Genomic DNA, 84,753 nt, shown 5'->3' with positions numbered 1-84,753 from the left:
AGAATCCATTGCAGCATCAGTGCATACGAGCAGATGCTCAGCGCTACGCTACCAACTCAACGTAACTCGACTCCCCGCCCGAATCTCACCCTCCATGGTGATGCACCGATTGTTCTTTAGTCAGTGCCTAGCCATCGCTGGCCGTCCAGCGCCACAGGGCCCGGACTTGAAGCCGTGCCCCCGTGGCGAGAGAACTTGCTCCCGCCGGGCTGCGAAGCGCCCTCTGTAATCCTCAGCCAAACCAGCAGAAACTCCAGCGCCCCCAAAACACATCGCAAAACCTCACCGTGTTTAACCTGAATCCCAACCCTGTTTAAAGACACCCATCGTTACGTCATCCCAGGCTACAACGCCTTGCGCCGTTACCTACGACTACGCCAGAATCCGCCGGCTTGTGCGCCTTGAGTGCGGGCTCTATCGTGGGCTGGTCACTGAAAAGCAGTGATCGGGTTTGGTAGCCCGGCATACCCAGGCGCATCGCGCACCTCCTGTAGAGATGGATTTTTCATCTCGGCTTGATGGTGGCCATGCGTAGGGCGTCTTCGGGCGCGCCGGGCTCCTGGGCCGGTCTACCAACCTGTGCATGGCCGCCACCCCTCGTTTGGTAGCGAATGGTGAAGGCTCCTTAATCGTTTTCCCAGGAGTGTCATCCATGTTCAAAATTACGCCCAACCCACCACAAACCGATCCAGCGTCCCCCTACGAATCAGCCGACTCGAAGAAATTCCACGAAGCCGCCGAACGCGCCCTCGACCACTACCTGAAACCCGCAGCCGCCATCAACGCCACGCCCTACAAAACCAGCACTATGTTCTCCGCAAACCCAAAAACCCCGACTGAGGAATTGCTGGTTAACGCCAGTGAATCGCTGGGCTCGGCTTCGGTCATGCTTGGGAATGTGATTGGACTGGTGGACGGGTCGGCTCGCAAGACACTGCAAGGAATTGCGCAGGTAGTGATGCTGGGGGAATTGGCAGTGAATCGGGCGTTGGATAACGTTGTGCCGGTGGAGTAAGTCGTGATCCTCTGGGGCAGCGACAGGTTGTTGCCCCAGAAGGATCAACTACGGACAAAGCTACATGATGCCTCCGCTTTCGGCCGAGGCTATGTAAAAACATTTTTGAGCGCGACGTGCACTCAAACCGGACTGGAAATCGGGTTGCTACGCGAAATCCACGTCTGCTCTGACGTGCCGATACACTTCAGATCTCACGCAGACGCGCACACTTCAAATTTGGAGAAGTGTTTTTAAACACTCTGGGCCAGCAGCGGTCGCTCACTGATAACCGTTTTCGGCCAAAAGCTGCCCGTGGACAGGCTAGTGGAAAAACAGTAATTTTTGAGATAAGGCTGACGAAAAATGGTCAGCAGAGAGTCATTCAATGGGGAGTCCACGTATGCCCACTTTGCTAACCTTTAGGTACCACAATGGGTTCGTATCGCAAGTTGATTTCATCAATAGAGGCGTTTGATCGCTGGGAGCAGCCATGGGAGTTTTATGAGTCGGTATCATCTGCACCATCACTCGACACAAATGACCTCGAACAACTGCGGCGTGCCTGGGGTACAGCAATAGAGAGAGAAGGCTGGCTTGCGAGCAAGGACTTTGCCGATGGATGCTCGCTTGCAGATGCTCGTCTTTCGTCAGGATTCCCATGGTTATCGAACAAAGCACGACAGCAACTTGTCAACGGCGCTTCCTACCAATGGCTGTAACGCTTAACAACTCGCGGAGGGCTGGATCAACGTTGGTACATCTTGTTCAACAGCCCATTATCTGAATGATAGTCAGGGTCGGCTCCAGCCCTTCGCTAAAAGGCAACAACTGGCAGAGATCGGCCATGAGCGGCCACTCGAATACATCACCTTGATCAGCTGTTTTGTAGGTCGAAGCGGTCACCGATGTTCCGCTGCCAACATTGACCTGAACTGAGAAATGATCTCTGAAGATAGCCCGGCACCTTCGAACACTGCGCAGGTGAAGCTAACGGGTGCGGGGCCTGGAGCAGTTATGATGCGGTCTGCAACCACAGCTACCGGACAGTTTCGATAAAGCGCGCGCCCTTTATAACCTACGGCATTCTTTTCTATGAAGTCAGCGCTGTTCGAGGTATGAGGAACCGTGTCGAGAAGCCCGGCCCTAGCAAGTGCCAGCGTTCCCCCACAGATACCGGCAATTGTCGCTCCATTTGAACGACTAGCATGAAGAAAGCCTCGAATATCCGGTGCTTCTGCACTTTCCCAGACCATTCCTCCAATGACGACAACAACGTCCGGTTTCCAGTCCAGACATTGTTGCAAACTGCTATCGACAGTTACAGCCAATCCACCCTGCGAGCGGAACTGACCCGTAGCAGAAGCGAAAAACCTGACGTCGATCCCGTAAAACGGGGACGCAGTTCCAGCAATGAAAGCATATTCCCAGTCCGCAAAACCGGGTGTCAGTATCAATCCCACACGTGCCATCAGTCAGAATCCTCCATGAATGCCAATAACATTTGGCGACAACAAACATACATCAAGGGTTGCTTTGGGTCGATTGAAGCCCCCTTGCAACAGGCTGCGATCGGCCAGAAGCGGACATCGTCTAAAGGAAGCCTTCGGACTAAAAGAAAGGACTTTGCCTTAAAAAGCCGATAGGCTCATGTACTTGTTATCGGTAAAAATCCAAGCGAAGGGACATGGCACTGTCTAAAGGCGATCTCATAAAACTAATAAGCGCTGACCAAGCAAAAATAGTTTTAACTGATTGGATTAAATCTCGCGAGGCAGCGCCAGGAGATATCGCTTTGGTGGAAGAAGTCTATATCGGAGAGGATGGGCAGATCGTTCGTCTTCTGTGCGAATACCGTCCGGGTTTTCTAGAGTGGCGAACGGTGTTTTATGAGACAGGGTTGACTTATGAGTTTCTTCCTGTCCCCCGCTGACGTCGCCACTTAAATTTTTGCCTCCGACAATTACTGCTTCCCCCCAAGAGCTGCTTATGGAACCTAGTTCACCCGAAAGCAAATCAAAAAGAATAGTTCTAACAGTGGTAGTATTTTTACTTTTTGGCGCATGGCTTTATTATGTAGGCTGGGCTTCTAAAATTTCAGCAAGAACAGTTGTGATGCCTGGAATCCCCGAGTGGAGTACATATCTGCTGATCAGCTCCATTACTGGGCTTACCGCTGCAATTCGAACACTCTACAAGCGGCCTGGGCGCAAGACAGCAATACAGGCTCTAAACTCTTTTACTGGATGGTTCTGCTTAGGATTTATTCTATCTCTTAATGGTTATGCCACCGCGGCCTATCTTTTGCCTGGCGAGATTATTAGTTATAAATCTTCATATGAGCTGAGATACCCCGGACCTTCCAGGGGGAAGTTTGGTCGTTGCGAGGCAGGTCTATGGATCGAAGATCAAAGTACAAACCGCTGGATTGAGCTTTGCACGAACAAAATGGATTTGGATAAAAATATACAACAGGGAATGCAGCTCGTATGGGTGAGTGCCCGCACGAATAAAATAGGTAGCTACATTATGAGCTATACTTTTATCTACAATTAAACCCACCAGAATAAAATCTTGCTTTCGTGAGCAATAGATTAAGCGGAAGTTATTCTTTAACACCAAGAACAGCAAGAGCTTGATACTCGATGGCGTACTCTGGGCACTCTGCTCGGGCACTGCGCGGCGGGATATGCCGGAACGTTTCGGCCGACTTGTGGCCGGAAGCGGACGGACATGAGCGGCAGCTAACGGCCAGAAGCGGACGTTAGTGACGTGTAATTACCGACCTATAGCCTCAGAAAACAGCCTCATTTGTGGATCAACAGCGTTGTGAGTCCTTTACAACTCACAAGCGACGCCATCATCGTCGAAGTAGTAAATGTTTTCGTGCTTGTAACCCCACTTACCGTTTCTGATCCGGATATGTGGCTCGAATGTGAAGCACGCCACCTCGCTCAACTTTCGTTCGTTACCCGATTCAATGTAAAGCCTTTGCTCGCGCTGCTCGCAAATACTGTGGCCAACGTTGCCAAGAAAATCGAGATTTTCGAAACCGATATCGATTATTGACTCATTCGCCAACTCGAACAGTTCATTGAACGTGGTTTCAGGACTGACCGTTCGTAGCATGAGGGCATGCAGACTGCGCTCTGCTTCATACCCTCGGGTGAATTCATCACCGAGTGGCACCGATCGACACACACCGTCCTCGACATAGAATGAGCGTGCGCAATCGCCCCAAACACTTCCTGAGCGGGGGCTGAGGTCGACGGTCACAAGATTATTCAGGCCCACTTTTTCGCTGCTTGGTTGATAGTCTCGACCTGACACAGAAATCGAACTGCGCGATCCGAGTAATACGAATGCCGGACAATTGTAATACCAAGTATCGGGAAACCCTGATTGTCTCAGTAAATCAGTTGCAATTCTCGCGATCGAATACTCGGTCAAGTCTGGCTTTATTTGGTCAACGAGCTGCGCCAGGACGGATTTCGCAGCTGTCTGTACAAGTGCATTGCGTGGTGCTGGCATAAGTGAAGCCTCTATCGTCGTCCTTGGATGATGGAGCAGGCGTTTGAGCAAAATTGAACGTCAGCTAAGCCGAGAGCGGTCACTCAAAAATATTCGCAACCGACGCGGCAGTTTGCTCATTTGCGTTCAAACGCCCTGAGTCTGACTGCACTGTTAAATGACGGACAAGTCTTTTGCAAAACGCTCGATCTGGCTGGGAAGGACCAACAAAGACCCATTTATCTGCCAATCGCAGTCGTCATCAGAGGTTGATCCCAAATAGACGCGCAAGAACACCAAGCCCGGAAAAAGAGGGTCCAAGCAGGCCGAGATTGAAAAATCCTCGCTTTCAGAAAGCCAGTCTTTCGCGTCCCCTTCCTCAAGTTGCAGTACCGACGCGAAGAATCCATCCAGTCGAGGCTGCTGATCCGCAGCGGGGATCGATTCCGTTGTAATTTCCGCGCGCAGATGAGTGCCCGAGAGTCGAACAACAATGCAGCCAGGCCGGCCGTTACGTGGCTCGATGGTGAGCGTCAGCCCATCCTGTTGAATTAGTTCTGCTGGCATTGCTGCACCGATGTCACGAATGAAGTGCCGAAATTAATACGTGAATATGCAGGGATTAGGCAAGTTAGACTTTTTAAGCTGGAGAGTCTGCTCCTGGCCAATTGCTGCCTGTCACGAAGGGCTGCAATCGACCCAAAGGAGACGGTCAATCCCGGTGTCAGGTTCAATCCAAAAAATGGAAACTAGGTCGTATGCTTTGTAAATGTTATATCCATAATCGGACGGTCATATTTCAGCAGGTATGCATGATGATGGCGGTACAACTGTAAGAGCAGATCTGTATTGGGGCCAACTACATCCATACCCCTATCGTCATATGGGAAAATCATGACGCGTTTTTTCAAACTGAACAGATAGACATCACAATTGAGCTTAGGCTGAATCACGGCGAAGTCTTTAGCCAATGCACACCAAAGAAATGCGTGGAGCAGGTTCATAGGCGCTTCAAATGCCACGTTGGTCCAATACTCTGGATCATTTTCGCAGTACCACTCAGCTGGATCTATTTCCTCGCTCCAGACTGACCGTTCAGTGGGTATGTCAATGCCGGCGGATCGAAGAGCGTGAATCGCGGCACGATGAGCAAATTGATTGCTTCTGGAGTGAGCGCGCAGGCAAACGACAAGCGCCGTTTCACCAACAAAAACATCGCTGCAAATCTTAATCGATTTTTGCAGTGCTGAAAGGAACTGCTCTATCACCCCGCCGTTTTCGGATAGTGCAAAGCGCAGTCCGCCTGGATATGAGTAGAACAGAGGTCTAACAAAAGCTTTGCCCCCAAAAACCCTCTCAATTTCAAGCTCTAAATTCATTCTATCCCTTCGTGGCTATCAGCCCGAGTCCGTAACCTTGGCGAGGTGCAGGATATTACCGTATATGCAAGATACGAGCTAAAGCTGGCCTGCGAGCGACCGCTTTTTGCCGGAAACGGGCCTGATGAGAACGTCGGCTCTGGGCCGAACGCAGCCCTGTAATACTAATCCCCTCTCCCGTCACAGACCTGTCACACCCAATTGCTAGCCTCATCGCGCCAAAACGCGTCCCTCTTCTCCGAATGCCTTCCAATCCAAGGAACCGCCTAAAGTGTTCCCAACCCCACCCCGCCAAAAAATCATCCTCCGCTCTGAAAACCTCCACTCCGAAGACTTCGGCGCGCTCTTCTCCAAGCTCTTCGGCAACCGCTATTCCGACACCCCGCCTCTACCCTCCAACATCATCATCGGCGGTGTCTATGGCCGTCACGAAGGCGTCAGTTTTCGTCGCATGCATTACCACGGCGATTTCACCGTGACCTTCCCAGACCCGCAGGACGAGATAACTTTCGTCATCCCCACTGCCGGCAGGATCATCTTCAACCACGCCACCGAATCCATCGGCATGGCGCACATCGGTTTAGCCATCGACAAGGCTGACATTCGCTCGATGCACTTCCTGGACAATCACGCGCAGCATGGGATGTCGATTAGTCGGGGTCAGCTCACCGAGCGGTTGTCGATGCTGTTGGGTAAGCCGGTTCTGCAGAAGATTGTGTTTGAGCCGGTGGTGGATCTGAACACGGCGGCGTTTCAGGGGATCAAGGCGTTGATCGATTTGGCAACGGGGACGGAGTTTGATGTGTTGATCAACACCGGCACGTTGATGCCGTCGCGGTTGCGGGAGATGTTGATTGATGCGGTGCTGGAAGCCTGGCCGCACAATTTCACTGAGGCCTTGCGCCGCCCTGCTCCGTTGATTGCGCCGCGGCATGTGAAGTTGGTGGTGGAGTTTATTCAGGCGCATCCGGAGCAGTTGGTGAGTGGTGTGGATCTGGCGCGGTTGAGTAATGTCAGTCAGCGCGCATTGCAGGAGGGGTTTCGGCGGTTTGTCGGGACGTCGATTGTGGCGTATCAGCGGCAGGTGCGGTTGGAGCGGGCTTATGAGACGTTGGCGCAGCGGCATTCGGGGTCGGTGACTGAGGTGGCGTTGCGGTTTGGGTTTAGTAACGTCGGGCGGTTTTGTCAGTATTTTCAGAAGGCTTATGGGGTCAGTCCTGCACAGTTGATCGGTCGGCGTTGAGCGTTGCTCGGGAATATTGATCTGCGACAAGTTTGCTGGCGGACGGCTGGGGTAAGCTGGTTTTGCTGAAGAAACAGCCGTGCAGCCGCACGTCACGGGCCGTGGGCCAAGGTGGCGTCAAATGAATAAAAAACGCATTGTCTGGGGGAGCATTCTCCTGGGCCTTCCGTGTGTCTTGCTTCCCGTACTTTTGATGGGCTATGTCGCCTGGGTGTTGAACCTGGCCGCGACGCAGCAACGTCTGGAATCGCTGGCCGTCGTGGCCTCGAATCGTGCCAACAATACGTTTCATGAAGCGGCCGGCGTGCTGAAGAGCATCGCTGCGTCCGAGCTCGCCCCTTGCACCCCGGACAGCATCGATGAAATGCGTCTGCTGACCATCAACACCTTCTCGGTGAAGTCGATCGGCTACGTCGAGGAAGAGGTTTATGTCTGCGGTTCGTGGGGGACGGTGGGCCATCGGGTGACGCCGTGGAAGGAAGATTTCACCACCGCTGATGGGGTGCGTGTGTCGCTTGGCGTTCAGGCGCGAATTGTTCCCGCCAAGCCGATGATGGCGCTGCAATATGCTGCGTTTAACGTGCTGGTCGACCCTGAGCAGTTTTTGCAGGTGATGGTCGAGGATGATGTGCATCTGATGGTCGGCACCGCCGCCGGGCAACTGGTCGGTGTATCACGGCCGGGGGCGGAGCGGTTCATTAGCCGGGTACATTTGGGCTCGGCCTCGGCGCTGGAGGATGGCTATCTCTATACGCTGGTGCACAGCGGCGACTGGGTGGCGATTGCCGCCGTGTCGCGCCATGAGTTACTGCAGGGGCTGATCCGCAGGGAGATGCTGTTATTGCCGATGGGTGGGCTGCTCGCCGGCATGCTGGTGTTGATGCTCGTCAGGCGTACCCGGCAGCGCTTGTCGCCACTGGCCGAACTTGAGGTGGCGGTGCGCAATCACGAGTTCATCGTGCACTATCAGCCGATCATCGATTTGCACGATGGCGCCTGCGTCGGGGCCGAAGCGCTGGTGCGCTGGCTGCGTCCGGACGGCAGCCTGGTGCCGCCAGACGCGTTTATTCCATTAGCGGAGCAGAGTGGCTTGATTCTGCCGATCACGGATCAGGTCATCGACCATGTGCTGGAGGACCTGGGGCCGCTACTGCTGCAGCAGCGTGATCTGCATGTGGCGATCAACCTGGCGGCGGCGGATGTCAGCAGCGGGCGTTTTCTGCCCCGGCTGCAGGCGGCGATAAGCAAGGCTGATGTGTGGCCGAGTCAGATATGGCTTGAGGCAACCGAGCGCGGCTTTCTGCAGATTGATGCGGCGCGGCAGACCATTAATCGGGCGCGAGAGTTGGGCTTTGTGGCGGCCATCGACGATTTCGGCACCGGGTTTTCCAGCCTGCAGCATCTGCAGCAGTTGCCATTGGATGTATTGAAGATCGACAAGTCGTTCGTCGACAGCATCGACGTCGATCCGGCGGCGTCTTCGGTGACGGTTCACATCATCGAAATGGCCAAGAGTCTGCGCTTGAAACTGGTGGCTGAGGGCATAGAGACCGAGGCGCAGCGCGAGTATTTGCGTGGTCATGGCGTGCACTTCGGGCAGGGTTGGCTGTTTGCCAGACCGATGCCCGTCGCGCAATTTTATGGGTTCCTGCACAAGCATTCGAATACTCAGGCGCCAGTTGGGCAAACACTTGAATGCCTGTGAATGGAGCGCTTTCAGAACTGGTAACTGGCCTTCAGGCTACCGGCGAAACCGTGGCTATCCCCGCCTCCGCTGGCACCCACTTCAGCGCCCACGCTCACCGGGCCAAGGCTGGCCATCAGGTTGACGCCGCCGCTGAACTGATCGCGGTTGTCGAAAGCGGCGCGTTGTTCGACATCCAGCCCCAGTAAGTGACCTTCACTGTCGACCTGATGATTGCCGAGTACATGCTCGTAACCCACGCGCGCACCGGGCACCAGTTGCCAGTTACCCATGGCAATCGGGGTGAAGGACATGTCGAGATTGGCCACGGCGCTGCGGCGGGTTTGTTTGCTGTCGTCGACGTCCAACGACAGTTCGCTGCCCTTCTCTTTGAAGCCTTTCAGATCGAGGTGACTGACACGCACGCCGAGACTCGGCTCCAGAATCACGCCACTTACAGGTACGCGGTAACCCAGCGCCAATGTCGCGCCGGTGAGGTTGCCGTGAGTGTCGCCCTTCGCTGTGCCGAGGCCGCTACCGAGGTCGCGTTTGCTGTCGTAATCGACGTAACCGGCGCTGGCGTTGGCATCGACAAACAGGCCGCGTTCCAGACTGGTGAAACCGTAGCGGGCGCCAATGTTGAAGAAGGTGAAGTCGGTATCGGCCTCGCCACCCGCACCACCGACAGTGCCTTTGCTGTAGCCGAAGCCGCCGCGTGCGCTGAGTTGTTCGGTGAAGCGTTGGGTGATGCCGACCATCAGGCCCTGGCTGTGTTCGTTGCTGCTGTCGGCATGGGCTGAGCCGTCGGTGCCGAGGTAGCCGGCAAGCACGGTTGTCCACAAACGGTATTGGCCGACTTTGAGGTCGGTGCCGCTGGCGAAGGGTGCGGCGGCTTGTTCAATCAGTGCGTTCTGGCGCAGCAGGTAGCTGGCGGCGTCAGCGTGGACTTGGCCGCCTACCGTGGATTCGACGCCGCCGAGGGTGCCTGCGTCGATGGCCGATTGCAGGTAATAGTTGTAAGCGCTGTAGGTGCCGGACAGGTTGGTGTTCTGCAACTGGCGCAAAAGCTCGGCGCCGGCAGCCGCGTTGCCGATCAGGCCAGCCTGACCGGGCAGGCTGTTGTACTCGACCAGTTTGCCGCGCAGGACGTAGATGGTTTCCTGCGACAGGCCCAGGCCTTGTTTGAGGTAGTTGTCCATGCTGCCGTATTCGGCGGTGACTTCATCGAGGCCGGCCTGCAAGTAGCTGGCCTGCACGCCGAGCAGTGGCGCGTAGATGCTCGCCATACTTGCCGGCATTGCTTTCAACGTGGCGGCGACGCGGGCGGCGGTGTAGTCGTTGGTCGCCAGGTAGTTGGCCATGATGGTAGCGTCGTCGACGCCGGCGATGCTTTGCAACACGGCGGCGGTCCAGCCGGTGCGATCCTTGCCAGCGGTGCAGTGGAACAACTGTGCGGCGTCGACGCTGGCGAGTTCGTTGAACAGTTTGCCGAACTGGCCGCGCATGCCCGCATCGCTGACGAACGCGCGGTTGGTCTGTTCCATCATGGCGATGGCGTCGGCGGCGCTTTTGAACGATACCGTGGTGATGTTTGCGCCGGAAGTGGTGCTGCCGATGATGTCGATGTTTTCGTAGGTTGCGCCCGTGAGCAGGGTGTCCGGCGTCGCGGCAATTTCGCTTGGCGTGCGCAGGTCGTAAATGGCGTTGATACCGAGACTGTTGAGCGTCGTCAGATCCGCCGCCGACGGGGTCAGCGCGTTGGAGCGGTAGAACACGCCACTACGCATCGTCCCATCGTGGGCGGTGGAATACGCGGTGGTGAGGCCGGCGATGTCACGGAAGTTATCGATGCTACTCAGACGCGGCGTATCGAGCGCGACGGACTCGGCAGCGTGGGCAGCGGCGATAGACAGGCTCAGAACGGACAGCGAACACAGAAGACGTTGGAACACAGTGCAGCCTCATGGAATAAGCGTTGGGCTGGTGACTATGTGCAATGAAGTGATACGGAATATGACAGATTAAGTTCGAGTGAAAATGGCTGCGCGATTGGGCCGTGGGGTGCGTAATCTGTCCATTAACGGCGACTTCAGCGATTCCCCCCGGCGCTGATGTTTGCCGATGAACTTGATCCGCTACGAGACGATACCCTGATAAAGCGCAGTGGCCGTCAGCAGCGCCGCAACCAAGTGGCAAAAAAAAGCCCGGCGGTTGAGGCCGGGCTTTCATCGAGTATTGCGGTCAAACCTTGCATTCAGACTGCACGGCGTTCGAGCAGACGGTCAGAACCACCTTCGGCTACCCGATTGCCTGTGAGGCGATCCGAACCATCGGCGGCAACGGCGTCACTGAACAGCGGATCGGTTTCAGTAGCAGCAACAGCATCGCTGAACAGCGGATCGGTTTCAGTTGCGGCAACGGCGTCGCTGAACAATGGGTCGGTTTCAGTCGCGGCAAAAGCGTTCAGTGCAAAGATCGAGAAAGCGATGCCGAGGATGGTTTGACGTTTCATGGCGGTGTGCTCCAGAAGTGCAGTGAGTGGGTATGGGGCCGATCTTACGCCGCAAATCTGATATGAAAAACTGATTGAGTTAATGGCTGTTATTGACACAGTCAATGATACCGCCGATCAAACACATTCAGGTCAGGACGCTGTTCGACTCATCCTTGTTCGCCGGTAGAAAAAGCCGGCCCCTCTATGTGATAGACCGTGGGCTCCTGCGAAAAATATTCCTCCAGGCCCAGCATGAATATCCGATGGTCTTCGCTCGCTTCAAAGCCCGGGGTGTGATCTTCCAGTGTTTGCCACTGCACGATCAGGTTGAATTGATGGGGGGTTTCGATCCCCTGAGCGAGCGTGTGACCGATATACCCCTTTGCGCGGCTGAGCAAAGGAGCCACCTCGGCAAATGCATGTCTGAATTTTTCAATGTGTTGCTGGTGAACCGGGAGCAAAGCGATTTCATAAATCATGGCGTTTCTCCAAATCGAGTTTCAATAGTCAACAATGCGCACTGATCAGGTGAGTCTACGGCGCGACGGCAATTGCGATTTTTCCCTGAAGACCGTTGTTGCGACTCTCCAGCCGCGCATGAGCAAGTGGAATGTCGGCAAGCGAATACACAGCCCCCACATGCGGCCGTAGCTGACCGCGCTCCACCAATGCGCTCAACTCATCCAGCTTGCCGCGATTTTGTCGGGTGAATACGAAGTGATAACTGGCGTTCTTGCCCCAGGCCTGAACGAGGTTTTGTGGCTGGGCAATGTCCACAATCGAGACCACCCGGCCAAGTTGCGCGAGTACATCGGGGCTGCGCGACAATGTGTTGCCACCAATGGTGTCGAACACCACATCGACGCCGTGGCCAGCCGTTTCCCGCAGGATGACCTCGACGTAGTCTTCCTTTTCGTAGTCGATCATCACGTCGGCACCCAAACCCCGTGCGAACTCGAAGTTTGCCTCGCGTACGGTAGTGAACACCTTGGCGCCCATGGCTTTTGCCAGCTGTATCGCGACATGACCGACGCCGCCCGCACCGCCGTGAACCAGGATGCTTTCCCCCACTCTGAGCACCGCTCGCCCGACCAGCGCTTCCCACGCCGTCCCGCCAACCAGCGTCAAACTTGCCGCTTCAAGATGGCTCAGCGAAGGCGGCTTCTTGCCAATGATGCTTTCGGCCGCCACGTGGTATTCGGCATAACTGCCTGAGCCTTCAAATATTTGCGGGGTGTACCAGACTTCGTCTCCCGGAGCGAACGCTGTCACCCCCGGCCCGACAGCTTCGACAACCCCAGACACGTCGTGCCCGGTGATGGCCGGCAGCGGCACCAGATCGGGATAATCGCCACGTCGAACCTGGAAATCCAACGGATTGATGGAGGTTGCGTGTACCCGAACCAAGACCTGTCCTGCCTGCGGCACTGGTTTGGGCACGTCGCAAAGTTCGAACGATTCCGGACCGCCAAATGATTTCAGTATCAGCGCTTTCACTGTAAATCCTCATTTCGACAAAAAGGGATATCGAGATTTCTCGATATAATGGGGCAAAAAAAATTACAGATCTTTCCCTATGATCTCGGCAAGCACACGGAGGGTGGCTTCATTGCGTTTGTAGTAAGTCCACTGACCGATGCGCGTGACTTCGACCAGGCCTACTCGTTGCAGCGTTGCAAGATAAGACGACACCGTCGACTGCGAAAGCCCGACGCCTTCTTGAATACTGCTGACGCAAACGCCCACCGTGTGAACGTCCCCTTCATCCTGTGGAGGGAAGTTCTTCTCGGGGTCCTTCAAACCGGTCAGGATTTCAAGACGTGTACGGTTTGAGAGTGCTTTGAATATTTCGAGTAAGTCCATGCCGCGAGAATATCGACATTTTTCGATATGTCAATACGAAAAACATCCTCACCCGTTATGGTTTCAAGGCGTGATCGTCTGCAGTGTCGGAGACGGCCATTGATTTCTTCTCCGGGACCACAAAACTCACTGTCGTGCTGGTGAGTATTTTGTGAGTCGGATCGGCTACTTCCAGAAGAACCTTGTGAGCGCCGGGCGTCAGTCCCACCAGAATAATCGGGCCTTCGCTGGTATGTGCCCATGTGCCCTTCCAGTCGTCGACGGTCACATGGAGGTGCCCGAGACGCGGTGATACATCGGCAGCCGTTTTGCCAAATACCGGCATGACCCTGGCGTGATCCGCTTGATATTGAATAATGACAACACCACGGGCGAGTGGCTCGGCAAGCGGCGCGTAGGCAATGAGTTTCGGCGCAGTTTCAGAGTCCAATGGCAGTATTGCCGGTGGAGAATCGGCGTTTGCTATCCCTACTCCGCACACGGCGGTGCAAAAGAAGGCGCTCAATGTCAGGGCCAATAGATTTCCGGAAGCGAGGGGCATGGGTTTTCTCCCGCATTATTTCATTCAAGCCTAGTTCAAACCAATGGTTGCTGTTGCCCCTCGTGGCCGAGAGCGATGCCGAGGCGCGCATGCGGCGGCGCTGGACTGGCCTTCTCGTGGGGGGCGCTGCGGGGACGGCGGTCGTTCAAGCGCTTGCGCGCAAAGTTCTAGCGCCTCTTTTAAAAAGCACTCACTCTTGATCGGTCGAATATTCAAGCGACTGAACTCAACCACTGGGCATCACCAAACATGAACCAACTGTTAGCCATTCGTGTGTTTGCCCGGGTCGTCGAAGCCGGATCATTTGTAAAGGCTGCGGACTCTTTGGAGATGCCTAAAGCGACCGTAAGCAAGTTGATTCAAGACCTCGAAAGTTTTTTGCGGGTGCGCCTGCTCCAACGCACCACGCGCAGTGTGACCGTCACCGTCGAAGGGGCCAAATATTACGAACAGACCGCTCGAATCATTCGCGATCTTGAAGAGATCGATTCCTGCCTTCAAAGCACGCGACTCAATCCTGGCGGCACCCTTCATGTCGATGTAGGTGGTTCCGTGGCCACTTCGTTGATCATTCCGGCCTTGCCGGCGTTTTTTGCGCGGTTTCCCGATATCAAGATCGACCTTGGCGTGAGCGACCGGCATGTCGACTTGATCAGTGAAAACGTCGACTGTGTGATTCGCGGTGGCGCCCTCCGGGAGCAGTCATTGGCGGCAAGGTTCCTGGGCGAGGCTTCTTGGACCACCTGTGCCTCACCGACCTACTTGCAGCGATTGGGTAAGCCTGCTCACCCGACGGAGCTGGAGAAGGAGCATCGCCTTGTCAGTTATCAATCGGCGCGCACCCGTCGAGCGGTCCCGGCAGTGTTTCAGCGCGGCGAAGAGAACATCGAGGTGATCGGCAACAGTGCGTTGAGTGTCAATGAAAGCAACGCGCACATTGCTGCTGGACTGGCGGGGCTGGGTGTAATCCATACGTTCAGTTATTCCGTGCAGTCTTACATCGAGACCGGCGCATTGGTGGCCATCCTGCAAGACTGGCGTCCAGCCCCCTACCCCTTTCATGTCGCCTATCCGCCGAACCGCAACCTCAGCCACCGGGTCCGTGTGTTCATCGACTGGCTGGTGGAGCACTTTTCCACGTTGCAGTGATCGCTCCACGCAGGCCATGCGCAATCAGATTTGTGCAGCACCACCGTCGACGAACAATTCGATACCGTTGATGAAGCTGCTGTCATCGGAAGCCAGGAACAACACGGCCTTGGCGACTTCTTTCGGATCACCCAGACGCCCCATCGGCACCAGGCTGGCCAGATGCGCGTGCAGACCGTCAACCTGTTCTGCCGGTACCAGGCCTGCCAGACCGGGCGTGGCGACCGGGCCAGGGCTGATGGCATTCACACGAATGTTGCGCGGTTTCAGATCCAGCAGCCAAGAGCGGGCGAAGTTGCGCACAGCGGCTTTACTCGCGCTGTAGACGCTGAAGTTTTCGGTGCCTTGGCTGGCAGTGGTCGACGCCGTCAGGATCACCGAGCCACCGTCTTTGAGCAGCGGCAACGCCTTCTGTACGGTAAAGAGCAGGCCTTTAACGTTAACGCTGAAGATGCGGTCGAAATGCTCTTCGGTGATCGACCCCAGGGGCAACATGTCGCCACCACCGGCATTGGCAAAGACGATATCAAGGTGGCCGGCCTGCGCCGCAATGACCGAGAAAACGTTATCCAGATCAGCCAGATTGGCCACATCGCCCTTGATACCGAATGCCTTGTCGCCAATCAGGGCGACCGCTGCATCCAGCTCGGCCTGACGGCGACCGGTGATGAAAACCGTTGCACCCTGTGCTGCAAACTCCTGCGCGGAGGCCAGTCCGATACCTGTGGTGCCGCCGGTAACCAGTGCAACTTTACCTGCCAGTTTATTGCTCATCTGTGATGCTCCGAGTGACTGCGTAAGTGGGGTTTTAGTTCGGTGCTTCGAACCGGTGAATCCACTCTATGCCTGCCGATTGCACAGAAAAACCGGGTAAATCCGATTTGTCTATCCATCTAATTGGATAATTAAAATCGGTGTATCCATCAGATAACGGCTCGAATCTTCATTCGGAAAAACAAAAAACGCACCCGAAGGTGCGCCTTGATGCGATCCAACAGGATCAAGCGGTGAAACCACCGTCGGCGACGATGTCGGCGCCCGTGACAAAAGACGCTTCAGGGCCGGCAAGGAACGCCACCACACTGGCAATTTCCGCAGACTGACCATAACGACCAAGCGCAATGCCAGGCTTGACGATGTCGCTCACCGGGCCGCCATCGGGGTTCATATCGGTATCGGTCGGGCCGGGATGAACGGTGTTGACCGTGATGCCTTTCGGCCCGAGGTCACGTACGAGGCTGCGATTGAATCCAGTGATCGCGCCTTTGGTCAGGGTGTAGAGGGAGGCTGTCGGGAACGCCGCATAACGGGTCATGGACGAGCCGATATGGATAATCCGGCCGCCTTCCTTCATGAAACGAACCGCTTCCTGGGTGGCGACGAATACGCCAGTGACGTTAACGGCGATCATGCGCTCGTAGGTGTCGAACTCGATGCCCTCGATCGGGCCGCCCAAGGCGAGGCCAGCGTTGTTGACCAGAATGTCTATACGGCCAAACGCCTCAACGGTTTGTGCCACCGCAGCCCGCACGGCGGCGGGTTCACCAGCATCTGCCAGGATCGCCATGGCACGCCCACCGTCATTGGTAATTGCCTCCACGACTTCCTGTGCCTTGGCCGGCGACGCACTGTAGGTCAGCGCAACGCACGCACCGTCAGCGGCCAGACGCTTGGCCACAGCGGCACCAATCGAACGGGAACCGCCGGTAACCAAGGCGACTTTTCCAGCGAGAGGGAGAGTTTGAATGGACATGAACATTTCACTCTTGAGTTAAGGTGAAATCATCATGGCCCCGTGATGATCAATTGATTAGAGTGCAATGACTCACATCATTTTCAAGCATTGCTATCAGGTGATCCATGGAAACACTGGCCAATCTGGAGTACTTCGTCCGTAGCGCCGAGACCGGCAGCTTCTCGGCCACCGCACGGCAGCTCGCGCTGACCCCGGCAGCGGTCAGTCGGAATGTGGCCATGCTTGAGCGCAACATGGGCGTGCGCTTGTTCCATCGTTCCACTCGCAAGCTGACGCTGACTGAAGCCGGAGAGCACTTTCTCGCGTCTATCGGCAGCAACCTCGATGCTTTGCAAAACGCCATCAGCGCTGTCGCAACGGATCAGGGTGAGCCGGCTGGATTGCTGAAAGTCAGCATGGCGCCCACCTTCGGCATCAGTCAGGTGCTGCCGCTGCTGCCGGAGTTTTTGGCCAGGTACCCAAGGATTCGTCCTGAATGGCATTTCGAGAACAGGCAAGTCGATCTGATCGCCGAGGGATTCGACGTGGCTATCGGCGGTGGGTTCGAATTGGCTCAAGGCGTGATCTCACGCCCGCTGTCCCCGGCGCATGTCATCGCTGTCGCGTCACCCGAGTTTATGCGCGGAAAAACGCCCCCTTCCGACCCTCAGGCACTTGAGTCTTTCGAAGGGATTGTCATGCGGTCTGGCCGGACAGGCAGAGTCAGGCACTGGAGCATGCGTAATAAGGAAGGTCTGGAAATGGCGGCTCGCGTCAGGGACTCCCTCATCGTCAACGATCCTGCGGCCGCGCGCGAAGCGGCGTTGCTGGGGTTGGGGGTCGGCTTTCTCGCAATCCCGGATGTGCTCAGTTGGATAGAACGCGGAGACCTGGTGCGATTAGTCCCTGACTGGTACGCCGATGCGGGAACCATTTCCATGTATTTTGCCACCCGTACCCTTATGCCAGCCAAGACCCGGGCGTTTATCGACTTCGTCAGCGAGGTTTTTGAACAGCGACAACTTGCCCGGCAGTTTTCAGGCAGTAACGGCTGACGTTTCTGCGCACCTTCTTCCATCGATCAACAATCGTCCAAAAGCAGACGTCAAACCTGTCACGCGGTTATGATCCCGAACACCCGGCCTCCATGGACTCACGCTGATGCCAAGTTCACAAACCCGCCCTACCCCCGCGCCACTGCTCAAGCCAGGCGAAACAGTGGTGCTGTTCGACGGCGTGTGCAAGCTGTGCAATGGCTGGGCACGGTTTCTGATTCGGCATGATCATCAGCGGCGTGTGCGCTTGGCGGCAGTTCAGTCACCCGAAGGCCAGGCACTGCTGGCGTGGGCGGGTTTGCCGGTGGATCAGTTCGACACCATGGCAGTCATTCGCGATCGGCAATATTGGGAACGTTCCGATGCCTTTTTCGAAGTCATCGGCCAGTTATCCGCCCGTTGGCAACCCTTGCGATTGCTGCGTGTCGTTCCGCGCAGGTTGCGCGATTGGGCCTATGACCGCATCGCGCTGAATCGTTATCGGCTGTTCGGCAAGTACGATACGTGCCTGCTGCCGAATCCTGACCACGAACAACGCTTTTTGAAAACAACGATGCCGTTCGTGGCTAAATCAGAAAACTGACCAATTGAACCGGCGTCATCTTCGTCACCATCATCAGCACTATCACAAACATCCCGGCAAAACCGGCGACGCCCATCCAGAACCACTTTCTGTACACGGCTCGATAATCTTCATTGAGCCCCGTCCCGGCCTCCCCCGCACTCGTTGCCATCACACACAGGCGTTTCTGCAAGACCAACACCGGCAGCCAAAGCGACCCGACACAAAGGAAAATGACCAGCGAGGTCAGCACCCACTCAGTAGTCATGGGCAGGCCCGAGAGCCTCATCAGCAGATAGCCCGTGATGATCTGTACAAAGCCTGCCGGTGTGGTGATCCAGGCATCGAAACGCACGACCATGCGCGCGACGTGGGCGATCACCTGCGGATTGGCCGTGCGGCTCGCGGCGACCAGATAGAGGTAGGAACCCATGCCGAAGCCGAACAGGAAAATCGCCGCGATGATGTGCAGATACTTGAGGCCCAGATAGAGCATGTTCAGTGCTGCCCGTCGAAGAAATGCACGGACAAACTCAGGTTGTCCGGATCATTGATCGCGGCCAGGTATTCGTCGACGCCGACTTCACCCACGCAAGGTCGGGCCCCGGGTTGCGGCACGTAGCCTTGGGCCATTTTTGCCGCCAGCGCCACAGCCGCGCAGCTTGGGATTTCCGGGCCTTTGTCATTGAGTGCAGTCAGTTGCGCAGTCATGGATAGCGGTTGTCCTTCAGCGCCAATCCCCTGAACGTCGATGTACATTGCACTTTTGCCATCGCCGAAACGTTCGAACCGGGTGCCCAGCCGATGCAGTCTTGCGGCCCAAACGGTATGGTCGCGAACCAGTCCGGTCTTCAGCGCCTGCGCCAACAGAGCGTTGGCGATACCGCCCAGCTTCAACCCGGCGCCAGCCTTGAACCTCAGGGTTTGCGCGCCATAGCGGCCGGCAAAAATATCCATGTCCGGCACATCGACGTTGGCCAACAAACGGGTGCCCAGTTGCGGCATCTTGCGCAGGGTCAGATCCTGCCAACCCGACACCTCATGCACCTTACCGTCCTTCAGTTGTTTGATCGGTTTGCCTGCGTAGGCCAGAACACCTTCAATCGTCGACAGCCCCGGCATCTTTGCCGAAGAAGAAATGCCGTGTTCGATCGAGTCGATCCGTGCGAAGCGATGGCGTTGCTGATCGATGATCGCCGATGAAAGTGTCGGCACCGAACTGCAACCACTGAGGATCGCCACGCCCGCCGCTTTCGCACTGGCATCGAGAACGCCCACGGCATTGACGAAGGTTCGGCAGTCCGCCAGATCGCAATAGTTCACCCCGGCAGCGATGCAGCTTTCGGCGACCGCATAGGATTGGCCCTGAAACGGCCCGCCGGTATGAACCACCAACTGGATGTTCAATGAACGCAAAACCGAGCTGAACTCCGCGCCCATGGCATCACCGCACCAGCCTTCGGCGACCGTGCCGTACTGGCGGTTCAACTCGTCGAGCTTGCGCTGCAACTTTTGCGCATCACGTCCCGAGAGCAAAAGTTCCACACCCGGCATGACCGCCAAATGCCTGCAAACGATGCTACCGAAATTGCCGTAGCCACCGACCACCATCACCCTGAACGGCATTTAACGCTTCCCTAAATGACAGGCTGTTCTCAGCCAATTTCGACACGGACCTACCGGCGTGAAGAATATAGAGCCGAGCGTCAGCTAGCCACTCAACAAATCCAAGGCGCCTGCGTGGTCACGTCAGATCGAGACTTGCTCAAGAAAGATCAACTGCAACGGCTCAGCGAGCAGATCATTCGCCGCTGCAGCAAAGCGCTGGAAGTATGGCGTGGCGAAATGCGCGTCCAGCGCCGCTTGATCCTTGAATGCCTCACGCATGTAGAACGTGTCGCGCTCGTCACGCAGTTCAAACAACACATAGTCGAGATTGCCAGGCTCAGCTCGTGTCGGCTCAACCAGTGCCAACAACCCTTCTTTCAAGGCCTGCTCCTGACCCGTTTTGGCCTTGAGCACGGCAATTGAAACCAACACTTCAGCGGATGTAGTCATCATCAATTCTCCAAAATCCAAAACAGGTATTAACGGGTAGGTGCTGGCGCCGCATCGATTTTCAGGCGTAGCAGGCTGTAGGGTTTTTGCCGCTGATCCTGACCACCGCGAAACGCCGCTTGGCGGTGTAACTGGTTGGCGATGAAATACAGATAACCGTCGGGACCGATCGATAAGGTGTCGGGCCAGAGCAGACGCGGGTCGTGCACCAATGTCTGCCATTGGCCATCCGGCAGGCGCTTGCGGATCGTGTTGTGCTCGTAGTCCCCGGCATAGACAGCGCCTTCGGCATCCGCCTCCATGCCATCGGACGCGCCCTTCTCACCCAGATCCTGCACTGCGGCGGCCAGTTGCTGTTCGCTTACGCGGGTGTCACGCAGCAGCGCTGTGGATACGGCATACAAATGCCGGCTCGACAGTGGCGTGAAATACAGCGTCTTGCCGTCCGCCGACAGCGCGATCCCGTCGGATGCCACGGCCAGCGGTTTGCGTTTGCCGTCAGGTCCTTCGACCGTCACTGCCAAGCCTTCAACCACCGGTACAAAAGCCGGATCAACCGAGGTTGCCGGTACGCCGCTCAAGCGGCGCATGGCACGGCCAGTGGCGATGTCCATGACGATGATCGCCCCGGGGCCGCGCAAGGATGAGTCAGTGAGGTAGACCGTGCCTTCGGCGCCGGTGCGAAAGTCGAAACGCATGTCGTTGACGTAGGTAGTGGGCAACATGACGTTCTCTGGAAACACCAGGCGCTTGACGACTTTGTTGCTGGCAAGGTCTACCGCCACCAGCTTCGCGCCACGCGGCTTCGGTTCAGCGAAGCCCGGCGCGGCCGTGTCGAGCAGCCAGACGCGGCCCTGCCCGTCAGCAACCACACTCTGTACGCTGATCAGACCATCGCTCGGATCGTTGGGGTTTTCCCGGTTGATCGCGGCGTTCGGATAAGCCACTACCTGGCCGTTGCGGATCTCGCCCACGGTGAACGGTACGTTGTCACCCCAACGCGGAAAGTTGACGAAGATCCGCCCGGTCTCACTGACCGTTACGCCGGTTGGCATCGCGTCGTAAAACCCATGGACCTGTTCCAGTTTGCCGAAGGATCGATCAGCGGGTGCATCCGCCGTTAAAGGAATGGCGCTGATCGCATGAGCGAGCGGCGTCGCCAACACAGCGGCCGAGACCATGGCCAACATTTTCATACGCATAACGTGCTCCTGGGGGCGGCTTCGAAGCCCCCCTGTGAATGTCTGGGACGGCGCTGATCAGAACCCTTCGAGGACAATTTTTCCCCGGGCTTTGCCGCTCTCGACCAAAGCATGGGCACGTCGCATGTTCGCTGCGTTGATCGCGCCGAAATGCTCGCCCACGGTGGTCTGCAGAACGCCCTGATCAATCAGGCCCGAGATCCGGTCAAGCAAGTGATGCTGCTCGATCATGTCCGAGGTTTCGTACAGCGAACGGGTGAACATCAGTTCCCAATGCAGCGACAGCGACTTGCGCTTGAGCGGCATCACATCAAGACGCTCGGGATCGTCGATCACGCCCAGACGCCCTTGCGGCTTGAGGACTTCAATCAGTTGTAAAAAGTGTTGCTCGGTGTGGGTCAGACTGGCGACATAGTCGACTTCGGCAAGGCCCAGCGCCTGCAACTGACTGAGCATCGGCTGGCGATGATCGATGACGTGGTGCGCGCCCAATTGCTTCACCCAATCCGCCGTTTCCGGACGTGAAGCCGTGCCGATCACCGTGAGGCGGGTCAACTGTCGGGCCAGTTGCACCAGCATCGAACCCACGCCGCCCGCCGCCCCGGTGATCAACAGGCACTCGCCCTCCCCTGAACCCTCAACGACACCGAGCCGCTCAAACAACAACTCCCAGGCAGTGATCGAGGTCAGTGGCAACGCGGCAGCAGCGCCTGCGCTCAAGGATCGTGGTTTGTGCCCGACGATCCGCTCATCCACCACATGCAATTCGCTGTAACTGCCAGCGCGGGCAATCGAGCCGGCGTAGAACACTTCATCACCGGGTTGAAACAGCGTCACGTCAGAACCGACCTCGCGGACGATACCTGCGGCATCCCAGCCGAGGATTTTCGGTTCTTTGGTGAAAGTACCGGCCCGCACTTTGGTATCGACCGGATTGACTGAAACCGCGCGCACTTCGACCAGCAGATCCCGTGGGCCGGGTACTGGCGCAGTCATCTCGATGTCCTGCAATGACTGTGGATCTTCAATGGGTAGGGCGTGCTGGGTGAAGGTGATGGCTTTCATGGAAACTCGCTGTCTGAAGGGCCGATACGTTGATATGCCGCCATTTTCGGCTTCCCACGGACAAAGAAAAACCTGCAGAATGCGCCAACACTTTCACTGCAGGAGTGAAAATGATCCGCATCGATGATCTTGGTTTGTTCATCCGCAGCGCAGCGCTGGGCAGCTTTACCGCCGCGGCGCTGGAGACTGATCTGTTGCCCGGTCAGGTCGCTGCCGCCATCAAACGCCTGGAGCGCGAGCTGGACGTTCGTCTGTTCGCGCGCACTACGCGCAGCCTGAGGTTGACCGCCGAGGGCGAGCAATACCTGCCCACTGCGCACGCCGTGCTGGAGGCGTTGAAGCAAGGCAAGGAAAACCTGCGGGGTGAAAACGCCACGCTACGCGGCGTGCTGCAAGTCACCGCGCCTTCTGACTTGGGGCGCAATATTTTGCTGCCGTGGTTAACCGCGTTCCGTCGTCAGCATCCGGAACTTACCCTGCGCTTTGTCCTGTCGGACCAAATGGCCGATCTGTTCCGCGATCCGGTGGATGTCGCCATTCGGTATGGCTCGAACGAAGACGCCAACTACGTGGCACTGCCTCTGGCGCCCTGGAACCACAGAGTGCTGGTGGCCTCCCCGGACTACGTGCAACGTCACGGGCAGCCAGCAACCCCCGATGAATTGTTGCAGCATGCGTGCCTGCTCTATCTGCAGGCGGGCCGGGTCTACGACAAATGGTGCCTGGGCACGCAAACGATTCAAGTCTGCGGCCCGCTGTTCAGCGACGACGCCGATGTGGTTCGGCGCTGGGCACTGGACGGTGAAGGTATCGCTTACAAATCCTGGCTGGATGTCAGCGCGGATGTGGCGGCGGGACGGTTGATCGTGCTCCTGCCGGACTATCCCGGTGAGACCTCGCCGCTAAGCCTGGTATCTCCACATCGCAAGCAGATTTCCCCCGCGGTGTCGCAACTCTATACGTGGTTGAGCAGTCAATTTGCCGCCCTGCAACCGGTTTGCCCCTGATGCTGAACAAAAAATAAATGAACCCGTCACACCTCGCGCCGCCTAAGAAAAACCATCAGGAGGTAGCCAATGCAAATCGAAACCGTGTGGATCGTACTGGCGGCAGTTCTTCTGCTGATCGAACTTTGGGCCATCAATCGGGTGCGTAAAAGTGAGGGAAAATCGAATAACAAGGGAGTTTGGATCGTGTTGATTGTGTTTGTGCCGCTGTTCGGGCTGATTGCCTGGGCGATCGCTGGTCCCAAACACATCAGCCAGAATACGGCATCGCATCCCGGTCGCTGAAAAAGCACCGCGCCGGCTTCACGCATAAGAATCTCGATGGTCTTCGGACCAATCCCGTCAAACTCCGCCAGGCGCGTCTCGAACGCTTGGCGGTCTGCGCTCGCCGCAACAATATTGCCGACCTTTCCCACGTACTCATGATTGAGCTTGTGGGCCAAGAAGGACATGGCGGCCGAAAATATGGCGGCGTAAATGTCTGAAGGCACCCGAGGCCCGGCAGAACATGCCGGGCTTTTTTTGCGTTAATTTCACTACCACTCACTGCCGAATATCGAGGGTGCCTACGTCTGCTCAATCCACCCGGGTATCACGCTGGAGGCGGTTGTGGGTCGTCTTGTCAGTGAAGAGATCATCGACGGCAAGGTTTGTGTAGCGCTCGATGCATGTCGGCCGGAGCGATTTCTGCAAATTTAAGCGGCGCTTGATGCAAATTTCTCGACTGCGGATTTGACGTCCGCTGTGACATTCAACTGAAAGACTCAGATAACGGACTCCCCCTCGTAACGGAAGACACCTCATGTTAGAACGCAACACACTGGTACCAGAATTAATGGTCACCCAATTGGAGGCCAAGTCATGCTGGAACAAGTTGATTCGCATGCTAATCAATGGCTGACCGCTGCGCTGTCTGGACGAGCGGCCAGTCAGTTCAATCTGATGGTTCGCCATTGCCTCCCACAATTCCACTAACCTCATCACACTCAAGGACACTAACCTTCATGGATGAAACCATCACTTACCGAGTCGCAACCGCCGCCGATGCACTGACCCTGTGCGAGCTGGGCCAATTGCTAAACGCGGTGCACCACGCTGCCCGCCCCGACATCTACGCCGCCGCCACCGAAGATTTTTCCCGCGACCTGCCGCACTGGTCAGGGGTTTTCGAAAAGCCGGATCAGATTGTCTTCATCGCCCACGTCGGCGATCAGGCTGCGGCTTTTATCACGGCCAATCTGTCGGCAAGCGCCGGGCCGCTGATGCAGCCGCAAAAGGTCGTTCGCATCGGATCGGTTTGCGTAGCGGAGCAGTTTTCCGGCAAAGGCATTGGTCGCGCGCTGCTCCAGCTCGTCAGAGACTGGGCAATTGAACATGACGCACAGGATTTGCGGTTGACGGTCTGGCCATTCAACGAACGCGCGGCGCGCATGTACGCCGAGTTTGGTTTTGAGAATCGTGCCGTCGAGATGGGTATGCGTCTGGCGTGAACTGACAGGTTCGGACGAAGAATTCGTCTACGCTCACTCCATCGCATCCCCTGCCATTGGCACGATTGGAGACTCCGACATGATTCGCACTCTGCTGGCCGCCCTGACTTTGCTAGCCCTCAGTCATCAGGCCTACGCTGACGTGACGCCCTTCCCTGCGGCCTTTCGGGTTCAGGAAATCCCGGTCGATGGCGCGACGATGCACGTGCGCATCGGTGGCAAAGGCCCTGCGGTGGTTCTATTGCATGGCTTCGGCGACACCGGCGACATGTGGGCGCCGATGGCGGCCGATCTGGCGCGCGACCACACAGTGGTGGTCCCGGACCTGCGGGGCATGGGTTTGTCGTCGATCCCGGAGGACGGCTACGACAAGAAAACTCAGGCCGCTGACATTCGCGCAGTTCTGAGTGCGCTGAAGATCGAACACTCTGTGGTCATCGGTCACGACATCGGCACCATGGTCGCCTTCGCCTACGCAGCACGCTACCCCGAGCGTACCGAGCGCTTGGTAGTGATGGATGCGCCCGTCCCCGGCATCACGCCATGGAACGACATCGTGCGCTCGCCGATGCTCTGGCACTTCGACTTCGGCGGTGCCGACATGGAGCGCCTGGTGGCGGGCCGCGAACGCATCTACCTCGACCGTTTCTGGAACGAATTCGCCGGCACGCCCGCGAAGATCGATGAGGGTACCCGCCAGCATTACGCCAAACTTTACGCTCGGCCCGGCGCCATGCGCGCCGCGTTCGCCCAGTTCCGCAGCATTCGCCAGGATGCCACCGACAACGCACCCGTGTTGCAGAAACGCCTGACCATGCCGGTGCTGGCCGTCGGCGGCGAGAAGTCCTTTGGCAACAATGAGGCAATCGTCATGCGTAACGCGGCGGACAAGGTGACGGAAGTGGTGATTCCGGGGGCGGGGCACTGGCTGATGGAGGAAGCGCCGGCACCAACGATCAAGGCTGTTCGGGACTTTATCTCGATGTGAGGAAATGAGGTTGCCTGCGTCCTGCCCATGCGTCAGGATTCCATCCCTTTTGGGCCATTGGGCAAGCGACCGACACGCCCTTCGATCGTCGATATTCAACTGACAAGCCGAGTAGTCACCATGAACCGTCAGAAAAAACTGCAGCAGTTGTTCAAGGAAAAAGCCAAAAAGGCCAGCGCGAAACTCGCGCCGAAAAAGCCCAAATACATCAGCAAGGCTGATCGGGCCAAGCTGGAGGCTGAGGCGGCAACTTCGACCGGGAGCCCCGCGACCACTGATTAATCCGGACACTGCATCAGCGGGAGGCATTCAATGGATCTGAAGTTCAGTCACGTCGATGTGCTGGTCAACCATCTCGAGGACGCGTGTGCCTACTACGCGCAGATCCTCAAAGCCAATATCTCCAAAACCCAGACATGGCAACGCGGTGGCCTGCATGTGCGCTACGCCGTCGCGATGATCGGACAAGAGCGTTTCATGCTGGTGCAACCGCTGGAAGGGAACTTGAAGACGCTGCTCGATACCGTCGGCGAAGGAATGATTTACCGTCACTGCTACACCACACCGGACATCGAGAAAGCTTATGACGACCTGCTGATCGCCGGTGTGCAGCCTGAAGATGAAAATGGCAATCCATTGACACGCCAACACCTGCAATCCCCTTCCGGGACACGGATTATCTGGCTGCCGAAACGCTTCGGTCACTTCTCTATTGAAATTCTGGAAGAACAATCACTGGAAGCGTTCATTGAAACTGCGTTTGCTTGAGTGATGAACAACTCCCGGGATTGGGCGAGCGCCTCCGTCCTTTCTCAAAGCGTCTTACCTGCCAGCCACGCCCCCCAAAACAGACTGCTGAAAAACCGTATCGCCTCACCAAATCCAGCCTCGCACAACAGCGCCTGAACCGCCGCCTCCGAATGTGGCGGATCGGCACCCTGAAGAATCTTGCCAAGCTTGGCCTGCACCTCATCCGCACTGGCACCCTGCTGCCGCCATCGCTGGCCCCATGCCTTGAGCAATAACGGTTGACTGGCATAGGCGTAGTGATTGCCCGCGACGATCAGCGGCGCACCTGGTTTCAGGCGAGCCTGAATCGATTGCAGGATTGCTCGTTTGGGTTCATCGCCATTCAGATGATGGAGCACGCCGATCAACGTCGCCGCGTCGAATGACTCATCAGCCGGCAAGTCATCGACATGCCCGAGATGCACATCCGTTCTGTGCAGCAAATCATTGGCCTGCAAATGCTGCGTCGCGGCCTCCAGCATTGGCTCGGAAGGATCAACCGCCGTGAAGCGCCAGCTCGGCTCCAGCGCGGCCATCGCAATGATTTCCTGCGCTGTACCGCCAGCGCCGACGACCAGTATTTTGGCCGAGGGCGAGGCGCCGAGGCTGGCCGCCAACATGCACGCCGCCAGATCGTGGCATGCGTCATAACCCGCCAGTGCGATGCGGCTTTGGCTGGCGTATTCGTTGGCGCGGGAGGTGTCGAATTTTTCAGCGGGGTTGGCAGCGGATGAGTTCACTGGGCGATTCTCCTTGTCTTTGCAGCAAGGTACGCCGTGGTGTGGGATAAGAAAAATTCAATGATTTCATGTGGTGCATTCCTGTCGGGAATGCGGAACTGGAGTCCTGGCTTACTTCCTCGAGTATCGATGGCGTCTTGATACCTGCCACTCAATCCCAGTGATCGGGTTCAGTAGCCCATGGTAAATGAAAGTGCATAAGCGTCTCTAAATCAGATATTTATAGACCTTTTCAACCGTCCGCTTTCGGCCAAAACCGGCCGCTCAGCCCACTCTTTTTTCGGCAATACGTCACCGCCTGGCAGGCATTCCTAAAAAGGATTTACACTCGTTTTGCCTCGATTCAGACCGCTGTCTACATACGGGAAAAAATTTGTGCAGATTCAAATTATTTACACCCAAACAGGCATGTTGCTCTCCAAGCATCCTTACCCATCGTGGAGAGAGCTTCAAAATCAGTACCCTGACTACGTGACTTCGCTCGGACCCTGGGATGCAGATGCGGTTATCGAATATCTAGCGGATGAATACCCCGAACTTTTACCGCACCCAAAAGAGCAAGTGGTCGCGTTAATTGAAGATACTCAAGAAACTAGAGTGCTTACTTTTGCCGCGTGAAAAACCTCCTGACGACCATTCACCGACGTTCACCAATGACGTCCGCTTTGGGTCCAGGCTGTGTGAAAACGTCAGCATCGATAGGGACGGGCCGTCTCTACGTGAAGTCCGTAGATATTCGGAATCATCTTCACTACTCTGGAAGTCAGTTCTTACGACATTGGTTAAAGGATTTCTAGAGTTCATCGGTATCATTACTCTCGCCCCTCTCAAATCAGATCATGCCATGAACCATAACCCTATGGAATCCTGCCCCCGCTGTGGATCAGTCCAACACGTCAGACCAAAGGGAATTCTGATAGGGGCAGCAAGCCCAAAAAAACGCTTCAATGGGGAAGAAAAAGCAGGCTATCAACGCTTGGATCAGCTAGCAGTTGATGAATGCAAGACTGCCCTTCTGAAAGCAGCGCCGCTGGAGCAGCTGGTTGATGGGTTTTATTGCGATCATTGCGGGGTGGGTTTTGTAACAAGCGAGATTGTACAAGGTGTCGACCGATCATCGCTCTAGAGACGATGACGGGGGTTGTTTAGATCGAAACGGCTTTTCATGACAGCCAGCAGTCGACCAGGCCCGGTGAAAACTCCCGCAATTGTCTAATCTTCTGATCGTCGAGATCGTAGCGGGGGCGATCATGAAGCGATTTATTGAAGGTGAAGCTCGGACGCAAGTCACCTTGCTGCCGGAGTGTCTGGACGATTACGTAACCGAAGAAAATCCAGTGCGCGTGGTCGACGTTTTCGTCGATGAACTCGACCTGGGTGCACTTGGGTTTGAAGGTGTTGATCCTGCTGCAACGGGTCGTCCGGCCTACCACCCAGCGGTGTTGCTGAAGATCTATATCTACGGCTACCTCAATCGGATTCAGTCCAGCCGCCGGCTTGAGCGTGAGGCCGAGCGCAACGTCGAGTTGATGTGGCTAACGGGGCGTTTGGCTCCGGACTTCAAAACCATTGCCGACTTTCGCAAAGACAACGGCAAAGCCATTCGCGGCGTATGCCGCCAGTTCGTAGTGCTTTGCCGCAACCTCAATCTCTTCTCTCAGTCGATCATTGCCATCGACGGCAGCAAATTCAAAGCCGTCAATAATCGCGACCGCAACTTCACTCAGGGCAAGGTGAAGGCACGCATGCAGCAGATCGAGCAGAGCATTGAACGATATCTGGCGGCGATGGATTCGGCGGATCGGGCAACGCCCGAAGTCGCCGAAGCCAAAGCCGAGCGGCTGAAAGAGAAGATAGAAACACTGAAAAAGCAGATGCAGAAACTCAAGGAAATCGAGTCGCAACTCCACGACAGTCCAGACCGGCAAATCTCCCTCACCGATCCAGATGCACGCTCAATGGCCACGAGCGGCCGAGGCACCGGGACGGTTGGCTACAACGTGCAAACCGCTGTCGACGACAAACACCATTTGATCATTGCTCATGAGGTGACCAACGTTGGCAATGATCGTGGGCAGCTGAGCAATATGGCGAACCAAGCGCGTGAAGAAATTGGAGCTGAATCACTAACGGTGGTGGCTGATCGAGGCTATTACAAAGGTCTGGAAATCCTTGCTTGCGAGCAAGCCGGCATCACTACCTTCGTACCGAAACCCCTCACATCTGGCAGCAAAGCGGAAGGCAGATTCGGCAAGCAGGATTTCATCTATCTTGTGGCGTCGGACGAGTATCGATGCCCTGCGGGGCAGTTACTAACCAGGCGACATTCGTCGACGGAAGACGGCATGTTATTGCATTGTTACTACTTCTCGGGCTGCCAGTCCTGCGCAATGCAAAAGCAATGTACGACGGGTAAGGAGCGCCGTGTGAAGCGCTGGGAACATGAGGCGGTAATCGACGCGATGCAAGTACGGCTGGAGCATGACCCGGGGAAGATGAAGGTTCGCCGCCAGACTGTTGAGCATCCTTTTGGAACACTCAAATATTGGATGGGAGCCACCCACTTCCTGACCAAAACACTGCCGCGGGTAAGTACTGAGATGAGCCTTCATGTGCTCGCCTACAACCTCAAACGAATGATGAGCATCTTCGGTATCGCAGGACTGCTTGAGGCGATCAGGGCGTGAATCCAGCCTCTTGGCTCGCCCGTTAGTAGCCGTTTGGGCCGCTGACGCGGCTCAAACGGCATTACGAGCGTCTATGTAGCTGACTAAGGTAATTCGCGCTTCCGCCTGCTTATTCCACAGGCAATCCTCGTGACTCTCAGTTTTCGACGTATTTAGCGCGTTTTCACACAGCCTGGGTCGAAAGTCGTCTTTTGCTAACTTCATCAGGACCTCGCCACGCCCCGTCTAGATCGAGTAGCAGCGTGCAGATGGGATTCGTTTGAGTCAGCTTGCTTGCCGGCATCAGCCGGATTTCACTCGGTCCTATGCCCGATCTCTTCCCGGGTTGGCATCGTCCAATCCGAAGTTCTTCTTTCGTAAATCGAATCGGCGTGGTTATCTACTTCATAGGTAAATGTCAGCAAGTAAAACGCAAATGCGGTTGCAGCCAGTGCCGCTCGCCCCAAGGGATTCGCATCTTTGGACAAACCACCTGGACCAATGGCAACCCAGCCTCCCCGAAGGTAGGCAAAGACCGCTTGCGTGAACCATGCGTGTGCTGCGAGAACTCCCCAGAAATGACTCCAGTCCCCGGCGAAGCGCACAAAAGCGTTTACCAATGAGGCGATGACCATCAATGCCAAAATCAAATACCGAAAGCGCTTCAAAAATGTAAGGACGTAATGTTCCGATTCCATCAACCCTTTTCCCAATCAAACAGGCTGCACGCGTTTCCCAATCTCCAGATATCGGCAGACTTGAGTCGATCCTGAGTCACAACCAATAGATCCTTCTCCCTTCAAAGTCAGCCGCTACAGCGGCAAGGTTTACGGCAGACCTTGATTGGTCGGGTGCACGCCCGTGTGAAGCCGGCCGGTGTAAAAACCGCCCATTGAAAACATTGCGGCCGTAGCCTGTCATTGGACTTGTCAGGCGCGAGGGCAAAAGGCTTCAATCAATGATTGTTATAGGGTGAAAAGGCGCATGGGAGATAGTCATTAATCTCCCGCATGATACGTAGGCTGTTGCTCTATCCCAATCGACCAAATGGGGTCGATTTCTACCTGACTCGACAGGCAGCTTTGAATATTTGCGGCCCATAGTGACGGGCAGCTATCGGCCAAGAGCGGACCGCCGGTTTCAGCCATTCTCGGGGCATGGCACCCAGGGTTCACGGAGAAGGTCAGATTGCATTAACGCAGGTTTCAGTCTGCCTTTTACAAAGCCTCAATCTAAGTTAGCGTGCACTTTTTGCACAATTGGGAACGCTTAATGAAGACAGTGATTGAACGGCTGGAAAAATGGTTAGAGACCCATCTTCCTGAAGTACATCGGGATCTGGCCCCGGGCTGTTCGGATGCTGCAATCGAAGAGTTCGAAAACCTTGTTGGCCGACCTTTTCCAGAAAGCTTGAAGCAGCTCTACAGGTTGCACGACGGGCAACACGGTGCGGCGAACTCAGGGCCCTTTTATGGACTTGTTTTTCTGTCGCTGGCAGCGGCCAAGACACATTGGGAGTCTTGGAAAGACATCATCGATGAGTGGTCGCCCGAAGAAATGACCGAGGCGAGTGCATTCTGCACTTCGGGAAACTCCGGCGCTATCCAGGCTCTATACGCCAATCGATACTGGATTCCCTTCGCCTTCGACTACGGTGGCAATCATCTCGGTGTTGATTTGGATCCGGGCGAGCGCGGAACCTTGGGACAAGTCATTAATTTTGGCAGTGACGAAGAAGATAAATACGTTGTGGGCAAGTCCGTTGATGAATTTATGGAGTGGCTGGTGGATCAACTCGAAAGTGGTAACTTCGCAATCAGGGAGGAGGATGACGGTTGGCGAAGCTTGAACACCAAGGAACCTGAAATGCTTCATTTTCTGGACGCCGTTCCCATTCTGTTTGGGGCACAATCTGTCAGGTGAACCGGCAAGATCGCCAATTGGGTCTACGCAAGTAGAGAGCTAAAGGGGGCGAATGCATTTTCCAGAAGTCCCCCTTTTTTTTACCTGTTGTCCCGTCCTGAATAAGGTTTACACCTTCTGACCCATTCTCAGGAGGGAGTAATGAATACGGGAGAAAGGCGCAGTCAGCGTGATTACACGCTGACCTTTAAATTGTCGGTCGTCGATCAGGTCGAAAAAGGCGAGTTGAGTTATAAAGAGGCTCAAGAGCGCTATGGCATTCAGGGTAAAACGACCGTACTGAACTGGTTACGCAGGCATGGTCGGCAGGACTGGAGTCAAGGCGCGTCCATTCGCTCCAAGAGACCCCGTTCCATGGATGAGCCCGATAAACCCCTGACACCCGAACAGCGAATCAAAGAGCTTGAAGAAAAGCTTGCCCAAGCCAACCAGAAAGCTCAGTTTTTCGAGGCCGTCGTTGACGTTTTGAAGAACGACTTCGGTGTTTCTGTCGTAAAAAAGCGATCCGGCAAGTCCTCTCCCAAGGGCAGATCCAAGGCCTGAGCATCAGTAGGGCTTGCCAGTTCATGGGGATTTCCCGTCAGGCTTATTACAAGCGCAACCGGGCGTGTGATGCCCGGGCCCGTCATGCCCAGGAAGTGATGGGATTCGTGAGGGAAAAGCGACTTAGGCAACCGCGCCTTGGCACCCGAAAACTTCACAATCTAATTCGCACTGAGCCAGAAGTGTCCGTAAAGGTTGGTCGAGACCGTTTATTCGATATCTTGCGAGATCGGCGCGAACTGGTTCCCCGCAGACGGGCCTATCACAAAACGACAGACAGCCATCATCGCTTTCGCCGGCATCCAAACCTGCTCAAAGATGGACCGATTCAGGTAGTCGCCAAGGCGCCAGAGCAAGTATGGGTTGCTGACATCACCTACTTACCGACGCAAACGGGTGTGGCTTATCTGAGTTTGGTCACCGATGCGTACTCCCGAAAAATCGTGGGGCACCATGTCCATGAAAGCTTGCACACCGAATCGGTGATCCAGGCGTTCAACAAAGCCCTCAGGCAGCGGAAAACGGAGCAACGCCTGGTGCATCACTCGGATAGAGGCGTCCAATACTGCTCCGAGCTTTATCAGCGGCTGCATGCCAAATACGGCATCACCTGCTCAATGACCGATGGCTACGACTGCTACCAAAATGCGTTGGCTGAGCGTGTGAACGGGATTTTGAAAAACGAGTTATTGCTGCATCGCCCCAAAGATTTTGCAGAGGCCATCCGGATGGTGGACGAGTCGGTGCAGATCTATAACAACGAGCGGCCTCATCTGTCGCTGAAATACAAAACGCCCGATGCGGTGCATCGGGCGTTTTGAGGCTGAAACAGGTGTAAACCTATTTCAGGACTAGACAGGGCAATAGCCGTTCTGGATGAATGTCTGCTCTTGGCCGATTGCTGCCTGTCGTGAATGGGAGCAAACGGCCACAATCGGACAGTCGGATTAAGGGCGGCGATTGGTAGCAGCCTCAATTCCTCGGCGCGATAAACGAGCAGTACCTCACAGACATCACTGACAAACGCTATCTGGTTTTCCCGGTCGACGACGAACACCGTGTCCAGCATCAGGTGGATCAATTTTGGATAGAGCGCTCGTAAATCAGCGGGCATGGGCTTCAGTGTCCGGTTCAGATAGCGCGATAAAAGCCTTAACGTGATGGGCGACGGCAAGCAACCCCATTCGATTTGACCGATATCGGATGGCCTGCACACTTCCCAGCTCATCAATGATGGTCATTTTTCCCGATTGGTTGATCAACGTGCCAAACGCAACGGCTCGGCAAAGGTGCCGGGCCGTGAAGAGCCGTGCTTAGAGGAACGTCAGGACAGCGTTGAACACCAGTGCCGCGACAAAGCCAACAGGCGCTGCGCGAAACAGGAGCTGCTGGAACAGTGAGCTGCGACTCTGCTCCGTGGCACATGAGCCTAATATCAAGCTGCCACCCGAGGAGAACGGCGAGATGGAGGTGGCTTGAGCGCCCACGACGATGGCCACGAACAGGATCATCGGATCGAGCCCCAGTGCAGTGGCAAGCGGTGGCACCAACGGGAACAGCGCCGGCGTCACCACCCCCAGCGTGCTGGAGAACAGCGACATGAACGCCGCCACCACACCGAAGACAATCGGCACCATGATGGGCGCAATGCTATTGCCCATCCACGATGCAAGCAAACCGATTGTCCCGGCTTTGATCGCGACCGAAATCAGCATGCCTACACCGCAGATCATGATCAACGTGCCCCAGGGCACGGACGCCATTGCCTTGCGTTCGTCGCCCAGTTTCAGCAAGAGCGCGATCACCGAGAACAGGCTGGCGATCAAACCGATGTCCATCTTCGAATTGATGAAGCTCACCGTGGAGTTGTCCGGGAAGACAATTTGCGCGACGGGCGCCGCCAGTACGATCACCATCATCGCCAACGTCAGCCACAGGGTGATTGTCTGCTCGCGGTTCAGCGGCGTCGGCACGGCGACCGCATAAGCGGACGCCTTCATCGCCTTGCCATGGCCGGTGAGAAACACCAATACCGAAATCACCGCCAACGGTATCACCAGGGTACTGGCGAAAATCGCTGCGGCGTTGATGAAGGCCTCGTTTTCTGGGATGCCGGCATTGGCCATCAAGCCACGAAAAATGATACCACTCTGGCTGGAAACGAAGTTGGCTCCGCTCAAGGCGCCATAGTTGACCGCCATGCCGCCCGTGATCAGGCTCATCCCGGTGCGCTCACACAGCAGCAGCGTGATGGGCGCCATGAACGCCAGCACTGTGTAGTAGCCCGCCCCCATCGCCGAGATGGTGGTTGCCGTGAAGAAGACCGCGAACGGCAACAATTGAGGCATCGACCGGCATCGATAAATCAGATGCTCCGCCAGTTTTTCAAGCGTGCCATTGACGGTGGCAAAACTATAGAACAGACAAACCGAGAAGATGATGAAGAAAATCTTCAACGGCCACAGGCTGATGACTTCGGACGGGCTCAACCCCATGCCGTAACAGCCGATCAGGTAAGCAAAAGCGATGGCGAACAGACCTATGTTGATCTTGGTCTTGTAACCCAGGGCAACGGCGATAACGATTGCCGCGACGACGAGCAGACTCATCATGATGGAAGTCCTATTGTTGTTATTAATCGTTTAGCTGCATATGTCGAAGCCAAACAGCTTCGCCGGGTTGTCCTTGAGCACATGCGCCCGCTCGGCCGCGTCCGGTAGCAAGCCTTCGAGGAAAGCCACTTGCCGGGTATAGTCCGTCTGCTGTTCATACTGAGTGTTGGGCCAATCGCTGCCCCAGACGAGTCGCTGGAGACCGCCACTCGTGTCGCGCAACAGCGCCAGCCCATGCGATGCCTGGGCAAGATCGGATTGACTGCGGTACGCGGCGGACAGCTTGAGCCAAACCCCGTCATCGTTCAGCAACTCAAGAAACGCCTGATGGTTGGGGTTCCCGGCATCGATGCCCCCCGTCGGCAGGCCGAAATGATCGATGACGACGGTCACACCGCAGGCCCTGATGGCCGATACGATCGGCGCCAGGTCATCGATGCCACGCTGAATTTCAACTTGCCATCCCCGCAGCGCCAACCGCTGGTACAGAGCGGTCCAGGCTGGGCCGCTGTAATCCTCCAGCGCCTTACCAATGAGATTCAAACGGATGCCGACCACACCCGCTTCGGCCAACTCGTCCAACTGGGTTTCGCTGACGTCGACATCCACCACCGCCACCCCACGCAAGCGCTGAGGATAACGGCGCAACGCGTCGAGCATGAAGTGATTGTCGGTGCCCAGAAAGCTCGGCTGAATCAACACGCCGTGTGAAAAACCGTGGCGATCCAGGTGATCCACGTATTGCTCCACTAAAGCGTTGTAACTCGGGCTGTAGCGACGGTTGGCAACCATCGGCAGATCTTGGCGGAAGACGTGGGCGTGCGTGTCCACACCGGTGAAGGCTGGCGGGTGAAGGCTGGTCATAAACAGATAACCCCGGTCGTTTGTTGTTATGGAAAATCACCTGCCGCCATGAGAAATCAGGTCCTTTTGCCCAATTTCCCATCGTCAGCATGTGTATAAAATTCGACAATTCATATATATGACTAGATCACCATATATTCACGGATGGATATCTGTCAAACCTCACACAGGTGATAAAGTGGCTCGGCATGCCGAAAAGGAATCAAAGAAAAATGAACGCCCCTACCCTCGGATACGACGAGCGCTTGCCGCTCTATCAGCGCCTGCGAGAAGAAATGCTCGCCAAGATCGCCACCGGCGAATGGATGCCAGGTTCGCCCATCCCCACGGAGGCCGAGCTCACCAAACACTATGGTGTGGCCATCGGCACGGTACGAAAGGCCGTGGATACACTGGTCAATGAAGGTCTGCTCCTGCGCAGCCAAGGCCGGGGCACCTACGTGCGCCGCCCCAACTTCGATGCCTCACTGGCGCGATTCTTCAGGCAAGTGAATGCCGCGGGTGGGCGCGAAATCCCGACCAGCCGCATCTTGGCAAAGAACCGGCAAAAACCCTCACAGCTGGTGGCAACAGCACTGAAGTTGCAGGATGACGAAGACGTCGTGCATCTGGAACGGCTGCGGATGGTTGAAAGCCGCACACTGTTTCACGAGGATATCTGGCTCCCCGCCACACGGTTCGGCGTATTGCTGGAAGTTAATTCCGAAAGCTTCGGCGACCTGCTCTACCCGTTTTATGAAACCCAGTGCGGCCAATGTATCGGCTCGGCGACAGAGACCCTCACCGTAGAGCAAGCCGACCGGGCCACCGCCAAAATCCTTTCGATCAAAGAAGGCGCCCCGGTCGTCACCATCGAGCGCACCGCCCTCGGCTATGACCGCTCCCCGCTCGAATACCGAATTTCCCGCGCGGCGGCCGAGGGGTTCAGGTACCAGATCGATATCTCATGAGCAGTGACAAGGGCACCCACGCCCTCGCCGCCCGGTGTCGGGATTACGCCGGCGGTCCAGCCGATCCAGCTCTCGATTGACCGCCAACTCACCGAGCATGATGATCTGCACAATCCCCAACAACGCATTACGACTCGGCCACTGAAACGTCTGCGCCAAGTCGCAGGCCATTACAATGGCCGACGCCAAGGATTCACAGGCGTGAACCAGCAAGTCTTCCTTGTCGAAATCCGGGTTAATCGCATACATTGTGCTCGGGACCCGGCTGCGGGTTTTGATGTCTTCGGTGTTGAGGTAATAGGCGAGGGAGTTAGCCTTATGGGCGCCACATTTGGAGCAAAACCGAAAGGGAACTTCAGGTGAGCATCCGCGTAGGGTCCAGGCTGCCAAAAACAGTCATTGAGCATTCTTCGGACCTACCTCTTTTTCCGCTCAGTGTATGAACCGCTAGTGACCGGCATTAGCAAGATGCCGGTCACTTCCACTATTTTATTTACTGATGGACACAATGGTGGCTCTGCCACCATCTAGCCGAAACGAAAACGAAACACGGTCTCCAGCCGTCAACCCTTTCAGTTGATCGTCCGATACGGAAAAGGCCATGGTCATCGGGGGCCATTGCACAGCTAGAACAGCGCCGTGAGAGATGGTCACCGTATGCTTCGTAGAATCTATAGCCTTGATCGTTCCGTCGGCGGTGGCGACTGGAGCCTGTTTTGTTTCCTGCTCCATCTTCATGCCATCCATACCGTCCATTTTCATACCCGGCATGTCCTCTGCCAAGGCCGAAAAAGACAGCGTAACTAGGGTGCTAGCAACTGCAATCATGGTCAATTTCATACAACTTTTCCTTGAAGTTTTTTGAGTTCAACTGCGAGGTGGCGGCGACGCATCAGGCGATAAGCTGCCGGAATGACAAACAGGGAAAGCAAGGGTGCCGTGATCATGCCGCCCACCATGGGCGCGGCGATGCGACTCATCACTTCGCTCCCAGTACCGCTGCCCAACAGAATGGGCAGCAGGCCGGCAATAATGACGGCCACGGTCATGGCCTTTGGGCGAACGCGCTGCACAGCACCTTCACGAATCGCCGCGACCAATCCCCGCTCAGTGTTGTCGCCGAGGTTTTCACGTTCGGCCCAGGCGTTCTTCAGATAGAGCAGCATGATCACGCCAAACTCGGCAGAAACCCCGGCCAAGGCGATAAAGCCAACGCCGGTGGCGACCGAAAGATTGAATCCCAACAGATAGAGGAACCATGCCCCGCCCGTCAGTGCGAATGGCAGCGTGGCCATGATCAGCAAGACCTCATCGAAGCGGGAGAACGTCAGGTAGAGCAATACGAAGATGATCAACAGCGTGGCAGGCACCACCAGCTTGAGTCGTGCGTTGGCCCGTTCGAGAAACTCGAACTGCCCTGAGTAACTCAGACTCATGCCGGGCTGCAACTTGACCTGCTCATTGACGACCCGGCGTAGATCAGCAACTACCGAGGCAATGTCCCGGCCACGCACGTCGATGTATACCCAACCAGAGGGCCGCGCGTTCTCGCTCTTGAGCATCGGCGGACCGTCAGTAACTTTGACCTTCGCCACTGTGCCGAGGGTGATCTGGCTACCTAGCGGGGTATAGATCGGCAATTGCTCCAAGGCACCGAGCGAGTCACGCCACTCCCGTGGGTAACGCAGGTTGATCGGGAAGCGTGCGAGCCCTTCAATGGTCTCACCAACATTTTCACCGCCGATAGCGCCGGCCACGATGGACTGAACATCGGCGATATTCAGTCCGTAGCGAGCGGCGGCTTTGCGGTCGATATCCACGTCGATATAGCGGCCACCGGTCAGACGCTCGGCCAGAGCCGAACTGACGCCGGACACACCCTTGGCCACTCGCTCAACTGCCTGAGTCGCAGCATCAATTTCCGTCAGGTTGGTACCGGCAACTTTCACGCCGATAGGACTCTTGATCCCGGTCGCCAGCATGTCGATACGGTTGCGAATCGGTGGTATCCAGATATTGGTTAGCCCAGGAACCCGTACCACTCGATCCAGTTCTTCCACCAACTTTTCCTGGGTCATGCCTGCACGCCATTGCTCGTGCGGCTTGAACTGGATGGTGGTTTCGAACATCTCCAGCGGTGCCGGGTCGGTGGCGGTTTCAGCGCGTCCGGCTTTACCGAAGACATGTTCGACCTCTGGGACGGTCTTGATCAAACGGTCGGTCTGTTGCAGCAGTTGCGCGGCCTTCTGCGCCGACAGCCCCGGCAAAGCCGAAGGCATATAGAGCAGATCGCCTTCGTCCAGCGGTGGAAGAAACTCACCACCCAATCGAGACATTGGCCACAGCGCACTGACAAAAACCAACAGCGCCACCAGTAGCGTGACTTTGGGGCGGCGTAGCACCGCATCCAAGGCTGGCTGATAGATCCTGATCAACCAACGGTTCAACGGGTTCTGTTGCTCATTGGGGATTCGTCCTCTGATCCAGTAGCCCATCAGCACTGGCACCAAGGTCACTGACAATCCCGCCGCTGCGGCCATGGCGTAGGTCTTGGTGAAAGCCAAAGGGCCAAACAGCCGACCCTCCTGGGCTTCCAGCGTGAACACCGGGATGAACGACAGAGTGATGATCAACAAACAGAAGAATAGCGCCGGGCCTACCTCCGCCGCCGCCTCAGTCATTACATGCCAATGACGCTCACCCTTCAGTTCTTCCCCCGGATTGGCCGCGTGCCAAGCCTCAATCTTCTTGTGGGCGTTCTCGATCATCACCACGGCGGCATCGACCATGGCGCCGATGGCGATGGCTATTCCGCCCAAGGACATGATGTTGGCGTTGATGCCCTGGTAGCGCATGACGATGAAGGCAATCAGCACCCCCACCGGCAGCGAAATGATCGCCACCAGGGATGAACGCAGGTGCCAGAGGAAGATCCCACACACCAGCGCGACGACCATGAACTCTTCGATGAGCTTGTGGCTGAGATTTTCCACCGCGCGGTCGATCAGCTTGCTGCGGTCGTAGGTCGTGACGATTTCCACCCCGGCCGGCAGGCTGCTTTTCAGTTCGTCGAGTTTGGTTTTGACCGCCGCAATGGTTTCGCGAGCATTCTTGCCGCTGCGCAAAATCACCACGCCGCCGACGGTCTCGCCTTCGCCGTCGAGTTCAGTAATGCCACGCCGCATTTCCGGTCCCAACTGAATCGTGGCCACATCGCCAAGGGTTACCGGCACACCACCGGAACCCAGCTTGAGCGGGATAGCCCGAAAGTCATTGAGCGTCTTCAAGTATCCGGAAGCGCGCACGATGAACTCGGTCTCTGCCATCTCCAGCACGGCTCCACCGGTTTCCTGATTGGCCTTGCCGATAGCGTCGGTCACCTCAGCCTGAGTGATACCGAGGCTGGCCATTTTGAGCGGATCAATCTGCACCTGGTACTGCTTGACCATGCCACCCACGGTGGCCACTTCCGCAACGTTGGGCAGGGTCTTGAGTTCGAACTTGAGGAACCAGTCCTGAAGTGCGCGTAGCTGCGCCAGGTCGTGTCCTCCACTGCGATCTACCAATGCGTACTGATAGATCCAGCCCACGCCCGTCGCATCCGGCCCCAATGCCGGCTTGGCGCTGGCCGGCAACCGACTTTGTATTTGGCTCAGATACTCCAACACCCGCGAGCGAGCCCAGTACAAGTCCGTGCCGTCTTCGAACAGTACGTAAACGAAGCTGTCACCGAAGAAGGAATAACCACGCACAGTCTTGGCTCCCGGTACTGAGAGCATGGTGGTGGCCAACGGATAGGTCACCTGGTTCTCGACAATCTGCGGCGCTTGTCCCGGATAAGGGGTGCGGATGATCACCTGAACATCCGAGAGATCTGGCAGCGCATCGATGGGCGTGCTCTGCACTGACCAGATGCCCCAAGCGGTAACGAACAGCGTTGCCAGTAGCACCAGGAATCGGTTGGCCACTGACCAGCGAATCAGGGCCGCGATCATGGCTGGCTCCCCGATTTATCCAGACGCTCAACACGCAAGCCATCATCGGTCTGGCTCACCGCAATCCGAACCTTGTCACCCGCTTTCAGTCCCTGCATCAGAGTCGGAGTGGCGAGAGGAAACGTCATCGTCATGCCTGGCATGCCCAGTGTCTTGAAGGGACCGTGGGCAAGCGTGACTTCTTTATCGTTGATCTCAACGATCTGCCCATCCGCTTCATGAAAGCTGGAGGCTGCTGCGCTGGGTGATGACTCTTTCTCCGTGCTTGCAACAACGCCCTTGAGACTGGCCTCCGAGTCGAGCAAGAACTGGCCAGAGGTAACCACCTTCTGGCCTTCTTCCAGACCTTTCAATATCGCCGTCTTGCCATCGCTTTCCTGCCCGGGTTGCACTTCAACTGGGCGGTAGCGGCCCGCGTCTTCGGCGAGCATCACCAAGGCACGTCGGCCAGTGCGAATGACCGCCTCGCTCGGCACCCACAACACACTTTGCTCGGTCGAGCGGTTCAGGCGTACCTGCGCCGTCAAACCCGGCCTGAGGCGCCCGTCCGGATTGGGTAGTTCCACCCGCACGCGAAGGGTGCGGGTGTCGGGATTGGTCTCGGGCAAAATCGCGCTGACCTTGCCATTGAGTATTGTCCCTGGGAAAGCTGGCAGACGCGCTTCGACTGCCTGTCCCGTGGTGATCGATCCGGCATCCGATTCTGGTACGGCCACAGCGAGCCAGACACTGCTCAAGCCATTAACGCGTGCCAGGGTGTCGCCGGTCGCCACGGTCATACCCGCGCGCACGTTCAACTCTTGCAGCACACCGGCAATGGGAGTGGTCAAAGTCAGGTACGGCTGAACCTTACCGACACGCTCTACCTGAGTAATCAGCGCTGCCGGCATCCCTGTGAGCCGTAGACGTTGGCGGGCCGCATCCAACAGGGCAGCATCCCCGTTGCGTTTCAGGGCAAGGAACTCTGTCTGAGCAGCGGCCCATTCCGGCACCAGGATATCTGCCAACGCCGCGTTGGCTTTGAGCACATCACCGGGAGCATGGGCATAGACCCGCTCCACAAAGCCAGCGGTGCGTGCCTGAATCACAGCGACATCACGTTCGTTGAACACCAAGACACCTGTCACGTCGAGACTGGAATCAAAGATCCCACGGGTGACGGTCGCAAAACGCAGTCCGAGATTTTGGGTCAGACTTGGATCGATACTGACGGTCGCTCGATCCCCTGCGCCGCTGGCGTACTGCGGGACTAGTTGCATGTCCATGAAGGGGGACTTACCCGGCTTATCGAACTTTTGCTGCGGGTACATGGGGTCGTACCAATACAGTGCTTTACGTTCACCCGGTGAATTGAGGCTCTGCTCTGGGGTGGAAACTGGTACTGCGCTCATGCGCTGATGCGCGAACCAGTAACCACCGGCAACACCCAATGCCAACGAGATGCCCACCAGCAATGCCCCATTCCATTTTTTGAGGTTCATTGACTGGACTCCCCATAAGCAAAATAAAGACGCGCACTGGTCAGCGCTCGCTGTTCTTCCACGTCGATCTGTTTGAGGCGGGCTTCGATGAGTTCACGTCGGGCGGCAACAACGGCGTTTAAATCACCTTTGCCGGCACGGTAACTGGCCATGCTGAGGTCGACCTTTTCCTTGGCCAGCGGCAACAGGCTTTCCTGGTTTCGGCGCACGGCACGATTCAGACGCTCATAGTCGGCCAGTTCGCTCTCCAGTTGCTGAGTGTGCTCGCGTGACAGGGCTTCGCGCTCGGCCTCAAGCTGACTGAGTTCAGCCTGTTTGGCGGCGATTTTGGGGTTTTGGCGCGAGTCAGGAAACAGCTGTAGGTCCCAAGAAAATTGCACGCTGACCATATCGCCAAACTCACGGCCACGGCGCTGATAATCCAGTTCCCAGCTCCAGTCCGACTGCTTCTCCGACACGGCTTCACGAACCTTGGCTTGCGCTTCACGGGTCATCGGCGCAAACGCTGCCAGCTCGGGATGATGTTGCAGTTTATGGGCGTAGCCGGAGGTATCGACGGGCCATTCAGGCAAGCTGCCCACAGGCTTGTCGTTGGCGGCGGAGCCAATCCAGCGTTTGAGGGCTGCTCGGGCCTGCGCTCTCTGGAGAATCAGATTGTCCTGTTGCTCCGCCAGTTGAGCTGCTTCCTGCTTGGGTGTCACCGCATCGGCGGGTTGAGCGCGGCCACCGGCAATCTGGGCCCGGACGGTATCGGTCAACAGGCGGTTTTCTTTGTAGAAGTCCTGGAACAGCGCATCTTTACGCTCAACCGAGTAACTACTGATCCAGGCCAACGCCGTGGACTGGCGTACCTTCAGACGTTCGACTCGACGCTCCGCAGCGGCGCGATCAATGGCCGCATCAGCGACCTCGACGCGCGCTTTGCGCTTATCGCTGTTGGGCATCTCTTGCCTGACCCCGACCATTTGCATGGTCATGAAGTCCTGGTCGATGCTCCAGCGATCCGGGCCGCCAATGGGGTAATTCTGCACACCCAGCAGTAGCTTGGGGTCAGGTAGTTCACCGGCTGGAATAGCTGCACTGCTGGCAGCCTGAATTTTGGCGTCTTGTGCGGTCAGCGACGGCGCATTGTTTTCGGCCAGCCGCAACGCTTCATCGAGTGTCAATGCGGCAGCGAAGCTCGGCAATGCCAGTACGCTTGCCGCCAGACCGGCCACGAAGGACCAGCCTGTGCAATAGCACTTGGAGTTCATGTTTACGATTCCTGTGATCATCCACTGCACGCGTCAAAAAGACATGCGCGCAGCTAGTCCATCCCGCTAATGCGGAAAGAGGCTCAATGTGGGACAGGAATCAAACGCGAGGCGGTCGCCATACCCCGGACGGGGTCTGTACGGGTAGGGAATTGCTGAAGAAGGAAAGCACGACGGGGCTGAATACGGTTACTTGAGGCTTGAAGATCGAGACTTGCAGCATGCCACCTGTCTTGCATTCCTGGCCCGGCTTACAAGGTTTGCCGTGCTCGGAAGGGCTTTTCATATCGTTGCAGCAGTCCATGCCCATGTCGTCCATCATCGCCATACCCATCGTCTTCATTGGGCACGGTTCTGTCGGTGCCTGGACACCCGCCATCCCGCTGAGGGGAAGCGCCAAGCTAATCATGAAGATGATGCAAAACCGCAGATAGCGTTTCATGGGCTGGAGTGTAGTCGCTGCAAATGGCTCTTACAATTGGAAGCGGTCGACCCAATAGGCCTGCCAAAGGCGATAAAACACATCCTGAGTTAAGCCAGCATTACCGACTCGGAATAAAGCGTCTGAGACGCAGTTTCTAGATCTGCAAGTGATTCAAAAACGATCTCCATATTGCTTCACGGAGCATTCCCCAAAAGCGGGGTGATTTTCCTTACACATGGTGCTGAGTTCCCGAGGATGGTGCAGGCATTGGGGCCATGACTGACTCCATCCATTAGCTGTCCTTCACGAAGGGCCGCTTTGGGTCGAAAGCCGTCCTTCGGGATTGACTTCTTATGGCCGATTGGTGCCTGTCGCGATGGGCAGTTATCGACCCATGACAGACATGAATTCACAGGCCACTGGTATAGATGAGCAAGGTTATGAACGCTGCGAATGGAGATAGCAGAATCAGCCCGCCGACTACGACTGCCCAGCCCCAGGCAAAACCACTCTCACCCTTGAAACGGCCGCCACTCAGCAAGCCCAGAACAAACACGCCAATGCGATGCGCTATCAAATCGATAACTAAGTCCATTAACCCTTTCTCGTTGTCGGTTTTCCCAGAAACGTCAGAGCGTCCCCCAAGTGATCGTTTGCAACACCGTCCTCTACTGCGGCGTACTGTCGTTTGGAGCATGGAGATGACGAAAATAGCGTCCGTTTTTTTGCCGAAAGTGTCTCCATCCCAACCCTGCTAATCTCCCCCCATGAAAACCGCTATCATCTCCGACACCCACGGCCTACTGCGCCCCGAAGCCCTCGCCGCCCTCCAAGGCTGCGACCTCATCATCCATGCCGGTGACATCGGCAGTCCGGACATCCTTGCACAACTCGCCGACATCGCCCCTGTCCATGCCGTGCGCGGTAACAACGATTTGAGCCTGCCCTTCGCCGCCGACCTCCCTGACAAACTCAACTTCGAGCTGAGCGGCTGGAAAGCTCTGCTGGTTCACGATATCGCCGATGTCCCGGCCCATCTTGATAGCGACATCAGACTGGTGATCACCGGTCATTCGCACAAACCTGATATCCAGTGGCGCGGCGAGCGGCTTTATCTGAATCCGGGCAGTGCCGGCCGGCGGCGGTTCAAGTTACCGGTCACGTTGGCGTTGCTGGATGTCTGCGCTGATTCCCTCGCACCAAGACTGGTGCATCTGCTCGACCCTGGTGCCTGAGCGCTGTTTCGGGATACCTCTGCTATGTTTAAAGATCACCCAATCAATTCTTCCCCTAGTGCGAGTCTGCAGTCCACGCCATGATCAAGACACATCGCTCATGAACACCCAGCCTGTCTCGAAAACCCGCCCCAGCAACCCGGCCATTCAGCTGCTGTATGTGCTTTACAGCTTGACGTGTTACTCCATTTTTCTCTTCACAATCCTGTACTTGATCGGTTTTCTTGGAAGATGGTTGGTTCCAAAGCACATCGACTCCGGGGAACCTCAAGATGTCGTTTTCGCGATACTCGTCGATATTGCCCTCATCACTCTGTTCGGCCTACAGCACAGTGTGATGGCGAGAAAAGGCTTTAAAGACAGACTTGCCCACGTGATGCCCGCTGCCATTGAACGAGCCACTTACGTTCTCTTCAGTAGCCTCACCCTCTTGTTGCTTTTCTATTTGTGGCAACCGATTGCCGTGCCGGTGTGGAGTGCTGAATCGCCTCTGCTCAGGGTCGTGCTTTCAGGTCTGTTCTGGACAGGCTGGGGGCTCGCTCTGCTGGCAACTTTTCTGATCAGCCATTTCGAGTTGTTCGGTTTGAAACAGGCAATCAAAGCCTTTCGACAGACTCCGCCGGAAACGCCCCATTTCGTGACGCCATCGCTTTACAGAATTGTCAGACACCCGATGTATCTGGGGTTTCTGCTGGCATTCTGGGCGACGCCGGACATGACGGTTGGTCATCTTGTCTTTGCCTTGACGAGTACGGCGTACATTGTTGTTGGGGCACATCTTGAAGAAAAGGACCTGGTCAGAGCTTTCGGCGAGAGATATCTGGATTACCAACAGCGCGTTGGCATGTTGCTGCCTTTTCGTAAGAAATAACGTTCTGTAGAAGTCGAAAACGTTAACGTTCGCCAAGTGATTCGGAGTGCGGCAAGTACACCTGCGCGCGCCGCGCCTGAAACTTTTCCTCAACCCTCGCCTCGATCACCTAACCTCATAGACTGTGTGATCAATTCGGGTCTACCCCTCCATGCGCAACACATTGAAGTCATTGTTTTTTGTCGCGCTCACGTTGCTTGCTCCGGGCGGTTCGTCGCTATGGGCGGCTGATCTACCGGCGCCGTCCGCGATGGCTGCCGCGCCAGCTGCGGTCATTTCCCAAAACGACTTGCAAGCCCTGCAACAACGCCTCGACGGGCTCAAGCAACAAATCTCGTCTGCCAACAATTACAACCAGCTCGAAGGGCCGCAGGATCGGGTGCAGGCGTTCATTCTGGATGTTGATCGGTTGTCGGCGTCGTTGTTGCCGCAGCAGGCGCAACTGGCGGTGCAATTGGGTGTGTTGGGGGCGGCGCCGGATACCGGGGTGGCGTCTGAGCAGGCGGATATCATCGCGCAGCGGGCGTCGCTGGCAGAACAAAAGAACAAGGTTGATGCGACGCTGAAGAATCTGGCGGCGTTGAAGCAGAGCGCGGCGGATCTGATCACGCAGATTGCCGGGATCAGGCGCACGTTGCTGGAGAGTGAGCTGACGCTGCGCACCAACAGTGTGTTGAGTCCGGATTTCTGGGCGCCACTGGTCAAACCCCGGCCCGATGATCGGCAGCGTTTGAGTTTTTTTGTAGATCGGGTGGGCGATACGTGGGCCAGCGTCTGGGCGCCGGGGCAGCGTTTTTATACCAGTGTGCTGGCGTTGTTGGCGCTGGTGATCTGGACGTTCGGACGCAGGCTGGCCGAGCGTGGGCTGACGTGGGTGTGCATCCATCGCATGCCGGAGGGGCGTGTGCGCCGCAGTGCATTGGCGTTCGCTTCGGCGTTGGCGACCATTGTCACCACGGGCATTGCCCTGCAACTGCTGTTCTACGCCCTCACCCGCCACGCACCTTTGCCGCCGGTGCTGGATACGTTTTCCGAGGAGTTCGAAAAGGTTGTGTACGCCTGCGTGTTGATCACCGGGCTGAGCCGCGCGCTGCTCTCGACCAGACATCCGTCGTGGCGGCTGCCGGCGATTGCCGATCCGGTAGCGCTGGCACTGAAGCCTTACCCGCGCATTCTTTCCGGCACGTTGCTGGTGCTGGTGACACTGGTGCAGGTCAGCAACGCCACCGGCATGAGCAGCCAGATCGTGCTCGCCGGGCGGGGCGTGATCGCGATTGCTGTAATGGTGATCATCGTGGCAATGCTGTTGCGGGTCAGCAAAGTGCGCAAGGCAATGATTGCTGCCAACGACACTTCGGCGGCGGGCAACGTGTTCGCCGGGGTGATTTACACCGTCGCCAGTGTTTCGATGTTTGTCTCGATAGCTGCGCTGCTCATCGGTTATGTGTCGCTGGCCCGGTTCATTACTTATGAAGTGGTCTGGGCGTACATCGTACTGTCGGGGTTTTACTTGCTGATCCAATTCATCAAGGACGGCTGCGAATATGTGTTTTCGCCCAAACATTCGAGCGGAAAGGCGCTTAAGCAGTTGCTCGGGATTGGTGATCGGCGGCTGGATCAGATCTCGATTCTATTGTCCGGGTTCAGCCGCGCCGGGCTTTTGCTGCTGGCGGTGATTGCGCTGTTTGTCGGCGGCATCGGCACCACGCTTGGGCAACTGCTGAGCAACATCATGGCCATTCTCGGCGGCGCCGGGTTACGCAAACTGAACATCGTCCCCGGGCATCTGCTCAATGCGGTACTGGCGTTGTTGATCGGCATCTACCTGATTCGCGCCCTGCGCCGCTGGCTGGACAACGAGTTCCTGCCCAAGACCGATATGGACCCGGGCATGTGCGCGTCGTTGAGCACGCTGTTTTCCAATATCGGTTATGCGCTGGTGATCCTGTTGACGCTGTCGTCGCTGGGGGTGCAGTGGACCAACCTGGCGTGGATCGTCAGTGCGCTGTCGGTGGGGATCGGTTTTGGTTTGCAGGAGATTGTGAAGAACTTCGTTTCGGGTCTGATTCTGCTGACCGAGCGTCCGGTGAAGGTCGGCGATTTGATCAGTATCAGTGGCGTCGAGGGTGATATCCGCCGGATCAACGTGCGAGCTACGGAGATACAGCTCAGCGACCGCTCGATTGTGATCGTGCCCAACTCGCAATTGATCTCGCAGAACTTGCGCAACGTTACGCTAGGGGGGAGCGCCCAGGGCGTGGCATCGCTTGAGTTGGTATTCCCGCTGGATATCGATCCTGAGGAGGTGAAGGAGCTGTTGCTCAACACTTATCGAGAGAACGAAAGCATCCTCGATAAACCGGCGTCGTTTGTGCGTTTCAGCAAGCTGTCGCAGGACGGGATTACGTTGACGATTACCGGTTATGTAGGCAGCCCGAGGATTGTCGGGGTGACCAAGAGTGATTTGTTGTTCGAGATTCTCAAGCGGCTGGGGGCGGCGGGAATTGAGTTGGCGAAGCCGCCGGCGAGTGCCTGAAGCGGCTTTTATGTCTCGATACATCTGCGGCGTCAACGAACGACCCGGCTCGGCGCATCGATGAGGTCTACCTTGCCTCCGGCAAGCCATCCTTCGTGTATCGAACACTATTGATACTCTAGACCAATGCCGCCGTCACGCTGTCGAGGATAAGTTTGAGATCGGCAGGCTCATAGCCCTGTGCCTCGTGCTGCGCTTTAGGTTTTCCCGCAGCCGCCATCCGTGTGGTCTGGGAGACCTGAATGCGTTGATACAATTTGTTTGTGTTGCTGCCTCCGGTCCATTTCGTAGTTCGTTCGATCTGTTCGTTGCCGGTGTTTTCGATGAACCTGACACGCATACCCAACAATGCTGCGGCATCCATCGCACCACTGCGCATCCCCAAATGCACCAGTTTACAGCCCCAGCCACGGGCCATTCTCAGGAAAATCGCATACTCGGCAGCACGGTTAGGGCCAATGATTTTGCCGTTGAAGGTTTCCTCGTTTTCGTTTTTCCAATACTCGCCCCAGATCTGCATGCCATTGCGCGATACGGCTGGCGGACCCGCGATGTCCAGTTGATCCATACTGGCGTTCAATTTTTCTGGCAGGCTGTCGTGCCCTTTGGGCTTGCCCACCACAATGATATTTTTTCCGGCTTTGAGCAGACCGCGACAGACTTGGGCAAGACCCATCCAGGTATCGTCCAGTTCTGGGTGAGCGCCACCGTCCTGCCCACTGAATCGCGTCCAGACGATGACGTACTTCGCGCTTCGCACGATCCCTTTGCGCCCCAGGAATTTATCGACACGGTAGGCCCAGTAGGAATTGCTGGCCGGGTCAACGTCTGTCCAACCGGACACATTGCCTTTGCCGTCACCTGCCATGACTGAGGCGGCGACATGGGTCGTCGCGCCGCCTACCGGGTTCAGCGTCGCTCCGCTGATCCTGGGTATGAGGCCCAAAAAATCAAGTCCGGCCATGGCAGGGTTGGCTGTCTTGTTCAAACGCGCATCCACGACATCTGTAGCGACTTTACAGGCCGCCTTGGAATCGGCCACTTTCACGGGCAGCAAGCGGTCGCGGGTCAAGCCGCAAGATACCCCGTAGAACGAGATCAGACTTTTGGCACTGCCTGTCTCCTGAGGATTGTCGCTGTAGAACAGGATCAACCGCGACGTCGGTTTGCTCTTCAGAGCAGCCCCCACCGCGAACTGGTCGCCCCCCATGTAGGCCGCCTGATAGTAAAAAGTAACGTAGTGACCGGCAAATGCCACGGGGTCGTTGTCCGCTGCAGCTGTCATCAGCTCTCCGCCCAAAGCCTTTGCCGTATCGCGTAGCGCGTTGTACTTGACCTTGTCCGGCTCTCGCGCCTGCTTGGCTGCCGCCCTTTCCCTCTCACGCTGTTGTGCCACGTGCGTATCCACATCTGACAGGCACTGGGTGATGGTGCGCTGGACGGTTGGCGTACTCTGCAAGGGGTTGGCATTGGCCGCATCCCACACCATCGCCACCGCAGTATCGGGCGCATCCAGCGCGGCCTTCGCCGCGTCGACCGTGGCAAAGCGGATGCAGCCCGTAAACGTGATGAACTTCTGTACCGTGTCTTTGTGATTCCCCAACTGCACACGGTATTGGGCCATCAGGTGATAGGGCGTGATGACTGTATTGCCAATCTGGAATGCCATGACGCGTCCTTGCCTTGAGAGCGCACACGAACATCAACGCTATTGCGCACGTTTCAGATAGCCTTCCCTGCCTCCATCGGCATAGAAAGCCAAACAAATCGAATGAATTCTAGTACCGGTATGCATAGCGTCAAGAAAGGGTCAGGGTGATCGCATCGAGCGTGGTACCACCAGCAGATTTCAGGTGAACGTTGACAGAAAGCTCGTCCGCACGCGCAAACGCATGCTGCTTGCCCATCAAAACGACAAACTGCCAGGGTGGACAGTCATTTGCACTTGGCCAACACCACCTGACAGGTATTCGGCGTGCCCCCCGACCGCCCGGCGTAGCGCATGCAATTGGTCATGGATTTTTGCCGAGCCATGTTCAGGCTGGAACCCCAGGCGAGACCGCCCTCCCCAACCGTCGGCAGCGCCTTGGCATAGCAGCTGTCGCCGACGCCTGATGGCGGATAGTGTTTTCGGTTTGAGCAGCCGCCGCTCAGCGCCAGGCTGAGGGCGATCAGGATGGACAAGGGCCACAGCGAGCATCGACGTCTGAGTATTCCCCTCATCGCGTTTCTCCTGCCGCAATCAGGTCGTGACGTATTGAGTCTAGTCGGTATGCGCAGCGGCTTCTCACTGCTCCGTCGCCTGACGATACTCCCGGGGCGTAAACCCGGTCGAAGCCTTGAACTGCCGGGTAAACGCACTGTGATCGGTGTAACCGCATTGCAGCGCAACGTCGGTGATCGGTAAATCGGTATGCAGCAGACGATGCGCATGTTCCAGCCGCACCTTCTGGATCATCTGCCGTGGCGTCAGGTGGAACACCCGTTTGCAGTAGCGTTCCAGTTGCGCCACGGAAATACCGGCAATGCGCGTCAGTTCGCCCAATGTGACGCGGCGGTTGAAGTGCGTGCGGATGTGTTCGTCGACAGCGGCCAGCCGCTCAAACGCCGGGTGAGTTTCGCTGGCTGATTGCAGATCGACGGAGATGCCCGCCAACCCGATGACCTGCCCCTCGCGGTTGTACAGCGGTTGTTTATGAGTCAGGCACCAACCCGGTTCTCGACTGCCGTACAGATGCAGCTCCAGCTGATCCTCCAGCACAAAGCCCTCTTCCAGCACTTTGCGATCCTGTTCGGTGTAGCCCGGCCCCAATTGCGCGGGGAACACCTGTACGCTGGTTTTGCCGAGCAACGGACGCAAGTCCTTCAAACCACAGCGCTGCACCAGTGTGCGGTTAGCGAGGACGTAACGGGCCTGAACATCCTTGATGAATATCGCTGCGTTGGGGATCACATCGAGCATCGGCAACAGCAGCGCGGCGCCGGCCAATAGCTCGTCCAGGGTTTGCGGGCGGCTCTGAGACAGCATCGAAAACGCGCTCTTCATTGAAGATCCCTCCCTGTTCGTGGATATGCCAAGTGCCCGTGCTGCGGCAGTCGCGAGCAGATTGCAGCATCGTTCAAGTCGTGTCGAGGGCCGCGTTTCATCGGCGCAACTGTGCCGATTTCGTCATCGATCCCGCTGAAAAACATCAATCACCGCCCTGTCGATGAGTTCAAAGTTTGCCCGTCCCAGTGACACAACTGCCAGCACCGTGAACACACGCGCTGCCGGCGCCTACTGAAATCACTCAACGGCGCACGTCCATGAAACGAGTACACGTCATCGATTCCCACACCGGCGGTGAACCCACGCGCCTGGTGATGAACGGCTTCCCCGAACTGCCCGGCGGCACCATGGCCGAAAAACGCGATGCCTTGCGCACTCAGCATGATCCATGGCGCCGCGCCTGCCTGCTGGAACCGCGCGGCAACGATGTGTTGGTCGGTGCGCTGTACTGCGAGCCGGTATCGGCGGACGCCACGTGTGGGGTGATTTTCTTTAACAATGCCGGGTATCTCGGCATGTGCGGCCACGGCACCATCGGCCTGATCAATTCGTTGCACTACCTGGGACTGATCGCGCCGGGCGAGCACAAGATCGACACGCCCGTCGGCGCGGTCACCGCGACATTGCATGAAGACAGCAGCGTGACCCTGGGGAACGTGCTGTCCTGGCGTTATCGCAAACAGGTGCCGGTAGACGTTCCGGGTCACGGCCGCGTATTCGGCGATATCGCTTATGGCGGCAACTGGTTTTTCCTCGTCTCCGAGCACGGCCAGACGCTGAGCATGGATAACGTCGAACACCTCACCGCGTACACCTGGGCGATGCTCAAGGCTCTCGAAGATCAAGGCATCTATGGCGAGGACGGTGCCGTGATCGACCACATCGAGCTGTTCGCTGACGACGCCAATGCCGACAGCCGCAACTTCGTCATGTGCCCCGGCAAAGCCTATGACCGCTCACCCTGCGGTACCGGCACCAGCGCCAAACTCGCCTGCCTGGCCGCCGACGACAAGCTGCGACCCGGCGAGCGCTGGGTGCAGGCGAGCATCACGGGCAGCCAGTTCGAGGGCCGCTTCGAATGGGCAGGCGAACGCGTTCGCCCGTACATCACTGGCCGCGCCTACATGACCGCCGACAGCACGTTGCTGATCGACGAAGAAGACCCGTTCGCGTGGGGTATCTGAGCTGCTGCGCTGACTTTTCAAGCCAATCCGAATGATGTGCCAAGGAGTTAAAACAATGAGCGACAACGTCTTCACTGGTTGCATGCCGGCCCTGATGACCCCGTGCACCGCCCAGCGCAAACCGGACTTCGACGCATTGGTGGCCAAGGGTCGCGAGCTGATCGATATCGGCATGAGCGCGGTGGTGTATTGCGGTTCCATGGGCGACTGGCCGCTGCTCACCGAGGCCGAGCGTCAGGAAGGCGTGGCGCGGCTAGTCGCGGCGGGCATTCCAACCATCGTCGGCACCGGGGCTGTGAATAGCCGCGAAGCGGTGTCCCATGCCGCCCACGCCGCAAAAGTCGGCGCGCAGGGTTTGATGGTAATTCCACGAGTACTGTCCCGGGGTGCTTCGGCCGCCGCGCAGAAGGCTCACTTCGCTGCAATTCTCAAAGCAGCTCCCGGGCTGCCGGCGGTTATCTACAACAGCCCTTACTACGGCTTCGCCACCCGCGCCGATCTGTTCTTCGACCTGCGTCGAGAGCACCCGAACCTGATCGGCTTCAAGGAGTTCGGCGGCGGTGCCGACTTGCGCTACGCGGCGGAAAACATCACCTCCAAGGATGACGACGTGACCCTCATGGTCGGCGTTGACACCCAAGTGGTGCACGGCTTCGTCAACTGCAACGCCACCGGAGCCATTACCGGTATCGGCAACGCCCTGCCTCGCGAAGTGCTGCAACTGGTGGCGCTGAGCAAGCAAGCGGCCAAGGGTGACGCCAAAGCCCGACGTCAGGCGCAGGAGCTGGAATCGGCGCTGGCGGTGTTGTCGTCCTTCGACGAGGGTTGCGATCTGGTGCTGTATTACAAACACCTGATGGTGCTCAACGGTGACAAGGAATGCTCCCTGCACTTCAACGAAACCGATGTCTTGAGCGACTCGCAGCGTCGTTACGCGGATAACCAATACGCGCTGTTCCGTCACTGGTACGAGAACTGGTCGGCAGAGCAGAACTTCGCCTGATCTGGAAAGACTTTGAGCTAGCCCGCGCGTCGCTGCCAATGCTGGCGCGCAAGGCCGGTCGCCTGTTCGATGGGCAAAGGGAAAACTGAAAAATGTCGAATAATCCCGTGCACGACATCGCTGTGGTCGGCGCCGGCATCATCGGCGTCGCTTGCGCCCTGCGTCTGGCTCGCCAAGGCCTGCGAGTAATCGTCATCGATCAACAGGAACCCGGCCACGGCGCCTCGTTCGGCAATGCCGGGCATCTGGCGACCGAGCAGGTATTTCCGATTGCCGACGTGTCGATTCTCAAGCGCTTGCCGGCCATGCTGATGGACCCGATGGGCCCGCTGCGACTGGACTGGAAATACCTGCCTCGTGCGCTGCCCTGGTTCACGCGGCTGCTGCTGAATCTGCGCTCGGAACCTTTCCGCCAAACCGTCGCGGGATTGCGCGCGCTGAATGAAAGCAGTCTGGATGCCTGGCATCGTTTACTCGCGGATATCCAGCGCCCCGAACTGCTGAAAGTCGACGGTTCATTGCTGGTATTCGAACGCGCCGAATCGTGTCAGACCATCGAAACGCTGCAGGCTCGCTTGCGTCAGCAGCGAGTGCCTGTCGATTTCTGGCAGGCCGGCGCTGTACAGGAAACCGCGCCGCAACTTAGCGAACAGATTCAGGGCGGCCTGTTCTTTCCGAGCACCGGGCATTTCATCGATCCGTATCGCGTGGTGTGCGAGCTGGTCGAGGCAGCAAAGGCCAGCGGCGTGAGCTTTGTGAAGGAACAGGTTCAGGGCGGGTATGTGCAGGCCAGCGGTGTTTCCCTTATCACCAAAACCGGCGATCTGACCGCGAGCCGCGTATTGATCGCCTGCGGTGCGCACTCGGCAAAACTCACCGCCGCGCTCACGGGCAAGAAAGTGCCGCTGGACACAGAACGCGGTTATCACCTGATGCTGCCCGCCGAACACAACCGCCTGCCCTTCCCTGTCACCTCGCTGGAACGCAAGTTCATCATGACGCCAATGTCCGATGGCTTGAGATTGGCGGGCACCGTCGAGTTCGCCGGGCTGGAGCGGCCACCGAGCATGGAGCGCGCGTGGCAATTGCATCGGTTGAGCAAGGGTTTGTTTCGCAAGGATCTGAGTGCTGAGGCGGCGACCCCGTGGATGGGCTTTCGGCCGTCGTTGCCGGATTCGCTGCCAGTGATTGATCAGGTGTGCGGGGGCAAAGTGCTGCTTGCTTTTGGGCATCAGCATCTGGGGCTGACGCAGGCGGCAGTGACGGCGGAGATGGTTGTGGGGATGGCCTCTGCGACAGCGCTGAACCCATCGATCGGTTTGCCGAGTATCGAGCCTTACGCGCTTTCTCGCTTCTGATAAAAAAGCCTGCTCTCAGCGCAGGCTTTCGATGGGGTACGTCGGGATCAGGCGTCGTAAAACGCCTCAACCGCCACCCGACTCCCCACAAAGAAACTATCCGCCACCAACCGCAACGGCTGCAGATCCAGGTCACTGGCCTTGTCGTCAATCAACTGCTGGAAATGTCGATACACCGCCGCGTACTCGCCCTCCTCCGACACGGCTTGGCGCACGCCGTCGATACTCAACACCGCGCCCCCGTTATCCAGGCGCAGCACACCCTCGGCGCAGCGAATCTCGATGCTCCAGAGTTCGTCATGACCATGGTCGAAATCGAACTCGGCGCGCACATCGAGGTGGCGCGCGTCAGACATTTTGATCGACGCGGCAATCGGCGACTGGCAGTTGCTCGGTACGCGCAGTTCGGCCGATTCGACGAACAACGGCAGCGCCAGCAAGTGGGTCGCGATCGACAAGGCATTGATGCCCGGATCGAAAACGCCCAGGCCGCCCGGTTGCCAGATCCAGGTTTGGCCGGGATGCCACTTGCGCACGTCTTCCTTCCAGTCGATCTGCACGCTTTGCAGGGTGCGAGTGGCAAGCCAGTCGCGGGCGGCTGCAATGCCCGGCGCATAGCGTGAATGCCAGGCAAACAACGCGCTGACGCCTTGCTGTTCAGCCAGAGTCACCAACGCCATCGCTTCACCCAACGTGGCGCAGGGCGGTTTTTCCACCAACACATGCTTACCAGCTGCCAGTGCCTGTTGCACCAGAGCGAAGCGACCTTGCGGTGGCGTGCAGAACGCAATCGCATCAACCGGCGGACCGTTTTCGAGCAACTCGCTCAACGACTGAAAATTCTCTACACCGGCGCAGGGCTTGCCTTGCGTAGCGACAGACACCAACTGGAATCCGGGATTGGCGAGGATCGCCGGGACGTGTTGATCCTGCGCAATTTTGCCGTAGCCCACCAGGCCGAGACGGATCGGTTGCATCAATGACTCCTGCTTTTGTTTGTTTTAGTCAGCGAAGCGGCAGATTACCTGCAAACTTCGGCGGAAGTCGCGTAGCGATTAGTCGTGTGCTCTTGTCGCCGGAATTTGACACGCAACGCGTTGCTCGACAAAGTCGCACCCCTTTTGCGGCCGCAGACGCCGCAGGTTTGTGCTGAACAGGGGTTGCCGTTGAACGAACAGACATTGTCCGCGCGCCTGGAGCGTGTGGCGGCGCATGTGCCAGCCGGCGCACGGCTGGCCGATATCGGCTCGGATCACGGCTATCTGCCGGTGGCGTTGATGCGCCGTGGTCTCATAGAAGCAGCGGTGGCTGGTGAGGTGGCGTTGACGCCGTTTCATGCAGCCGAACGTACCGTGCGCGAAAACGACCTGCACCACCGAATCACGGTGCGCCTGGCCAATGGTCTGGCAGCTATCAAACCGGAAGACAGGGTCACCGCCATCACTGTTTGCGGTATGGGCGGCGAGACCATTCGGGACATCCTCGACAGCGGCAAAGCGCACTTGAGCGGCGAAGAACGCCTGATCCTGCAACCCAACGGCGGCGAGCAGCCACTGCGCCAATGGCTGATGAATAACCGCTACCGCATCCTCAGCGAAGAAGTGCTGCGAGAGAACCGTTTCGACTACGAAATCATCGTTGCCGAGCGTGCAGCGTCAGTGACCTATACCGACCAGGAGCTGTACTTCGGCCCGTTACAGATGCAGGCACGCAGTCCGGCGTTTCTGACCAAGTGGCAACGCAAGCTGCGCCATAAGCAGAAGACCCTGAGCCACTTTTCCCGGGCCCGGCAGGCGTTGCCCGAGGCGAAAGTGCAAGAGGTCGCGCGACAGGCAAAGTGGATTGAGCAGATGTTGGCGCCGGTCTCGCTGTAGCTCCGGGTGGTGCCGCAATCGGGGCCATCACGCCGCCTACATTTGATACACCGCATCACAAATGATGTACCTCAAGCCCCATTTATCAATCTCCAGCAACTTCTTAAAGTTCTCTCCAACAGCAGCCCATCATCCCGACAGGCCTGCGACTGGAGATATTCAAATGCCTTTCATCAGCGTGCGTATCACCCGTGACGGCGTCACCCGGGAGCAGAAAGCCCAGGTGATCAAGGAAATCACGGAAACGATGGAACGGGTTCTGAACAAGGACCCGAAACTCACCCACATCGTGATCGAGGAAGTTGACACCGATAACTGGGGTTATGCCGGTATGACGACCACGGAGTACCGCAAACAGTTGTCGGACTCGCAGTCATGAGCCGCACCGTAAAAATCGACTTTGTCTCGGATGTTGTCTGCCCTTGGTGTGCACTGGGTGCTACGGCACTTGAGCAAGCGATCGTGAACCTGGCCGGTGAGGTCGAGGTTGAGCTGACTTACAAACCGTTCGAGCTGAATCCGGACATGCCGGCGGAAGGTGAGAACGCCATCGCCCACATGATCCGCAAGTACGGCCGCACGGCTCAGCAAGTGGCCGAGCGCAACGCAATGATCATTGAACGCGGCGCGCAGATCGGTTTTCGCTTTGACCTGGAAAAACGCAGTCATTTTTACAACACGTTCGATGCCCATCGCTTGTTGCTTTGGGCATCGACACAGGGGCTCCAACGCGAACTGAAGAAAGTCCTGTTACGGGCTTACTTCACGGACGGAAAGAACCCGAATGACCGTGACACGCTGGTGGCGCTGGCTGGCGAAGTTGGCCTTGATACCGAACGTGCGCAGGCAGTGCTGACATCCGATGAGTTGAGTCGCGAAGTCCGTGAACTTGAAGCGTTTTACCAGCAGCGCGGCATCAACTCGGTTCCGGCGATGGTTCTGAATGATCGGCAACTCATGTCCGGATCGCAATCGGTCGCCGAATACGAGCAAGCGCTACGTCAGGCAGCGCAGGCCGCGGCTCACGTCTGACAGTTAAAAATTTGTTTACTCAATTAACTTCGATTCAATGAGGATTCATCATGAGCACGTCCAATAAAGTAGTAGTGATTACTGGCGCATCCCAAGGCATTGGCGCAGGTCTGGTAAAGGGTTTTCGTGATCGCGGCTATCAGGTGGTCGCCACTTCCCGCTCCATCAAACCGTCTGCAGACCCGGATATTCTGACCGTCGCTGGCGACATTGCTGACCCTGAAACCGCCGAGCGCGTTATCCGCGAAGCCGTTGCACGCTTCGGCCGTATCGATACGCTGGTCAACAATGCCGGTATCTTCGTGGCGAAACCGTTCACCGAGTACAGCAAAGCAGATTACGCTCAGGTCGTGGCCACCAACATGAGCGGCTTCTTCCACATCTCCCAACTGGCCATTGCCGAGATGGAAAAGCGCAGCAGCGGACACATCGTCAGCGTCACCACCAGCCTGGTGGATCATGCAATTGACGGCGTACCGTCGGTGCTGGCCTCGCTGACCAAGGGTGGCATCAACGCTGCGACCAAATCGCTGGCCATCGAGTACGCCAAGCGCGGCATTCGGGTCAACGCCGTGTCACCGGGCATCATCAAGACACCAATGCATGGCGTCGAGACTCACGAAGCGCTCGGCAACCTGCACCCGGTTGGCCACATGGGCGAGATTGATGACATCGTTCAAGCGATCCTTTATCTGGACACCGCGAACTTCGTGACCGGCGAAATCCTTCACGTCGACGGGGGCCAGAGTGCAGGTCATTGATCCAGACGTTTTGATTACGACATGAAAAAGCACCGCCGGCCTATACCGGCGGTGCCTTTTCATGTGGTACACACCCGAATGAAATGTCCGTTGATTCTCGGTGTAATCGATTATGAAGCGCCACTTTGATGACTTGCAGTTGGGCAGTATCGAGCTCTTTTGCCTCGCCGCCGAGGCCGGTAGCTTCACGGCTGCCGCACAACTGGCCGGAGTAACACCGGCAGCGGTGAGCCGGTCGATTCTGCGCATGGAGCAGAGGCTGGGTTCGCGCCTGTTTACCCGAACGACGCGCAGCATTCGATTGACCGAAGCGGGAAGAAAGTTTTTCGAGCAATGCAGTCAGGCACTGACGCAACTGGTTGAAGCCCAGCAAGAAGTCATGGGCGCGCAGACGACACCTTCGGGGCAGTTACGCATCAGTGTGCCGACCACTTACGGGCATCACCGCATTCTGCCGCTGTTGCCAAAGTTTCGCGCGCTCTATCCCGAAGTCTCCGTGGATATTCACTTGGGCAATCGCAACATCGACTTCGTCGCGGAAGGCTACGATCTGGCGATCCGGGTTCGGGCGCAACCGGACTCGACCATGATCGCGCGCTTGCTGGAAGACGCGAAGCTGGTGGTGGTCGCCTCGCCCGACTATCTGCACAAGGCCGGCATGCCGAAAACCCTGGAAGACCTGAATCAGCACGAGTGCATCCAGTTTGAGTTGCCCAGCAGCGGGCGGAAAATTTCGTGGCTGTTTCTGGAGGATGGCACGGATCGTGAGGTGTACTCCGACGGAGGCTACTCCTGTTCTGACGATGTGCTCGGCGGTGTGACGCTGGCCAGAAACGGCGCGGGACTGTTCCAGACCTACAAGTTCATTGTCGAACAGGAACTGGCAGACGGCCGTCTCGTCGAGGTTCTTCAGCCCTATAAGGGTCGTTCCCGGCCATACACCTTGCTGTACCCGCACGGTCGCTACGTTCCCCAACGCGTGCGGGCGTTCGTGGATTTCCTCCTGCAATATCGCGATGAATGGGCGGTGATTTAACCGTGAACACCGCGTCAAACACCCAGCAGCTGCTTGGTCGTCGCCATCGAGGTGTTCAGCGACTGCCCCGTGCGCTGCAGTTTGTTTAACAGGCTGGCGCCCAACCACAGTTGATACAGGGTTTCCGCCAAGTGCCGGGCGTCTCCCGCAGGCAGGCTTTTTTCAGCCTGGCCCTGTTCGATGCACTGGGTAATGCGGGCCACCACCCGTTCGGCGCCATCTCGCAATGTGAGGCGCATGGACTCGGACAAGTCAGCCACTTCGGCACTGAGCTTGACCACCAGACATTCGTCGCCATGCCCTTCGAGAGTGCAACGGTTCTGCCAGCCCTGCCAGTAATCCATCAGCCGCTCATAGGCGTTCAGCCCTGGCAGAGTCAGGCGCTGCTCCATGTCGGCGAGATAACAGACAAAGTAATCCTCAAGCAAGGCCTGTCCGTAGAGTTCCTTGGATTTGAAGTAGTGATAGAACGAGCCTTTGGGCACACCTGCGGTTTGCAGGATCTCGTTCAGGCCAACACTGGTGAAGCCCTTCTCGGCCATCATCCGGTGACCCGTGTCGAGCAAGTGTTGGCGAGTATCGTCGTAGGTCGCTTTCATGGGGCGCTAAATACCAAACAATAGACCAGTCGTATATTTCGAAGAAATGCGAGTTTGCCACACCCGAGGTCTAAAAACCCACAGGCAAAAAAATTACTAGACGACTGGTCTAATTGGAATCTATGCTGTGTCCCGACAAACATCACCGGGTGTCCCCAACGTGCGAATCCGTCGCGCTTCGATAACACCTGATCAATGCAAGGGTGCTTTATGAAAATCCTGATGGTTCTGACTTCCCACGATCAACTCGGCAACACCGGCAAGAAAACCGGTTTCTGGCTCGAAGAATTCGCCGCGCCCTACTACGCCTTCAAGGATGCCGGTGCACAGATCACCGTGGTTTCGCCGGCCGGCGGCCAGCCACCGCTCGATCCGAAAAGCGACGAGCCAGATGCACAAACCGCAGAAACCGAGCGCTTTCGCAATGACCCGGCGACGCAACAGGTACTGGCCAACACCGGGCGTCTGGCCGATGTCAGCGCTGATGATTTCGATGCCGTGTTCTACCCAGGTGGCCACGGCCCGCTGTGGGACCTGGCCGAAGACAAGCAGTCGATCGCGTTGATCGAAGCTTTCGACCGTGCCAACAAGCCTCACGGTTTTGTCTGCCATGCGCCGGGTGTGCTGCGTCACGTCCTGAATGCCGACGGCAAACCGTTGATTCAAAACCGCGAAGTGACGGGCTTCACCAATGCAGAAGAAGCGGCGGTCGGTTTGACGGAGGTGGTGCCTTTCCTCATCGAAGACGAGTTCCAGCGTCTCGGCGGGCGTTATTCCAAAGTCGCCGACTGGCAGGTGTATGTGGTGGCTGACGGGCAACTGGTCACCGGACAGAATCCGGCAAGCTCCGCCGCGGTGGCCGAAAAACTGCTGAAAATGCTCGGCTAAGTCTTTTACAGCTTCAGACACCGTGTGCGGCTTGCACGGTGTTTTTTTTCGCTCATCAACTAGTCGACTGGTCTAATAAGAGACCGGATTGCAGACATTTATCAAGGTCAACTCCATGAACAACAGCAGCTTCTTCAAGCCCGCCAAACTGGGCGTTCACACCCTGAAAAACCGCATCGTCCTACCACCTCTCACCCGCCAGCGCAGTACGCAACCGGGCAACATCGCCAACGAGCTGATGGCCGAGTATTACCAGCAGCGTGCCGGCGCCGGTTTGCTCGTCACCGAAGGCACACAGATCGAACCGCGTGGCCAGGGTTACGCCTGGACCCCGGGCATTCACACGCCCGAGCAAATCGCCGGATGGCGCAAAGTCACCGAGGCCGTGCATGCCGTCGACGGCGTGATCTTCGCCCAGTTGTGGCATGTGGGCCGGGTGTCCCACACCGCGTTGCAGCCCGACGGTGCAGCACCTGTGTCGGCGTCCGCAGTGTCCACCGACCGAGTCAGCGTGTTCATCGAAACCGCGCCTGGCGCGGGTGAGCTGGTATCGCCGTCCGCTCCTCGCGCGTTGACCACCGATGAAGTGCAGGAACTGGTTCAGCTCTACATTCAGGCTGCACGCAACGCGATGGACGCCGGGTTCGACGGCATCGAACTGCACTGCGCCAACGGCTATCTGGTCAACCAGTTCATCTCCGCCCACAGCAACCTGCGCACCGATCAGTACGGTGGCTCGTTGCACAACCGCCTGCGTTTTCTGCGCGAAGTGGTAGCCGGTGTTGCCGAGTGCATCGGCAAGGAGAAAGTCGGCGTACGTTTCGCGCCGCTGTTCAGCACCACCGATGAAGCGCGGACTTACCTGGGCCTGGTCGAGGAAGATCCGCACACCACTTACATCGAAGCGATCAAAGTGCTGGAAGAGGTAGGCATTGCCTATCTGTCGATCGCCGAAGCGGACTGGGACAATGCACCCGCCATGCCGCAAACCTTTCGCCAGGCGGTGCGCGACACCTTCAGCGGCGCGATCATTTACGCCGGACGCTACAACGCGCAATCCGGTGCGCAGTTGCTCGATTCTGGCCTGGCAGACTTTGTCGCCTTCGGCCGCCCGTTCATGGCCAACCCGGACCTGCCCGCGCGGATCGCCAATGACTGGCCGCTGAACGCGCTGAACCCGGCCACGGTGTATGGCGGCAATGCCGAAGGGTACGTGGATTACCCGGCCTACCTCGCCTGACGCAAAGAGCCCGAAACAGTGCTCCCGCTCTTGCGGGAGCGCTGCTTTGCGCCGCCCAATCCGCTCCCGGTTCCGTGGGGCGCCTGGATGTAACGACTTCCTATCTTCACAAAAAGAATGGCGCTCCATTGTCAGCTCGATTTTTTCGGCCTATCTTTATAAAAAACCTATACAAGGCATGCCGCAATGTACAACTTAGAGCCGTGGCCGCTGACGCTTTACTTTGACGGTGAATGCCCGCTCTGTGCGCGAGAAATCAAGCTGTTACGCCAACACGCCGTCGAAACACGCCTGTGCTTCGTTGACCTTAGCCATGAGGACTTCGATCCAGCCGCACTGGGGTTCACGCTTAAGCAAATGCAATCCTCACTGCATGCACGATTCGACGATGGACGCTGGGTAAAAGGCCTCGACGCTACGCTATGGAGCTGGCGAGCCGCAGGGCTTGGCGTCTGGGTCGCCCCCCTGAGCTGGCGTTTGACCCGGCCTTTGTTTGCCATTGCTTATCGCTTGTTCTGCCACCTGCGTCCTCACTTGGCCTGGCTGCCTCACCCGGACGGCAGCCGTCGTTGTCACGACAGCCACAGCAGTTGCCGCACTCCTATCCTGTCGCAACGCCGCGAGAAATCCGAATGACTGAATCATTAGCCAACCATTACCGTGAAATCCTTCTCGGCGTCGGTGAAAACCCCGAACGCGAAGGTCTGCGGGACACGCCCAAGCGTGCAGCCAAAGCCATGCAGTACCTGTGCGACGGCTACTCGATGAACCTGGAAGGCATCATCAACGGCGCGCTGTTCGAGTCACAGAACGATGAAATGGTCATCGTTCGCGACATCGAGCTTTATTCACTGTGCGAACACCACATGCTGCCCTTCATCGGCAAGGCCCACGTGGCCTACATCCCGACGGGCCGGGTGCTGGGGCTGTCGAAAGTGGCCCGGGTGGTCGATATGTTCGCGCGCCGCTTGCAGATCCAGGAAAACCTGACCAGACAGATCGCCGATGCGATCCAGCAAATTACCGATGCTGCGGGTGTAGCCGTGGTCATTGAGGCACGGCACATGTGCATGATGATGCGCGGTGTGGCAAAGCAGAATTCGGTCATGACGTCATCGGTCATGCTCGGTGCCTTTCGAGAGTCCTCTAGCACGCGTCAGGAGTTCCTCCAACTGATCAGCCGATGAAAGTGATTTCGTTGGCGGTTTGTCGAGTCAAATACGCCATTAAACCTGTACAAGCATAGATAGCTGTACAAGCACTTTTGTGGAATGTTCTCCACCTTGACCTGTGTATTCAGGGAGTAAAAACAATGACCCGTTTTTTGGTTTTACTGGCTCTGGTGCTCAGCCTGTCGAGCTGTGGCAGCGTTGAGGTCGGGCACTATGCCGACCAGCAACCGGCCTTCAACCTGGAGAAGTTTTTTAGCAAACCCGTGAAAGCCTGGGGGATGTTTCAAAAACGCTCTGGCGAAGTCGTCAAGCGCTTCGAGGTGAACATCGAGAGTCGCCGCGAGGGAAACAACCTGATTCTCGACGAGCGTTTTCTCTATAGCGACGGCACTCGCGAGCGTCGCGTCTGGACCCTGACCCCGGAAGGTGCGGGCAAATGGCGCGGCCGCGCCGGCGATGTGATCGGTGAGGCGAAGGGTGAAGTCGCCGGCAACGCGCTGCGTTGGCGCTACATCCTGAGCCTGCCGGTCGATGGCTCCGTTTATGAAGTGAGCATGGACGACTGGATGTACTTGATGGATGAAGACACCTTGATCAATCGCACCACCATGTCCAAGTTCGGTGTCGAGATCGGCCAGGTGACATTGTTCTTCCGTCGCCAGAGTGCGGGAGACAATCAATGACCGACTCGCTCACGATGACTTCACTGGGTGATGGCTACCGCGCCCTGGTAATCGGCGCCAGTGGCGCACTCGGCGCTGCGTTCTGTGAGTGGCTGAAGCAGGACTCTCGATGTGCAGGTGTTCGTGAACTGGGGCGTAAAACGGATCCCCCGCTGGATCTGGAACGGCCAGAGACAATTGCCAGCGCTGCCGCGGAACTGGCGACAGAAGCGCCTTATCAACTGATCGTACATGCCGCCGGCCTGCTGCATCGCGATGCGATCAAACCGGAAAAAAGCTACAGCGCGATGGAACACGACGCGCTCCAGGCAGTGTTTCAAGTAAATACGCTGGGGCCGGCGATGGTCTTGCGCCACTTCCTGCCACTGCTCGATCACCATGGTGCGATGGCGATGCTCTCGGCCAAGGTCGGCAGCATCGACGATAACCGTTTGGGTGGCTGGTACGCCTATCGCGCCTCCAAGGCCGCGCTGAACATGCTGATCAAAACCGCGGCCATCGAACTGGCCCGCACTCGCCCTCACAGTCGCTTGCTGAGCCTGCATCCAGGCACAGTCGTTTCGGCGCTGTCGCAACCTTTTCGCGGTGCATCGGCGGCCCGCCCGGCCAGCGTTGCCAGCCACGAATTATTGACCCTGATCGACCGGCTGACGCCGTCAGACAGCGGCCATTTCTTTGCCTACGACGGAGAACGCCTACCCTGGTAGGCAAGGAGTGATTGATGAATCTGCAAACCCTCACCGAACGCGCAGCCAACAGCGAAATACGTGAACTGGAACTGCTGTCGCTCGAAGGTGGCTTTTATCTGGCGCGCATCCGCATGGATCACGGCCATTTCACCTTGCTCGACGATGCGGCAAAACCCATGCGACTGCGCTCAATCAGTCATCTGCGGGACTTGCTGCAAACCGTTCCGGCGTTTCCCTGCGTGTTGGTGCAGCAATGTGTCCACGACGAAATGTGCGGCCGGGATTCAGGCCCGGTCGAAGAGTTGCGGCTGCCTTTTTCGCTGACAGCAACTTGATGAAGCGGACGCTGCTGGACTGTTCCGAATGAGCAAGGTCAATCGCCTGTGCCTGATCCTCGGTGATCAGCTTTCGTTTGACCTGGCCTCATTGCAAGGGCTCGATCCCGAACGGGATGCGGTGCTCATGGTCGAGGTGATGGAAGAAGCCAGCCATGTGCCTCATCACCCACAAAAGATTGCCCTGATCTTTAGCGCCATGCGTCATTTCGCCAAGGCGTTGCAAGCCAGAGGCGTACGTGTCGAGTACGTCACCCTTGATGATCCGCACAACAGCGGATCAGTGCCAGGTGAACTAGGTCGCTGGCAGGCACTTCTGCAACCGGAAGAGCTGCACGTCACTGAATGTGGCGACTGGCGTCTGGAGCAGTCTCTCAGGGACTGTGATCCAGCCATTCATTGGCATGCCGATACGCGTTTTCTGTGCAGTCGAACGGAATTCAGTGCGTGGGCGGCCGGCAAAAAGCAGCTGCGTATGGAGTTTTTCTACCGCGAGATGCGCCGCAAGAGCGGGCTGTTGATCAATGGCGACGGTACGCCGGTCGGCGGCGCCTGGAACTTTGACGCCGAAAACCGCAAAGCCCTGCCCAAGGGAGTGAAAGCGCCCTACCCGGCGGGTTTTTCCAACGACGCCATCACCCTCGAAGTCCTTGCGCTGGTCAAAGCACGTTTCAGCCACCACTACGGTTCTCTGGACGATTTCAACTATCCAGTGACCCACGCCGACGCTCAATCACTGTGGCGTTACTTCCTCGATTATGGCCTGGCCGGGTTCGGCGATTATCAGGATGCCATGGCCAGCGATGAACCCTTTCTGTTCCATGCGCGCATCAGCGCTGCGCTCAATATCGGACTGCTGGATTTGCGTCAGATGTGCAGTGACGTCGAGTCGGCTTACTGGTCAGGCAGCGTTGCGCTGAATGCCGCCGAGGGATTCATTCGTCAACTGATCGGCTGGCGCGAATACGTGCGCGGTGTTTACTGGCTGAAGATGCCTGACTATGCCCAAGGCAATTCATTTGGTAACAAGCGCCCCTTGCCGGAATTCTACTGGACTGGCGAAACGAAAATGAACTGCATGCGTCAGGCAATCGGCCAAAGCCTGAAACACGCCTATGCTCACCATATCCAGCGGCTGATGGTCACGGGGAATTTTGCGTTGCTCGCCGGCATCGCGCCGAGCCAGATCTGCGAGTGGTATCTCGCCATTTATATGGATGCGTTTGATTGGGTGGAATTGCCCAACACCTTGGGCATGGTCATGCACGCTGACGGAGGTTATCTCGGTTCCAAGCCTTACTGCGCCAGCGGCCAATACATCAATCGAATGTCTGACTACTGTCGCGGCTGTGCTTACAAGGTCAGCGAAAGCACTGCTGACAACGCATGCCCTTTCAATGCGTTGTACTGGCATTTTCTGATGCGCCATGGCGATCTTTTACGCAGCAATCAGCGTATGGGCATGATGTACAAAAACCTCGACCGCATGCCTGAGGCCAAGCAGCAGGCGCTTTGGCAGCGAGGCGAGAAGCTGCTCGCCACACTGGATGCCGGCGAGGCGTTATAAAACGGGCTTCCCCCTCCTGTGCGGGTGCAACTTAACCATCAGACGGCGTGTCAATGTGAGGATCCCCAGTATTCGATTGAACCGCGTTGAATGAATTCAAACAAAAATCAAGAAGGCCCCTGTGGTGGAAATTCTGAAGCATCTTACTCGCGAGGAGCTTGAGGCAGAGGTGATGCGCCTGCGCCTGGCTCTGGAGAGCAGCGCAGTAGCAACACCGGATATGGCCCAGCAGCTTGCAGCCAGCCGAGTGGCGCTCGCCAATAGTGAGGCGCGCTTCAGTACCATTCTGGAAACCATCGAGGCCGCATTCGCCATCGTCAAAGTCAAATTCGACGCCGACGACCACCCCGTGGATTATTGTTTCGTCGAGGCCAACCCGGCGTTCGAACGTCAGTGCGGCGTCAACCTGCGGGGTAAATGGGTCACAGAGTTCGCCCCTAACCTTGAGAAGTTCTGGTTCGAGACTTACGGACACGTGGCCAAGACCGGTGAGCCGGCAAACTTCGAGAATTACGCCAATACGTTTGAACGCTGGTTCGATGTGCGTGCAGTGCGGGTCGGTGACCCTGCCGATCGCCAGATCGCGATTTTCTTCAGCGACGTCACCGCACGCCGAGACGCCGAAGAGCGCTTGCGGATCAGCGAAGCGGTCGCGCGGGAAAACGTCGAGCGCGTACAGCTTGCCCTCGCGGCCGGCGCCATTATCGGTACCTGGCACTGGGATCTGCCGACCGATCGCTTCACTGTGGATGAGTCCTTCGCCAGGGTTTTTGACCTTGATCCCGCATTGGGCCGCGACGGCCTGAGCCTGGAACAAGTGGTGATGACCGTACACCCCGATGACAGAGAGGGGCTCACCGGTGCGATCAATGAAGCGATTGCCCGTGGCGGCGCCTACTCCCATCAATACCGGGTGCGCCGCGCCGATGGAAAATACAACTGGATCGAGGCCAACGGTCGCGTCGAATGCGCCGACAACGGCACCCCGCTGCGCTTTCCCGGTGTGCTCATTGATGTTGAGGATCGGCGCAATGTCGAGGCGGAGCGCGACCGCGCCAACGCCGAATTGCGCGCGCTCAACGAAACTCTGGAACAGCGTGTATTGGCACGCACAGCCGATCTCATGCAAGCCGAAGAGAAACTGCGCCAATCACAAAAAATGGAAGCGGTCGGCCAACTGACCGGCGGCCTGGCCCATGACTTCAACAATCTTCTCGCCGGCATCTCGGCCGCCCTGGAATTGATAGAAAAACGCATCGCTCAAGGCCGCCTGAAGGAGGTCGACAAGTATTTGGTCACCGCCCAAGGCGCGACTAAACGCGCCGCGGCCCTGACCCATCGCCTGCTGGCCTTCTCCCGACGCCAGACCCTCGATCCACGGCCAACGGATGTGAACACCCTGATCGCCGGGGTGACCGAACTGATCCAGCGCACCGTCGGCCCGAGCATACGTTTGAATACCGTCGCCGCACCCGATCTCTGGCCGGCCCTCGTCGACGCCAGCCAACTGGAAAACGCCCTGCTGAATCTGTGCATCAACGCCCGCGATGCCATGCCCGATGGCGGAAGAATCACAGTCGAGACGGCCAATCGAACAATGGCGTTCGAGACCGCCCGTGCTCTGGACATGCCCGAGGGGGAATACCTTTGTCTATGTGTCACTGACACCGGCACCGGCATGAGCGCTGACGTCATCGCGAAAGCCTTCGACCCGTTTTTCACCACCAAGCCGCTCGGCCAAGGCACCGGACTGGGGCTGTCGATGATCTACGGGTTCACCAAGCAATCCGGCGGTCAGGTGCGGGTGCATTCGAAAGTAGGCCAAGGCACCACGATGTGCATCTACTTGCCTCGGTACCGCGGGGAGGCGCTGCAAAATCACGATGCCACTCACAGCACGACAACGCCTCTGGCAAAAGCAGGGGAAACCATCCTGATTGTCGACGACGAGCCGACAGTGCGGATGTTGCTCATAGACGTACTCAGCGAACTCGGCTACACCCTCCTGGAAGCGGCCGACAGCGTCGAGGGACTGGAAGCATTACGCTCCAGCGCACACATCGATTTGCTCATCACTGATGTCGGATTGCCCGGCGGTATGAACGGGCGACAGATGGCCGATGCGGGCCGGGAAATCCGCCCAAAACTGAAGACCTTGTTCATTACCGGCTACGCCGAAAACGCCGTTATCGGCAGCGGCCAACTCGGGCCGGGCATGCAAGTGCTGACAAAGCCCTTTGCCGTCGACACACTGGTTTCGCGCGTCGGCAACTTGATGTCCGCCAAACTGGATTGAGGCTGCCTCAGGCAACGACTCGCAGGCATGGCTGCGCCCGATATTGCGCTTCCGGGTCGCCGCCAGGATTGCACTTTCCAACTGCAGAAAAAACCAAAGCCTGCTTTTAAGGGCAGGCTTTTCGATTGGCAGCGTCGGCTTACTTCTGCTGAGCGGTCAGCGCCGCATAGCCATTCATCAAATTGCGATAGTTCGGGATCCGCTGCGACAGCAGATTACCCAGCCCTTCAATGTCGTTGCGCCAGTCGCGGTGCAGCTCACAGGCCACCGAGAACCAGTTCATCATCTGTGCGCCGGCCTGGGTCATGCGGTTCCACGCGGCTTGTTGCACGGTGGTGTTGAAGGTGCCGGAGGCATCGGTCACCACGAACACATCAAACCCTTCCGCCAGCGCCGACAGGGTCGGGAACGCTACGCACACATCCGTCACTACACCGGCAATGATGATCTGCTTGCGGCCGGTGGCCTTGATTGCCTTGACGAAGTCTTCGTTGTCCCATGCGTTGATCTGGCCGGGGCGAGCGATGTACGGCGCATCGGGGAACATCTCTTTCAGCTCCGGCACCAGCGGGCCGTTCGGGCCTTGTTCGAAACTGGTGGTGAGGATGGTCGGCAGTTCGAAGAACTTGGCCAGATCGGCCAGCGCCAGCACATTGTTCTTGAACTCGTTCGGCGAGAAGTCCTGCACCAGAGAAATCAGACCAGTCTGGTGATCAACCAGCAGAACTACGGCGTCGTCTTTGTTAAGGCGGTTGTAGGTTGGAGTGTTCATCTGTGCGTCCCTTTGTAATTGTGGAAGTTCGTTTGCGTTCAAGATGGGCACAGATTACTGAGACCCTGAAACGGGATAAATCGGCTGAAAAGCGTTTCTCCGTCAACTCAGAAGAGACAATGTTGAAGAGTGGTTTGCAACGAGAGTTTGTCCAGGTTCTGCCACCGAGCGCTCACCGGAGCGCTTACGGAAACGACGCCATGCTATGCTCTGAAAGAGTATATGAGGGGTTCCAAATGACTAGATCAGCCACTGACAGCGTTGCGTCTGAAGTTCGCCAGCTCGCCAAAGAACATGAGATTACCGCCGACCGCGACAGCCTGAGCCGCATGGCCGTTACGATTACGCGCTTGGCCGGTGATGTCGTGGAACTGGACAGTGTTGAGCAAATGCTCGTCAACCTCAAAAGAAAAGGCGTACTGAGCAAGACAGAGCTCATGGCCTTTCAAGGGCGCTACCTGCAGGAAAAAAGGCGTTGTAAAAAGCAGATCAGCGCATGACTTTCGACCCCTTCGGCGATTTCGAGACTGAAGGTTATCTTCAAAACTCGCTCAAACTCAAAGACCCCATTGAAGTAAAAGAGTCTGAGCACCTCTCCTTCGAAGCCAGCATCGACGACGCTCTTGCCTATCTCGCCAGGAAGAAGCCTATCGACTACAACACAGTCCTCAAAACACACGAAATCCTTTTCTCCGGTTTTTATCCTTGGGCGGGGAAAGACAGGAATGAACTGGTCCCCCATTTGGCGGTTTTCAAGGGAACGAAGGATGATCCTCATCACACGATATTTGAGCGTCCCGACCTTATCAAAAGGTCGGTCGAATACGCGCTTGAACTTGCGGCAAACAAGAAACGCTTCCGGACTCGGCCTGGCGAGGTAATGGGCCAGCTGGCTTCTGCGCACCCTTTTCTCGATGGCAATGGCCGCACCATCCTGCTCATTTACATGGAGCTGTGCTTTCGGACCAGATTCGCCATCGATTGGTCAAAGACGAGCAAGGATGACTATTTGCGGGCACTCAGCGACGAGATTCGAGATCCGTTTCACGGCCATCTGGATAGCTACCTGGCGCCTTTCATCATCGATATCACCACCCGTGAGGAATGGCCGGAAATGATTGGCGGCATAAAAGGACTGGATGGTTTGGATAAGGACGGCATTTCGTACCAGAGTCTGGATGATCCCGAGGTTCAGCAGCTCTACAAAACGTATCGGGTGATGCCTCTCGAATAGCATGACTTCCCGATGAATCGCCACTGGAATGTGGATTCAGACTTCAACGGGCAAAAGCCTGCTTTTAAGGGCAGGCTTCTGGCATTGCAGCGTTGGCTTACTTCTGCTGAGCGGTCAGCGCCGCATAGCCATTCATCAAATTGCGGTAGTTCGGAATTCGCTGCGAAAGCAAGTTACCCAGTCCTTCAATGTCGTTGCGCCAGTCGCGGTGCAGCTCACAGGCCACCGAGAACCAGTTCATCATCTGTGCGCCGGCCTGGGTCATGCGGTTCCACGCGGCTTGTTGCACGGTGGTGTTGAAGGTGCCGGAGGCGTCGGTCACAACGAACACATCAAACCCTTCCGCCAGTGCCGACAGGGTCGGGAACGCTACGCAAACATCTGTTACCACACCGGCAATGATGATCTGCTTGCGGCCGGTGGCCTTGATCGCCTTGACGAAGTCTTCGTTATCCAAGGCGTTGATCTGGCCTGGGCGAGCGATGTACGGCGCATCGGGGAACATCTCTTTCAGCTCCGGTACCAGCGGGCCGTTCGGGCCTTGTTCGAAACTGGTGGTGAGGATGGTCGGCAGTTCGAAGAACTTGGCCAGATCGGCCAGCGCCAGCACATTGTTCTTGAACTCGTTCGGCGAGAAGTCCTGCACCAGAGAAATCAAACCGGTCTGGTGATCAACCAGCAGAACTACGGCGTCGTCTTTGTTGAGGCGGTTGTAGGTTGGAGTGTTCATCTGTGCGTCCCTTTGTAATTGTGGAAGTTCGTTTGCGTTCAAGATGGGCACAGATTACTGAGACACTGAAACGGGATAAATCGGCTGAAAAGCGTTTCTCCGTCAACTTAGAAGAGACAATCAATTCATACTGAATCTTGCTCCGACAACAACCCGACCTTCCTGGCGATCCTTGTCATACTGTTGCCATGCATTACGTTGAATCGAAACCAAGGAGATGTTCATGCTCGGACGCTACCCGCCAGAGCGGAACGCTGACAAGCTCACCTCCCCCGCAGCCCTGAAAGCCGTGAGGGCGGGATCGACTTTTCGCCTCACGGTCAGTTTCATGCTGGTGGTGGTCGTTGCCTTTCTGGCAGTCGAGAGCTGGCGGACTTGGCGCGACTATCGCGCCGCCTTCGCCTCCGCGCGCGACTCAGTCACCAACCTGACCCGCGCGACGGCTCAACATGCCGAAGACACCATTCGGCAAATGGATGTGCTGACGGCGGCCCTCAGCGAGCGGATCGAAGGCGATGGTCTGCAAAACCTCGATGTGCCGCGCATTCACAAACTGCTGGTGCAGCAATCGACAATCATGCCGCAGTTGCACGGCTTGTTTATCTACGGGCCTGACGGACAGTGGATCGTGACCGACAAGGAAGTCACGCCCGAAACTGCTAATAACGCCGACCGCGATTATTTCCAGTACCACCGCACCCATGACGATCGGCAAGTGCGCATTGGCGAGGTGGTCGAAAGCCGCTCCACCCGCGACCTGATCATTCCCATCTCGCGCCGCCTGAATAATCCCGATGGCTCGTTCGCCGGTGTGCTGCTGGGCACAATCAAAGTGAGCTACTTCGTCGACTACTACGGCGACTTCAGGATCGACGACAAAGGCGCGCTGGTGTTGGCCAAACGTGACGGCACAATCCTCGTGCGCCGCCCGTTCATTGCGTCAGTGATCGGCAAGAGCCTGGCCAATAGCGAGATATTCAAGACCTACCTTCCCAACTCCAATGTGGGCATCGCGCAAGTGCGCGCCGTCATCGACGACACCGAACGTCTGTACGGCTATCGCGCCCTCAGCACTTATCCGCTGGTGGTGGAGGCCGGGCTTTCCCAGGAATCGATCATCGAACCATGGCGCCAGGACTTGCTGAAAAACGGCTTCGTGCTGGTGTTTCTGATCCTGGTGCTGACTTGTTTCGGCCTCATCGTACTGAGCCAGCTGCGCCAGCGCATGGCGATGGAGCGGGAAATCCGCCACGCCCACCAGACCATGCGCGACATGGCGCTGACCGACAGCCTCACCGGACTTGGCAACCGGCGCCGACTGGACAATGCGCTGGCCGATGAAGTCCGTCTGGCCCGGCGCCAAGGCTCGGCACTCTCGCTGATCATGCTCGATGTCGACTACTTCAAACGCTACAACGACCAATACGGACATGCCGCCGGAGATGACTGCCTGAGCGCGGTCGGACGCGCGATCCAACAAGCGGTCAAGCGTCCGGGTGACTTGGCCGTGCGCTACGGCGGCGAGGAGTTCACCGTGCTGTTACCCAATACCGATAGCGATGGAGCGATTCAGGTGACCGAAGATATTCTGCAAACCATACGCTCGCTCAGAATGGAACACGCCGGGCACCCTTTGGGCTATGTCACGGCCAGTGCCGGGATTACCACGCGTCATCCGGTCGATGAAACGGTCACGCCTGCCACCTTGCTGAAATCGGCGGATACCTGCCTGTACCAGGCCAAGCAACAGGGCAGAAACCGTTGGTGCTCAACGGCTCCGGTTATGAGCTAATAACGCCTTCATTAAACCGTCGCTCAAACGTTGTACTAGGATAAGAACCAATTTCTGCAATTTTCGTCGCTCAAGGACATCGTCGACAAAGTCGCAGGAGTGTTAGCCCCCGCAAACTCATGGATGATGTAAATGAATTCATACCTGTTCCCTCACATCGGCAAAGTCATCGCCAGCACTGGCAGCCGTCATTTCCCGCGCATGCTGCATGACCTGATCCTCACTCAACTGGCAGTCGATGCCACGCACATCCGCCAGATGCGTGTTGAACCGGTGGGCCGCACCGCGACCCGTAGTGAACCGGAACCCATGAAAGAGCCGGCGTTGTTAGCCGAAACGGTATTTTCCGACCGCAGTGTCGCGGCGGTCGACGATTTGCCTAATCCGGAATCATCGACCGCCGCCGAGGCTTCGCAACTGCACCTGACCCGGCGCAAGGACGGTTACCGCTACGTGATTTCGGTATACCGCAACGGCCAGTCGCAACGCTTTTCCGCGCAGGAACGCAGCCTGTTGCAGGACATCTCCCCGGTTCTGTTGCCGATGGTGGAAAAGCACATCGATGCACTCCAGCCAGCCAACCCTGGTGCAGAAAACCCGGGCGAAGCTGCCGAGGGCACGGGACTGGAAACCCTGCGGGCGCGCTTCAATGAACGCTTGCAGCAATTGGGGTTGAGTCTGTCCAATCGTGAAACCGAAGTGTGCATCGGCCTGCTTGCAGGACGTACTGCGCCGGAGCTGGCCGAGCAATTGCAGTTGAAGGTCAACACGGTAGAGAGCTATCTCAAGCGCGCGGCGATCAAGTTGGGGATCAGCGGGCGGCATTCGTTGATGCGCTGGATGTATTCGCCGCAGGAAACTTCGGCTTCCACGGCGGCCTGACAAAAATCCCACCTGTAGGAGCTGCCGAAGGCTGCGCCTACAGGAATTCGGTGAGTACCATCAGTCGCGGGCCAACGCCTCGATCGGATCAAGCCGCGAAGCATTCCGTGCCGGCACGAATCCAAACACGATGCCGATCAGCGTCGAGCAAACCACCGCTGTCAGCACCGAAGCCAGCGAGAACACCATCTCCCACTCTTTGATAAACACTGAAAACAGATGGCCGATGGCGTAGGACAGCGAAATCCCGATCGCCCCGCCCAACAGACAGACCATCACCGCCTCCACCAGAAACTGCTGACGAATATCCGATTGCCGGGCGCCGACCGCCATGCGAATCCCGATCTCGCGAGTACGCTCGGTCACGGACACCAGCATGATGTTCATTACCCCGATACCGCCGACCACCAGCGAAATCACCGCAATCAACGACAACAACAACGCCAGCGAGCGACTGGTTTTCTGCACGGTCTGCATGATGCTGTCGAGGTTATTGGTGAAAAAATCCTTGGTGCCGTGGCGTTGCAGCATCAGTTTGTTGACGTGTTCATCCACCACGTTGCTGGGTTGGCCGTCCTTGAGCCGCACGCTGATGCTGTCCAGGTAGCGCTGGCCCAACAGGCGCCCGGCAGCAGTTTCGTACGGCACCCAGACGTTGAGCGACTTGCTCGCAGCGAACAGGTTTTTGTTCTCGGCGGCCACACCGATCACCGTACAAGGCAAGTTGCCGATCAGGATCACTTGCCCCAACGGGTCGACATGTTCGCCGAACAGCCGAAGCCGGGTTTTGTGATCGATCACCGCCACCTGTGCCTGGCGCCGGGCGTCGCTTTCACTGAACGGGATACCGGCCTCCATCTTGATACCGCGTACCTGAAAGTACAGGTCGCCGACACCATTGACCTGCGCATCCAGATCGATATTGCGATAACGCAGCAGCAGGTTTCGGCCGACCACCGGCGTGGCACTGTCGACGTAATACAGCTGATTGAGGGCGGCAACGTCAGCGGGCACCAGGGTTTCGATGGCCGTGGAGCGGCTGTCGCCAAAACTGGTGCCGGAATAGATATCGATGGTGTTACTGCCGATCGCCTGAATGTCCTTCAACACGTAACGTTTGGCACCCTCGCCGATTGCCGAGATCGACACCACCGACGTAATGCCGATTACGATGCCAAGCATGGTCAGCAAGGTGCGCATGCGGTGCGAAACCAGCGCGACCCAGGCCATGCTGAACGCTTCCTTGAACAAACCGAGGCTGGCGACCAGGCGTCGTCCAGCGGTGGATTTGGCAGGGACCGCTTCGTCGCCTGACAGCTGCGCCGTGTCGCGCTCGTTGCGTCGGTCGCTGAGGATCTCACCGTCACTGACCTCGATGATGCGCTCGGCGTTGGCCGCGACTTTCGGGTCGTGGGTCACCAGGATCACCGTATGCCCGGCAGCGTGCAATTCCAGCAGAATGCGCATGACCTCTTTGCCGCTGGTGGTATCGAGAGCCCCCGTTGGCTCATCGGCAAGGATCACATCACCGCCGTTCATCAAGGCCCGAGCGATACTCACCCGCTGCTGCTGCCCGCCGGACAGCTGACTCGGTCGGTGGCTCAGGTGCCCTTGCAGACCCAATCGCGCTAACAATTCCCGAGCGCGGGCATGACGTTGCAGCTCCGGGATGCCCGCGTAGATCGCGGGCATCTCGACGTTATGCATGGCACTCAGGTGCGGCAGCAGGTGATAGCGCTGGAAGATGAAGCCGAAGTAGTCGCGACGCAATGCCGCCAGGGCCTCGTTATCGAGGTCACGGGTTTCCTGACCGTTGATCCTGTAACTGCCGGCGGTGGCGTAATCGAGGCAGCCAAGAATGTTCATCAACGTCGACTTACCGGAGCCGGAGGCGCCAATGATCGCGACCATCTCTCCGGCATGGATCGTCAGGCTGATGTCCTTCAACGCGAGAAACTCACGGTCGCCGGCGGTAAAGCTGCGGGTAATCCCGCTGAGTTGCAGCAAGGGCTCGTTCATCGTCAGGACCCCGCCACGGTCGACACCGGATCTCCGATCACCACGCGGTCGCCCTCGGCCAGACCATCATTGACCTGCACCTTGACGTTGTTGTTGATCCCGGTCTGCACATTGCGCGCCTGTGCCTGGCCCTTGGCGTCCAGCACGCGCACTGGAAAACTGCCGTCGCTGTTGCGCGGCCCCAGCGCTGCTACCGGAATGGTCAACACGGATTTGGCGGTATCCAGCACCACCCGCACCTGCGCGGTCATCGAGATGCGCAAGCGATGATCCGGGTTGGGCACCTCGAACAGTGCGTTATAGAACACCGCCGTGTTCTGTTTTGGCGTGCCGGCGGGCGGCGTTTCGAGAAAGTTCTGCGGTGCCGGTTCAGTGCCGCGCAGCTTGCCGTAATAACGTTTGTCCTCGCCGAGAATGGTGAAATACACCTCTTGCCCCGGCATGATATGAATCACGTCGGCCTCGGAAACCTGCGCCTTGACCGTCATGGTGTCCAGATCCGCCAATTTCAGCAGGATCGGCGCCAACTGGTTAGCGATAACGGTCTGGCCTTCTTGAGTAACGATGCCGACCACGTCGCCATCGATCGGCGCGACGATTCGTGTGTAGGCCAGGTTGACCTTGGCGGTGTCGATCTGGATGTGCGCACTCTTGATCTGCGAGTCCAGTGACATCAGATTGGCCTGCTGCACTTCGTAGTCAGACTGCGCGGTTTCGAAGTCCTGGCGCGAGATCGATGCGTCGTCCTGCAAGTTCTTGTAGCGTTCGTAAATCGCCTTGGTCTGCCTGAGTTGGGCCTGCGTGGCGCGTTTTTGCGCTTGCAGGTTTTCCTCATCGACCTGGGCTTGACGCAGGGTGTTCTGCAACACCAGCGGATCGATTTCTGCCAGCCACTGGCCCTTTTTCACCTTGTCGCCCACCTTGACCTTGAGCGACTTCAACTGGCCGGACACTTGCGCACCGACGTCCACCTGCTTGATACCTTCGAGCAACCCGGTGGCCAGCACCGCATTTTCGATATCACTGCGTTCAACCGTGGCAGTCAGGTACTGCGGCGCCTCGGCCGGCGCCTTTACCGCATAGAACACCAACCCGGCCAGCGCCACCAACGCCAATCCCATACCGACTTTGCGCAACTTCGACTTTTCCATAAATGACCACAAGTCCGTTCAGGATTGAACCCGGCCAGCGGCCGGGCTCTGGTAGATAAACAACACTCAGGACAGCACTTCGTTAACCGGCACCGACAAGCCGTCATGCCACCACGCCGCAAGACTGAAGACGTTGGGCGCCTTGAGAATCGTGAAGTGGTTGCCCGGCCCGTACCACACCGCCAGATCCGTCACCTGGCGCTGCCAGCCTTCGACCATCGCCGCTTGCTCGCGCTGATTGCCCGCCGCGTCCAGCGTCGGGTCGTCGACCAGCGCCAGCCGCACCAGGCCGGTGTAAGCCTGGCGTGGCTGGTAAACAGTGCGCAGCGCAGTGGCAAAGGTGCGCACCGGGCCATGCATCGCCTGTTCGGATGAGCGTGCGGACAGCACGCCGGCACGCACCATGCCTTGGTGCAACAGGCGCATCTGCAAAGCGTCATCGGCCTCGGCAAACGCCTGCGCATCGATACCCAGCGATTTACCGGAAGACAGCTGCAACGCCTCGATCAAGCGCTGTAGCGCAGCAGTGGTCGTGTACGGTTTGCCCACCACACCGTTACCGCCGGGCGCTTCGCTGTCGATCAGGGTCAACGAGGCGACCTTGCGCCCGGCATCCTGCAATTGCGCGGCCATGGCGTGGGCGACCCAACCACCGAATGAATGGCCGATCAGGTGCACCGGACCTTGCGGGTAGAGTTGCTCGATGGCTTGCAAATAAAACCTGGCGGCGGCCTCGACCTGACTGTGCGGCACCGTGGCGCCATCGAGACCGCGCGGTTGCAGACCGTGAATCGGCCACTCCGGCCCAAGCGCCTCGGTCAGGTGAATAAACCCGGTGACGCTGTCACCCGCGCCGGGTACGCAAAAGATCGGTGCATGCCCGGGGTGGCCGGTCTGCACCGTCAACAACGGCTGATAAGTGACGGGCGCAGGAACCTTCGCCCCGTCCAGTGCCTGACCCAGCGCTTGTCCCAGGGCACCGATATGCGGCGCCTTCATCATGCTCTGGTGATCCCCGGGTACGTCGATGCAATGCAGCAAACCCGCAGGCAGCTCTTCGGCCCAACCCCGCGTCGGGCTGAGCAGTGACATTTGCGCCGAGCGCTCCTGAGCGCGCAGTAAATGCAGGGGTAGCGGAATCGGAGCAATCCGGTAGTGCGCCAGCGCATGCCCGTGGGCCACTTCCCGGTCGAGGTAGTGCCAGGCATCCGTCGAAGCGATCGCCGCCAGTTCCGGACGCAACAATTGTTGCTCCCGGCAGCGCTCGAACAGCTCCGCGAACCCCATCGGCTCCAGCTCGGTCTGCAGCAGGGCCAGGCGAGCCAGGGCTTGCTGCCCCTCGGCACCCTGCCCGGCCCAATGCGCCGTGCAGTGCAGCAACAATTGGCGCTTGTGCACATGGGCATCGTTCCAGCGTGCCTTGTCCGGGTCGGCCAGACGCGGCACATAGGTATCGATCAAGCCGAGGAATTCCACCCACTCATCCATGCCGAGCAACTGCAGGGCAATTTCATACGCCAGTACGCCACCGAACGACCAGCCGGCCAGTCGATACGGCCCACTAGGCTGCTGTGCACGGATAATCCCGACCAGCCGCGCCGCGAGGCATTCCATCGTGCGCAGCTGGGGTTGCCCGAGGTCGATGCCCGGCAAGCCATAGATGGGGAACTCACCGGCGATGTGCGTGCCCAGCGCCGGGAAATACACGTCCCGGCCGCTGAATTCATGCACCAGGAACAACGGTGTGCCATGACGGCCGGCACGCACCACGACCAGACCGTTTTGCGGCTCGGCAACACCGTTGCGCGAGCTGAGCAGCGTTGCCGCAGACTCCACAGTCGGATGCTGGAACAGTTCGGCCAAAGTGATCGTCTGGTTGTTCTGTTGCAGCAGGCTGACCAGACGCACCGCCAACAATGAATGCCCGCCCAGTTCAAAGAAGTTGTCGTGGCGGCCGACGCGTTCGACCTGCAACACCTCAGCCCAAAGCCGGGCAAGATTCGCCTCCACGGGATTGGTCGGCGCTTGGTAAACGCGACTGAGCAAGGCTTGCGGTGTCGGCTCCGGCAACGCCTTGCGATCGACCTTGCCATTGTTGTTCAGCGGCAGCGTGTCGAGGCGCACCCAGGCCGCAGGCACCATGTACTCCGGCAGGCGTGCTTGCAGCAGCGCACGCAGGGTGGCGCTTTGCAGACTGGCATCATGCGCCGTGTAATAGGCCACCAGGCGAATCGGTTCCTGTCCGTCGCGCCGGGCCAGTACCACCGCTTCCTTGACGCCCGGACAGCTCAACAGGCGGTTTTCGATTTCACCCAACTCGATGCGGAAGCCGCGAATCTTCACCTGATCGTCGTTGCGCCCGATGCACTCCAGTTGCCCCGGCGCCAACCAGCGCACCAGATCTCCGGTGCGGTACATCATTGCCTCAGGCTTGGCGCTGAACGGATCGCGGAGGAATTTCTCGGCAGTCAGTTCAGGTCGATTCAAGTAACCCAACGCAACGCCCTGCCCGCCGATATACAGCTCACCGATTACACCAAACGGCACCGGTTGCTGATGGGCATCGAGCACATACGCACGGGTGTTGGAAATCGGGCCACCGATCGACACGCTGTCGGCATCGTTCGCAACAGAGCGCACTTCAAAAGTAGTGGCGTAGGTCGTGGTTTCCGTCGGGCCGTAGCAGTGCACCAGACGCAGATCCGGCGCCTGCGCCAGCAGAGCGCGAAACGCCGCCGGATCACCCCGTTCACCACCGCAGAGCAGGATTCGCAGACCTTTGAGTGCCTCGGGAATCAGTTGCACGTACTGGTTGAACAGCGCGGTGGTGACAAACAGGATGGTCGCCCCGCAGCGGCGCAACTCGTGCCCGAACGCCTGCGGGTCGAGCAAGGTGGCTGGGTCGATCACTGCAACCTGAGCACCATTGAGCAGCGCCCCCCAGACATCCATCGTGCTGGCATCGAATGCCGGGTTGGAAGCGAAGGCCACCCGATCAAGCGGATTGAAATCGGCGTAGCCGTTATTGATCACCAGCCGGGTGATCGCCCGGTGCGGCACCATCACGCCCTTCGGTGTACCGGTTGAGCCGGAGGTGTACATGATGTACGCCAAAGACTCTGCCGACTGCGGCAGTTGCGGGTTGTGCGACGGTTGCCCGTCGAGTGCCAGGGCATCCAGATCAATCCGGCGCACCGGGTCATCGAATACGGCACCGGTCGCCGTCAGCAAGGCCGCCGCCTGACAGTCCTGAACCATGAACGCCTGACGTTCGGCAGGCGCGTTGATGTCCAGCGGCAGGTACGCCGCCGCGCATTTAATGATCGCCAGTTGCGCGATCAACAGATCCAGCGAGCGCGGCAACAGAATCGCCACAGGGTCGCCGGGGCTTACGCCCTGAGCCATCAAGTAATGGGCCAGTTGGTTGGCCTTGCGGTTCAACTCGGCGTAACTCAACGCTTGCGCGCCATGCATCGCCGCAACGGCTTCGCCTCGCGCCGCCGCGTGCTGTTCAAACACGCGGTGAACAGTCAGGGTTTGCGGATACTCCCGTTCAGTGGCGTTGAAGTCGACCAGCAATCGCAGGCGTTCCTCGTCATCGACAAGTGGCACGTGTTCCAGCACCGCTTGATCATTGCTGACCATCGCCTGCAGCAACTGCTGGAAGTAACCGATAAACCGCTGCGCCGTTGCTTCATCGAACAGTGCCGTGGCGTACTCCAGCCAGCCGCCGATACCGCCCTGCGCTTCGCCCAGGGTCAGCGTCAGGTCGAACTTGGCGAAGTGGCTCGGTTCTGCGACGGCCTCCAGCGTGAGTTCACCCAAGGCCAGCGCCGGACCATCGCTGTTACGCCAGTTGAGCATGGTCTGGAACAGCGGGCTGTGCGCCAGGCTGCGCACCGGCCGGGTGATTTCCACCACTTGTTCGAACGGCAGATCCTGATGCGCCTGGGCTTGCAGCGTCAGCGCCTTGACCCGCGCCAGCAACGCTTCGACGCTCAGCGCTCCCGAGGTATCGATGCGCAATGCGAGGGTGTTGACGAACAGGCCGATCAAACCTTCGATTTCGGCTCGCGAGCGGTTGGCCACCGGTGAGCCAATCACCACATCAGCCTGCCCGGACAAGCGACTGAGCACCATCGCCCAGGCACTCATCATCGTCATGTACAAGGTCACGCCATGACGCTGACTCAAGGCTTTGAGCCCGGCGCTCAAGCGCTCGTCCAGGCGCACCTCGACGCTGCTGCCGGCATAGTCCTGTTGCGCCGGACGCGGACGGTCGGTGGGCAGCGTGAGCAAGGCCGGGGCGTCGGCCAGCGTGCGTTGCCAGTATTCACTCTGACGCTGCAATACGTCGCCGCTCAACCAGCGGCGTTGCCACAGCGCGTAGTCGGTGTACTGCAACGCCAGCGGCGGCAACGGATCGTCCTCGCCATGCCTGAACGCCTGATACAGCGCCATCAGTTCACGGGTCAGCACGCCCATCGACCAGCCGTCCGAGATGATGTGGTGCAGAGTAATCAACAGCACATGGTGATCGTCCGCCAACCGCACCAACCGTCCGCGAATCAATGGATCGCTCTCCAGATCGAACGGCCCCGATGCCTCGCCCTGAATCAGCGCGAGCAAAGCTTCGTCAGCCTGTGGGTGCAGGCGCAAATCCTCGACGCGCAACAGCAAACCGCTGTCCACCGGCGTAATCAGCACCTGTGCGTCGCCGTTGAACGGGGCAAAACGACTGCGCAGGGTCTCGTGACGCGCGACGATGCGGGCCAGCGCCCGTTGCAGTGCATCGTCGTCAAGCACGCCTCGCAAGCGCAGGCCGATCGGGATGTTGTACGCCGTGTTGGCACCTTCCATCTGCGCCAGAAACCAGAATCGCTGCTGGGAAAATGACAGCGGCAGCGCCCCTTCGCGCGGCACGGCCAGAATCGGCGGCTGCGTACAGCGCCCGGCCTGGGTCAACGCTTGCGCCACCGCCGCCAGTTCGGCATTGGCGAACAACTCGCCCAGCGCAAGCTCGACGCCCAGGCGCTGTCGTACTTGCGCGACCATGCGCATGGCCAGCAACGAATGGCCGCCCGACTCGAAAAAGTGATCCCGACGCCCGACCCGTTCAACCTGCAGCACCTCGGCCCAGATCTGCGCCAACGTGGTTTCCACTTCACCCAGCGGCGCCTCGTATGCCCGGGTGAACAGCGCCGAGCGCTCAGGTTTGGGCAAGGCCTTGCGGTCGAGTTTGCCGTTGGCGGTCAGCGGCAGCGCATCAAGTTTCACGAAGGCTGACGGCACCATGTACTCGGGCAACTGCGTCAGAAGCTGCGCGCGCAGTTCAGCCACGGCCAATGGCTGAACCTGCGCCTGCTCGGTGAAATACGCCACCAGTCGTGTCTGCCCCGGTTCATCCTCGCGAGCCAGCAACACCGCCTCCTGAATGCCGGGGAGTTGGTTGAGGCGGTTCTCGATTTCCCCCAACTCGATGCGCACGCCACGGATCTTCACTTGATCATCGTTGCGCCCCAGGTATTCGAGGGTGCCGTCGACCCGCCAGCGTGCCAGGTCGCCAGTTCGGTACATCCGCGCTTGAGGTACGCGGCTGAATGGATCGCGCAGGAAGCGTTCGGCGCTCAGGTCCGGCCGATTCAGATAGCCGCGGGCAACACCGCTGCCGCCGACATACAACTCTCCCGTCACGCCAATCGGCACCGGACGCTGTTGATCATCGAGCAGATACACCGTCGCATTGCTCACCGGTTTACCGATGTGCAACCTATCGCCCGCCTCGATGCGCCCGGACGTTGCCACCACGGTGGTCTCGGTCGGGCCGTAGTTGTTGATCACGTCGAAGTGCTGATTGCGCGAAAACTGCCGCAACCGGTCGCCACCGATCAGCAGCGTGCGCAGGGTCGGATGTTCCAGGTTCTGGCTGAAGGCGTACTCGGCAACCGGCGTCGGCAGAAAACTCACGTCCAACGGCAGCGCACGCCACCAGGCGAGCAAGGCATCAATGTCATCACTGCCTTCGTGGGCAGGGGCGATATGCAAGGTCGCGCCTGCACACAGCGCCGGCCAGATTTCCCATGCCATGGCATCGAAACCGAACCCGGCCAGACTTGAGGTGTGGCGACCGGCGCATAAATCGAAGGCCGCACAGTGCCAGTCAACCAGATTGCACAGCGTGTGGTGCTCGACCATCACCCCTTTGGGCAGGCCGGTGGAGCCAGAGGTGTAGATCACGTAGGCCAGATGCGAGGTATTCAGGCCCGGCACCTGGGGATTATGGGTGGTGCCCAGCGGCCAGGTGCACGGGTCAAGATCGATCACCGGCACGTCCAGAACGGGCAGGCGCTGCGCAAGATCACTGGATGTCAGCACAGCCACCGGCGCACTGTCGCTGAGCAGGTAGCTCAAGCGCTCGGCGGGGTGCGCCGGGTCCACCGGTACGTAAGCGGCCCCGGCCTTGAGAATCGCCAGCAGTCCGACCAGGGTTTGCAGGCCGCGTCGGG

The 84,753-nt window shown here is 57.7% G+C and carries 82 protein-coding genes and 3 pseudogenes (1 of these 85 cut by a window edge); 45 read left to right on the top strand and 40 right to left on the bottom strand.

The window, feature by feature from the left end:
• Positions 1-652 precede the first annotated feature (652 nt).
• On the top strand, positions 653-1,015 hold the full coding sequence (locus tag ACA069_RS13275; RefSeq protein WP_401265084.1) for a DUF6124 family protein: 363 nt from the start codon (positions 653-655) through the stop codon (positions 1,013-1,015).
• A 413-nt stretch (positions 1,016-1,428) separates the two neighbouring features.
• Positions 1,429-1,716, top strand: coding sequence for a hypothetical protein (locus ACA069_RS13270; RefSeq protein WP_497617937.1), 288 nt, complete (start codon positions 1,429-1,431; stop codon positions 1,714-1,716).
• 180 nt (positions 1,717-1,896) lie between these two features.
• Here the strand turns inward: ACA069_RS13270 and ACA069_RS13265 are convergent, their stop codons facing one another.
• Positions 1,897-2,466, bottom strand: a complete 570-nt coding sequence (locus tag ACA069_RS13265) for a DJ-1/PfpI family protein (RefSeq protein ID WP_497617936.1) — start codon at positions 2,464-2,466, stop codon at positions 1,897-1,899.
• Positions 2,467-2,681: 215 nt separating this feature from the next.
• Between ACA069_RS13265 and ACA069_RS13260 the strand changes: the two genes are divergently transcribed.
• Together ACA069_RS13260 and ACA069_RS13255 are read left to right on the top strand one after the other, a co-directional pair.
• Positions 2,682-2,927, top strand: coding sequence for a hypothetical protein (locus ACA069_RS13260; RefSeq protein WP_497617934.1), 246 nt, complete (start codon positions 2,682-2,684; stop codon positions 2,925-2,927).
• Between the two features lie 56 nt (positions 2,928-2,983).
• Complete coding sequence (locus tag ACA069_RS13255; RefSeq protein ID WP_497617932.1) at positions 2,984-3,550, top strand: hypothetical protein; 567 nt, start codon at positions 2,984-2,986, stop codon at positions 3,548-3,550.
• A gap of 282 nt (positions 3,551-3,832) precedes the next feature.
• Here the strand turns inward: ACA069_RS13255 and ACA069_RS13250 are convergent, their stop codons facing one another.
• The 3 genes from ACA069_RS13250 to ACA069_RS13240 all read right to left on the bottom strand — a co-directional run bounded on the left by ACA069_RS13250 (position 3,833) and on the right by ACA069_RS13240 (position 5,883).
• Positions 3,833-4,525, bottom strand: coding sequence for a M24 family metallopeptidase (locus ACA069_RS13250; protein WP_497617930.1), 693 nt, complete (start codon positions 4,523-4,525; stop codon positions 3,833-3,835).
• A 153-nt stretch (positions 4,526-4,678) separates the two neighbouring features.
• Entirely contained in the window at positions 4,679-5,071 is a 393-nt protein-coding gene (locus tag ACA069_RS13245; RefSeq protein ID WP_497617928.1) for a hypothetical protein, read from the bottom strand.
• 182 nt (positions 5,072-5,253) lie between these two features.
• Positions 5,254-5,883, bottom strand: a complete 630-nt coding sequence (locus tag ACA069_RS13240) for a DUF3885 domain-containing protein (RefSeq protein WP_497617927.1) — start codon at positions 5,881-5,883, stop codon at positions 5,254-5,256.
• A gap of 271 nt (positions 5,884-6,154) precedes the next feature.
• On the opposite strand from ACA069_RS13240, the gene ACA069_RS13235 reads away from it, so the two are divergent.
• Positions 6,155-7,126: a helix-turn-helix transcriptional regulator gene (locus tag ACA069_RS13235; RefSeq protein ID WP_497617925.1), complete on the top strand. Its 972-nt coding sequence runs from the start codon at positions 6,155-6,157 to the stop codon at positions 7,124-7,126.
• Positions 7,127-7,247: 121 nt separating this feature from the next.
• Positions 7,248-8,831, top strand: coding sequence for an EAL domain-containing protein (locus ACA069_RS13230; RefSeq protein ID WP_497617923.1), 1,584 nt, complete (start codon positions 7,248-7,250; stop codon positions 8,829-8,831).
• An 11-nt stretch (positions 8,832-8,842) separates the two neighbouring features.
• Here the strand turns inward: ACA069_RS13230 and ACA069_RS13225 are convergent, their stop codons facing one another.
• From ACA069_RS13225 to ACA069_RS13200, 6 genes are all read right to left on the bottom strand, one after another.
• Positions 8,843-10,762 carry a tyrosine-protein phosphatase gene (locus tag ACA069_RS13225; protein ID WP_497617921.1) on the bottom strand — a complete coding sequence of 640 codons (1,920 nt, stop codon included), beginning with the start codon at positions 10,760-10,762 and terminating at the stop codon, positions 8,843-8,845.
• Positions 10,763-11,064: 302 nt separating this feature from the next.
• Entirely contained in the window at positions 11,065-11,322 is a 258-nt protein-coding gene (locus tag ACA069_RS13220) for a hypothetical protein (RefSeq protein ID WP_401265097.1), read from the bottom strand.
• 149 nt (positions 11,323-11,471) lie between these two features.
• Entirely contained in the window at positions 11,472-11,783 is a 312-nt protein-coding gene (locus ACA069_RS13215) for an antibiotic biosynthesis monooxygenase family protein (protein WP_497617919.1), read from the bottom strand.
• Between the two features lie 55 nt (positions 11,784-11,838).
• Positions 11,839-12,801 (bottom strand): zinc-dependent alcohol dehydrogenase family protein, encoded by a 963-nt coding sequence (locus tag ACA069_RS13210; RefSeq protein WP_497617917.1) that lies wholly within the window; start codon positions 12,799-12,801, stop codon positions 11,839-11,841.
• Between the two features lie 63 nt (positions 12,802-12,864).
• Positions 12,865-13,167, bottom strand: a complete 303-nt coding sequence (locus ACA069_RS13205; RefSeq protein WP_187678678.1) for an ArsR/SmtB family transcription factor — start codon at positions 13,165-13,167, stop codon at positions 12,865-12,867.
• Between the two features lie 55 nt (positions 13,168-13,222).
• Entirely contained in the window at positions 13,223-13,708 is a 486-nt protein-coding gene (locus ACA069_RS13200) for a DUF6130 family protein (RefSeq protein WP_497617914.1), read from the bottom strand.
• A 249-nt stretch (positions 13,709-13,957) separates the two neighbouring features.
• Between ACA069_RS13200 and ACA069_RS13195 the strand changes: the two genes are divergently transcribed.
• The gene (locus ACA069_RS13195; protein WP_497617912.1) at positions 13,958-14,857 is read left to right on the top strand and encodes a LysR family transcriptional regulator; all 900 of its coding nucleotides are present in this window, start codon (positions 13,958-13,960) and stop codon (positions 14,855-14,857) included.
• Positions 14,858-14,881: 24 nt separating this feature from the next.
• Here the strand turns inward: ACA069_RS13195 and ACA069_RS13190 are convergent, their stop codons facing one another.
• Together ACA069_RS13190 and ACA069_RS13185 are read right to left on the bottom strand one after the other, a co-directional pair.
• Positions 14,882-15,631, bottom strand: a complete 750-nt coding sequence (locus tag ACA069_RS13190) for an SDR family NAD(P)-dependent oxidoreductase (RefSeq protein ID WP_401265109.1) — start codon at positions 15,629-15,631, stop codon at positions 14,882-14,884.
• A 226-nt stretch (positions 15,632-15,857) separates the two neighbouring features.
• Positions 15,858-16,610: a 3-oxoacyl-ACP reductase family protein gene (locus ACA069_RS13185; RefSeq protein ID WP_489881197.1), complete on the bottom strand. Its 753-nt coding sequence runs from the start codon at positions 16,608-16,610 to the stop codon at positions 15,858-15,860.
• 107 nt (positions 16,611-16,717) lie between these two features.
• Between ACA069_RS13185 and ACA069_RS13180 the strand changes: the two genes are divergently transcribed.
• Positions 16,718-17,647 (top strand): LysR family transcriptional regulator, encoded by a 930-nt coding sequence (locus ACA069_RS13180; RefSeq protein WP_497617909.1) that lies wholly within the window; start codon positions 16,718-16,720, stop codon positions 17,645-17,647.
• A 106-nt stretch (positions 17,648-17,753) separates the two neighbouring features.
• Complete coding sequence (locus ACA069_RS13175) at positions 17,754-18,230, top strand: thiol-disulfide oxidoreductase DCC family protein (RefSeq protein WP_489881199.1); 477 nt, start codon at positions 17,754-17,756, stop codon at positions 18,228-18,230.
• On the opposite strand, the gene ACA069_RS13170 is transcribed toward ACA069_RS13175, so the two are convergent.
• From ACA069_RS13170 to ACA069_RS13150, 5 genes are all read right to left on the bottom strand, one after another.
• On the bottom strand, positions 18,214-18,705 hold the full coding sequence (locus ACA069_RS13170; protein WP_187678684.1) for a DUF2269 family protein: 492 nt from the start codon (positions 18,703-18,705) through the stop codon (positions 18,214-18,216). The genes ACA069_RS13175 and ACA069_RS13170 overlap by 17 nt on opposite strands.
• A gap of 2 nt (positions 18,706-18,707) precedes the next feature.
• Complete coding sequence (locus ACA069_RS13165; protein WP_497617907.1) at positions 18,708-19,835, bottom strand: saccharopine dehydrogenase family protein; 1,128 nt, start codon at positions 19,833-19,835, stop codon at positions 18,708-18,710.
• Positions 19,836-19,958: 123 nt separating this feature from the next.
• Positions 19,959-20,267, bottom strand: coding sequence for a putative quinol monooxygenase (locus ACA069_RS13160; protein WP_497618235.1), 309 nt, complete (start codon positions 20,265-20,267; stop codon positions 19,959-19,961).
• Between the two features lie 29 nt (positions 20,268-20,296).
• Complete coding sequence (locus ACA069_RS13155; RefSeq protein ID WP_497617905.1) at positions 20,297-21,469, bottom strand: L-dopachrome tautomerase-related protein; 1,173 nt, start codon at positions 21,467-21,469, stop codon at positions 20,297-20,299.
• A 57-nt stretch (positions 21,470-21,526) separates the two neighbouring features.
• Complete coding sequence (locus ACA069_RS13150) at positions 21,527-22,534, bottom strand: zinc-binding alcohol dehydrogenase family protein (protein ID WP_497617903.1); 1,008 nt, start codon at positions 22,532-22,534, stop codon at positions 21,527-21,529.
• Between the two features lie 110 nt (positions 22,535-22,644).
• On the opposite strand from ACA069_RS13150, the gene ACA069_RS13145 reads away from it, so the two are divergent.
• Both ACA069_RS13145 and ACA069_RS13140 read left to right on the top strand, forming a co-directional pair.
• Positions 22,645-23,541, top strand: coding sequence for a LysR family transcriptional regulator (locus ACA069_RS13145; RefSeq protein WP_497617901.1), 897 nt, complete (start codon positions 22,645-22,647; stop codon positions 23,539-23,541).
• A 69-nt stretch (positions 23,542-23,610) separates the two neighbouring features.
• Entirely contained in the window at positions 23,611-23,826 is a 216-nt protein-coding gene (locus tag ACA069_RS13140) for a PLD nuclease N-terminal domain-containing protein (RefSeq protein WP_187678691.1), read from the top strand.
• On the opposite strand, the pseudogene ACA069_RS13135 reads toward ACA069_RS13140, so the two are convergent.
• Positions 23,826-23,984 (bottom strand): annotated as a pseudogene (locus tag ACA069_RS13135) (DNA methylase); the annotation flags it as partial. The gene ACA069_RS13140 and the pseudogene ACA069_RS13135 sit on opposite strands and share 1 nt — an antisense overlap.
• Positions 23,985-24,087: 103 nt before the next feature.
• Here ACA069_RS13135 and ACA069_RS13130 point away from each other — a divergent pair.
• The 5 genes and pseudogenes from ACA069_RS13130 to ACA069_RS13110 form a co-directional block, all read left to right on the top strand.
• Positions 24,088-24,240: pseudogene (locus ACA069_RS13130) on the top strand (FAD-binding oxidoreductase); the annotation flags it as partial.
• A gap of 305 nt (positions 24,241-24,545) precedes the next feature.
• Positions 24,546-25,031 carry a GNAT family N-acetyltransferase gene (locus ACA069_RS13125; RefSeq protein ID WP_497617898.1) on the top strand — a complete coding sequence of 162 codons (486 nt, stop codon included), beginning with the start codon at positions 24,546-24,548 and terminating at the stop codon, positions 25,029-25,031.
• Between the two features lie 79 nt (positions 25,032-25,110).
• Positions 25,111-26,019 carry an alpha/beta fold hydrolase gene (locus ACA069_RS13120; RefSeq protein WP_497617896.1) on the top strand — a complete coding sequence of 303 codons (909 nt, stop codon included), beginning with the start codon at positions 25,111-25,113 and terminating at the stop codon, positions 26,017-26,019.
• Between the two features lie 120 nt (positions 26,020-26,139).
• The gene (locus ACA069_RS13115) at positions 26,140-26,301 is read left to right on the top strand and encodes a DUF2986 domain-containing protein (protein WP_401265141.1); all 162 of its coding nucleotides are present in this window, start codon (positions 26,140-26,142) and stop codon (positions 26,299-26,301) included.
• 30 nt (positions 26,302-26,331) lie between these two features.
• Positions 26,332-26,787, top strand: a complete 456-nt coding sequence (locus ACA069_RS13110; RefSeq protein ID WP_497617894.1) for a VOC family protein — start codon at positions 26,332-26,334, stop codon at positions 26,785-26,787.
• Positions 26,788-26,831: 44 nt separating this feature from the next.
• Here ACA069_RS13110 and ACA069_RS13105 read toward each other — a convergent pair whose 3' ends face one another.
• Positions 26,832-27,548 carry a class I SAM-dependent methyltransferase gene (locus ACA069_RS13105; protein ID WP_497617892.1) on the bottom strand — a complete coding sequence of 239 codons (717 nt, stop codon included), beginning with the start codon at positions 27,546-27,548 and terminating at the stop codon, positions 26,832-26,834.
• Between the two features lie 375 nt (positions 27,549-27,923).
• Between ACA069_RS13105 and ACA069_RS13100 the strand changes: the two genes are divergently transcribed.
• Complete coding sequence (locus ACA069_RS13100) at positions 27,924-28,166, top strand: hypothetical protein (RefSeq protein ID WP_497617890.1); 243 nt, start codon at positions 27,924-27,926, stop codon at positions 28,164-28,166.
• A gap of 632 nt (positions 28,167-28,798) precedes the next feature.
• Positions 28,799-30,235: an IS1182 family transposase gene (locus ACA069_RS13095; RefSeq protein WP_497617888.1), complete on the top strand. Its 1,437-nt coding sequence runs from the start codon at positions 28,799-28,801 to the stop codon at positions 30,233-30,235.
• A 293-nt stretch (positions 30,236-30,528) separates the two neighbouring features.
• On the opposite strand, the gene ACA069_RS13090 is transcribed toward ACA069_RS13095, so the two are convergent.
• Entirely contained in the window at positions 30,529-30,912 is a 384-nt protein-coding gene (locus ACA069_RS13090) for a hypothetical protein (RefSeq protein ID WP_497617887.1), read from the bottom strand.
• A 574-nt stretch (positions 30,913-31,486) separates the two neighbouring features.
• On the opposite strand from ACA069_RS13090, the gene ACA069_RS13085 reads away from it, so the two are divergent.
• Together ACA069_RS13085 and ACA069_RS13080 are read left to right on the top strand one after the other, a co-directional pair.
• Positions 31,487-32,137 carry an SMI1/KNR4 family protein gene (locus ACA069_RS13085; protein ID WP_497617885.1) on the top strand — a complete coding sequence of 217 codons (651 nt, stop codon included), beginning with the start codon at positions 31,487-31,489 and terminating at the stop codon, positions 32,135-32,137.
• 141 nt (positions 32,138-32,278) lie between these two features.
• Positions 32,279-33,501, top strand: a protein-coding gene (locus tag ACA069_RS13080) for an IS3 family transposase (RefSeq protein ID WP_497617883.1) whose coding sequence is annotated in 2 segments (ribosomal slippage) — positions 32,279-32,630 and positions 32,630-33,501 — 1,224 coding nt in all. Because the reading frame shifts where the segments join, the coding sequence is not laid out codon by codon here.
• Between the two features lie 152 nt (positions 33,502-33,653).
• On the opposite strand, the pseudogene ACA069_RS13075 reads toward ACA069_RS13080, so the two are convergent.
• The 3 genes and pseudogenes from ACA069_RS13075 to ACA069_RS13065 all read right to left on the bottom strand — a co-directional run.
• Positions 33,654-33,794 (bottom strand): annotated as a pseudogene (locus tag ACA069_RS13075) (diguanylate cyclase); the annotation flags it as partial.
• A gap of 199 nt (positions 33,795-33,993) precedes the next feature.
• Positions 33,994-35,292, bottom strand: coding sequence for an SLC13 family permease (locus tag ACA069_RS13070; RefSeq protein WP_497617881.1), 1,299 nt, complete (start codon positions 35,290-35,292; stop codon positions 33,994-33,996).
• Between the two features lie 30 nt (positions 35,293-35,322).
• The gene (locus ACA069_RS13065; RefSeq protein ID WP_497617879.1) at positions 35,323-36,156 is read right to left on the bottom strand and encodes an amidohydrolase family protein; all 834 of its coding nucleotides are present in this window, start codon (positions 36,154-36,156) and stop codon (positions 35,323-35,325) included.
• A 212-nt stretch (positions 36,157-36,368) separates the two neighbouring features.
• On the opposite strand from ACA069_RS13065, the gene ACA069_RS13060 reads away from it, so the two are divergent.
• Positions 36,369-37,106, top strand: coding sequence for a GntR family transcriptional regulator (locus ACA069_RS13060; RefSeq protein ID WP_497617877.1), 738 nt, complete (start codon positions 36,369-36,371; stop codon positions 37,104-37,106).
• Here ACA069_RS13060 and ACA069_RS13055 read toward each other — a convergent pair.
• From ACA069_RS13055 to ACA069_RS13025, 7 genes are all read right to left on the bottom strand, one after another.
• A complete protein-coding gene (locus ACA069_RS13055; protein ID WP_497618233.1) occupies positions 37,101-37,385 on the bottom strand; it encodes a DUF6124 family protein in 285 nt (94 codons plus the stop codon). The genes ACA069_RS13060 and ACA069_RS13055 overlap by 6 nt on opposite strands.
• A gap of 210 nt (positions 37,386-37,595) precedes the next feature.
• Positions 37,596-37,946 (bottom strand): copper-binding protein, encoded by a 351-nt coding sequence (locus ACA069_RS13050; RefSeq protein WP_497617875.1) that lies wholly within the window; start codon positions 37,944-37,946, stop codon positions 37,596-37,598.
• Positions 37,943-41,101, bottom strand: a complete 3,159-nt coding sequence (locus ACA069_RS13045) for an efflux RND transporter permease subunit (protein ID WP_497617873.1) — start codon at positions 41,099-41,101, stop codon at positions 37,943-37,945. The genes ACA069_RS13050 and ACA069_RS13045 overlap by 4 nt, the downstream gene beginning before the upstream one ends.
• A complete protein-coding gene (locus ACA069_RS13040) occupies positions 41,098-42,582 on the bottom strand; it encodes an efflux RND transporter periplasmic adaptor subunit (protein WP_497617872.1) in 1,485 nt (494 codons plus the stop codon). Before ACA069_RS13040 ends, ACA069_RS13045 begins: the two co-directional genes overlap by 4 nt.
• Positions 42,579-43,835, bottom strand: coding sequence for a TolC family protein (locus tag ACA069_RS13035; protein WP_497617870.1), 1,257 nt, complete (start codon positions 43,833-43,835; stop codon positions 42,579-42,581). Before ACA069_RS13035 ends, ACA069_RS13040 begins: the two co-directional genes overlap by 4 nt.
• Positions 43,836-43,935: 100 nt before the next feature.
• Positions 43,936-44,277: a hypothetical protein gene (locus ACA069_RS13030; protein WP_497617868.1), complete on the bottom strand. Its 342-nt coding sequence runs from the start codon at positions 44,275-44,277 to the stop codon at positions 43,936-43,938.
• 391 nt (positions 44,278-44,668) lie between these two features.
• A complete protein-coding gene (locus ACA069_RS13025; protein ID WP_497617866.1) occupies positions 44,669-44,854 on the bottom strand; it encodes a hypothetical protein in 186 nt (61 codons plus the stop codon).
• Between the two features lie 172 nt (positions 44,855-45,026).
• On the opposite strand from ACA069_RS13025, the gene ACA069_RS13020 reads away from it, so the two are divergent.
• The 3 genes from ACA069_RS13020 to ACA069_RS13010 all read left to right on the top strand — a co-directional run bounded on the left by ACA069_RS13020 (position 45,027) and on the right by ACA069_RS13010 (position 48,901).
• Positions 45,027-45,494, top strand: coding sequence for a metallophosphoesterase family protein (locus ACA069_RS13020; protein ID WP_401265161.1), 468 nt, complete (start codon positions 45,027-45,029; stop codon positions 45,492-45,494).
• Positions 45,495-45,594: 100 nt separating this feature from the next.
• Positions 45,595-46,365, top strand: a complete 771-nt coding sequence (mddA, locus tag ACA069_RS13015) for a methanethiol S-methyltransferase (protein ID WP_489881212.1) — start codon at positions 45,595-45,597, stop codon at positions 46,363-46,365.
• A gap of 151 nt (positions 46,366-46,516) precedes the next feature.
• Positions 46,517-48,901, top strand: a complete 2,385-nt coding sequence (locus ACA069_RS13010) for a DUF3772 domain-containing protein (protein WP_497617863.1) — start codon at positions 46,517-46,519, stop codon at positions 48,899-48,901.
• A gap of 118 nt (positions 48,902-49,019) precedes the next feature.
• On the opposite strand, the gene ACA069_RS13005 is transcribed toward ACA069_RS13010, so the two are convergent.
• The 3 genes from ACA069_RS13005 to ACA069_RS12995 form a co-directional block, all read right to left on the bottom strand.
• Positions 49,020-50,570, bottom strand: a complete 1,551-nt coding sequence (locus tag ACA069_RS13005) for a hypothetical protein (protein ID WP_497617861.1) — start codon at positions 50,568-50,570, stop codon at positions 49,020-49,022.
• Positions 50,571-50,836: 266 nt separating this feature from the next.
• Complete coding sequence (locus tag ACA069_RS13000) at positions 50,837-51,124, bottom strand: hypothetical protein (RefSeq protein ID WP_262410331.1); 288 nt, start codon at positions 51,122-51,124, stop codon at positions 50,837-50,839.
• Positions 51,125-51,188: 64 nt separating this feature from the next.
• Entirely contained in the window at positions 51,189-51,947 is a 759-nt protein-coding gene (locus tag ACA069_RS12995) for a PAS domain-containing protein (protein WP_497617858.1), read from the bottom strand.
• A gap of 260 nt (positions 51,948-52,207) precedes the next feature.
• Between ACA069_RS12995 and ACA069_RS12990 the strand changes: the two genes are divergently transcribed.
• From ACA069_RS12990 to ACA069_RS12980, 3 genes are all read left to right on the top strand, one after another.
• A complete protein-coding gene (locus ACA069_RS12990; RefSeq protein ID WP_497617856.1) occupies positions 52,208-53,134 on the top strand; it encodes a 4-hydroxyproline epimerase in 927 nt (308 codons plus the stop codon).
• Positions 53,135-53,189: 55 nt separating this feature from the next.
• Positions 53,190-54,137 (top strand): dihydrodipicolinate synthase family protein, encoded by a 948-nt coding sequence (locus ACA069_RS12985; protein ID WP_497617854.1) that lies wholly within the window; start codon positions 53,190-53,192, stop codon positions 54,135-54,137.
• Between the two features lie 92 nt (positions 54,138-54,229).
• The gene (locus tag ACA069_RS12980) at positions 54,230-55,495 is read left to right on the top strand and encodes an NAD(P)/FAD-dependent oxidoreductase (protein ID WP_497617852.1); all 1,266 of its coding nucleotides are present in this window, start codon (positions 54,230-54,232) and stop codon (positions 55,493-55,495) included.
• 47 nt (positions 55,496-55,542) lie between these two features.
• Here ACA069_RS12980 and ACA069_RS12975 read toward each other — a convergent pair whose 3' ends face one another.
• A complete protein-coding gene (locus tag ACA069_RS12975) occupies positions 55,543-56,472 on the bottom strand; it encodes a Gfo/Idh/MocA family protein (protein WP_305443126.1) in 930 nt (309 codons plus the stop codon).
• A gap of 189 nt (positions 56,473-56,661) precedes the next feature.
• Between ACA069_RS12975 and ACA069_RS12970 the strand changes: the two genes are divergently transcribed.
• The 5 genes from ACA069_RS12970 (at position 56,662) to ACA069_RS12950 (ending at position 60,198) form a co-directional block, all read left to right on the top strand.
• Positions 56,662-57,369, top strand: a complete 708-nt coding sequence (locus ACA069_RS12970; protein WP_497617850.1) for a tRNA (adenine(22)-N(1))-methyltransferase — start codon at positions 56,662-56,664, stop codon at positions 57,367-57,369.
• A 163-nt stretch (positions 57,370-57,532) separates the two neighbouring features.
• Positions 57,533-57,748 carry a tautomerase family protein gene (locus tag ACA069_RS12965; protein WP_305443122.1) on the top strand — a complete coding sequence of 72 codons (216 nt, stop codon included), beginning with the start codon at positions 57,533-57,535 and terminating at the stop codon, positions 57,746-57,748.
• Entirely contained in the window at positions 57,745-58,401 is a 657-nt protein-coding gene (locus ACA069_RS12960) for a DsbA family oxidoreductase (RefSeq protein WP_497617847.1), read from the top strand. The genes ACA069_RS12965 and ACA069_RS12960 overlap by 4 nt, the downstream gene beginning before the upstream one ends.
• A 50-nt stretch (positions 58,402-58,451) precedes the next feature.
• On the top strand, positions 58,452-59,162 hold the full coding sequence (locus ACA069_RS12955; RefSeq protein ID WP_497617845.1) for an SDR family NAD(P)-dependent oxidoreductase: 711 nt from the start codon (positions 58,452-58,454) through the stop codon (positions 59,160-59,162).
• Between the two features lie 112 nt (positions 59,163-59,274).
• Positions 59,275-60,198 carry a LysR family transcriptional regulator gene (locus tag ACA069_RS12950; protein WP_497617844.1) on the top strand — a complete coding sequence of 308 codons (924 nt, stop codon included), beginning with the start codon at positions 59,275-59,277 and terminating at the stop codon, positions 60,196-60,198.
• A 14-nt stretch (positions 60,199-60,212) separates the two neighbouring features.
• Here the strand turns inward: ACA069_RS12950 and curR are convergent, their stop codons facing one another.
• Positions 60,213-60,797, bottom strand: a complete 585-nt coding sequence (gene curR, locus ACA069_RS12945) for a TetR family transcriptional repressor CurR (RefSeq protein ID WP_187678719.1) — start codon at positions 60,795-60,797, stop codon at positions 60,213-60,215.
• 210 nt (positions 60,798-61,007) lie between these two features.
• On the opposite strand from curR, the gene ACA069_RS12940 reads away from it, so the two are divergent.
• The 9 genes from ACA069_RS12940 (at position 61,008) to ACA069_RS12900 (ending at position 69,667) form a co-directional block, all read left to right on the top strand.
• Positions 61,008-61,685, top strand: a complete 678-nt coding sequence (locus ACA069_RS12940) for a type 1 glutamine amidotransferase domain-containing protein (RefSeq protein ID WP_187678720.1) — start codon at positions 61,008-61,010, stop codon at positions 61,683-61,685.
• A 115-nt stretch (positions 61,686-61,800) separates the two neighbouring features.
• Positions 61,801-62,925, top strand: a complete 1,125-nt coding sequence (locus ACA069_RS12935; protein WP_489881223.1) for an alkene reductase — start codon at positions 61,801-61,803, stop codon at positions 62,923-62,925.
• 186 nt (positions 62,926-63,111) lie between these two features.
• The gene (locus ACA069_RS12930; protein WP_489881224.1) at positions 63,112-63,561 is read left to right on the top strand and encodes a thiol-disulfide oxidoreductase DCC family protein; all 450 of its coding nucleotides are present in this window, start codon (positions 63,112-63,114) and stop codon (positions 63,559-63,561) included.
• Positions 63,558-64,112 carry a GTP cyclohydrolase I FolE gene (gene folE, locus ACA069_RS12925; protein WP_497617842.1) on the top strand — a complete coding sequence of 185 codons (555 nt, stop codon included), beginning with the start codon at positions 63,558-63,560 and terminating at the stop codon, positions 64,110-64,112. Before ACA069_RS12930 ends, folE begins: the two co-directional genes overlap by 4 nt.
• Positions 64,113-64,237: 125 nt before the next feature.
• Complete coding sequence (locus ACA069_RS12920) at positions 64,238-64,780, top strand: DUF3833 domain-containing protein (RefSeq protein WP_497617840.1); 543 nt, start codon at positions 64,238-64,240, stop codon at positions 64,778-64,780.
• A complete protein-coding gene (locus ACA069_RS12915) occupies positions 64,777-65,487 on the top strand; it encodes an SDR family oxidoreductase (protein ID WP_497617839.1) in 711 nt (236 codons plus the stop codon). Before ACA069_RS12920 ends, ACA069_RS12915 begins: the two co-directional genes overlap by 4 nt.
• 14 nt (positions 65,488-65,501) lie before the next feature.
• A complete protein-coding gene (locus ACA069_RS12910) occupies positions 65,502-65,804 on the top strand; it encodes a DUF6482 family protein (protein WP_187678726.1) in 303 nt (100 codons plus the stop codon).
• A 28-nt stretch (positions 65,805-65,832) separates the two neighbouring features.
• On the top strand, positions 65,833-67,371 hold the full coding sequence (locus ACA069_RS12905; RefSeq protein ID WP_497617837.1) for a cryptochrome/photolyase family protein: 1,539 nt from the start codon (positions 65,833-65,835) through the stop codon (positions 67,369-67,371).
• A gap of 124 nt (positions 67,372-67,495) precedes the next feature.
• Entirely contained in the window at positions 67,496-69,667 is a 2,172-nt protein-coding gene (locus ACA069_RS12900; RefSeq protein ID WP_497617836.1) for an ATP-binding protein, read from the top strand.
• A 139-nt stretch (positions 69,668-69,806) separates the two neighbouring features.
• Here ACA069_RS12900 and ycaC (ACA069_RS12895) read toward each other — a convergent pair whose 3' ends face one another.
• Positions 69,807-70,439, bottom strand: a complete 633-nt coding sequence (ycaC, locus tag ACA069_RS12895; protein WP_123532046.1) for an isochorismate family cysteine hydrolase YcaC — start codon at positions 70,437-70,439, stop codon at positions 69,807-69,809.
• Positions 70,440-70,675: 236 nt separating this feature from the next.
• Here ycaC (ACA069_RS12895) and ACA069_RS12890 point away from each other — a divergent pair, with 236 nt between their 5' ends.
• Together ACA069_RS12890 and ACA069_RS12885 are read left to right on the top strand one after the other, a co-directional pair.
• Positions 70,676-70,939 (top strand): hypothetical protein, encoded by a 264-nt coding sequence (locus ACA069_RS12890; RefSeq protein WP_489881507.1) that lies wholly within the window; start codon positions 70,676-70,678, stop codon positions 70,937-70,939.
• Positions 70,936-71,673 (top strand): Fic family protein, encoded by a 738-nt coding sequence (locus ACA069_RS12885; protein WP_187678731.1) that lies wholly within the window; start codon positions 70,936-70,938, stop codon positions 71,671-71,673. The genes ACA069_RS12890 and ACA069_RS12885 overlap by 4 nt, the downstream gene beginning before the upstream one ends.
• A 97-nt stretch (positions 71,674-71,770) precedes the next feature.
• Here the strand turns inward: ACA069_RS12885 and ycaC (ACA069_RS12880) are convergent, their stop codons facing one another.
• Positions 71,771-72,403 carry an isochorismate family cysteine hydrolase YcaC gene (gene ycaC / locus ACA069_RS12880; RefSeq protein WP_497617833.1) on the bottom strand — a complete coding sequence of 211 codons (633 nt, stop codon included), beginning with the start codon at positions 72,401-72,403 and terminating at the stop codon, positions 71,771-71,773.
• A gap of 223 nt (positions 72,404-72,626) precedes the next feature.
• On the opposite strand from ycaC (ACA069_RS12880), the gene ACA069_RS12875 reads away from it, so the two are divergent.
• Both ACA069_RS12875 and ACA069_RS12870 read left to right on the top strand, forming a co-directional pair.
• Positions 72,627-74,195 carry a sensor domain-containing diguanylate cyclase gene (locus tag ACA069_RS12875; RefSeq protein WP_497617832.1) on the top strand — a complete coding sequence of 523 codons (1,569 nt, stop codon included), beginning with the start codon at positions 72,627-72,629 and terminating at the stop codon, positions 74,193-74,195.
• Between the two features lie 132 nt (positions 74,196-74,327).
• Positions 74,328-75,077, top strand: coding sequence for a helix-turn-helix transcriptional regulator (locus ACA069_RS12870; RefSeq protein WP_497617831.1), 750 nt, complete (start codon positions 74,328-74,330; stop codon positions 75,075-75,077).
• A gap of 60 nt (positions 75,078-75,137) precedes the next feature.
• Here ACA069_RS12870 and ACA069_RS12865 read toward each other — a convergent pair whose 3' ends face one another.
• From ACA069_RS12865 to ACA069_RS12855, 3 genes are all read right to left on the bottom strand, one after another.
• Positions 75,138-77,096, bottom strand: coding sequence for a MacB family efflux pump subunit (locus ACA069_RS12865; RefSeq protein WP_497617830.1), 1,959 nt, complete (start codon positions 77,094-77,096; stop codon positions 75,138-75,140).
• Between the two features lie 2 nt (positions 77,097-77,098).
• Complete coding sequence (macA, locus tag ACA069_RS12860; RefSeq protein WP_497617828.1) at positions 77,099-78,247, bottom strand: macrolide transporter subunit MacA; 1,149 nt, start codon at positions 78,245-78,247, stop codon at positions 77,099-77,101.
• A 66-nt stretch (positions 78,248-78,313) separates the two neighbouring features.
• A protein-coding gene (locus ACA069_RS12855) for an amino acid adenylation domain-containing protein (protein ID WP_497617826.1) crosses the window boundary here: on the bottom strand, positions 78,314-84,753 show its 3' portion. The gene runs 1,861 nt beyond the window's last position; only the last 6,440 of its 8,301 coding nucleotides appear in the window; its start codon lies off the right edge, out of view — the gene reads right to left on this strand; it ends in the stop codon at positions 78,314-78,316.

It is taken from the genome of Pseudomonas sp. LBUM1652, from assembly GCF_059716105.1.
The sequence above is the reverse complement of the archived record's forward strand: the minus strand, read 5'-3'. Positions and strand labels throughout refer to the sequence as shown.

Coding starts and splice junctions, on each gene's coding strand:
- ACA069_RS13275 (WP_401265084.1), top strand. CDS start 653: ATGTTCAAAATTACGCCCAACCCACCACAAACCGATCCAGCGTCCCCC.
- ACA069_RS13270 (WP_497617937.1), top strand. CDS start 1,429: ATGGGTTCGTATCGCAAGTTGATTTCATCAATAGAGGCGTTTGATCGC.
- ACA069_RS13265 (WP_497617936.1), bottom strand. CDS start 2,466: ATGGCACGTGTGGGATTGATACTGACACCCGGTTTTGCGGACTGGGAA.
- ACA069_RS13260 (WP_497617934.1), top strand. CDS start 2,682: ATGGCACTGTCTAAAGGCGATCTCATAAAACTAATAAGCGCTGACCAA.
- ACA069_RS13255 (WP_497617932.1), top strand. CDS start 2,984: ATGGAACCTAGTTCACCCGAAAGCAAATCAAAAAGAATAGTTCTAACA.
- ACA069_RS13250 (WP_497617930.1), bottom strand. CDS start 4,525: ATGCCAGCACCACGCAATGCACTTGTACAGACAGCTGCGAAATCCGTC.
- ACA069_RS13245 (WP_497617928.1), bottom strand. CDS start 5,071: ATGCCAGCAGAACTAATTCAACAGGATGGGCTGACGCTCACCATCGAG.
- ACA069_RS13240 (WP_497617927.1), bottom strand. CDS start 5,883: ATGAATTTAGAGCTTGAAATTGAGAGGGTTTTTGGGGGCAAAGCTTTT.
- ACA069_RS13230 (WP_497617923.1), top strand. CDS start 7,248: ATGAATAAAAAACGCATTGTCTGGGGGAGCATTCTCCTGGGCCTTCCG.
- ACA069_RS13220 (WP_401265097.1), bottom strand. CDS start 11,322: ATGAAACGTCAAACCATCCTCGGCATCGCTTTCTCGATCTTTGCACTG.
- ACA069_RS13215 (WP_497617919.1), bottom strand. CDS start 11,783: ATGATTTATGAAATCGCTTTGCTCCCGGTTCACCAGCAACACATTGAA.
- ACA069_RS13205 (WP_187678678.1), bottom strand. CDS start 13,167: ATGGACTTACTCGAAATATTCAAAGCACTCTCAAACCGTACACGTCTT.
- ACA069_RS13200 (WP_497617914.1), bottom strand. CDS start 13,708: ATGCCCCTCGCTTCCGGAAATCTATTGGCCCTGACATTGAGCGCCTTC.
- ACA069_RS13195 (WP_497617912.1), top strand. CDS start 13,958: ATGAACCAACTGTTAGCCATTCGTGTGTTTGCCCGGGTCGTCGAAGCC.
- ACA069_RS13190 (WP_401265109.1), bottom strand. CDS start 15,631: ATGAGCAATAAACTGGCAGGTAAAGTTGCACTGGTTACCGGCGGCACC.
- ACA069_RS13185 (WP_489881197.1), bottom strand. CDS start 16,610: ATGTCCATTCAAACTCTCCCTCTCGCTGGAAAAGTCGCCTTGGTTACC.
- ACA069_RS13180 (WP_497617909.1), top strand. CDS start 16,718: ATGGAAACACTGGCCAATCTGGAGTACTTCGTCCGTAGCGCCGAGACC.
- ACA069_RS13175 (WP_489881199.1), top strand. CDS start 17,754: ATGCCAAGTTCACAAACCCGCCCTACCCCCGCGCCACTGCTCAAGCCA.
- ACA069_RS13170 (WP_187678684.1), bottom strand. CDS start 18,705: ATGCTCTATCTGGGCCTCAAGTATCTGCACATCATCGCGGCGATTTTC.
- ACA069_RS13165 (WP_497617907.1), bottom strand. CDS start 19,835: ATGCCGTTCAGGGTGATGGTGGTCGGTGGCTACGGCAATTTCGGTAGC.
- ACA069_RS13160 (WP_497618235.1), bottom strand. CDS start 20,267: ATGACTACATCCGCTGAAGTGTTGGTTTCAATTGCCGTGCTCAAGGCC.
- ACA069_RS13155 (WP_497617905.1), bottom strand. CDS start 21,469: ATGCGTATGAAAATGTTGGCCATGGTCTCGGCCGCTGTGTTGGCGACG.
- ACA069_RS13150 (WP_497617903.1), bottom strand. CDS start 22,534: ATGAAAGCCATCACCTTCACCCAGCACGCCCTACCCATTGAAGATCCA.
- ACA069_RS13145 (WP_497617901.1), top strand. CDS start 22,645: ATGATCCGCATCGATGATCTTGGTTTGTTCATCCGCAGCGCAGCGCTG.
- ACA069_RS13140 (WP_187678691.1), top strand. CDS start 23,611: ATGCAAATCGAAACCGTGTGGATCGTACTGGCGGCAGTTCTTCTGCTG.
- ACA069_RS13125 (WP_497617898.1), top strand. CDS start 24,546: ATGGATGAAACCATCACTTACCGAGTCGCAACCGCCGCCGATGCACTG.
- ACA069_RS13120 (WP_497617896.1), top strand. CDS start 25,111: ATGATTCGCACTCTGCTGGCCGCCCTGACTTTGCTAGCCCTCAGTCAT.
- ACA069_RS13115 (WP_401265141.1), top strand. CDS start 26,140: ATGAACCGTCAGAAAAAACTGCAGCAGTTGTTCAAGGAAAAAGCCAAA.
- ACA069_RS13110 (WP_497617894.1), top strand. CDS start 26,332: ATGGATCTGAAGTTCAGTCACGTCGATGTGCTGGTCAACCATCTCGAG.
- ACA069_RS13095 (WP_497617888.1), top strand. CDS start 28,799: ATGAAGCGATTTATTGAAGGTGAAGCTCGGACGCAAGTCACCTTGCTG.
- ACA069_RS13090 (WP_497617887.1), bottom strand. CDS start 30,912: ATGGAATCGGAACATTACGTCCTTACATTTTTGAAGCGCTTTCGGTAT.
- ACA069_RS13085 (WP_497617885.1), top strand. CDS start 31,487: ATGAAGACAGTGATTGAACGGCTGGAAAAATGGTTAGAGACCCATCTT.
- ACA069_RS13070 (WP_497617881.1), bottom strand. CDS start 35,292: ATGATGAGTCTGCTCGTCGTCGCGGCAATCGTTATCGCCGTTGCCCTG.
- ACA069_RS13065 (WP_497617879.1), bottom strand. CDS start 36,156: ATGACCAGCCTTCACCCGCCAGCCTTCACCGGTGTGGACACGCACGCC.
- ACA069_RS13060 (WP_497617877.1), top strand. CDS start 36,369: ATGAACGCCCCTACCCTCGGATACGACGAGCGCTTGCCGCTCTATCAG.
- ACA069_RS13050 (WP_497617875.1), bottom strand. CDS start 37,946: ATGAAATTGACCATGATTGCAGTTGCTAGCACCCTAGTTACGCTGTCT.
- ACA069_RS13045 (WP_497617873.1), bottom strand. CDS start 41,101: ATGATCGCGGCCCTGATTCGCTGGTCAGTGGCCAACCGATTCCTGGTG.
- ACA069_RS13040 (WP_497617872.1), bottom strand. CDS start 42,582: ATGAACCTCAAAAAATGGAATGGGGCATTGCTGGTGGGCATCTCGTTG.
- ACA069_RS13035 (WP_497617870.1), bottom strand. CDS start 43,835: ATGAACTCCAAGTGCTATTGCACAGGCTGGTCCTTCGTGGCCGGTCTG.
- ACA069_RS13030 (WP_497617868.1), bottom strand. CDS start 44,277: ATGAAACGCTATCTGCGGTTTTGCATCATCTTCATGATTAGCTTGGCG.
- ACA069_RS13025 (WP_497617866.1), bottom strand. CDS start 44,854: ATGGACTTAGTTATCGATTTGATAGCGCATCGCATTGGCGTGTTTGTT.
- ACA069_RS13020 (WP_401265161.1), top strand. CDS start 45,027: ATGAAAACCGCTATCATCTCCGACACCCACGGCCTACTGCGCCCCGAA.
- mddA (WP_489881212.1), top strand. CDS start 45,595: ATGAACACCCAGCCTGTCTCGAAAACCCGCCCCAGCAACCCGGCCATT.
- ACA069_RS13010 (WP_497617863.1), top strand. CDS start 46,517: ATGCGCAACACATTGAAGTCATTGTTTTTTGTCGCGCTCACGTTGCTT.
- ACA069_RS13005 (WP_497617861.1), bottom strand. CDS start 50,570: ATGGCATTCCAGATTGGCAATACAGTCATCACGCCCTATCACCTGATG.
- ACA069_RS13000 (WP_262410331.1), bottom strand. CDS start 51,124: ATGAGGGGAATACTCAGACGTCGATGCTCGCTGTGGCCCTTGTCCATC.
- ACA069_RS12995 (WP_497617858.1), bottom strand. CDS start 51,947: ATGAAGAGCGCGTTTTCGATGCTGTCTCAGAGCCGCCCGCAAACCCTG.
- ACA069_RS12990 (WP_497617856.1), top strand. CDS start 52,208: ATGAAACGAGTACACGTCATCGATTCCCACACCGGCGGTGAACCCACG.
- ACA069_RS12985 (WP_497617854.1), top strand. CDS start 53,190: ATGAGCGACAACGTCTTCACTGGTTGCATGCCGGCCCTGATGACCCCG.
- ACA069_RS12980 (WP_497617852.1), top strand. CDS start 54,230: ATGTCGAATAATCCCGTGCACGACATCGCTGTGGTCGGCGCCGGCATC.
- ACA069_RS12975 (WP_305443126.1), bottom strand. CDS start 56,472: ATGCAACCGATCCGTCTCGGCCTGGTGGGCTACGGCAAAATTGCGCAG.
- ACA069_RS12965 (WP_305443122.1), top strand. CDS start 57,533: ATGCCTTTCATCAGCGTGCGTATCACCCGTGACGGCGTCACCCGGGAG.
- ACA069_RS12960 (WP_497617847.1), top strand. CDS start 57,745: ATGAGCCGCACCGTAAAAATCGACTTTGTCTCGGATGTTGTCTGCCCT.
- ACA069_RS12955 (WP_497617845.1), top strand. CDS start 58,452: ATGAGCACGTCCAATAAAGTAGTAGTGATTACTGGCGCATCCCAAGGC.
- ACA069_RS12950 (WP_497617844.1), top strand. CDS start 59,275: ATGAAGCGCCACTTTGATGACTTGCAGTTGGGCAGTATCGAGCTCTTT.
- curR (WP_187678719.1), bottom strand. CDS start 60,797: ATGAAAGCGACCTACGACGATACTCGCCAACACTTGCTCGACACGGGT.
- ACA069_RS12940 (WP_187678720.1), top strand. CDS start 61,008: ATGAAAATCCTGATGGTTCTGACTTCCCACGATCAACTCGGCAACACC.
- ACA069_RS12935 (WP_489881223.1), top strand. CDS start 61,801: ATGAACAACAGCAGCTTCTTCAAGCCCGCCAAACTGGGCGTTCACACC.
- ACA069_RS12930 (WP_489881224.1), top strand. CDS start 63,112: ATGTACAACTTAGAGCCGTGGCCGCTGACGCTTTACTTTGACGGTGAA.
- folE (WP_497617842.1), top strand. CDS start 63,558: ATGACTGAATCATTAGCCAACCATTACCGTGAAATCCTTCTCGGCGTC.
- ACA069_RS12920 (WP_497617840.1), top strand. CDS start 64,238: ATGACCCGTTTTTTGGTTTTACTGGCTCTGGTGCTCAGCCTGTCGAGC.
- ACA069_RS12915 (WP_497617839.1), top strand. CDS start 64,777: ATGACCGACTCGCTCACGATGACTTCACTGGGTGATGGCTACCGCGCC.
- ACA069_RS12910 (WP_187678726.1), top strand. CDS start 65,502: ATGAATCTGCAAACCCTCACCGAACGCGCAGCCAACAGCGAAATACGT.
- ACA069_RS12905 (WP_497617837.1), top strand. CDS start 65,833: ATGAGCAAGGTCAATCGCCTGTGCCTGATCCTCGGTGATCAGCTTTCG.
- ycaC (WP_123532046.1), bottom strand. CDS start 70,439: ATGAACACTCCAACCTACAACCGCCTTAACAAAGACGACGCCGTAGTT.
- ACA069_RS12890 (WP_489881507.1), top strand. CDS start 70,676: ATGACTAGATCAGCCACTGACAGCGTTGCGTCTGAAGTTCGCCAGCTC.
- ACA069_RS12885 (WP_187678731.1), top strand. CDS start 70,936: ATGACTTTCGACCCCTTCGGCGATTTCGAGACTGAAGGTTATCTTCAA.
- ycaC (WP_497617833.1), bottom strand. CDS start 72,403: ATGAACACTCCAACCTACAACCGCCTCAACAAAGACGACGCCGTAGTT.
- ACA069_RS12875 (WP_497617832.1), top strand. CDS start 72,627: ATGCTCGGACGCTACCCGCCAGAGCGGAACGCTGACAAGCTCACCTCC.
- ACA069_RS12870 (WP_497617831.1), top strand. CDS start 74,328: ATGAATTCATACCTGTTCCCTCACATCGGCAAAGTCATCGCCAGCACT.
- ACA069_RS12865 (WP_497617830.1), bottom strand. CDS start 77,096: ATGAACGAGCCCTTGCTGCAACTCAGCGGGATTACCCGCAGCTTTACC.
- macA (WP_497617828.1), bottom strand. CDS start 78,247: ATGGAAAAGTCGAAGTTGCGCAAAGTCGGTATGGGATTGGCGTTGGTG.